The following is a 115,343-nucleotide window of genomic DNA, read 5'->3' as shown; positions in this document are numbered from 1 at the left end:
CGGAGTCCGCCGCCGACACCGAGCTGGCCTTTCCCGTGACGCAGACCTGCGCCGTCGGCGAGACGGCCTGGACGCAGGTCGCCGACGACGACCAGGACCCGGAGGAGCTCGACAACCCCGCGCCCGTCGTCACGGTGGGCGCGGCGGTCGACGCCGCAGCGAGCGGAGACCATCACGGCGGTGCCGCGGACGCCTCAGCCGACGACGCCGACCACGACGATGCGGTGGCGGCATCCACAGGCAGCGCCGATCCGGTCGCGCGCTGGCTCGCCGCGGGAGGCCTGGTCGCGGGCGTGGCCGCACTGATCGTCGCGCTGGTGCGGGGCCGCCGCCGCGCCTGATCCTCCGACGCATGGCGCCCGCCCGCGCAAGGGCGGGCGCCATGCGAAGATGGATGCGCCATGCCGACCGACGCGCCCTCGAACCTGCCCCCGGTACTCCGCCCCGACGCGCCGCCGACCCACTCCGTCGCCGACCTCGCGGCCCGATTCGCCTCGGATGTCCGCGGTGACGTCGAGGGGGCGACGCTCACCGGTCTCACCCTTGCGACCGCCGACCTGCGGCCCGGCGACGTGTTCGTCGCTGTGCAGGGAGTCAACCGCCACGGCGCGGAGTTCGCCCAGGCCGCCGCCGACAAGGGCGCCGTCGCCGTCGTGACCGACGCCGCCGGCGCCGACGTCGCCGCGGCGAGCGGACTGCCCGTCCTCCTCGTCGAGGACCCGCGCGCCCTCCTCGGCGACCTGTCGGCGTGGGTGTACAGCACCGGCCGGGACGACGACCTGCCGACGCTGTTCGGCACGACGGGCACCAACGGCAAGACGAGCGTGTCGCACCTGCTGGAGGGCATCCTCGGCCAGCTCGGCGTGACCACGGGTCTGTCGTCGACCGCGGAGCGTCACATCGCCGGCCAGGTCGTCGTGTCGCGCCTGACGACGCCCGAGGCGTACGAGATGCACGCCCTCCTCGCCCTCATGCGGGAGCGCGGCGTCGAGGCCGTGGCGGTCGAGGTCAGCGCGCAGGCGCTCAGCCGCCGTCGCGTCGACGGCATCGTGTTCGACGTCGCCGGTTTCACCAACCTCACCCACGACCACCTCGACGACTACGCCGACATGCGCGAGTACTTCGAGGCGAAGCTGCCGCTGTTCCGCGCCGACCGCTCGCGTCGTGCCGTGGTGTGCGTCGACTCGGCCGCCGGCGCAGAGGTCGTCGCCCGCAGCGAGGTGCCGACGATCACCGTCAGCACGCCTGCGCTGGCGTCGGATCAGGATGCCGCAGCCGCCGCCGACTGGGTCGTCGAGATCCTCGACGAGCGGCAGGTGGGCACCGAGTTCCGCCTGACCGCCCGCGACGGGCGGACGCTCACCACCCTCGTCCCCGTGATCGGCCGGCACATGGCCGCCAACGCCGGCCTCGCCATCGTCATGATCCTCGAGGGCGGCTACGCGTGGGAACGCCTCGTCGACGCCCTCGACGGCGGGCGCATCGACGCCTACCTGCCCGGGCGCACCGAGCTCGTGTCAGGTGAGACCGGCCCCGCGGTCTACGTCGACTTCGGCCACTCCCCCGACGCGTTCGAGAAGACGCTGGCCGCGGTGCGGCGGGTCACCCCCGGCAAGGTCGTCATGCTGTTCGGCGCCGACGGCGACCGCGACGCCACCAAGCGCCACGACATGGGCCGCACCGGCGTCGAGGGCAGCGACATCCTGGTCATCACCGACCACCATCCCCGTCACGAGGACCCGGACTCGATCCGCGCGACCCTCGTCGAAGGCGCACGGCGTGCTCGCCCGGACGCCGAGATCCACGAGTACTCGCCGCCCGAGCGCGCGATCATCGAGGCGGTGGCGCTCGTCGGCGACGGCGACGCGATCCTGTGGGCCGGCCCCGGCCACCAGGACTATCGCGACATCCGCGGCGTCCGCACCCCGTATTCCGCCCGCGAGCTCGCCCGCCGGGCGCTGCGCGAGGCCGGCTGGCCCGTCCCCGAGCCGCACTGGCCGGTGCCGTACCCCGACGACGAGACGCCGGCATCCGACCCTCTCCGTCCGGTCTACCCCGGAGCCTGAGGCGGAACGCGCCCCGGGTTCCCCCGCGTAACCCGAGGATTCGCGAGAGGATATGATTCCGCGGCGCGAACGTATCCTTTCGCGGGTCCGGGGGTCAGGATGCCGCGGCGATGGCCTTGTCGGCGGTCCGGCGTGCCCACGCCTCGGCCTCTGCGAGCGCCTCGCGGGTGAGGGCGTCCGGCGCTTCATGCGCGTCGACCACACGCGCGACCGTGTCGACGATCCCGAGGAAGCTCAGCCGCCCCTCGTGGAACGCGTCGACGGCCTGTTCGTTGGCCGCGTTGAAGACGGCGGGGTACGTACCGCCGGCGCGACCGACGTGCTTCGCCAGACGCACGGAGGGGAACGCGGCGTCGTCCAGCGGCTCGAAGGTCCACGAGGTCGCCTTCGTCCAGTCCAGCGGCGCGCCGACGCCGGCGACGCGATTCGGCCAGTCCAGTCCGAGCGAGATCGGAAGCCGCATGTCGGGCGGCGACGCCTGGGCGATGGTGGACCCGTCGACGAACTCCACCATCGAGTGCACGATCGACTGGGGATGCACCACCACATCGATCTCGGCGTACGGCACGCCGAACAGCAGATGCGCCTCGATCACCTCGAGGCCCTTGTTGACGAGCGTCGCCGAGTTCGTCGTGACGACGCGGCCCATGTCCCACGTGGGGTGCGCGAGGGCCTCGGCGGGCGTGACGTCCTCGAGGGACGCCCTGCTGCGACCACGGAACGGACCTCCGGATGCCGTCAGCACCAGCCGCCGGACCTCGTGGCGCTCCCCCGAGCGCAGGGCTTGCGCGATCGCCGAGTGCTCGGAGTCCACCGGCACGATCTGACCGGGCTGGGCGAGGGCGGTGACCAGGTCGCCGCCGACGATCAGGGACTCCTTGTTGGCCAGCGCCAGCGTGCGCCCCGTCTCGAGCGCGGCGAGCGTCGGGCCGAGCCCCACCGAGCCGGTGATGCCGTTGAGCACGACGTCAGCGTCGACGTCCCGCACGAGCTGCTCGGCCTCCACGGCGCCGAGGGCGGTGCTCTCGACACCGAACTCGGCGGCCTGCGCCTCCAGTCCGGCGCGGTCGGACCCGGCAGCCAGACCGACGACCTCGAAGCGTCGGGGATTGGCTCGAACGACGTCGAGCGCCTGCGTTCCGATGGATCCGGTCGAACCGAGGATGAGGACGCGCCGCATCCGGCCAGCCTAGCGGCGTGGCCGGATGCGACCGTCGACTACTGCTGGGGCGTGTGCTGGACGCCCAGGATGTCGATCACGAAGACGAGCGTCTCGCCCTTGAGGTCGGAGTCGTTGATCTCGCCCTCGCCGTAGCCGGCTGCCGGGGGGATCACGACGAGAACCTGCGAACCGACGTTCTGGCCCTCGAGCGCCTGCTGGAAGCCCTGGACCACGCCCGTCGTCTGGAACGACGCGGGAACGCCCTTGCTCCAGCTCGAGTCGAACTCGGAGCCGTCCGACCACTTGATGCCCATGTACTGCACGAAGACCTGGTCGCCCGACTGCACCGTGGGCCCGTCACCGAGCTTCAGATCGGCCAGCTGGACCTCGGTCGGCGGGTCGGCGTCGGGAATCGTGACCGACGGCTTGCCGTCGCTGTCGAGCTCGACCTCCGGCATACCGGCGACCGGGTCCTGGTCGGCGCCCGTCGCGGTCGTCGGCAGCTGGTCGACCGACTGCATCACGACGACGACGTTCGAGGCGCCCTGGCTGAGCATGGAACCCGGGATCGTGAGCGAGGTGCTCGATCCGAGCGGCGTGCAGAGGACGCCGGTGCCGAAGATGCTGCTGGGGTCGACGATGATCGGGACGAGACCCGAGTCGTCAGGAGACGTCGTCGCCGAGTCCATCGCGACCTCGCCCGTGGTCGGGTCGAGCACGAGGTACTGGCCGGACACGAGCTGACCGGTCGCGAGATCGTCGCCGTCGCCCTTGGATGCCGTCGTGCGCTGCAGCTCCGTGAACGCGAGGTCGGTCGGGGCCGTCGCCGTCAGCGACGGGGCGCTGCCCGAGACGGTGATGGCGTCGGAGTCCGCGCCCGACTTCGGGTCGAGACCGCAGTCCGATGACGACGCGGTCGGCGTGGGCGTCGAGTCTGCGTCCGGCGTGTTCGACGACGCACAGCCGGCGAGCAGGACGGCCGACAGCGCGGCGACGGAAAGAGCGGCGAGCGGTCGAATGCGCACGGAGAAACCTCTAGTCGGTGAAAGGGGACCCTCCATCCTTTCGCATCTTTGCTCCACTCGTGCTGAATGTTCCCTATGTCAGGCGCGACGGCGCCATGCCGTTACCGGAATGCAATCCGGAGTACCCTCTACGGGTGACTTCCGACCTCGTTCCCGGCGCCGACCACACCGCTGACGAAGTCACCGCCGACCAGGAGGCGGCGCAGGACCACGAAGCTCCCGCGCGCCGGATGGGCCTCACCTACGCGTTCGGCCGCATGATCCTCGCACCCCTCGCGCGCGTCGTCTACCGCCCGCACATCGAGGGCAAGGCGAACGTCCCGAAGTCGGGACCGGTCATCTTCGCGAGCAACCACCTGTCGTTCATCGACTCGATCGCGATCCCGGTGGCAGCCCCTCGTCCCGTCCACTTCCTCGCGAAGGCCAGCTACTTCGAGAAGCCGGCGTCGCGATGGTTCTTCACCGCGATCGGTGCCATCCCCGTGCAGCGCGGGGCCGGCCAGGCGGCGCTGGACGCCCTGGACCAGCAGCGGGAGCTGCTCGACGAGGGAAGCGCCGTCGCCCTCTACCCCGAGGGCACGCGCTCGCTCGACGGCCGCCTGTACAAGGGCCGCACCGGCGTGGCATTCCTCGCTCTGCAGACCGGGGCCCCGGTCGTGCCGGTGGGACTCATCGGCACCGACAAGGCCATGCCCGTCGGGGCGAAGATGCCCTCGCGCACGCACCGCGTGACCGTCAGGTTCGGCGCGCCGATCGACCTCTCGCACCACGGTCCCGCGTCATCGGGCAAGGCACGACGGCTCGCGACGGACGAGATCATGACGGCGATCCACGCCCTCTCGGGTCAAGAGCTCGCGAACGCCTACAACGAGGTGCCCGCGCAGAACCCGATCGACCGCATCAAACAGGTCCTCCCCCACGAGCGCCGTTGACCCTTCGACGGGCTCAGCGACCGGCAGCCGGTTCAGGCGCCGGTGGCGGGCTCCGCGACGAGGATCGTCGCCTCGTGCCAGACCGGGAAGTTCACCGAGTTCGCGATGAAGCACCACTCGTTGGCCTGCCGGTGCGCGGCGTGCGCGGCATCCACCATCGCGGCATCGGCGACGGTCACGCGCGGCCGCAGCACGACCTCGCGGAAGGCGCCGCCGCCGCGCCCGTCCTCGACCATCAGGCCGGTCGCGTCGTCTTCGTAACCGACCACGACGACGCCCGCCTGCACGCACGCGTGCAGGTACGACAGCAGGTGGCACTCGCTCAGCGCCGCCAGCAGGAGGTCTTCGGGATTCCAGCGGGACGGATCGCCGCGGAACGGCTTGTCAGATGAGGCGAGCAGCGCCGGCTTGCCCTCGATCTCGAGCGTCACCGCCCGGTCGTAGTCGCGGTAGCCGGACGTGCCGGTGCCTCGGTCGCCGGTCCACGTGGTCCGGACGGTGTATCGGTGCTCACCCAGCATGCGGACAGTCTGGCATGACGGCGGCGGCCCACGTCGGCGGTAGGCTTGCGGGGTGCCGCAGACCTTCGCCGCAGCCGACGCCGCGGAACTCGCCGTCGTCGAACGCAGTGGTTTCATCGAGTCGCGGCACTCCGGGATCGCGATCGTCCTGGGCGCCGACGGCACCGTCAGCGAGAAGCTCGGCGACCCGACGGCGCTGATCCTTCCCCGCTCCAGCCTCAAGCCGCTCCAGGCGCTCGCCTGTCTGTCGGCCGGCGCACCCCTGGAGGGCGAGCGCCTCGGCCTGTCGACGGCGAGCCACTCCGGCACCGACCGGCACGTCGCGGTCGTGCGCGAGATCCTCGGTCAGGCGCAGCTCGGAGAAGAGGCGCTCGGCTGCCCCGCGGACTGGCCCGGCGACACCGCCACACGCGACGAGCTCGTGCGCGAGCTCGGCCAGCCGCAGCGCATCCGCATGAACTGCTCGGGCAAGCACGCCACGATGCTGCTCACCAGCGTCGTCAACGGGTGGGATACCGAGGGCTACCTCGCCCCCGAGCACCCGGTGCAGCTGCTCATCCGGGAGACGATCGAGCGGCTCATCGGCGAGAAGGTCTCGGCGACCGCCGTCGACGGCTGCGGCGCGCCGGTGTACGCGATAACGCTGTTCGGGCTCGCACGCGCCATCCACCGCATCGGCAACTCCTCTACCACCTCGCCGTTCGCGCTGCACCGGAGCGCCGGTGCGCTCGTCGAAGCGGTGCGCGCGAACCCGTGGACGATCGCCGGCCCCGGCCGCCCCGACACCATCGCGATCGAGCGCCTCGGCGTCTTCGCCAAGGGCGGCGCCGAGGGCGTCATGGTGATGGTCGCCCCCGACGGCACCACGGTCGCGCTGAAGATGCTGGACGGCAGCGGTCGTGCCGCCACCGCCGTCGCACTGCGCCTGCTGGAACGCCACGGCGCACTCGATTCCTCCGCCGTCGCCGAGGCGATGGCGAGACTTCCGCTGGCCGTGACCGGTGGCGGACAGGATGTCGGGGCCATCCGCCCCGCCTTCTAGAGGCGCTCCCACGAGGAGCCCGAGCGCTCCAAAGGCGGAGCGGAAAGGATCGCGCGATGAGGATCAGTGTCCCCACCGAGGTCAAGAACAACGAGTACCGGGTCGCCCTCACCCCCGCGGGCGTGCATGATCTGGTGGCCTCCGGCCATGAGGTGTTCGTGCAGCGGGGCGCCGGCGAGGGTTCGTCCATGCCGGACGCCGAGTACGAGGCCGCCGGTGCCGTGCTGCTCGACGACGCGGCCGACGTGTGGGCGCGCGCCGAGCTGCTGCTGAAGGTCAAGGAGCCGATCGCGTCGGAGTACGGCTACTTCCGCGACGACCTGGTGCTCTTCACGTACCTGCATCTCGCGGCGGACCGGCCGCTCACCGACCGTCTGGTCTCGGACGGGGTCACGGCGATCGCGTACGAGACGGTGCAGCTCCCCGGCGGCGGGCTGCCGCTGCTCGCCCCGATGAGCGAGGTCGCCGGACGCCTCGCGCCGATGGTGGGCGCGTCGACGCTGATGCGCTCGGCAGGTGGGCTGGGCCTGCTGATGTCGGGTGTGCCCGGCACCCGCCCGGCGACCGTGACGGTCATCGGCGGTGGCGTGGCCGGAGCCAACTCGGCCTACATCTCGGCCGGCATGGGCGCGGACGTGACGATCTTCGACACCAACATCCAGCGCCTGCGGTTCCTCGACGACCACTTCCAGGGACGCGTCAAGACGGCGGCATCCAACCCGCTCGATCTCGACCGGGCGGTCGTGGGCTCGGACCTCGTGATCGGCTCGGTGCTGATCCCCGGCGCCAAGGCTCCCAAGCTCGTCACGAACGACATGGTGTCGCGCATGCGGCCGGGCTCGGTGCTCGTCGACATCGCCGTCGACCAGGGCGGCTGCTTCGAGGACACGCACCCCACCACCCACGACGACCCGACGTTCCGCGTGCACGACACGGTGTTCTACTGCGTCGCGAACATGCCCGGCGCCGTGCCCAATACGTCGACGTCCGCGCTCACCAACGCGACGATGCCCTACATCCGCCAGATCGCGGGCCGCGGCTGGCGCGAAGCGCTGCGCGCGGACGCCGCGCTGGCCGCCGGCCTCAACACGCAGGGCGGGCGCGTCGTGAACCCGGGTGTCGCCACCGCGCACGGGCTGGACCTCGCGCCGCTGGAGTCCGCGCTGGCCTGATCCGAAGAGCGGATGCCGCCGTCCCGGGCTCCGCGCGAGCCCGGGATGGGGGCATCCGTCGTTCAGATCGAGATGTCAGACCAGCCCGCCGTCGATGGACCGCGTGAACTCGGCGGGATCCTCGGGCACGAGCACGGGGGTCTCGCGGTTGAGGCTCTCGCCGCGGAAGAACGGCTTGGCCCCCGGGAACATCCACCACACGAACATCAGCACGACGCCGAGCAGGAGCGAGCCGATGCCCAGGACGAACGTGCCGCCGATGCCGAACAGCACCGTGTAGCCGTAGTCGACGTCCCACATGTCGATCGCAGACTGGACGAACGCGTACGTCAGCATGAGCGCGCCCAGCAGCGGGAAGATGCCCTTGAACCAGAGGTTGCGGGCCGATGCGAACAGCTCCCTGCGGAAGTACCAGACACTCGCGTAGCCGGTGATGCCGTAATAGAACGCGATCGCGAGGCCGAGCGAGAGGATCGAGTCCTGCAGGATGTTGTCGCTGATGAGCGTCATGCCGATGTAGTAGACGCTCGCGACGATGCCCATGACGATCGTCGAGAACGACGGCGTCTTGTACTGCGGGTGCACGTTCATGAACCTGCGCGGCAGGGCGCGGTACGCGGCCATCGCGAGCGTGCCGCGCGCGGTCGGAAGGATCGTCGTCTGCGTGGACGAGACCGCCGAGATCAGGACGGCGACGACGAGCACCCAGCCGAACGGCCCGAGCAGTCCGTCCTTGATGGAGAGGAAGAAGTCGTCGGCGTTCGCCTCGTTGCCGAGCCCTGTTCCGGTGTCGCCGAGCCCCGCGTACATCATGGCCGCGACCGTCACCCCCACATAGGTGACGAGCAGGATGACGCATGTGAGGAGCGCCGCGCGCCCGGGGATGCGCTTGGGGTCCTTGGTCTCTTCGTTCAGGGCGAGGCACGTGTCCCAGCCCCAGTAGATGAAGAGCGCCAGCAGAACGGCCTCGGTGAAGCCGTGCCAGTCGGTGAACGCCGCCGGGTTGAACCACGACCAGTCCACGGGGGTCGGGTTCGGCGCCGTGCCGGTGAAGAACTGCCAGACCGCGGCGATCACAAAGATCGCGAGCGCGAGGTACTGGATGCCGAGCAGCACGTTCTGGATGCGCTCCCCGATCTCGACGCCGCGCCAGCTGATCCAGGTCATCGCGAGGATGAACACGACGCCCGTCGCGGTCACGAGCGGGACGTTGTCGGACAGCAGCGCGTCGTCCGGACTGCCGATGATCCCGTCGACGAGCGCCCAGAAATAGATGCCGCCGATCTGGGCGAGGTTGGCCAGCACGACCATTCCCGCGACCGCGACGCCCCAGCCGCCCAGCCAGCCCGTCACCGGGCCGAACGCCTTCGTGCCCCACGTGAACGTGGTCCCGCAGTCGGGGACGGCGTTGTTCAGCTCGCGGTAGGCGAAGGCGATGAACAGCATCGGGATGAACGCGACGATGAACGCGATGGGCGCCTGGGCGCCCACGGCGAGCACCACCCAGCCGAGCGTTGCGACGAGGGAGTAGACGGGAGCGGTGGAGGCGAGGCCGATGACGGTGGAACCCCATAGTCCCAGCGTGCCGGCCGCGAGCCCCTTGCCGTCCGGTCGATCGAGATCGATGGGGGAAGTAGCCACAGAGCGACGTTAGGTGCACGACGTCAGCCCGGTCAACGCGAGGCCCCGACGGTTCGGCCGGAATCGGGGGCAGGCAGGACGATGCGGACGGGATCGGCTCCGGCCGACATCAGCCACGCCCGGCCGCGCCCGGGCTCGCAGTACGGCGGCACGCCGCGGAACCCCACGAGGACGCGCAGCTCGGGCGCGCACGACGTGTCGACGACGAGGTCGTGGTCGCCGCGCACATCCGCGAGCACGCGCCAGTGGCGCTGCCAGTCCTCCGGCTCCCCCGTCAGCACGACCCGGCCGTCTGCCGTCGCCGAGGGATCGGCCGCGTACTCGTCCAGCCCGCACACCCGCGCACCCGAGGCCTGCCACACCGCGAGCGCGTGACGGCTCGACGGCGACCGCCGTGCGACGACGCCGGTGAGGCGTGCCGAGGGCTCCCATGGCTCCGCGGCGGCGTGGGTCTCGCGTGGCTGCGCGGGAGAGAGGGCCACCTGGATCGTCCGGCCGTCCAGACGGCCGCGTCCCGCCGGGGCGGCGGGGTCGAACGACGACGGGTCGCCACCGGCCGCGGCGTGGTCCATGCGCGTCGGATAGGGCAGCAGCAGGCGCCGGGGGAACAGCTCGGCGAGTCTCGCGACCTGGCCCGGCACCCGGTGCGCACCCGCGAGGACGAGTGCACCGGCCTCCCCCGCGCGCCTCACGACGGTGTCGAGGCGTTCCCACAGCGCGTGCCCGTACTCGGCCGGGAACCGTGTCGCCAGCGCATCGAGGTCATCGAGGACGAGCAGTGTGCCGGCGGCCGGCGGCTGCTCGGCCAGGGCGGTCACGGCATCCCACACCCGCTCGCCGTCCGCAGGCATCCTGATGGACCGCGGCGCCTGGGCGCTGACGAGGTCGAGCACGTTCGACACGCCGGAGCCGGGACCACCCAGCACCAGGAGCGCCCGGTCGGCCGGCGACAGGACGACGACCGGCTGACGCTGCCGCTCAGGCTCGTCGGCGATCCCCAGCAGCAGGCTGCGCAGAGGGACGGGGCCACGGGCGGCCAGCTCGGACAGCAGGACCTGACGCGGAAGCTCCGGCAGCCACGGCTTCAGAGACGTGCCCTCGCCACCGCGCAGGGCCGCGGCCGCGACGTCGTCGGGACCCGACAACGCGATGCGCACCGGCACCGGCTGCGCATCGGCGGCGCGACGGACCAGAGCACTGCCGCGCCCCGCAACACCGCCCGGAAGCAGTGCCGCGTCGTCCACGCCGAGCAGCGCACGGCTGTCGGTCGGATCGGTCACCCGCAGGCTCAGGCGCAGCGGGCAGTTCGCGAGCAGGTTGTCGCGGATCACGCCGGCTGCCCGCTGCGTGCCCAGCACGAGGTGGATCCCGAGGGCGCGTCCGCGAGCCGCCAGGTCGGCGAACACCCCGTGGAGCTCGGGATGATCGGCGAGCAGCGCGGCGAACTCGTCGACCACCACGACCAGCCTCGGCAGGCGCACGCGGGGATCGAGGATGTCGCGGGCGCCGGCCGCGGCGATCGTCGACTCGCGCCGACGGAGCTCCGCCCGCAGGCTCTCGATCGCGCGGCGCGCCCCCGACCCGTCGAGGTCCGTGATGACGCCGACGACGTGAGGCACGCCGGCGAGCGCGTCGAACGCCGTGCCTCCCTTGAAGTCGGCGAGCAGAAACGTCACCTCGTCGGCCGAGCGCGTGGCGCACAACGACAGGATCCACGTGATGAGCAGTTCGCTCTTGCCGGATCCCGTGACTCCCGCCACGACGGCATGCGGTCCGTCCTGCACGAGATCGACGATGAAGGGGGCCGTGCCCGCGCGGCCGATGACGGCCGGAAGGCCGCCGTCGGGCTGAGACCCCGCCGCACCCTCGGCCCGGAGCTCGGCAAGCGTGATCGGCGCCGACGCGTCTCGGGCGATGCCGAGGCTGTGTTCGGCACGCGCCGCCAGCCGGACGGCGACAGCGCGCGCCTGTGCGAGAGACACCGCCTCGACCTCGACGTCGACGCTCTCGCCGGCGTGCTCGACCCGGGCCGCGCCGGGCGACGTGACGGTCACGACGGCGGCGCAGCGCGGCGGGAGCGGATCGCCCGGCCGGCAGCGCGCGATCGCGATGTCGGCGTCGGCGGGCACACGGCAGCCGGGGCCCACGATCGCCAGCCGCGCGCCCGTCCCGGCAGCGCGGTGCGGTAGGTCCTGCGCCCATGCCGACTCCCCCTCGCACGGTCCGACGACGCACACGTCACCGGGCGCGTGCGCGAGGCACAACTGCAGCACGAGCGCGCGTTGCACGGCCGCGGCGAGGATGTCGGCCCCCACCACGACGACACCGCCTTCTGCGGGGACCGCCACCGGCGCCCCGTTCAGCCGCGCCGCGCTGCGGCGCACCGCGGCGGACTGGGGGTCCCCGTCGCCCCCGGTGATGCGCACCGTGCTGCTGCGCTCTCCCGCGCCGACCACGATCGGGCCGACAGGTCCGCCCCGCCAGACGTCGTCCTCGCGCGCATCGAAGTGAGCGATGTCCGGATGGCGCAGCCACAGCTGCGCCCGCTCGGCGTCGTGGCGCTCGACCACCGCAGCCGCGACCCGATCGCGCGCGCGGGCGGCCTCGACGGACGCGCGGCGGCCGTCGCGGCGGCTCGCACGGCGCGCGTCCAGCAGCGTCGCCGCGGCGATGAGGGGTCCGAGCAGCGCGAACCAGAGCGTGAAGACCGAGCCCGTCACCAGCCACAGCGCGACGGCGCCGACGACAGGCACGATCGCCGCGACCACCGGCAGCGGCGGACGCGCGGGCGCGGTCCACGCGGGCGGGAGAGTCAGCGGGTCGTCGTCGAGAGTCGTCGCACCCACATCGTCCACGGCGGACGCTGGGCGGGTCGGGGCGGTGAGGAGTGTCGGTCGCACCCCTGCAGTCCACTCCGGTATCCGCGCCGCTGTGTGCCGCGCGAACCGGACTGGGGAGAACCGGCGTCAGTCGGCGGCTGTGGAGGAGCCGGTGCCGTCGGCATCGGCAGGGGTCGCGGCATCCTCCTCGGCGACGTCGCCGTCATCGGTGCCGGCCTCGTCCGCTTCTTCCGCCTCGTCCTCGTCGCGGGCCGCAGCGGGGTCGGTGACATCGAGCACGACGATCGTGATGTTGTCGCGGCCGCCGTTCTCGAGCGCGGCCTCCATCATCGCCGTCACGGCGGCCGCGGGGTCGGCGTTCTCGTCGAGGAAATGGCGGATGCCGTAGTCGGTCAGCTCTTTCGTCAGACCGTCCGAGCAGATCACGAAGCGGTCGCCGTCGGCGACGTCCAGCCGGACATAGTCGGGCTTCACGCCGTCGCTCGGCCCGACGGCCCGGGTGATGACGTTGCCGTACGGGTGGTTCTCGGCCTCTTCCGGGCTCAGCCGGCCGGCGGCGACGAGCTCCTGCACGACGGAGTGGTCCGTCGTGATCTGCACGATCGCGCCGTCACGCACGAGGTACACGCGCGAGTCGCCGATGTTGAGCGTCACCCAGTGCGCCGCCTCGCCGCTCGTGTCGAGGAAGACGCCGGTGACCGTCGTACCGGTGCCGTCGTCGGTCGCGTCGGGGTGCGAGGCGATGTCCTTCACCGCGCGGGCGAGCGCCTTCTCGATCGTCTTGGGGGTCACGTGGCCGGCATCGGCGACCGCCGTCAGGCGATCGATCGTGCTCGCGCTCGCGATCTCTCCCCCGACGTGTCCACCCATGCCGTCGGCGACGACGAACAGCGGATAGTCCGCGAAGAACGCGTCCTGGTTCACCTCGCGACGGCGTCCGGTGTCGGTGACACCGGCCCACGAGAGCTCGAGCACGCCACCGGGAACCGGGACGGTGCGCGATTGGGTGGATACCTCGGGCACGCCCTGTCCTCCCGATCGACGGCGTCGAGACCGGGCGGCCCCGCGTCTTCACATACTAGTGGGTCACTCCACCGCGTCCTCGGACTCCGCGAGTGCGTCGACCACGATCTGCGCCGTCGTCGGCGGCGGCCCGAGCGGCACCGCGGGGACCGCGACCGGCTCGTCCTCGTCGATCGCGCCCTCGAACTGCGCGTTGTACAGGCGCCAGTACGCGCCCTTCTCCGCGAGGAGCTCGTCGTGCGAGCCCTGCTCGACGATCGACCCGTCCTCCATCACCAGGATGAGATCGGCGTCGCGGATGGTGGACAGCCGGTGGGCGATGACGAACGCCGTCCGATCCTCGCGCAGCCGCGACATCGCACGCTGGATGAGCAGCTCGGTCCGGGTGTCGACCGACGACGTGGCCTCGTCGAGGATCAGGATGCGGGGATCGGCGAGGAACGCGCGCGCGATCGTGACGAGCTGCCGCTCGCCGACGCTGAGGTTCGTGGCCTCGTCGTCGAGCATCGTGTCGTAGCCGTCCGGCAGTGCGTGCACGAACCGGTCGACGTAGGCCGCCGTCGCCGCCGCGACGAGCTCCTCGTCGGAGGCGTCGGGGCGGCCGTACAGGATGTTCTCGCGGATCGTGCCGGCGAACAGCCACGTGTCCTGCAGCACCATGCCCGTGCGCCGGCGCAGATCGTCGCGCGTCATGTGCAGGGTGTCGACGCCGTCCAGCGTGATGCGCCCGGAGTCCGCGTCGTAGAACCGCATGATGAGGTTGACGAGAGTCGTCTTCCCCGCGCCCGTCGGGCCCACGATCGCGACCGTGCTGCCCGGTCTCGCCGCGAGCGTCAGTCCCTCGATGAGCGGCTTGTCCTCGACATAGCGGAACGACACGTCGTCGAACTCGAGGCGGCTGGCGTTGTCGGCGACGGTGTGCGCATCCTCGTCGTCGGGCGTCTGCTCTTCCTCGTCCAGCAGCTCGAACACGCGCTCGGCACTGGCCACCCCGGACTGCAGCAGGTTCGCCATCGACCCGAGCTGGCTGAGCGGCTGCGTGAACTGGCGCGAGTACTGGATGAACGCCTGCACATCGCCGATCGTCATGAGACCCGCGGCGACCTGCAGACCGCCGACGACGGCGATCGCGACGTAGACGAGATTGCCGATGAACATCATGGCGGGCATGATCACGCCCGACAGGAACTGCGCGCCGAAGCTCGCGCGGTACAGCTGCTCGTTCTCGCGGAGGAAGTCGGCCTCGACCTCCTGCTGGTGGCCGAAGACCTTCACGATCGAGTGTCCTGAGAACGTCTCTTCGACGCGGGCGTTGAGCACGCCCGTGTGCGCCCACTGCTGCACGAACAGCTTCTGCGACCGTCGTGCCACCAGCACCGTGATGACCAGGGTCAACGGGATCGTCACGAGCGCGATCACCGCCAGCAGCGGCGAGATGAGGAACATCATGACGAGCACGCCGATGACGGTGAGCAGCGAGATGACCAGCTGTGACAGCGTCTGCTGCATCGTCTGGCCGATGTTGTCGACGTCGTTCGTGACGCGGCTCAGCAGCTCGCCGCGCTGCACGCGGTCGAAGTACGACAGCGGCAGTCGGTGGATCTTGTCTTCGACCTGCAGGCGCAGCCGGTGCATGGCGCGCTGCACGATGCCGTTGAGGATGCGGGCCTGCAGCCAACCGAACACGCTCGAGAACAGGTACACCGCGAGCACGGCAGAGAGGATCCACGCGAGCTGGTCGAAGTCGATGCCCGCCCCGGGCACGAAGTCCATCGCCGAGATCATGTTCGCCTGGTCCTGGTTGCCCGAGGCGACGAGCTGATCGATGACCTGCTGCTTCGTGGCGCCGGCGGGCATCTGCAGCGAGAGGAATCCCGCGAACACCACGTTGGTGCCCTCGCCGAGGAGCTTGGGCCCGATCACCGACAGCGTGACCGACAGGATGCCGAGCACGAGCACGCCGATGAGCCTGGGCATGTCCGAACGGAGGGTGCCCAGCAGGCGCTTCGCGCTCGGTCCGAAGTTCTGGGCCTTCGCGGCCGGCGCTCCTGCGCCGCCGCCGAAGGGGCCACGGCCCCCGCCGGGACCGGCCGGACGCGCGGGCGCCGAGCCCTGCTGCTGCCCGCTCATGCCGCCGCCTCCGCTGCCAGCTGGGACTCGACGATCTCGCGGTACGTCTCACAGGTCTCGACGAGGTCGTCGTGCACGCCGATCCCGACGATCCTCCCGTGATCGAGCACGACGATCTGGTCGGCGTGCTGAATGGTCGACACGCGCTGCGCGACCACGAGCCGTGTCGCATCCGGCAGGTGCGTGTCCAGGGCGCGCCGGAGGGCGGCATCCGTCCGCAGATCCAATGCCGAGAACGAGTCGTCGAAGATGTAGACCTCCGGCCGTTTGACGAGGGCCCGCGCGATCGCGAGGCGCTGCCGCTGACCACCCGACACGTTCGTGCCGCCCTGTGCGATCTGCGATTCGAGCCCGTCGGGCATCGCCCGCACGAAGTCGGCGCCCTGCGCGAGCTCGAGGGCCTCCCAGAGCTGCTCGTCGGTCGCATCGTGGTCGCCGTACCGCAGGTTCGAGGCCACCGTCCCCGAGAAGAGGAACGCCCGCTGCGGCACCAGGCCGACCCGCGTCCACAGCTCGTCCGGGTCGTAGTCGCGCACGTCGACGCCGTCGACCCGCACCACGCCGGCGGTCACGTCGAACAGCCGGGGAACGAGGCTCACCAGCGTCGTCTTGCCCGAACCCGTCGAGCCGATGACCGCCGTCGTCGTGCCGGGCTCGATCGTGAACGTGAGGTCGTGCAGCACGGCGTCCTCGGCGCCCGGATACGCGAAGTCGACGTGGTCGAACTCGACCCGGCCTGCGGGGGCGGGTGCGGATGCCGCCACCGCCGGTGCCGACACCGAGGGCGCCGTCTCGAGCACCTCGCCGATGCGGTTGGCGCACACCGCTGCGCGCGGGATCATCACGAACATGAAGGTCGCCATCATGACGCCCATGAGGATCTGCATGAGGTAGTTCAGGAACGCGAAGAGCGTGCCGATCTGCACGCCGTTGTCCTGCACCTGGAACGCCCCGAACCAGATCACCGCCACGCTCGACAGGTTCATCACGAGCATCACGGCGGGGAACATCAGCGCCATCAGGTTTCCCGCGCGCAGCGCGGTGTCCTTCACGTCGTCGCTCGCCTTCGCGAACCGCGCACGCTCCTCGCGCTCGCGCACGAACGCGCGCACGACGCGGATGCCCGACAGCTGCTCGCGCATAATCTGGTTGACGCGGTCGATCCGCTTCTGCATCTGCGTGAACGCGGGCACCATGCGCACGACGATGAGCCCGACGATGATCAGCAGCACCGGGATCGAGACGGCCATGAGCCACGACAGCCCGGCGTCCTGACGGATCGCCATGATGACGCCGCCGATCGCGAGGATCGGTGCGGAGACCATGAGCGTCGCCGACACCTGCACGAGCATCTGCACCTGCTGCACGTCGTTGGTGTTGCGCGTGATGAGCGAGGGTGCGCCGAACTGCCCGACCTCGCGCTGCGAGAACGCGACGACGCGGTGGAAGAGGTCGCCGCGCAGATCGCGGCCCATCCCCATCGCCAGGCGCGATCCGAAGTACACCGCGATGATCGAGCAGATGACCTGCGCGAGGCTCACCAGCAGCATCACGCCGCCGGTCTGCCAGATGTACGGGATGTCCCCCTTGACGACCCCCTCGTCGATGATGGCGGCGTTCAGCGTGGGCAGCCACAGCGAGGCGATCGACTGGGCCAGCTGGAACACCACCACGGCCACGATGAGCGGCCAGGCGGGGCGGAGATATCTCCCCAGGAGCTTCCCGAGCACGGCGGTCCTTTCCGGCGCGCGACGTCGCCCGCTCCGCGGACCGCGCACGAGAAGTGACGCTACGCCTGCGCGCGCGTCGCCGACAACCCGGGGCGTACGCCGTCGGCGAACTCGGGTCGCGGGGCCGCGAGGACGTTCCCGGCGGCCGCGACGCGGCCGCCGGGAACGCGGGTCAGGCGGCTGCTTCGGGCGGCGGGAAGAGCCCGTCGAGCAGCTGCAGCTCGGCCTCTGTCGGCGTCCACGCGGTGGCCGCGTCGGCGTTGGCGCGCACCTGCTCCGGGGTCGTCGCCCCGGCGATCACGCTCGACAGCGCGGGGTGCGACAGCAGCCAGCCGAACGTGGCCTGGAGCATCGTGATGCCGCGCTCGTCGCAGAACGTCTGGTACTGCTCGAGCGCGTCCCACGGCGCCTCGTAGTAGAGGTTCTGGCGCTGGCGCATGATCCGCGAGTCGGCGGGCGCGTCGTCGCGCGTGAACTTGCCGGTCAGCAGGCCGTTGTGCAGCGGGAAGTACGGGAAGAAGCCGAGGCCGTACCGTTCGACGGCGCGCAGCACGTTCCGCTCGGACCCGCGAGAGAGCAGGCTGTACTGGTTCTGGGCCGAGATGTACGGCACGCCGCGACGCATCAGCGCCGTGAAGTGCGCCTCGGCGATCTGCCAGCCCGAGAAGTTCGAGTGGCCGATGTAGCGCACCTTGCCCTCGCGCACGAGGTCGCCGAGCGCGTCGAGCGTCTCTTCCATCGGTGTGTCGTTGTCGGGCACGTGGAGCTGGTACAGATCGATCCAGTCCGTCCGCAGGCGGGTGAGGGATGCCTCGACCGCACGCCGGATGTACGACCGGGAGCCCTTCGCCCCCAACGGCGGGTACCCCATGTCGCGGCCGGGGTGCCCGAACTTCGTCGCGAGGATCACCTGATCGCGGCGGCCCTCCAGCGCCTCGCCCATGAGGGTCTCGGACAGCCCCGGCTGACCGCCGTACATGTCCGCGGTGTCGAGGAACGTGACGCCCGCGTCGATCGCGGCGTCGAGCACGGCACGCGTGCCTTCGAGGGTCTCGGTGCGGGTGCCCTCGCGGCCGAAGTTGTTGCAGCCGAGGCCGACGGCGGACACGAGCAGGCCGGACGCGCCGACACGGCGCAGCGGAACAGTGGAGGTCATGCCTCCACGTTATCCCCGCTAACGCACCGGCCCTGCCGCGGGCGGCCGGCGGGTCCCGCGCAACGGAACAGCCCCCCGCCCGGAGGCGAGGGGCTGCCGGTCACGTCACTGCTTGGGCGTCTCGGGGGCGTCCGGGGCTGCGGGCGGCTCGGTCGTCGGCGGCTCAGGCGCCGAGGGCGGCGTCTGCGGCGCGGCCGGCGGCGTCTGCGGTTCCGTCGGCGGGGTCACCGGAGGCTGAGCGGCCGCGGGCGGCGGGGTCGTCGGCGCTGCGGGCGGAGCAGGCGGCGGGGTGTATCCCGCCGGCGGAGCGGGCGGCGCGGTGTAGCCGGCCGGCGGAGCGGGCGGAGCCGCGTACCCCGCGGGGGGCTGGTAGCCGCCGGCGCCCGGTGCGGTGGCGGGGTTTGCCGGGTAGCCGCCGGAGGGCACCTGGCTGGGGACTCCTGCCCAGACCGTCTTGTCGGCGAGGAAGTTCCCGGCCCACGGAGCCGCGGGGATCGCGGTGTTCCACCGCGATCGATCGAACGCGTTGATGCCGAGCCACACGATGGCGAGGAAGAAGTACAGGATGAGCCACACGGCTTCCTTCTGCAGCTTCAGCCCGATGCGCCACGCCGCCGCGAGCGAGTACAGGAAGGCCGCGAGCCCGATGAGCCAGCCGAGGACGGGGACCCAGCCGAGGACGACGGTGCCGCCCCAGAGGATCAGCAGCCACCACGGGTTGAGGTCTCCGAGCTTGACGAAGATCAGGGTGTTGTAGAACGGCACCCACGCGCGCCACTTGCCCTGCACGCCGGCCTTCTCGAAGATCTTCATGAGGAACCAGGAGCCGATGATGTAGGCGGCTACCGCGAACAGGAAGAAAAGCGGGGCGAGGATCAGGAACGCCCAGACGCTCCCGTACCCGCTGTCGTCGTACGAATCCATGGTGCGACCTCCGGAGAGACGGATGGCGTGTGGGGCACGCCGCGGAGCCGCTGCTCCGCTCGACACATGCTAGCGACGCTCCCAGCTGCCTGTCAGCATTCGTGACGCAATGGGGGGATAGCCCCTCCGCGCCCCGGTGGATAGCCTGAGCACAATTCTCCGACCGAAGGGCCACCATGACCGACCCGACCCCGTCCGCCGCCACTCCCCCGCCGCTGCCCGAGCAGTCCGCTGCTGCCGCCGCCGCAGGCGCACCGGCTGCTGCGCCGGCTGCCGCACGCGCTTCCGCACCCGTCGATCCGGACGACACCGGCGTCCCTCCGGTCCGCGGCGAGGCCGCCGACGTCGGCAGGGGATTCTTCTCCGCGCTGTTCGACCTGTCGTTCCGCACGTTCATCACGCGTCGGCTGGCGAGCGTGTTCTACCTCGTCGGCCTGATCGCGATCGGCATCGGGTTCGTGGTGTACCTCGTGGGCGGCATCCTGAGCGGCATCTCGATGCTGTGGTTCAACCCGGGAGCCGGCATCAGCGCCCTCATCGCGACCGTGATCGTCGTGCCGGTGCTGACCTTCCTCGCGGTCATCCTGCTGAGGTTCGTCATCGAGGCCGTCGTCGCGCTCATCGCCATCGCCGAGAACACCGAGCGCACGGCCCAGCACACCAAGCGCTGACACCCGTCAGGCGTGCAGCTCCAGCTCTCCGGCACCGGACTCGCGCACGCGCAGGCCGGCGGCATCCGCCCAGCGCACGAGTCCCGCGGCGGACGAGATCCGCGGCCGCTCCTGAGCGAGCAGGCGCACGAGCGCGCCCTTGGCGTGCTTGTTGAAGTGATTGAGGGCGCGCACCGCCCCGTCCGGCCCCTCGCTCACGACGCGGACGTAGCGCGCCGGGATGCCGTCGGGGAGAGGCCCGAGGGCGACGTACGCCTCGGAGCGCAGGTCCAGCACGAACCGCGGCCGGTGCTCCGCGAGCGCCGATGAGACGGCGTCGGCCCACAGCCGTCGCAGCGCCGGCACGCCCGGCAGCGACGTGCCCGCGCCCAGGCGGTAGGCGGGGATGCCGTCGAGCGCGCCGACGGGCCCGAACGGTGCCGAGTGGATGAGGACATGGCCGCCGAGCCATCGTCGCGATGCGGACGAGAGGGATGCCGCACCCAGCGCGTCATAGAGCACGCCGGTGTAGCGGTCCACCGCCGGCATGGTCGGCGCGGCCCGCAGCGCGGCGTTCACCGCGACCTCGCCCCACTGCTTCGGACCGAGCTTGAGGACGCGCGCGGCCGCATCCTCGTCGGTCGACAGCGCGATCAACGCGTCCATGACGGCCGCGCGCTGCGGTGCGAGCACCGGCAGCGCGATGCCCGCGGCGTCGAATGCACGCCCCGTCCCACCCGGTCGTTTCGTCTCCGACGGCGGCAGCAGGATCAGCATGACAGGCCTTCCAGATCTTGAGCGAGCGGGGAGTGCGATCATCGGGCGCGGCGCGGAGCGCGCCGACCAGGACGAGACGCAGAGACGAGACGCCCCGAGCCGACGAACGGCTCGGGGCGTCTCAGCGACGTACGGGTGTCAGGAGATCAGTGCGGCGTTGCCGGCCACGATGGTGAGCACGTCGCCCTCCATCGAGAGGAAGCCGTCCTGCGCGTTCGCGACGATCTTGGTTCCCGAGGTCTCGGTGATGCGCACCTGACCCTCGGCGAGGATCGCGAGCACCGGCTCGTGACCGCTCATGAAGCCGATCTCGCCCTCGACGGTCTTGGCGACCACGAGCGAGGCCTCACCCGACCAGACCTCCGCGTCCGCGGAGACGAGGCTGACGTTGAGCGGCATGTCAGCCGTTCTCCTTCTGGATGCGCGCCCATGCCTCTTCGACGTCCGAGATGCCGCCGACGTTGAAGAACGCCTGCTCGGCGACGTGGTCGAACTCGCCCTTGACGATCGCGTCGAACGACTCGATGGTCTCCTTGATCGGAACCGTCGAACCCTCGACACCCGTGAACTTCTTCGCCATGTAGGTGTTCTGCGAGAGGAACTGCTGGATGCGGCGCGCGCGGGCGACGACGATCTTGTCCTCTTCCGAGAGCTCGTCGACACCGAGGATGGCGATGATCTCCTGCAGTTCCTTGTTCTTCTGGAGGATCTGCTTCACGGCGGTGGCCACGCGGTAGTGGTCCTCACCGATGTAGCGCGGGTCCAGGATGCGGCTGGTCGAGGTCAGCGGGTCGATGGCCGGGTACAGACCCTTCGACGCGATCTCGCGCGAGAGCTCCGTGGTGGCGTCCAGGTGCGCGAACGTGGTCGCCGGCGCCGGGTCGGTGTAGTCGTCGGCGGGGACATAGATCGCCTGCAGCGAGGTGATCGAGTGACCGCGCGTCGAGGTGATGCGCTCCTGGAGCACACCCATCTCGTCGGCGAGGTTCGGCTGGTAGCCCACGGCCGAGGGCATGCGGCCCAGCAGCGTCGAGACCTCGGAACCGGCCTGCGTGAAGCGGAAGATGTTGTCGATGAACAGCAGCACGTCCTGCTTCTGCACGTCGCGGAAGTACTCCGCCATCGTCAGCGCCGACAGGGCGACGCGCAGACGCGTCCCCGGCGGCTCGTCCATCTGGCCGAAGACGAGGGCGGTCTTGTCGAAGACGCCCGCCTCCTCCATCTCGCCGATGAGGTCGTTGCCCTCACGGGTGCGCTCGCCGACGCCGGCGAACACCGAGACACCACCGTGGTCCTGCGCCACGCGCTGGATCATCTCCTGGATGAGGACGGTCTTGCCGACGCCCGCGCCGCCGAAGAGGCCGATCTTGCCACCCTGCACGTAGGGGGTGAGCAGGTCGATCGACTTGATGCCCGTCTCGAACATCTCGGTCTTGGACTCGAGCTGGTCGAACGAGGGCGCCTGGCGGTGGATGCCCCACCGCTCGGTGATCTCGATGGTCTCGCCCGGCTCGGCGTTCAGCACGTCGCCCGTGACGTTGAAGACCTTGCCCTTGGTGACGTCGCCGACGGGCACCGTGATGGGGCCGCCGGTGTCGCGCACCTCCTGGCCGCGGACCATGCCGTCGGTGGGCTTCAGCGAGATGGCGCGCACGAGGTCGTCGCCGAGGTGCTGTGCGACCTCGAGCGTGATCTCGGTCGACTCGCCCTCGATCGTGATCGTCGTCTTGAGCGCGTTGTAGATGTCGGGGATCGAGTCGTGCGGGAACTCGATGTCGACGACGGGGCCGGTGACGCGGGCGACGCGGCCAACAACCGTCGACTCGGTCTTGGCGCCTGTCTCTTCAGCGGTGAGGCTCATGGCTTCTTCTCTTTCGTGTGGTCTTGAATCACTTGCTCGACGCCAGGGCGTCGGCGCCACCGACGATCTCGGCGATCTGCTGCGTGATCTCGGCCTGGCGCGCGTTGTTGCGCAGGCGCGTGTAGTCGGTGATGAGCTTGTCGGCGTTGTCGCTGGCGGACTTCATCGCCTTCTGCGTCGCGGCGTGCTTCGCAGCAGACGACTGCAGGAGCGCGTTGAAGACGCGGCTCTGGATGTACACCGGCAGCAGTGCGTCCAGCACCGTCGCGGCGTCCGGCTCGAACTCGTAAAGCGGGTACACCTGCGCGGATGCGGACTCTTCGGCCTCGACCACCTCGAGCGGGAGCATGCGCACCGTCTCGGGCGTCTGCGTCATCATGCTGACGAAGCGGTTGTAGACGAGGTGGATCTCGTCCACGCCACCGCTGTCGCCGCCGCGGTCGTAGGCGTCCAGGAGCGCCGCCGCGATCTCTTCCGCGGTGGAGAAGTGCGGCGTGTCGGTGTCGCCCGTCCACTCCCCCGCGCTGTCCATGCGACGGAACTGGAAGTACCCGACGGCCTTGCGGCCGATGAGGTAGAACACCGGCTCCTTGCCCTGCTCGCGCAGCAGCTGCGCGAGCTCGAGCCCCTCACGGAGGACCTGCGAGTTGAACGCGCCCGCGAGTCCGCGGTCGGAGGAGAAGATCACGACGGCGGAGCGGCGGATCGTCTCGCGTTCGACGGTCAGCGGGTGGTCGACGTTGGAGTGCGTCGCCACGGCGGAGACGGCACGCGTCACGGCACGCGCGAAGGGCGAGGACGCGCGCACACGCGCCATCGCCTTCTGGATGCGCGAAGCCGCGATGAGTTCCATCGCCTTCGTGATCTTCTTGGTCGTCTGAGCAGTGCTGATCTTCTGCTTGTAGACCCGGAGTTGTGCGCCCATTGTCCTAGTCCAGGCCCGCCCTAGCGGCGGCCCTTGACGATCTTCTCCTGGTTCACGTCTTCAGCCTCGGCCGCCGCGACCTCTTCGTGTCCCGGCTTGCCGATGGCCTGGCCCTTTCCGGCCTGGAACTCGAGGATGAACTCGTCGGTCTTCTTGCTGAGCTCGGCCACGGTGTCGTCGTCGAGGACGTTCGTGTCGCGCAGCGTGTCGAGGATCGTCGTGTTGCGTCGCAGGTAGTCCAGCAGCTCGCGCTCGAACGACAGCACGTCCTCGACCTCGATAGAGTCCAGCTTGCCGTTCGTGCCGGCCCAGATCGAGACGACCTGCTCCTCGACGGGGTACGGCGAGTACTGCGGCTGCTTGAGCAGCTCCGTCAGACGCGCACCGCGGGCGAGCTGACGACGCGAGGCCGCGTCGAGGTCCGACGCGAACATCGCGAAGGCCTCGAGCGAACGGTACTGGGCGAGCTCGAGCTTGAGCGTTCCCGAGACCTTCTTGATCGACTTGACCTGTGCGTCGCCGCCGACTCGCGAGACCGAGATGCCCACGTCGACCGCGGGGCGCTGGTTGGCGTTGAACAGGTCGGACTGCAGGAAGATCTGGCCGTCGGTGATCGAGATCACGTTGGTCGGGATGTACGCCGAGACGTCGTTGGCCTTGGTCTCGATGATCGGCAGACCCGTCATCGAACCGGCGCCCAGCTCGTCCGACAGCTTCGCGCAGCGCTCGAGCAGACGCGAGTGCAGGTAGAAGACGTCGCCGGGGTACGCCTCGCGGCCCGGCGGGCGGCGCAGCAGCAGCGACACGGCGCGGTACGCCTCGGCCTGCTTGGTCAGGTCGTCGAAGATCACCAGGACGTGCTTGCCCTCATACATCCAGTGCTGGCCGATGGCCGAGCCGGTGTAGGGCGCGAGGTACTTGAAGCCGGCCGGGTCGGAGGCCGGGGCCGCGACGATGGTGGTGTACTCCAGCGCGCCGGCGTCCTCGAGGGCGCCCTTCACGGCTGCGATCGTCGAGCCCTTCTGGCCGATCGCGACGTAGATGCAGCGGACCTGCTTGTTGACGTCGCCCGACTCCCAGTTGGCCTTCTGGTTGATGATCGTGTCGATCGCGATGGCCGTCTTGCCGGTCTGGCGGTCGCCGATGATCAGCTGACGCTGGCCGCGGCCGACCGGGATCATCGCGTCGATGGCCTTGATGCCGGTCTGCAGCGGCTCGTGCACCGACTTGCGCTGCATGACGCCGGGCGCCTGCAGCTCGAGGGCCCGGCGGCCGACGGTGGCGATCTCGCCGAGGCCGTCGATCGGGTTGCCCAGCGGGTCGACGACGCGGCCGAGGTAGCCGTCGCCGACGGCGACCGAGAGCACCTCGCCGGTGCGGGTGACGGTCTGACCCGCCTCGATGCCGGCGAAGTCGCCGAGGACGACCACACCGATCTCGTGCTCGTCGAGGTTCAGCGCGAGCCCGCTCGTGCCGTCCTCGAACGTCACGAGCTCGTTCGCCATGACACCCGGCAGGCCCTCGACGTGCGCGATGCCGTCCGCGGCGTCGATGACGGTGCCGACCTCGGTGGCCGCAGCCCCCGTGGGCTCGTAGGCGGCGACGAAGTCCTTCAGCGCGTCACGGATGACGTCGGGGCTGATAGAGAGATCTGCCATTGTTTTCCTTCGTTCATGGGGCCTCGGCCCCGAAATCTCCGCGCGTGGCGGGAAGTCTGTGTCAGCCGGCGAGCCGCTGACGGAGGTCTGCCAGGCGCGACGAGACGCTCGCGTCGATCACGTCGTCGGCGATCTGGACGCGAAGGCCCCCCACGACGGTCGGGTCGACGATGGTGTTGAGCGAGACCCGCGTGCCGTATCGCTTGGTGAGCGCAGCGGTGAGCCGGTCGCGCTGCGCGTCGCTCAGCGGTGCCGCGGCCACGACGGTCGCCACGGCGCGGCCGCGCTGGTCCGAGACCAGCCTGGTCGCGCGCGACAGCAGCTGCCGAACCCGGCGCTCGCGGGGCTGGCGGATGAGGGACGCCGCGATCAGCGTCGTCCCCTCGCTCGCGCGGCCCTTCAGCAGCGACTCGACGAGCGTGCCCTTCGCGGCGGAGTCGCCCAGACGGCTCCCCAGCGCGAGCTCGAGCTCGGGGTTGTCTGCGACGGTCCGCGAGAAGGCGAAGAGCTCGGCCTCGACGTCGGAGCCCGCGTCGGCCACGGCCGCCGCGCGCACCGCCAGCTCTTCGATGGCGTCGACCAGGTCGTCGGGCGTCGACCAGCGCTGCGCGACGGCGGTCGTCAGCAGCGACGCCGTCGTGGGCTTCACAGCAGCGCCGAAGACGGCGGCGACGACCTGCCGGCGAGCCTCCGCCGGCGCGGCGGAGTCGGCCAGCGCGCCGCTCAGCTGCGACGAGTCGCCCACGGCGCGTGCCGCGGCGAAGAGCTCGCGGGCGACGTCGAGGTCGACGCCGGTCGCGGCGCCGAGCGCCGCGGTCGTCGCCGCGAGGGCCTGAGTGGTCGCGCTGCCCATTACGCCTTGGCCCCTTCGGACTCTTCGAGCTCGGCGAGGAAGCGGTCGACGACGGCCTGCGCCTTCGCGTCGTCCGAGAGGGTCTCGCCGATGACGCCGCCCGCGAGGTCGAGGGCGAGCGTGCCCACCTCGCTGCGCAGCGACACGAGCGCGGTCTGGCGCTCGGCCTCGATCTGGGCGTGCGCGGTGGCGGTCAGGCGTGCGGCCTCCGCCGAAGCGGTGTCCTTCGCCTCGGCGACGATCTTCTTGCCGTCCTCACGGGCGGCATCGCGGATCTCACCGGCCTCCTTGCGGGCCTCGGCGAGCTGCGAGGTGTACTCCTCGAGCGCGGCCTCGGCCTTGCGCTGGGCCTCGTCGGCCTTGGCGATGTTGCCCTCGATCGCCGCGGAGCGCTCGTCGAGCATCTTCTTCATGCGGGGAAGGGCGACCTTCCAGAACACGAAGAGGATGATGACGAAGCACACCGCCGACCAGATGATGTCGTACCACGCGGGGATCAGAGGGTTGTGAGCCTCTGCCTCCTCGGCGGCGTACGTGACAAGAGCGTTCAGCATCCTGTCTCCTTATGACTGGTTGGGCGGATCAGTAGCCGAAGATGAAGGCGGTCGCGATGCCGATGAAGGCGAGCGCCTCGGTGAAGGCGATACCGATCCACATGAGGACCTGCAGGCGACCGGCCAGCTCGGGCTGACGGGCGACGCCCTCGATCGTCTTGCCCACGACGATGCCGACGCCGATGGCGGGGCCGATGGCAGCGAGGCCGTAGCCGACCGTCGCGATCGAACCCTGAACTTCAGCGAGAACCGTAGTTGCGTCCACGGGGTGTTTCCTTTCGGTTGGGTGGGAGGGCGAGAGCCCGCCCGCTCAGTGCTCTTCTGCCACCGCGAGCTGGATGTAGACCGCGGTGAGGATGGTGAAGACGTAGGCCTGGAGGACGGCCACCAGGATCTCGAACACGGTGAAGGCGAGGCCGAAGGCCAGGCTGCCGGCGGCCAGCGCCGACCACCAGCCGCCCATCGTGAAGAGGAAGAACTGCGTCGCCGAGAAGAAGAGGACGAGCATCAGGTGCCCGACCATCATGTTCATCAGGAGTCGCAGGGTCAGCGTGATCGGCCGGATGATGAACGTCGAGATGAACTCGAGCGGCGTCACGATGATGTAGAGGAACGGCGGGACCCCCGAGGGGAACAGCGAGTTCTTGAAGAAGTTCTTGGGGCTCTTCTTGACGCCCGCGTAGATGAACGTCACGTAGCTGACGACGGCCAGCAGCAGCGGCACGGCGATGATGGCGGTGCCCGCGAGGTTCAGGAACGGGATGATGCCCGTCAGATTCATGAACAGGATCATGAAGAACATCGTGGTGAGGATCGGCAGGAACCGCGCGCCGTCCTTCTTGCCGAGCAGGTCCTCGGCGATGTTGACCCGGACGAAGTCCAGCCCCATCTCGGTGAGGCTCTGGAAACGCCCCGGGACGACCCGCATGCGTCGCGTTCCGAGCCAGAACACCAGGACGACCGCGAGGGTCGCGATGAACTGGATCAGATGGATCCGCGTGATCGGGATCGGACCGAGGCTGAACAGCACCTCGGGGAAGAACTCGTCGATCGACGGACCGTGGAACACGGGCGGTTCATCCGTGGCAAAGGGGGCGATCAGGGTCGCAGCATGAATAGACAGCGCTGGCTCCAGCTTCGGGGCACCGGTAAGAACCGTTGCGACGATGGTCGGTGAGCGTCACTCCGCCGCCACAACTCTTCATCCATTCCCAGGACGTGAGCGGCACGCGGGCGGGCGCGAGTTCAGCCTATCAAACTTGAGAGCCTGCTGAATCCGTTCGGCCCCTTTTACGCCTGCATCCGCCTGACGTCAAGAAGCCGCGCCCGAATCGTCCGTCCGGTCCCCCGCATCCGGGTCGCTCGGGAGCTCCACGTCGACGACCGGCACCCGCATGCGCAGCAGCACGATGACGTCGATCGCGAGCGACGCCAGCACGCTGACGACGAGTGCCACGAAGAACACGGACGTCTCGATCCACGGCTGGTCGCGCAGCACGAACAGCGCGACGAGGAACACCACGAACTTGAGGAGCCATCCGCCGAGCACGATCCCGAAGAAGATCGGCACGTACAGCGCGTCGCCGAACCACCGGTTGGCGATGAGGATGCTGGCGGCCGTGATCCCGAGGAACAGGGCAGCGATCACCACGCCGGCCAGGGCGCTCCACAGACCGTCGGTCCCGGCGACGAGGTATCCGACGACGGCGCCGACGACGGCGAGCGCCGCCGTGACGGAGCCCGACCACACCAGGACGGTGCGCAGGATCGGAGTGCTGGAAACAGGGCTGGCGCTCATCGGGCGGCCTCCTCGGTCGCGGGAACGGGCGTGGTCGGGTGGTCGGGGGCCGCAGCCGCAGGGCGCCGTCGCGAGGGCGTGAAGGTCACGGCGAGGCAGGCGGCGATGCCCACCACTCCGTAGACGACGCCGAACAGGTAGTCGCCGGGCCACTCCAGCGTCGTGCCGATGTACATCAGCAGCACCGACAGGCTCACGAGCGCCGTCCACGCGTAGAAGATCAGCACGGCGTCGCGGTCGGAGTGCCCCATGTCGAGCATGCGGTGGTGCAGGTGCTTGCGGTCCGGCGAGAAGGGCGACTTGCCCCGGCTCATGCGGCGCACGACCGCGAGGCCGAAGTCCAGCAGCGGCAGCAGCACGACGACCACCGGCAGCAGGATGGGGATGAACGCGCCGAGGAGCTGCGAGCGCCCGAACTCGTCGTTGTCGCCCACCATGGCGGGCGTGAAGTTGCCCGTCAGCGCGATGGCGGAGCAGGCCATGAGCAGCCCCAGCATGAGGGCTCCGGCATCCCCCATGAACAGCTTCGCGGGGCTCCAGTTCAGCGGCAGGAAGCCGATGCACGCGCCGATGAGGACGGCGGCGATGAACGATGCGAGGTTGAAGAACGTGCTGGCTCCGGTGTCGCGCACCACCATGTACGAGTACGCGAAGAACACGCCGTTGGCGATGAGGCAGACACCCGCCACCAGCCCGTCGAGACCGTCGATGAAGTTGACGGCGTTCATGACCACGACGATCGAGAACACCGTCAGCGTGAAGCTGACCCAGCTCGACCCGATCGCGAGCCCGCCGATCGGGAGCGAATAGATCTGCAGCTGGCCGAACCACGCGATGACGCCGGCGGCCAGGAACTGCGCGCCGAGCTTGATCATCCAGTCGAGGTCCCACAGGTCGTCGGCGACGCCGATCACGACGATCAGCGCCGTGGCGCCCAGCAGCGCGTAGATCTGCTGCGGCTGGGCCCACACGATCGCGAAGAAGGGATGCTGCGACGACATCGCGAAGGCGGCCACCACTCCCAGGAACATCGCGATGCCGCCGAGGCGCGGCGTCGGCGTCTTGTGGACGTCCCGCTCGCGGATGCCGGGGTACAGCTTGTACTTGAGGCTGAGCCGCCACACCGCCCACGACAGGATGAACGTGACCGCGGCGGTCAGGATGATCGTGAAGACGTATTGCTTCACGAGCCGTCAGGCTCCGGCTGCGCGACCGGGTCGGGCTCGAGCAGATCGCCGAGCACGCCGCGCAGCTGGGAGCGGCTGACCGCGCCCTCGCGCAGCACGGTGACGCGCGGCCCGGCATCCTCATCGGTGTCGTCTGCCGCCGAGGCAGCGCCGATCAGCCGGGTCGCGTCGATGATCGTCGAGGGGATGCCGTCCTTCGACGGCCCGTCGCTCAGGTAGACGGCGACGGAGTCCTTGAGCATGTCGCGGGAGTCCTCGGCGGTGATGCCGGCGGGCATCCCGGTGAGGTTCGCGCTGGACACCGCGAGCGGACCCGTCTCTTCGAGCAGCTCCAGGGCGATGCGGTGCGCCGGCATGCGCACGGCGACGGTGCCGCGGGTCTCGCCGAGATCCCACGACAGCGACGGCTGCGCGGGGAGGACGATCGTGAGCCCGCCGGGCCAGAACTCCTCGACGAGCCGCTCGATGGGCTCGGGCACGTCGGCCACGAGCGCACGCAGGGTCGCGACGCCGGCGACCAGGACGGGCGGCGGCGACTGGCGTCCGCGCCCCTTGGCGGCGAGGAGGCGCGCGACCGCCTGGTGGTCGAAGGCGTCGGCGGCGACGCCGTACACCGTGTCGGTGGGGATGACGACGAGCTCGCCGCGGCCGATGGCCTGACGCGCCTGACGCATGCCGCTCAGCAGCTGCGCCTCATCACGGCAGTCGAAGATGGGGGACATATCGCCGGATAGTTTAGCCGCGCCCGCTCCGAGAACCCGGCGCGTTCCCGGGGCCGGTCATGGGCGCAGCGCCGTCGTGGCCCGGTCGCGCATCGTGAGGTCGGGGTGGGTCGCCGCGGCGCGCCATCCGTCGGCTTCGAGGATGCCCCGGATGGCCTCGCCCTGCCACTCGCCGTGCTCGAGCACGATCATGCCGCCGGGGTGCGCCAGGCGCAGCCCAACGCCGCTGAGGATCCGCACCACGTCCAGTCCGTCCTCGCCGCCGTACAGCGCCGCCGGCGGGTCGAAGAACCGCACCTCCGGGTCGCGCGGGATCGCGGCATCCGGGACGTACGGCGGATTCGAGGCCACCACCGAGACGGTGCCGTCGAGCTCCGGGAACGCGTGCGCCAGGTCGATGAAGGCCAGGTGCGCGTTGCCGGCTGCGACGTGCGCGAAGTTCTCCTTCGTCCACACGAAGGCCTCGACCGAGTTCTCGGCGGCGTACACCTCGGCGTGCGGCACCTCGGTGGCCATCGCGAGGGCGATCGCGCCGGAGCCGGTGCCGAGGTCCACCGCGATCGGAGAGGGGGATGCCGCCGCCCGCAGTGCGTCGATCGCCAGCTGCGCGACGACCTCCGTCTCGGGCCGGGGCACGAACACGCCGGGACCGACCCGCAGCTCCAGGTGCCGGAACGGCGCCGTGCCCGTGAGGTGCTGGAGGGGTTCGCGCGTCGCGCGACGGGCGACGAGCCCGTCGAGGCGTTCCGCGTCGTCGGGCGACAGCGCATCGCCGCGGATCGCGGCCGCCTGCACTCCGCCGCGTCCGGTGCCGAGGACGAAGGCGACGAGCAGCTCGGCGTCGACGGACGGATCGGGCACCCCCGCGGCGGCGAGACGGTCGACGGCGAGGCGGAGCGCCTCGGCGAGAGGCATGGCGGGGCTGGCGGAAGTCATGACCGACCCACTCTATTTCGCGCACCCGTCATAGAAGGACTCACATCCGACCCCTGGTCCTAGGCTGGGTCCGATCTGCCGTGAACCCTGCGAAAGGCCCGACATGCCCGGCATCCACTCCGATATCACCGCTGCTTTCGGCAACACCCCGCTCGTCCGCCTCAACCGCGTGACGGACGGCGCCGGCGCCGAGGTCTACGCCAAGCTCGAGTACTACAACCCGGGTTCGAGCGTGAAGGACCGCCTGGGCATCGCGATCGTCGACGCCGCCGAGGCGTCGGGCGCCCTGCAGCCCGGCGGCACCATCGTCGAGGGCACCAGCGGCAACACCGGCATCGCGCTCGCCCTGGTGGGCGCCGCCCGCGGCTACAAGGTCATCCTGACGATGCCGTCCTCGATGTCGATCGAGCGTCGCCAGCTGCTCAAGCGGTTCGGCGCCGAGCTCGTGCTCACCGACCCGGCCGGCGGCATGAAGCTCGCCGTCGCCGAGGCCGAGCGCATCGCCGCCGAGACGCCGGGCGCGATCCTCGCCAAGCAGTTCGAGAACCAGGCGAACCGCGAGATCCACCGCAAGACCACCGCCGAGGAGATCTGGCGCGACACCGACGGCGAGGTCGACATCTTCGTCGCCGGCGTCGGCACGGGCGGCACTATCACCGGTGTCGGACAGGTGCTCAAGGAGCGCAAGCCCGAGGTCACGGTCATCGCCGTCGAGCCCACGGCCTCTCCGCTGCTGTCGACCGGCACGCCCGGCCCCGCCAAGATCCAGGGCATCGGCCCGAACTTCGTGCCGCCGATCCTCGACACCGAGGTGTTCGACGAGGTCGTCACGGTCGAGTTCGACGACGCCATCTCGACGTCCCGCGACCTCGCCGCGAAGGAGGGCATCCTCGCCGGGATCTCCAGCGGCGCCGCGGTGTGGGCGGCGATCCAGGTCGCCCAGCGCCCCGAGAACGCCGGCAAGAAGATCGTCGTGGTCACCCCCGACACCGGCGAGCGCTACCTGTCGACCGCGCTCTTCGAGGATCTGCGCGAAGATTGACCCGCACGACGACGGCGCGACCGTGATCCGACTCGTTCGGACGCCGTCGCGCCGTCGTCGTCTTGTCCGCCGCACCTCGACACACCTGGAGCACCCGTGCCCGGCATCCATCCCGACATCACCACCGCGTTCGGCGAGACGCCGCTGGTACGGCTCAACGCACTCACCGAGGGTCTCGACGCCGAGGTCCTCGTCAAGCTGGAGTTCTACAACCCCGGCTCCTCCGTCAAGGACCGCCTCGGCTACGCGCTGATCGAGGCGGCCGAGCAGTCCGGCGAGCTGCAGCCCGGCGGCACGATCGTCGAGTCCACGAGCGGCAACACCGGCATCGCGCTGGCCCTCATCGGCGCCGCGCGCGGTTACAAGGTCGTCCTCACGATGCCGGCCTCGATGTCGAAAGAGCGTCGCACCCTGCTGAAGGCGTACGGCGCCGAGCTGGTGCTCACCGATCCGTACAAGGGCATGACCGAGGCCGTCGAGACCGCGCAGCGCATCGCCGCCGAGCGTCCGGGTGCCGTGCTCGCCCGTCAGTTCGAGCACGAGGCCAACGCCGCCATCCACCGCCGCACCACCGCAGAGGAGATCTGGCGCGACACCGACGGACACCTGGACGTGTTCGTCGCGGGATCGGGCACCGGCGGCACGATCACGGGCGTCGGCCAGGTGCTCAAGCAGCGCAACCCCGACGTGAAGATCGTGCTCGTCGAGCCGAAGGACTCCCCCGTGCTCACGGAGGGGCACGCGGGCGGCCACCGCATCCAGGGCATCGGCCCGAACTTCGTGCCCGACGTGCTCGACCGCTCGGTGGTGGACGAGGTCTTCGACGCCGAGTTCGACGACGCGATCCGCGTCGCACGCGAGCTGGCCACCCGCGAGGGCATCCTCGCCGGCATGTCGGCGGGCGCCGCGGTGTCGGCCGCGCTGGAGATCGCCGCGAGGCCGGAATCGGCGGGCAAGCGCATCGTCGTCATCGTGCCCGACTCGGGCGAGCGGTACCTGTCCACGGCGCTGTACGCCCACCTGCGCGAGGCCGAAGAGGGTGCGAAGTGACCGACGAGCGCATCGGGTTCTTCGCCCGCGTCCGCGAAGACGTCGCCGCGGCCAAGCTGCGCGACCCGGCAGCGCGCTCGGGCATCGAGATCGCCGTGCTGTACCCCGGCCTTCACGCCATCTGGGCGCACCGCGTGTGGCACGCGCTGTGGGTGCGCGACCTCCGTTTCGTCGCCCGCGCCGGATCGCAGATCACGCGCTGGCTCACGGGCATCGAGATCCACCCCGGCGCCACGATCGGCCGCCGCTTCTTCATCGACCACGGCATGGGCGTCGTGATCGGCGAGACCGCCGAGGTCGGCGACGACGTCATGCTCTACCACGGCGTCACCCTCGGCGGTCGTCAGCGCGAGGGCGGCAAGCGCCACCCCACGATCGAGGACGGCGTGGCCATCGGCGCCGGCGCGAAGGTGCTCGGCCCGATCACCGTCGGCGAGGGGTCCGTCATCGGCGCGAACGCGGTCGTCACGAAGGATGCTCCCCCCGACAGCGTGCTGGTCGGCGTCCCCGCCAAGCCGCGCGCCCGCCGCGTCGGCGAAGACACCCGCGCTCTGCTGACGACGCCCGAGTACTTCATCTGATCCTCGCCCGCCTCGTCGGAGCGGAACCGCGTCAGGCGGCGCTGCGACGGTGGATGGCCGCGGCGGCCGCGCGGGACGGCGCGTCCAGCTTGCGCAGGATCGCCGAGACGTGCACCGACACGGTCTTGGCGCTGATGTAGAGGCGCTCCGCGATCTGCGCGTTGCTCAGTCCCTCGGACACGAGCTCCAGCACCTGCTCCTCGCGGGCGGTGAGCGTCGAGCGTGGCGTCGACTCCGCCAGACCGGCATCCGTCAGCACCTCGCGGGCACGCCGCACGAGTCCCTCGGCGCCGATCTGCGTGGCGTAGGCGATCGCCGACGTCAAGGCGTCGCGCGCGGCTGCGCGATCGCCCGCCCCGAGCAGCTCCTCGCCGTGCCGCACGCGCGCATAGGCGCGGGCGTACGCCGGACCGACGGCGTCGACGGCGGGCTGCCACGAGCCCTCCCCCAGCTCCGCGGCGAACACGGTCGCCCACAGCGGCGTCACCGGCCAGCCGGCCCACGTCTGGACCACGGCACGGTAAGGCTCGATGTCGGCGTCCTCACCCTGTTCCCGCAGCATCGCGGTAGCCCGTGCAGCCACCGACGTCAGCGGCAGGGCCAGCGCGGCCGACCCCTGGGATCGCAGCGCCGCCTCGGCGTGGCCGAGCGCCGCGCGCGCGTCGCCACGCTCCAGCGCCAGCAGGCCGAGGTCGTACGCCATCCCCAGGCGCGTCTGGAACTCGTACGCGCCGAACGCGTCCAGCTCCTCGCGGGCGGCGGTGAGGGCGCCCTCCGCCTCGTCGACGCGACCGCGCCACAGTGCGAGGCACACCTGCCGCTCGCGGAGGAAGGCGGAGTACAGGCTCGCCTCGATCAGCGGCAGCAGTCCCGCGCCCAGCTCGGCGGCCGCGGGCAGGTCGCCGGCGTACATGAGCGCCTCGATCGTGTTCGCCTCGACCATCGCCAGCACGCCGCGATCCGCGCGGTGCTCACGGGCGTAGGTCATGCCCTCCCGCGCGACGGCGACGGCCTCGTCGTACCGCCCCACCAGCATGAGCGAGTTGGAGTAGTTGATGAAGTAGCGCATCATCGCGCGGACGAATCCGACGGCGAACGGCCTTGCGGTCTCGAAATCCGCCACGGCGCGGGCGTCCCCGCCGCTCGTGCCGCAGGTCGCGGCGATGAGCATCGCGTGGGCGACGAGCTCCCGCGCCTCGGGGTCGCCCGCCTCGGCCGCCGGCTCGGCGGTCGCCTGCGCGACCAGGGCGATGCTGCGCCCGAGCCGCTGGTCGCCGCTCATCATCTGCACCCGCGCCGACGTGACGAGCAGTCCCGCCCGCCGCACGTCGTGGCGTGGATCTTCGCCCAGCAGCGCCAGCGCGCGCTCGATGCTGTCGCTGCCGTCCGACACGCCAGACTGGAATTCCGTGGTCGCCAGCTCGCCGAGCATCTCCGCCTGCCCGACAGGATCGTCGGCGGGCCAGGTGTCCACCGCCTCGCGTGCGAACTCCGCGGCGCGCTCGAGGCGATTGGCCGACACGAGCGCGGCGGCGGTGCGCCGGAGCACCTCGGCCCGCGGCATCCCGCTCACCCCTTCGGGATCGGGCACGGCATCCCACAGCTCCAGTGCGCGTTCCCCCGCCTCGGCGGCGGTCGTCCACGCCGACGCGCCGTGCGCGGCGCGCTGCGCGACGACGGCGGCGGCCAGCGCACGATCGGGCACGTGTGCGGCGCGCCAGTGGTGCGCGATGTCGGCCAGCACACGCGGGGTCGCCGGCGCCGATTCGAGCGCCACGGCATAGGCCGTGTGGAGGCGCGTGCGCTCCGTGGGCAGCAGCTCGTCGTACACCGCCTCTTGCATGAGGGCGTGCCGGAACGCGTACGCGTCCTCACGGATGACGATGATCTGCGCGTCCACGGCGGTGCGCACCGCCGTCTCGAGGGCGATCTCGTCGCCGCCGAACACGGTGCTCACCACACGGTGCCCGACCTCGACCCCGCCGGTGGCCAGCACCCGCGCGAAACGGCGGGCGTCGGCATCCAGTCGTTCGTAGCGCAGCAGCAGCACGTCGCGCAGCGACGTCGGCAGCCGCTCGTCCGAGAAGCTCGCGAGCTCTTCGACGTAGAACGGGATGCCCTCGCTGCGCGCGGCGATGTCGTGCAGCACGCCGGCCGAGAGCGTCTGTCCCGACACGGCGTTCGCGAGAGCGCCCACCTCGACCGGACTGAGGCGCACGAGGGGCCGGTGCACGAACAGCCGCGCCCGGTCGAGTTCGGCGAGGATGGGGCGAAGCGGATGCCGCCGCCCGACGTCGTCGGTGCGGTACGTGAGCAGCACGAACAGCGGGAGCGCGGCGGTGCGGCGCACCAGTCGCGACACGATCCCGCACGTGGTGCCGTCGGCCCAATGCAGATCTTCGACGATGACGACCAGGCGGTGCGAACGCGCGAGCTCCGACACCAGCTCGACCACGACATCGGCTAGGCGCTCAGCGTCGCCGGGGGCGTCGGCGAGCGAGGGCACGAGCACGCCGAGCGCATCGGCGCCGGGTCCCGCGGCCGCGCGCACCGCGTCGGGGCCGAGGACGTCCACGAGGCCCCGTACCAGGTCGGTGATCGCCGTCAGCGGAGCAGGACCCGAGCCGGAGTCCACGCAGGCGCCGTGGAGCACGATCCAGCCGTCGAGCCCGTCCGAGAAGTCGCGCAGCAGGCGCGTCTTGCCCATGCCGGCGTCGCCCGACACCACTACCGTGCGACCGATTTCGCCGACGGCGGCGAGCTCGTCGCGCAGCGCGTCGAGGTCCGCCTGACGCCCGACCAGCGGAACCCTGCCGACCTGCATACCGTCCATCATTCCACCCAGCCTCGCGGCTGAGGCGCCCCGTCCGGATCGGGAGAAATCCCTATCTCCGGCTCAGTTCCTCCGCTGCTGCGCCTGGTTCTTGATGAACAGCGGCGGCAGCAGCCAGGTGGCGAGGGCCGTGACGAGCCACACGATGAGCGTGCCGATGATCCACGCGACCGGGCCGTCGATGCCGATGCCCGCGGCCGGGATCAGCACCGCGATGAGCAGCGCCACGAATGTCGAGAGCAGTCCGATGCCGCCGATGAGCGCGTTCGCGTGCCGGCGGGTGATCTTCAGCAGCCAGGGCGCGAGGATGCTCTGCAGCACGGCGAAGATCACGACCGCCAGCACGATCCCCCACCAGTCGTTCCAGTGCAGGGAGAACCCCGGCAGGAGCAGATCGGCCGCGATGAGCCCGAGCGCCGCCGACACGAGGAAGATCAGGGCACGGATGAGGAACGTGAGCACGGTCGAAGCCTAGTGCCGCGGCATCCTCTCCCCCGGGGTTGACTTGGCGTATATGCACGCGACACGCCTGGCGTGTCGTACATATACGCCAAGTCACGGGGGAACGCAGGTTGCCGCCGACGGCGTGCACGGGTGGATCAAGCTCGCTCGCGGAGCGCTTGGCGTGCCAGGCCGATGAGGATGTGAGGCTCGACGAAGACCATCCGTGCCGTGACCCTGACCACTCTCCAGCCCGAGCGGGCCAGCGCCTCGTGCTTCGAGAGGTCGCGGTACCACTGATCCTTCTCGGTGCGGTGGTGGTCGCCCTCGTACTCGAAGGCGATCTTCAGCCGGCGGTAGGCGAGGTCGACGCAGCCGATGAATTCGCCCGAGTCGTCGTAGACGTCGACGTCGGTCTCGGGCTCTGGCAAGCCGGCATCCACGATCGTCAAGCGCGTCCACGTCTCGGGTCGTGAAGCCGCGCCGGCTCGGGTGCGGGTCAAGGCCACCCGTTGAGCGACGACGCCACGCCGCTTCGGCAGGAGTGCCGAAGCCATCTCGGCCACCGTCCCGAGCGCCGGCGCGATGACCCGGCCCTTGGGCCCGGGCACGCGGTCGACGCGGATGACCGAATCCGCCGCAGCGACGAGATCGTAGGGATGCCGCAGCACGGCCCCGAGCAGGGCCCACGTCACCGCGGCCGATGTCATGCGGAGATCCTGCTCGTCGCGGGTCGTGATCGTCACACCTCGCGTCGCCAGCTGATGCCCGTGCACGCCCGCGCCGCGAGGTGCCCGATGGGGCGGGCACACCGACACGTGGATCGCCTCGTCGTGAAGCAGGGGCAGCGAGATCCCCCACAGCACCGCGGCCGTGGTGTGCGAGAAGAACTCGTGAGACGCCATGTAGGCGTGGAACTGCAGCGCCTTGCGGCTGATCGCCGAGAGCTGCTGCTCGCCGCGGGCGACGTCGTCAGCGGGAACGCCCGCATCAGCGGACCGCAGGCCGTGGAAGGGCCGGTCCAGGAAGTCGGCATCGATGTCGCGGCGCGTGAAACCCGCCCGCCGTGCACCGCCGGTGGTGAAGGCGGGCTCAGGATCGAAGTAGTCGCCCATGCACCCGAGGTTCGCACAACCACGGAGGGCGCCCGCCGTTCCCTCCACAGCCCCGACGGTGACTTGGCGTATATGTACGCGACACGCTGGCGTGTCGCGTACATATACGCCAAGTCACGAGGTGGGGAGGGCGACGGCAGCGGCCGGGGCTGGAGTCAGGCTTCGGAGCCGAGGGCGGCCAGGCGCGCCTCTTCATCGGCCTGGATGGCCGACTCGATGATCGGCTCCAGGGCGCCGTCCATCACCTGATCGAGGTTGTACGCCTTGTAGCCGGTGCGGTGATCCGCGATGCGGTTCTCCGGGAAGTTGTACGTGCGGATGCGCTCGGAGCGGTCCATGCCGCGGATCTGCGACCGCCGGGCATCGGAGGCCGCGGCATCCAGCTCCTCCTGCTGCTTGGCGAGCAGGCGGGCGCGCAGCACCCGCATGCCGGCCTCGCGGTTCTGCAGCTGCGACTTCTCGTTCTGCATCGACACCACGATCCCGGTCGGCACGTGCGTGATGCGCACTGCCGAGTCCGTCGTGTTGACGGACTGCCCTCCCGGACCGGAGGACCGGAAGACGTCGATCTTGAGGTCGTTCGGATCGATGTGGATCTCTTCGGGCTCGTCGACCTCGGGGAACACCAGCACACCGGTCGTCGACGTGTGGATGCGCCCCTGCGACTCGGTCGCCGGCACGCGCTGCACGCGGTGGACGCCGCCCTCGTACTTCAGATGCGCCCACACGCCCTGCGCCGGATCCGACGACGAGCCCTTGATCGCGACCTGGACGTCCTTATAGCCGCCCAGGTCGGACTCGTTGCGCTCGAGCAGCTCGGTCTTCCAGCCCTTCGACGCCGCGTACTGCAGGTACATGCGCAGCAGGTCGGCGGCGAACAGCGCCGACTCGGCGCCGCCCTCGCCCTGCTTGATCTCCATGATCACGTCGCGCGCGTCGTCCGGATCGCGCGGGATCAAGAGGCGCCGCAACTTCTCCTGCGCCTCGGCGAGCCCGGCCTCGAGGGCCGGGATCTCGTCGGCGAAGGCGTCGTCCTCGCGGGCGAGTTCGCGGGCGGCATCCAGATCGTCGGATGCCGCCACCCAGTCCTCATGGGCCTTCACGATGCGCGACAGCTCGGCGTACCGCCGGTTGACGCGCTTCGCGCGCGCCGCGTCGGCGTGCACCGCGGGGTCCGAGAGCTCCTCCTGGACCGCGCGGTGCTCGTCGATCAGGCCGCGTACGGACTCGAACACGGATCAGCGGATGCTGTTGTCGTGCGCGTGGCTGTGGCCACCGCCGTGACCGTTGCCGGCCCCCGGGATCGACTTCATCTGCACGGCCTGCATCTGCACCAGGAACTCGACGTTCGACTGGGTCTCCTTGAGCTTGCCGAGCACGACCTCGAGGGCCTGCTGCGGGTCGAGACCCGCCAGCGCGCGCCGGAGCTTCCAGGTGATCTTGACCTCGTCGGGCGACAGCAGCATCTCTTCGCGACGCGTGCTCGACGCGTTGACGTCGACCGCCGGGAAGATGCGCTTGTCGGCGAGCTGGCGGTTCAGGCGCAGCTCGCTGTTGCCGGTGCCCTTGAACTCCTCGAAGATCACGTCGTCCATCTTGGAGCCGGTCTCGACGAGCGCGGTGGCCAGGATCGTGAGCGATCCGCCGTTCTCGATGTTGCGCGCGGCGCCGAAGAAGCGCTTGGGCGGGTACAGCGCGGACGCGTCGACGCCACCGGTGAGCACGCGGCCCGAGGTCGGCGCCGAGATGTTGTACGCACGGCCGAGGCGCGTGATCGAGTCCAGCAGCACGACGACGTCGCGACCCAGCTCGACGAGGCGCTTGGCACGCTCGATCGCGAGCTCGGCGACCGTGGTGTGGTCCTCGGCGGGACGGTCGAAGGTCGAGGCGATGACCTCGCCCTTCACCGTGCGCTGCATGTCGGTGACCTCTTCGGGGCGCTCGTCGACGAGCACGACCATGAGGTGCACCTCGGGGTTGTTGATCGCGATGGCGTTCGCGATCTGCTGCAGCACGATGGTCTTGCCGGCCTTGGGGGGCGCGACGATGAGGCCGCGCTGGCCCTTGCCGATGGGCGCGACGAGGTCGATGATGCGCTGCGTCAGCTTCTCGGGCGCCGTCTCGAGGCGCAGGCGCTCCTGCGGGTAGAGGGGCGTGAGCTTGCCGAACTCGACCCGGGTCGCCGCGTCGTCGACCGACAGGCCGTTGACGGCGTCGACCTTGACCAGCGCGTTGTACTTCTGGCGGCTGGACTGCTCGCCCTCGCGCGGCTGCTTGATCGCGCCGACGACGGCGTCGCCCTTGCGCAGGTTGTACTTCTTGACCTGACCCAGCGACACGTAGACGTCGCTCGGGCCGGGCAGGTAGCCGGACGTGCGGACGAACGCGTAGTTGTCGAGCACGTCGAGGATGCCGGCGATCGGGATGAGGACGTCGTCCTCGCCGATCTCGGTCTCGAACTCGTCGCCGACCGCCTGCGTGCCACGGCGCTTGTTGCGCTGGCGACCACGGCCGTTGCCCTGGCCCTGCTGCTCGTCTGCGGCATCGGCCTTGGCCGGCTCGGCAGGAGCCGCGGGCGCCTCGGCCGGCGCATTCTGGGCCTGGCCGTTCTGCGCCTGACCGTTCTGCGCGTTCTGGTTGCGGTTGCGGCTGCGGCTGCGGCTGCGGCTGCGGCTGCGCGAGGGGGTCTCGCCCTCGCCCTCGGCGGCGGGCGCCTCAGGGGTCTCGCCCTCGGCCGGGGCGTCGCCCTCGGCCGGTGCGTCGGCGGGGGTCTCGGCCTCGGCGGGCGTCTCGGACTCGGCAGGCGTCTCGGCCTCGGCGCGCGTCTCAGCCTCGGCCGGCGCAGCCTCCGCGGCGGGCGCAGCTTCCGCGGCGGGTGCCTCCTCGGCCGGCGCGGCCTCGGCCGGCGCGGCCTCGGCCGCGGTGCTCTTCGCGCGACGCGGCGCACGCTTGCGCGGCGCCTTGACCGGCGGCGCTGCCTCGACCGGAGGCTCGACGACCTCGGCAGCCCCTGCGGCGACCTCGGCCTCGACGGCCTCGACGACGGCTTCTTCGGCCACGGCCTCGGCGACGACCGCCTCGGCCACCGCTTCGTCAGCGGCCGCCTCGGCCTCGGGCGACGGCTCGGCGACGGCTTCGGCCACCGCCTCTTCGGCGACGACCTCAGCGACCTCGGCCTCGACGACGGCCGCCTCGGCGACGACGTCTGCGGCTTCGGCCTGGGTGACCAGGTCGCCCGCGGTGTCGACGCTCTCGGCGCCCTCGGGCGCCTCGGCGCGCTCGTCGGCCGAAGCGTCGGTGTGGATCTCGGAGATGGACTCCACGAGTTCTCCCTTGTGATTACGAACGGTTGTGCACGATCACACGGCGCTGCAGATGCAGCTGTCCGGCCATTCGGCAGGACTCAGTCCCGGCCGACGGGTGAGGAACCGCGAGGGGTCTCAGCGGACGTCGGCAGGTCAGAATGCCGTGCGGTGGTTTCGCAGAATTGCGACGGAGGCCAGATTCACGGGTTTACGTGGAACCCTCCGCGTACTCCCTCACTGTACCACCCTTGAAGTCGACGGCGAGCATGAGCGCCTCCCACGGGGTGTCGCCCTCCCCCGTCGTCGCCGAGGCCGCAAGCGCGGCAGCCTCCACGCGACGCCCCGGCCCGTCGGCGAGCACCAGCACGCTCGGACCGGCGCCCGACACCACCGCGGCGAAGCCCGCGGCACGCAGCGCCCGCACCAGCTTGTCGGTCTCGGGCATGGCGCTCGCCCGGTAGTTCTGGTGCAGCTTGTCCTCGGTCGCGGCCTGCAGCAGCTCGGGGCTCTGGGTGAGCGCCGCGATCAGCAGCGCCGACCGCGACACGTTGAACACGGCGTCCTCGCGCGGCACCTGCGTGGGCTGCAGGCTGCGCGCCAGCGCGGTGGACATCGTGAACTCGGGCACGAAGACGAGCGGCGAGACACCGCGGTGCACGAGCAGCTTCTTGTGCTGCGGGCCGCCCTCGTCGACCCACGCAATCGTGAGTCCGCCGAACAGCGCAGGCGCCACGTTGTCGGGGTGACCCTCGAGCTCGGTCGCGAGCCGCAGCAGCGCATCGGGGCCGAACTCCACGTCGCCCTCGAGCAGTCCCTTCGCGGCCAGCAGTCCCGAGACCACGGCCGCGCCCGACGACCCGAGGCCGCGCCCGTGCGGGATCACGTTGCGCGCGATCAGGCGGAGGCCTGGCATCCGTCGTCCCACGGATTCGTACGCGTACGCGATCGAGCGCACCACGAGGTGCGAGGCGTCGCGCGGGACGTCCGCCGCGCCGGCGCCCTCGACCTCGATCTCGAGCTCTCCCTCGGGCAGTGCCGTCACATCGAGCTCGTCGTACACGCTCAGCGCGAGACCGAGGGTGTCGAAGCCCGGGCCGAGGTTCGCGCTCGTCGCGGGAACCCGCACCAGGACGCGGCGTCCTGGTGCGGGGACGACGGCTGCGTTCACGCCGAGGCCGCCGCGGGGGCGAGTTCGAGGACGGATGCCACCTCGGACGTGGTCGCGTCCACGACCGTCGGCTCGACCTGCGAGCCGTCGGCGTTGCGCAGCGCCCAGTGCGGGTCCTTGAGGCCGTGTCCGGTGACCGTGAGCACGACGCGCGAACCCTGCGGGACGATGCCGGCCTCGACGCGGTCGAGCAGGCCGGCGACGCTGATCGCGGATGCCGGCTCGACGAAGATGCCCACCTCGCTGGAGAGCAGCTTCTGGGCCGCGAGGATGCGGTCGTCGTCGATGGCGCCGAAGTAGCCGTCCGTCGCCGCCCGGGCGTCGATCGCGAGGTCCCACGAGGCCGGGTTGCCGATGCGGATGGCGCTCGCGACGGTGTCGGGGTCCTTCACGACCTCGCCGCGCACGAGCGGCGCCGAGCCCGCCGCCTGGAAGCCGAACATGCGGGGAACACGGGTCGAGACACCGGCCTGCGCCTCTTCGGTGTAGCCGCGCGTGTACGCGGTGTAGTTGCCCGCGTTGCCGACCGGGATGAAGTGGAAGTCCGGGGCGTCGCCCAGCTGCTCGACGATCTCGTAGGCCGCCGTCTTCTGGCCGTCGATGCGGTCGGGGTTGACGGAGTTGACCAGGTGCACCGGGTAGTTGTCGGCGAGCTCGCGCGCGATCTCGAGGCAGTCGTCGAAGTTTCCGCGGATCTGGATGAGCCGGCCGTTGTGGGCGACCGCCTGGCTGAGCTTGCCCATCGCGATCTTGCCCTCGGGGACGAGCACCGCGGCGGTGATGCCGGCGTGCGCCGCGTAGGCGGCCGCCGATGCCGACGTGTTGCCGGTGGACGCGCAGATGACGGCCTTGGCGCCGTGGTCGATCGCGCGCGACACCGCGACGGTCATGCCGCGGTCCTTGAACGAGCCGGTCGGGTTCATGCCCTCGAACTTCACCCACACGTCCGTGCCGGTGCGGCGCGACAGCGCGGGCGCGGGCAGCAGCGGTGTGCCGCCTTCGCCCAGCGTGACCACCGTCGAGGCGTCCGTCACGCCCAGTCGATCTGCGTACTCGCGGAGGACTCCGCGCCAAACATGAGCCATTTCGGTCTCCTTCACACCCTCACTGACAAGTTCAATCGCCTTCGACCCGGAGCACGGAGACGACGCGTTCGACGACTCCGCTGGCGGCCAGCCGCTCGACGGTGTCGCTGAGATCCTGTTCGACCGCCTTGTGCGTGCCGATGACGAGGCGCGCCACACCGGGCTCGCCGTTGCCCGCCGTGATGACGGTCTGCTCCACGGTCGCGATCGACACGCGCCCCTCGCTCAGGGTGCTCGCCACCGTCGCGAGCACGCCCGGCCGGTCGTCGACCTCGAGCGTGATCTGGTACCGCGTCGTGACGCGGCCGATCGGCACGATGGGCAGGTTCGCGAGCGTCGACTCGCCGACCCCCACGCCGCCCGCGATGTGGCGGCGAGCGGCCGACACCACATCGCCGAGGACGGCGGACGCGGTCTGCACGCCGCCGGCGCCGGCGCCGTAGAACATCAGGTTGCCGGCGGCCTCCGCCTGGACGAACACGGCGTTGTTGGCGCCGTGGACGCTCGCCAACGGGTGCTTGCGGTCCACGAGGGCCGGATAGACGCGCACCGAGATGGACTCGCCGGATGCCTCGACCAGGCGCTCGCACACCGCCAGCAGCTTGATGACGTAGCCGGCGTGGCGTGCGGCATCCATCATCGACCTGTCGATCGACGTGATGCCCTCGCGGTGGACGGCGTCCAGCGGCACCGTGGTGTGGAACGCGAGGCTCGCGAGGATCGCGGCTTTCTGCGCGGCGTCGTAGCCTTCGACGTCGGCCGTCGGGTCGGCTTCGGCGTAGCCCAGGCGCTGTGCGTTGGCGAGCACGTCGGCGAACTCGGCGCCCTCGGTGTCCATGCGGTCGAGGATGTAGTTCGTCGTGCCGTTGACGATTCCCATGATGCGCTGCACCCGGTCGCCGGCGAGCGAGTCGCGCAGCGGGCGGATGATCGGGATCGCACCGGCGGCTGCCGCCTCGTAGTAGACCTCGGCGCCCACCTGGTCGGCCGCATCGAAGATCTCGGGGCCGTGCGTCGCGAGCAGCGCCTTGTTGGCGGTCACGATGTCGGCGCCGGAGTTGATCGCGTGCAGCAGGTAGGCGCGTGCCGGCTCGATGCCGCCCATCAGCTCGATCACGATGTCGGAGCCCACGATGAGCGACTCGGCGTCGGTGGTGAACAGCTCGCGCGGCAGGTCGACGTCGCGCTTGGCGTCGATGTCGCGCACCGCGATGCCGGCGAGCTCCAGCCGTGCGCCCGCACGGTCGGCGAGCTCGTCGGCGTGCTGGCGCAGCAGGGCTGCGACCTGCGAGCCGACGGCTCCGGCTCCCAGCAGCGCGACACGGAGGCGGCGGTAGTCGGTCACTTCGTCTCGCTTCGCTCGCTCAGTACAGGCATGCGTGGTTTCCCTTCCGTCGGTGAATCGCCGGATGCGCCCGCAAGGACGCCTCCTGCGGTGAGGCCGGCATCACGGGCGAGCAGATCGTCGATCGTCTCGCCGCGCACGATGACGCGCGCCTCTCCCCCGCGCAGCGCCACGACGGGCGGACGCGGGACGTAGTTGTAGTTGCTCGACAGCGAGAAGCAGTACGCCCCCGTCGCCGGCACCGCGAGGAGGTCGCCCGGGGCGACATCGCCCGGCAGGTACTCGGCATCCACCACGATGTCGCCGGACTCGCAGTGCTTGCCCACCACGCGCGCGAGCGCCGGTGCGGCATCGCTCGTGCGGGAGGCGATGCGCGCCGAGAACTCCGCGCCGTACAGCGCGGGGCGCGCGTTGTCGCTCATGCCGCCGTCGACGCTCACGTACAGGCGCGTGTCGCCGCTGTCGAGCGCGACCGGCTTGATCGTGCCGACCTCGTACAGCGTGACTCCCCCGCGACCCACGATCGCGCGTCCGGGTTCGAACGCCAGGTTCGGCATCGGGATGCCGCGCACCTCGCACTGCCGTGCCACGGCCTCGGCGATGCCGACCGCGAGCGCCTCGATCGGCGTCGGGTCGTCGACGGAGGTGTAGGCGATGCCGAAGCCGCCGCCGAGGTTGAGGACGGGCAGCTCGCCGCCCTCACGCAGTTCGGCGTGCAGCTCGACGAGCCGGGACGCGGACTCCTCGAACCCGGCCGTGCCGAAGATCTGCGAGCCGATGTGGCAGTGCAGCCCGATGAACTCGAGCCCCGCCAGCTCGCGGATGCGGGCGACGGCGGCGGGGGCATCCTGCAGCGTGAAGCCGAACTTCTGATCCTCGTGGGCCGTCGCGAGGAAGTCGTGGGTCTCGGCGTGAACGCCGCTGTTGACGCGCAGCAGCACGGCCTGGGTCACACCGCGGCGCGCCACGATGGCCGCGAGCCGCTCGATCTCGATGAGACTGTCGATGACGATCGAACCGATGCCGACCTCGACGGCGCGCTCGAGCTCGGCGACGGACTTGTTGTTGCCGTGGAAACCCAGGCGCGACGGGTCCGCGCCGGCCGCGAGGGCGACAGCCAGCTCTCCCCCGCTGCAGACGTCGACGGCGAGTCCCTCTTCGGTGACCCAGCGCACGACCTCGGTGGTGAGGAACGCCTTGCCGGCGTAGTAGACGCGCGCCTGCGCACCGTGCAGCGCCGCTGCGGCGCGGAACGCCTCGAGGGTGCGGCGGGCGGTGCGACGCACCTCGTCCTCGTCGACCACGTACAGCGGGGTCCCGAAGCGCTCGCGCAGCGTCGTCGCCCGGATGCCGCCCAGTTCGAGCACGCCGTCGGCACCGCGTTCAGCGGTCTCGGGCCACACGGCCGGGGCGAGCCCGTTCGCCTGGGCGGGGCGCTGCAGCCATGCGGGAGCGACGGAGCGGGTATGCGGGTCGGCGGACACTGTGGACCAATCGGTGGGAGCTTCGACGCTTGCAGGTCCGACGCTTTCGGTCGGGCGAGACAGAACCTGCGGATGCCGCGGCCCGGGTGTCACGAGTGTGCAGTGAGACCGGCGCCAGGCAGTGCTAGAAGTCTAGGGCACACGGCTCGCCGGCCCCGCGCCGTATGACGCCCGGCGGCGGGCGCTCACGCGCACGTGCCGTCCTGCTGCAGCGCGGGGTCGGTGGCGATGCGGCCGTCGACGTCGAAGTCCGCCACGAGGCTGCTGCCGTCGACCTCGACTCCGGTGAGCGTCGCGCCGGCGGGCAGCCGGTCCGCGATGCACACGTTCCAGTCCCGCAGCACGGTGTCTGCAAGGTCGCCGAACTGCGCACGCAGCGCGTCGGCGCCCACCTCGGACTGGCCGAGCTGGAACGATGCCGGCGTCAGCACGATGTCGCCGTCTGCCGCCGAGGGCGTCAGCGCCACCCCGATCGGGATCTGCACGCCGAACAGCGACAGGTCGAGGGTCATCGTGACGTTCGGGGCCGCGAGGCCCACCGTGTCGGCGGGGAAGCCGTCGATCGACGCCAGGAGCGTCTGCAGCTGCTGCTCGTCGAGCGCGACCTCCGCGGTGGCACCGCTCAGAGTGGGCTCGCCGCGGACCGGGATGCCGCGCGCGTTCACGGTGACGTCGCCGGTGACCCCCGTGTCGCCCAGCGGAACGTCGTCGGACGAGACGGTGAGGTCGTCGAGGGTGCCGCCGATGAGCTGCGGCAGCACGGCGCCGGCGATCTCGACGTCGATCTGCTGGTCCGCCGGCAGCGACAGCTGCGTGCGCACCTGATCCTGCACGACGCCCGTCACGATCTGCCGGGCGATGGCCTCCGCTGCGAACCACGCCCCGACCGCCAGCACCGCCACGATGGCGAAGCCCACGATCCACGGCCAGACCCGGTGACGGCGCGGCTCGCCCGGGCCGTCGGCGGGAACCATGCCGTCGGGCAGGGGCAGGGTCGGCTGCGAGTCGGCCGTGCTCATGCGCTACATCCGTTCCGGCGCCGCGACGCCCAGCAGGTCGAGCCCGTTGCGCAGCACCTGGCCGGTGGCGTCGTTGAGCCACAGACGCGTGCGGTGCACCGCCTCGATGGGCTCGTCACCGAGCGGGATCACCCGGCAGTTGTCGTACCAGCGGTGGTAGAGGCCCGCGAGCTCCTCGAGGTACCGCGCGACACGGTGCGGTTCGCGCACCTCGGCGGCGAAGGCCACGATGCGGGGGAACTCCTGCAGCGCCCCCAGCAGCGCCGACTCGGTCTCGTGCGTGAGCAGCTCGGGCGCGAACTCGGAACGGTCCACGCCGGAGGCGGCGGCGTTGCGGCCGACGTTGTGGGTGCGCGCGTGCGCGTACTGCACGTAGAACACCGGGTTGTCGTTGGTGCGCTTACGCAGGATCTCGGGGTCGAGCGTCAGCGGCGAGTCGGCGGGGTACCGCGCGAGCGAGTACCGCAGCGCGTCCGTGCCGAGCCACTCGCGCAGGTCGTCGAGCTCGATGATGTTGCCGGCGCGCTTGGACAGGCGTGCGCCGTTGACCGACACGAGCTGCCCGATGAGCACCTCGATGTCCTTCTCGGGGTCGTCGCCCGCAGCGCCCGCGAGCGCCTTCAGGCGGTGCACGTAGCCGTGGTGATCGGCGCCGAGCAGGTAGATCTTGTGCGCGAAGCCGCGGTCGCCCTTGTTGAGGTAGTACGCGGCATCCGCGGCGAAGTAGGTGTACTCGCCGTTGGAGCGACGGATCACGCGGTCCTTGTCGTCACCGAAGTCGGTGGTGCGCACCCACACCGCACCCTCGTCGTCGAACACGTGACCCTGCTCGCGCAGGCGGTCGACGGCTTCGTCGACGAGGCTCGGCTCGCCGTTCGCGCCCTCGGCGTGCAGCGTCCGCTCGCTGAAGAACACGTCGAAGTGAACGTTGAACTTCTCCAGCGACGCCTGCAGGTCGCCGAGCTGCAGCTCATAGGCGCGGTCGCGCGCGACGAGGAGCTGCTCGTCCGCCGGCAGCGACAGCAGATCGGGCTGCGCGGCGAGCACGCGCCGGGCGAGGACGTCGATGTACGACCCCGGATACCCGTCCTCCGGCGTCGGCTCGCCCTTGGCTGCGGCCAGCACGGAACGGCCGAAGCGCTCCATCTGCGCGCCGGCGTCGTTGACGTAGAACTCGCGCACCAGCGTCGCACCACTGGCGAGCAGCAGGCGCGCCATCGAGTCACCGAGCGCCGCCCACCGGGTGTGGCCGATGTGCATCGGACCCGTCGGATTCGCACTCACGAATTCGAGGTTGATGGTGTTGCCGCGCTGCGAGTCGTTCGTGCCGAACGCCGCACCGGCGTCGACGATGGTCTTGGCCAGTGCGCCGGCGGCTGCGGCATCCAGCCGGATGTTGATGAAGCCCGGCCCCGCGACCTCGACGCCCGCGACGCCCTCGACCTGCGCGAGGCCTTCGGCGATCTCGGCGGCGAACTCGCGCGGATTCGCGCCGACCGCCTTGGCCAGCTTGAGCGCGGCGTTCGAGGCCCAGTCGCCGTGATCCCGGTTCTTCGGCCGCTCGAGCACCAGGTCGGCGGCGGTCAGTCCGTCGGCCGCACCAGGTCGTCGCGCCTCGGCGAGCGGGGCGACGACGGCGAGCAGGGCGGCGGAGAGGGCTTCAGGATTCATAGACCGACAAGTCTAGTTGGCCCGCTTCGCAAGCCCGATCAGGCTATCTGGACCAGAGCGCCGAAGTCGTCGAGTGAGGGATCGGATGCCGGCGGCAGGGCCTCGCCCGTCATCCCCGGCAGCGTCTCCAGGCCGTCGAGCGTGACGGCGTCGGGCACGACCCACGCGTCCACGTGCAGGCGCTTGAGGCCGACGTAGCCGCCGTAGTAGCTGAGGAACGCGCAGTCGGCGGCATCCCGTCCCGTCGCGATGCGCACGAGCCCGCTGCGATTCGCAAGCCGGGTCGCGTCGATGACGTACCAGGCCCCGTCGAGGTACGCCTCGGCCACCGCGTGGAAGTCCATCGGGCGCAGGCCCGGCGCATAGCAGGCGGCGTACCGGGCGGGCATGTCCATCGCGCGCAGCAGCGCGATGACCACGTGCGCGTAGTCGCGACACACGCCCTGACCGGTCATGAGGGTCGTGACGGCGCTGTCGGTGCCGTGGCTGAGACCCGGGGTGTAGGTGGTGCTCGTCGAGACGAACTCCGACACCGCGGCGATGAGATCGTGGCCCGAGAGCCCCCTGAACTGCCGGCGCGCCTGCTGGAACACCTCGTCGGACTGCGCGTAGCGGCTCGGCCGCAGGTAGGTGATGGCCTCGAGGTCACTGGTCCGGCCTGCCGCGGCCTGCCCGTCGACCGTCGCCTCGTAGCGGACTTCTAGGCGTCCGGGCTCGCCCGTGAGGCGGTGCAGCCGGCTCCCCTGCTGGTCGACGATCTCGGTCGGCGTGTACACGCGATCGCCCTGCGTGAAGGTCAGCGACTCGTTCGACACCGGCACGCCCTGGGCCGTCGCCAGCTGCAGGATGAGGTCGACGGAGGCCCCCAGTTCGAGGTCCATCTGAGCGGTCACGACGCGTTGCACCGAAGTATCCTCGCATGCCGCGATGGCGGGTTCGGACGGGGTTGACAAGGGGCCGCCGAGTCCGCGCAGACGCCGGCGTCGACCGCGGCTGCCGGCTGGGCGTTTTCTCCCGGTCACGACCCGATGCGAAGGTTCGCGCCATCGTGACGTACCCTCTGTGCATGCACGCACCCGGTCGCTTCCGCGGACGGCGGTTGTGGCTCCCGCTGGCGGGTGCCGCGCTGGCCGTCGCCGCGGTGTGCGCGGTGGCCGTCGTACGCCCGTGGGGCACCGCCGAACCGGCGGTTCCGGCGACTGCGGCCGACGACGGTGCAGGGGTCGTGGCATCCGCCCCTCTCGCTCCCCTGGTGATCGATGACGATGCGCGTGTGCTCGTGTTCGGCGACTCGTGGGTGTACGGGTCGGCGGCGACCGTGCCGACCGAGGGCTTCGCATACCGGCTCGCCGACGAACTGGGCGTGGAGACGATCGTCGACGGCGTGCGCGGCAGCGGCTACCTCAAGCCCGGCATCGACGGTCCGGCGTACGGCGAGCGCATCGCCGCCCTGGACCCCGAGCTCGACCCCGACGTCGTGATCGTCGAGGGGTCGATCAACGACCGTCGCGCGTACCCGGCCGGTTATCGGGATGCCGTCACGTCGGCGTGGGACGCCCTGCACGCCCTCTACCCCGAGGCCGAGATCGTGATCCTCGGGCCGGCGCCGCAGGTGCTCCCGGTCGAGAAGGCGACCCGCGCGATCGACGCCGATCTGGCACAGCTCGCCGCGGCGCGCGGCTGGTGGTACATCTCGCCGATCGCCGAGGACTGGATCGCCGAGGCCAACTACCTCGACGTGATCGACACCGGGCCCATCGGACGCAACCACCCCACGACGTCAGGCCACGCCTATCTCGCGCAGCGCCTCGCCGACGACCTCGAACGCCTCGAGCAGCAGCCCGCCGTCGCCGCCGACGCCCCCTGACCTGGCGGGGACCCGCGCCGCGGGATGGTAATCTCGATCGGCACGCCTCCGTAGCTCAGGGGATAGAGCGTTGGTTTCCGGTACCAAAGGTCGCAGGTTCGATTCCTGTCGGGGGCACAGACGCGAGAAGGCCGGTCCGCAAGGACCGGCCTTCTCGCATGCATGGGCGTCGAGCGCCATGTCAAGCCGATTCCCTTGCGCGCATGCGCCGCGCACGATGGCGTGTGTCGGCAACGCAGGAAGGGGACGTCATGGACGACGACGACGTCACACGGGACCAGGCGGTCGTGTTCTGGTCGTGGATCGGGGTGCTCGCCGTCGGCCTGGCCTACATGATCGCGATCCCGCTGATGGGGAGGTGAGCCATGCGCACCATCCGTGACAACGGGCTGAGCATCGCGTTCGGCATCCTCTTCGTCCTCGCCCTCGCCGGGCAGTCGGTCGCCGGATACCTCGAGAACAACGAGCAGCTGCAGCAGCACGGCCAGCCCGTCATCGCGTTCGGCGCGTTCGTGACGTCGTCCGAGTTCGTCGTCGACGTCGCCGAGAACTGGCAGTCCGAGTTCCTGCAGTTCTTCCTGTTCATCGCCGCGACGATCTGGTTCATCCAGCGCGGCTCTCCCGAGTCCAAGAAGCCGGGCGACGAGGGCATCGGCACCGACCAGGAACAGCTCGTCGGCGAGCACGCGCGCCCCGATTCGCCGGAGTGGGCGCGGGCGCGCGGCATCCGTCGCACACTCTTCTCCAACTCGCTGCTGATCGTGATGGGAACGGTGTTCGTGCTGTCGTGGCTGGCGCAGTCGCTGGCAGGCACGGTCGTGGCGAACTCCGAGAACGCCGAGCACGGGATGCCGCCGATGTCGTGGGTCGAGTACCTCGGCACACCGGACTTCTGGAACCGGACGCTGCAGAACTGGCAGTCCGAGTTCCTCGCCGTCGGCTGCATGATCGCGCTGTCGATCTTCCTGCGGCAACGGGGGTCCAGCGAGTCCAAGCCGGTGGGTGCGCCGCACGAGGAGTCGGCGGTGGCGAGCGAGTGAGCGGATGCCGCGCGCACCACATCCGGGTCCACTAGTCAACAGGGTGACAGCGGTTTGCTCGGGGAGGACCATGGCTGCAGAGGCGATCGGCGATCTTCTCCTGGCGGCCCCCACCGCTCGTTCGCCGGAGCCTCTGGGCGGAGGAACCACATGGGCAAACTGATCTACGAAGGGACGATAAAAGTCGACTTCGACGACCGGACACTTGCGCATCTGCAGCTCGTGATCGGCAACAAGCTCCGGCGAGGCGAGCCCTTCCACTTCACGTGGCGCGACGACGCCAGCATCGGCGACGGGCGGACGACGGTCTGGCTCCACCCCGGCTGCGCGCTTGTGTACAAGTTCTACGGGAGCCGCAAGCCGCAGCTCAATCCGGCGTGGATCGACGCGCTGGCCTACACTGCCAACTCGCAGTCCGGGCTGTACCTCGTGCCGGAGCCGGCCCAGGCGACGGAAGAGCTCGTGGCCGACCACGAGCTCCCATAGGCAGCACCGTCCGCCTTTGTCAAGGAGCTTCGCCACGCGCCCGCGGCGGAGTGCAATGGCCCGCGACAGCGACGGGAGCCGGAATGAAGCGAATCGACATCTACTACGGCGGGGAGCACTACAGCGTGGGCGGGCGCCGTCTCGAGGACCTCCGGCAGGAGGTGGAGGTCGGACTCATGGGCGGTACGCACTGGCTGGAGGTCAACGACGGCGAAGGCATGATGCGCACCGCGTACCTGATGATCACTCCGGGCGTGCCGCTGGCGATCGTGCCCATCCCCGAGACGCCCGAAGAGATCGGAGATCCGAGTGCCGACGGGGTGTGGTCGAACGGCGGACCGCCGGTGCTGGGATGACGGCGGGCCTCCTCAGCCGTCGCCCTTTGCAAGAGCTTGGGTGAGGGCCGTCACGGCGGCGCGGTTGGTGGCGTAGAAGGTCTGGTCCGACAGGAGACCGAGCTCCTTGAGGCGAGCCGTGGTGCGTGGACGTGCCCGGCTGAATGCCAGCGACACCCCCTGCGATGTCAGCCACTCCTCCAACGCGGCGAACGCCTCGGCGCCGGTGACGTCGATGTCGCTGACCGCCTCGAGGTCGATGACGACATGGTGGACCGGATCGGACGCCTCGGTCACCGCCTTCTTGACGGCCGAGGTGAACACGGCGCCGTTCGCGAAGAAGAGCGGGGCCGCGAGACGGACCACGACGACACCCGGTGCGGTGCTCTCGCCGGTCGTGGCCTCGTCCAGAAGGGACTCCTTGGGGTCGCCGTCCGACTCGAGCACGTCGATCGCGGGGTTCGCGGCCCGCTTGGCCAGGTTGATGAGGGCGAGCACGAATGCCACGACGATGCCCGGGATCGCCCCCACGAAGAGCGTCACGACGAAGCACACGGCGCCGACCGCGAACTCGAAGCGGTCCTGCTTCCACAGCTGACGGAACTCCTTGATGCCCAGCAGCGGCAGGACGGCCACCCCCACGACGGCCCCGATGGCGGGCGAGGGGATGTCGGCGAGGAGCGCGGTGCCGAACAGCAGGAGCAGCAGCGTGCCGACGGCGAGCACGATCGACGGCAGCTGCGTGCGGGAGCCGGCGGAATCCATCGCGGCCGTGCGCGACGTGGACGAGCCCATCGCGAAGCTGGCCTGCGTCCCCGCCACGATGTTGCCCAGGCCGAACGCGAACAGGTCGCGGTTGGCGTGGAACGGATACCCGTGCTTCTCGCCGTACGACCGCGAGACCAGCAGCCCCTCGGCGGTGGTCACGAGCGTGAGCGCGATCGCCGAAGGGATGAGCGCGAGCCACATCGTCCAGTCGATGATCGGCCACGTGAGCGTCGGCGGTCCTGCCGGCACATCGCCGAGGACGTCGACGCCCTGCTTGTCGAGCTCGGCCACCACGACGGCGACCGTCGAGATGACGAGGACGACCAGCGCCCACGGCACCGCCTTGAGGAAGCGTGCTCCGATCATCAGCACCGCGACCGACGCGGCCGAGATCACCAGAGACCAGAGGTTGACGGTGCCGAGTCCCGCGACCAGGCCGCCGACCTTGTCGACGAACTCGCCCCCCGAGTCGATCTTGACGCCGAGCATCTTCGCGATCTGGCTGACCAGGATGTCGAGGGCCAGTCCCCCGACGAATCCGACGAGGATCGGCTTGGAGAGGAAGTTCGCGAGAAACCCGAGCTTGAAGACCGACATCAGCAGGAACATGACGCCGCAGATGATCGCCTGCGCGAGGGCGAGCGTCGAGTAGTCCGCGCTCCCCGCCGTGGCCAGTCCGCCCAGTGATGAGGCGACGAGCGCCGCCGCCGCGGCGTCCGGCGAGAGCACCAGCTGGCGCGACGACACCACCAGCGCGTAGACGAGCGTGGGGACGATCAGTGCGTAGAGCCCCGCCGTCGGCGGGAGGCCGGCGATCTGCGCGTAGCCGATGTTGAGGGGAATGGCGATCGCGACCAATGTCACGCCTGCGAGCAGCTCACGGCCGATGTTGTGTCGGCTGAGCCCGGCCAGTGGTCGTTGCACGGCCCCCTCCTTCGTCTCCGGGCCCTTCGTCCGGGTCCTCCAGGTCTGCGACGAACCTATCGGTGGCGCCGCCTCATCGCCCTTCTTTCGTGCGCAGTGTCCGCGCCCGGGCCGAGGTTCGCGCACATCACGTCGCGGGCGTCGCAACCGCTCTCTTCGTGACGATCAGCTCGGGCGCCTTCATGACGACGAGCCAGATGGGCAGCACGATGAGGCACAGCATCGGCAGCACGATCGGGTCGCTCACCAGCGCCGCGCCGACGAAGATCGCGATCCAGCCGTCGCGCGTCGCGACCAGCACGATGCCGAGTGTCCCGCACGCGACCGCGAGCGAGATCGGGATGCCGGGCAGCAGCGCGTGCGCGAGCAGACCGAGAGCCACCCCCACGAAGACGGCGGGGAAGATCCGGCCGCCGCGGAAGCCGGCGGCCGCCGCGACGACGAGGGCGACGACCTTCACGCCGGCGAACAGCGCGAGCTGCCCCGCGGTGTAGTCGCCGGGGTCCGTGATCAGCATCGCCGTCTGGTCGAGCCCCTTGAACAGCGTCATCGGACCGCCGACGATGCCCAGCACGCCGAGCACGACGCCACCGGCGAAGCTGATCAGCACGGGATGGCGCAACGCATGGAACAGCCGGTGCGCGAGAGGCAGCGCCCAGGCCGCGGCGATGCCGACGGCCGCCGACACGGCCGCCACGAGCACGCCCTCGAGCAGCATGAGGCCGTCTGCCTGCCCGATCGGCGTCATCTGGAACGAGATCGAGCTGCCACCCAGCAGGTGCATCGTGACGGCTCCCGCGCCGGCGGCGGCCACCGGGAGGAACAGCTTGTCCCAGAGCTCACCGCCGCCCTTGGCGGCGGCGACCGCGCCGGTGAACACGAGCGCCGCGGCCACCGGGGTGCCGAACAGCGCACCGATCGTCGCCGACGACGCCAGCATCACCACGAGCGTCGGCGGCACCGCCGTCGAGAACCGCGCCATCGCTGCGACCGCGATCCCGGCGTTGACCGCGATGATCGGGTTCTCGGGTCCGAGGCTGACGCCGCCCGCCAGGCCGATCACCACGGCGAGCAGGATGCTCGGCAGTGTGGTGAGCGGTGGTGGGGCATCCACCAGGCTCGTCGTCGCCGAATCGGGGCCGGCGTGGCCGGGCACCAGCCACACCACCACACCGACGAGCAGGCCGGTGAGCGTCAGCACGGTGAAGATCCACCACGGCGTCGCCTCGGTCGCCCCGAACCACGCGGGCATGGTCGTCCACAGCACGTCCTGCAGCCACCCCGACACGGTGTCGAGCAGCCACAGCATCACGGCCGACGCGACGCCGATGAGCACCGCGGGGACCGACATGATGAGAAGACTCTTCACACTGGGTGACGCGGCGGCGCTGGTGGAGGGCATCCCGGATCCTCTCGACGACGCCCCCATCATGGCGCACCGCCGCGACGGCCTGCGCGCACGGCGCGCAGGCGTCGCGTCGAGCCCAGGATGCCGTGAACCGGCCCCGCCCGGGACCCTTACTCGTGACCGACGAGCTTGAGGCCCGCGACGCAGCCGACCAGCCCCAGGATGAGCAGCAGCTTGACGATCGAGAACGGCTCGGCGCCGGTGATCATGGCGTACGCCACGGTGAGCGAGGCGCCGATGCCGACCCACACCGCATAGGCGGTGCCGGTGGAGATGTCGCGCATGGCCCACGCAAGACCGCCCATGCTGGCGACGAGCGCGACGCCGAAGACGACGCTCGGCCAGAGCTTCGTGAAGCCCTCGGACTTGCCGAGCGCGGTGGCCCACACGGCCTCGAGCACGCCCGAGAGGATGAGGATGACCCACGACATGACTGTGCCTCCTGGCCAGTCTTGTCGCTCACCGGGTACTGATCCCTCGTCCGGAGACCCTGTCGGGGTCTGCGCCCCACCCTACCCGAGGGCCCTGGGCACCGCCTGGGCAGCCGGGTCAGACGAGGAAGAGGCCGTCGAGCAGGCCTGGGTTGTGGGCGTGCACGAGCACGAGGAACACCACGGCGTCGAACAGCAGGTGCACCGTCACGACGTAGGTCAGCGAGCGCGTCTTCATGAAGATGAAGCCCTGCAGCAGGGCGAAGGGGATCGTGAGCAACGGCCCCCACGCCTGGTAGCCGAGCTCCCACAGGAAAGAGACGAACACGACCGCCTGCAGGACGTTCGCCTGCCAGAACGGGAAGTGCCGACGCAGCAGCGCGAAGCACGTGCAGATGAAGAACAGCTCGTCCCAGATGCCGACGGCGCCCACGCCGACGAACAGGCGGGCGATGAGCTCGGGGGTGTCGACCACCGGCCAGTTGAGGTAGACGCCCGAGGTGATGAAGTAGAAGGGCAGGATCAGCCAGCCGAGCAGCAGCACCGCCGCCAGCCACACCCACTGGAACGTCGTCCATCGTCCGCCGCCCCGCCACGGGAACCGGATGGCACGATCGCGGTAGACCCAGCGCGACAGCACGTACGGCACCGCGACCGCTCCCCCGAGCGCCAGGGCGAACCGCAGCATCGCGAGGTCGTCGAGCTCGGCCTTCAGCGAGATCGCACTCACCACCAGCAGCCCCGCCGCGATGAGCGACAAGTCGCGCGTGAGCGAGGGCGGCCGGATGCCGGCGGCCGCACCCGCCCCGGCACCCGGGGCGACGGGGGCCGGCCGGGCGGCGGCATCCTTCCGCCCCAGCACGAACGCGAACGCCAGGCCGACCGCCAGCAGCACCCAGCCGAGCCACGGGATCCGCAGCACGAAGAACGCGGGGGCGGCCAGGCAGACCACGAGCGCCGGGGCGAGCCGCCACGACCACGCGGTCGGGACGACGACCGGTGCGGCGTCGGGATGTGCGGGCATGCGCGGGCTCCTGCGGGCGTCTCAGTGGTCGAGCGGGTGGGCGAGCTCGTCCCTGTGCATGCGCGCGACGACGTAGGCGATCGCGCCGAGGATCAGCGGGATCACGCCCGCGGCGATGAAGATCGCCTCGATCGGCACGACCGCCGCGAGGGGTCCTGCCAGCGCCATCGACAGCGGCATGAGGGCGAGCGACACGAAGAAGTCCAGACTCGAGATGCGCCCCAGCATGTGCCGCGGCACGCGCCGCTGCAGGAGCGTGCCCCAGATCACGTTGCCGTAGCTGAAGCCGAAGCCGACGAGGAACAGGCACACGGCCATCAGCCAGTACTCGTGCGTGATGCCCACGACGGCGAACGGCAGCGTGCTGACGCCCCACACGCCCATCATCACGGTGAGGTACCGCCGCGGCAGCCGGCGAGACGACACCACGATGGAGCCCAGCACGCCGCCGATGCCGTAGATCGCGAGGAGGAAGCCGAACAGCCGCGGGTCCTCGCCGACGCGGTCGCGCGTCACGAAGGGCAGGAGCACCTCCTCGGGGCCGAGGAACACCAGCACCCACCCCGTCGCGAACAGCAGCGTCCACAGCAGCCACGGCGTGCGGACCGTGAAGCCGACCGCCTCGCGCAGGTCGTGCAGCACGCCGCGGACCCCCTCGGGCGCCTCGCGGGACGCATCCGTGTCGGCAGCCGGCTCGGGACGCACGAACAGCAGCAGCACGAGGGCGAGCGCGTGCGCCGCGACGACGCCCCACGCCGCGTGCGCGGGCGCCAGAACGGCCGCGACGATGACGCCGGCGGCGGCCGGCCCGGCGGCCTGCTGCAGTGCGGGGCGGATCGCCCCCTCCAGGCCGTTGGCGGCCAGCAGCTGCGCCGGCGGCAGGATGCGCGGCAGGATCGCGCTGTACGCGGGGAAGAAGAACCCCGCTCCGGCGCCGAGCACGAACGCGACGATCGTCAGATGCGGGATCGTCACGACCCCGAACGCGCCGGCGACGGCGACCGAGGTGATCGCGACGAGGTTGAGCAGCTCCACGACCCGCAGGATGAGGCGACGCGGGATGCGGTCGGCGGCGATGCCGCCCGGGATCGCGCAGGCGAGCAGCCCGACGGCGTTGGCGGCCGCGACGATCGACAGCTCGACGGGGCCGCCGCCCGCGCCGATCACGGTGTAGACCATGACCACCGCCCACATGCCCGCGCCGAAGATCGACAGCACGACGGCGCCGAACAGCATGCGGAAGTCGCGGTGCGACAGCGGCCTCACGAAGCGCCACGGGTCGCGGCGCGTCGTACCGGGCTCGGCCTCCGGGACCGGCCCCGTCACCGGTCCGGGCGTGCCGCTCATGTCCTCGGGGCGCGGCGGTACGAGAGGTCGCGGATGTCCCGGCCCTTTGCGGCGCCCTTGCGCTCGAACGCGGTCAGCACGCGGCCGTCGAAACGAGGCGCCCACTCCCCCTCGAACGTCGCGGAGAAGTCGGGTGCGACCGACATGACCTCGCGCATCTGCAGCGCGTAGTCCTCCCAGTCGGTCGCCAGCCGCAGCACGCCGTCGTCCTTGAGTGCGACGGCCGCGAGAGCCGCGAACTCGGGCGTCACCAGTCGGCGCTTGTTGTGCTTGGTCTTGTGCCACGGGTCGGGGAAGAAGACCCACAGCTCGTCGACGGATGCCGCCGGCAGCAGGTGCTGCAGCACCTCGGGCGCGTTCGCCTCGACCAGCCGCAGGTTGCGCGCGCCGGCACGGTCGGCGTCGAGCATGGTGCGCGCAAGCCCGGCGCGGAACACCTCGATGGCCAGGAAGTCGGTGTCGGGCCGCGACGTCGCGGCATGCACGATCGCATGCCCCTGCCCCGAGCCGATCTCGACGACGAGCGGCGCGGCGCGCCCCCACACCGCGGCGGGGTCGATCGCCGATCCGGGACGGATGCTGGTCGACGCGAGGTCGCGGGGCGATTCGAGCACGTACTGCGGCGCGAGCTCGGTCCAGGCGCGCTCCTGCGCCTCGGACATGCGGCCGCTGCGGCGCACGAACGACACCGGCCTGTCGCGGTAGGTGCGGGGTTCGGGGGACGGCGTGGCGGCTTCGGTCACCCCTCCAGGCTACCGAGGACGTCCGACGCCGGTTGCGGCATCCACGATCCTCAGGCCGGCGACGTGACGAAGTCGATGAGCTGCTCGACGCGGCCGAGGAACGCGGGCTCGAGGTCGCGATAGCTCTTCACGCTGGCGAGGATGCGCTGCCAGGCGCGTGCGAGGTCGGCCTGGTCGCGCGCGGGCCAGCCGAGCGCGCGGCACACGCCGACCTTGAACTCGATGCCGCGCGGCACTTCGGGCCACCGTTCGATGCCCATCGCGCGCGGTGTGACGCACTGCCACACGTCGATCCACGGATGCCCGACGATCAGCACGTGTGCGCCGTGGCGGCCGCGGCCGATCGCGTCGGCGATGCGGGACTCCTTCGACCCGGGCACGAGGTGGTCGACCAGCACGCCGTAGCGGCGGGCGGCCGACGGCGGCTCCTCGTTCAGCGCGGCGTCGAGCAGGTCAATGCCCTGCAGGTACTCGACGACGACGCCTTCGGCGCGCAGATCGTCGCCCCACACCTTCTCGACGAGCTCGGCGTCGTGGCGGCCCTCGACGAGGATGCGGCTCGCCCGCGCCGTCCGCGCGCGGGCGTCGGGGGCGGCGAAGGACCCGGACGCGGTGCGCTGCGGCGCCTTCGCGACCGGTGCGGCCGCTGGCGGCCCCAGCACGACGTCGCGGCCGTCGATGAGAAAGCCGGCGCCCAGGGGGAACAGCCGCCGCCGGCCGCGGCGGTCCTCCAGCTCGACCATGCCTCCCGCGACGTGCACCACCGCTCCGCAGAAGCCGTCGTCGGCGACCTCCACCACGAGATCGCGGGATGCCGCCACCCGGGGCAGCTCGCGCACCCCGTGGCCCTTCCACCCCGTGGCCAGCACGTCGGCGCCGTAGCGATCGTCCATCGTCTCCTCCGAAGGCGAAAGGCTACCCGGTCGCGCGGCCTCGGCCGGCGAGCGACCCGGCCGGACGTACGTTCTCGGCGAACACACACCTGGGAGCGGCCCCTCCGCTACCGCCTCGTCCGGGCGGCTGAATAGACTCGCCCAAAGGGGACCCGGTCCCGAAGGGGGTTTCGATGCGTCTGCGATGGGCTGCAGCGCTCGTGTCTGCTGCGGTTGTCGCGGTCACGGCGGTCGGCGGAGCGGCGGCGGCCACGGCCCCCGTCACCCTGGGCACCGGCTACGTGCTCGACGACGCCGGCGTGCTGTCGTCGAGCGAAGAGGCCTCGGCTCAGGCCCGCCTCGAGCAGCTGAAGAGCGAGACCGGGCTCGACCTGTGGGTCGTCTACGTCGACGAGTTCACCGATCCGTCGAACTCCGCGGACTGGGCGAACCAGACCGCCGAAGACAACGGCCTGGGCACGACGCAGTACCTCCTCGCGGTCGCCACCGAGGGCCGCCAGTACTACCTCTCCGGCGATTCCTCGGGGCCCGTCACGGGCGAGCAGCTCGACGCGATCGAGCAGACCCGCATCCAGCCGGCGCTGAGCCAGGACGACTGGCTGGGCGCCGTCGACGCGGCAGCCGACGGCCTCACCGACGCCCAGGGCGGCGGCTCCGGCGCCGCGGGCTCCGACGCCTCCGGCGGCGGCTCGTCGTGGCTCACGTGGCTGCTGGTGATCGTCGTCGTCGGAGTCGCGATCGTCCTGCTGGTGATGTTCCTGCGCCGCCGCAGGAAGGGCGCGGTCACGGCCGGCCCCGCCGGCGCCCCGCCGGTGAGCATCGAAGAGCTGCAGCGGCGCGCCTCGTCGCTGCTCGTCGAGACCGACGACGCCCTGAAGACCAGCGCGCAGGAGCTCGGCTTCGCCAAGGCGCAGTTCGGCGATGCCGCCACCACCGAGTTCGAGGCGGCCATGGCGACCGCCCAGAAGGGGCTCGACGAGGCGTTCGGCCTCAAGCAGAAGCTCGACGACGAGGTGCCCGACTCGCCCGAAGACACCCGCGCCTGGAATGAGCGGATCATCGCGCTGTGCGAGGCCGCCAACGCCCTGCTCGATGAGAAGGCGGCCGCGTTCGACGAGCTGCGCAAGCTGGAGCAGAACGCCCCCGAGGCGCTGCGACGCGTGCAGGACGAACGGACCAAGGCGGCGGCATCCCTCGATCAGGCCACCACGCGTCTGCGCGAGCTGCAGGGGTCGTACGCCCCCGAGGCGCTGGCGACGGTCGCCGACAACCCCGCCCAGGCGCAGCAGCGGCTGACGTTCGCCGACCAGCAGCTGACGGCCGCACAGGCCGCGATCGGCGCCGGTGATGGCGGCGAGGCCGCCGTCGGCATCCGTGCCGCCGAAGAGGCCGTCGGCCAGGCGACGCTGCTCGAGAACGCGATCGACAAGCTCGCCGACGACCTCGCCGCCGGCGAGCGCAACGCCGCAGCCCTCGTGACGGAGCTCGAGGCCGACATCGCCGCGGCGTCCGCACTTCCCGACGCCGACGGGCGCGTGGCGAGCGTCGTCGCCGCCACGAAGCAGCAGCTCGAGACCGCGCGCGCCCAGCTCGTCGGCGGCGCCAAACGGCCCCTGGTCGCCCTCCAGACGCTCGAGGCGGCGAACGAGCAGATCGACGCGCTGATGAAGGGCATCCGCGATGCCGCCGTCCAGGCCGACCGCGCGCGTCAGATGGTCGGGCAGGTCATGATGCAGGCGCAGGCGCAGGTGTCCGCCGCCGAGGACTACATCACCGCCCGTCGCGGAGCCGTCGGCGCCGACGCGCGCACGCGGCTCGCCGAGGCCGGTGCCTCGCTCGCCCGCGCCCAGGCCCTGCAGTCCTCGGATCCGCAGCAGGCGATGCAGCAGGCGCAGCGCGCCGACCAGCTCGCGGCGCAGGCGATTCAGCTCGCCCAGAACGACGTCGGCTCCTTCGGCGGCGACGGCGGCATGTTCGGCGGCGGAGGCGGCGGAGGCGGCAACAACGGCATGCTCGGCGCCGTCCTCGGCGGCATCGTCATCAACTCGCTGCTGAGCGGAGGCGGCGGTGGCCGCGGGCGCTCATCCGGCGGCCTCGGCGGGATGTTCGGCGGCGGAGGCGGCGGCGGCATGCGCCCCGGCAGCTTCGGCGGCGGGGGCACCCGAGCACGCCGAGGAGGTGGCCGCTTCTGAACCGGCATCCGTCCACGACTCCCGACCACACTGACCTGACCTGAAGTCCGATGAAAGGAAAACCGATGGCGAAGCAGTCCATCTTCGGTCGCATCTCGACCCTCATGAAGGCGAACATCAATGCGCTCCTCGACTCCGCCGAGGACCCGCAGAAGATGCTCGACCAGCTGGTGCGCGATTTCACCAACTCCATCGCCGACGCCGAGTCGGCGGTGGCCGAGACGATCGGCAACCTGCGCCTGCTCGAGCGCGATCACCAGGAGGACGTCCAGGCGGCCGCCGAGTGGGGCAACAAGGCGCTCGCAGCCAGCCGCAAGGCCGACGAGCTGCGCGCGGCCGGCAACACCGCCGACGCCGACAAGTTCGACAACCTCGCGAAGATCGCGCTGCAGCGCCAGATCTCGGAAGAGAACGAGGCGAAGGCGATCGCGCCGACGATCGCGACCCAGAACGAGGTCGTCGACAAGCTCAAAGAGGGCCTGAACGGCATGAAGCAGAAGCTGGAGCAGCTGAAGTCCAAGCGCTCCGAGCTGCTCGCCCGCGCCAAGACCGCCGAGGCCCAGAACAAGGTGCACGACGCCGTCAAGTCGATCGACGTGCTCGACCCGACGAGCGAGCTCGGCCGGTTCGAAGACAAGGTGCGTCGCCAGGAGGCTCTCGCCGCCGGAAAGCAGGAGCTGGCGGCATCCACTCTCGACGCGCAGTTCAACGCGCTCGAAGACGTGGGCGAGCTCACCGAGGTCGAGGCTCGCCTGGCCGCGCTGAAGACCGGCGGCTCGCCGTCGCAGGCCGCGATCGGGCAGTAACCGTTCCACGCCGAGGGGCGCCGGGTCCGCAGGGGCCCGGCGCCTCTCGCATGCCCGGCGCCGTTCGCCGTGGGCGTGCTCCGATCGGATGCCGGCGGCCGGACGGTGCGCGAAGATGAGGGGATGACGCGATACCTCGTGGTCCCGCAGTGGCAGGGAAGCCCTTCGTCACGCGCGATGCAGCTCATCGACGGCGCGCAGGCGATCGCGGGAGATCTGCCGCGGTCCGCCACCACGGTGCTGGAGGTGCCGATGGAGGCCGGGGAGTCGCTGGGCAGCGGCATCCATCGCCTCTCAGCCCTGCAGCGCGTGCACGGGCTCGTCGCCGACGCCCTCGAGGCGCACCACGCCGCCGCCCCCGACGAGGCCGTGCTGACGATCGGGGGCGACTGCGGCATCGCCCTCGCCCCCATCGCGCACGCGGCGCAGCGCGCACCGGGACTCGCGGTGGTGTGGATCGACGCTCACCCCGACCTCAACTCGCCCGCGTCGTCGCCGTCGGGCGCGTTCGCCGGCATGGTGCTGCGCGCCGTCATCGGCGACGGCGACCCCGGTCTGTCGCTGCCCGCGGGCACGATCGCCGCAGACCGGGTCGTCGTGGGCGGGGCCCGGTCGTTCGACGACCCCGAGCTCGACGTCGTCGCCGAACGCGGCATCTCGGCCCTCACGGTCGAGGCGCTGCGCGACACCGAGGCCCTCGCCGACGCCGTGCTCGCCACCGGCGCCGAGGCGGTGTACGTCCACGTCGACATCGACGCGCTCGATCCGGCCGAGATCGCCGGCAACGCGCACCCCGAGCCGTTCGGCGTGACGGTGGCCGAGCTCACGGCGGCCGTCTCGGCGCTGCGCGCGCGGGTGCCGCTGGTGGGAGCATCCCTCGCCGGCTACTCCCCCGCGTCGCTCGACGCTGCGACCGACGACCTCGGCGCGATCCTGCGCGTGATCGGCGCACTCGCGTGAGCCCGATCCCGACGCCGCCCGCCGGCTGGCGCGCCGCCGCCGAGCGCGCCGTCATCCGCGGCCGCCGCATCGACCGGCTGATCCCGCCGTTCCTGCTCGACTCGCCGATCAGCCGGGTCGGGTACTGGTACGGCTGCACCGTCGGCTGGGTGTGGGGCTCGCTGTGGAGCGTCGGCCGCGTCGAGCAGCGCGAAGGACTGTGGGTGTTCCGCGGCATGCCGCGGTGGACGTTCCCGCGCGGCGGGTCGTGCGTGGGCGCGTGCTTCCTCACCGGCGACGGCCCGCTCACCTCGGCGCTGCTGCGCCACGAGGCCGTGCACAAGCGGCAGTGGCAGCGCTACGGCTTCCTGATGCCGGTGCTGTACCTGTTCGCCGGGCGCGACCCGCTGCGCAACAGGTTCGAGATCGAGGCCGGGCTCGCAGACGGCAACTACGTGCCGCGCGGCGCGGCCTGAGTCAGACCGCCTCCGCCGCCGGCACCACGACCGACGCGGCGGCCGCACGCCCCACGCGGTGCACCTGGCGCCCGAGGGCGATGACGACGGCGAGCGGGAAGACGATCCAGAACAAGTTCGGCAGGACGGCGACCATCAGGAAGCCGACGAGATCGCCGCGCTCGAGCGACTGCCGCGTCATCTCCAGCCCGCTGGAGGCCTCGACGAGGAAGTAGATGACGGTCTTCCAGAACGTCGCCACCGTCACGATGAGGCCGATGACGACGCCGGACCACTTCTTCGCACGCAGCAGCGCCCACACGATGAAGACGACCTCGATGAGGTTCGCCCAGCTCTGCGCGCTGCCGAAGGCGTCGAACTGGCCGTACCGGTGGTCGAACGTGCCGTAGAACACGTGTCCTGGCCAGAACCCGGCGAGCGGGCCGCCGGCGTGCGACAGCGGCCCGAGCAGCACGTAGCAGGCGTCGTACGTCTGGATCACCGCCGAGATCGTCAGCCACACGACCACCCACACCGGCATGCGCAGGTCGCGCGGATCGACGGCGGGAGGAGCGGCGGGCACGGCGGCGGTCTGCGTCATGCGCATGACTGTACCGAGGCGCGCCGACCCGGCGCGAGCGCGGGGCGCCGAGACTTCAGCGCGCGGTCGTCAGGCCGTACTGCTCCGGAGCGTGGATCGATTCGGTGCGGATGCCCATCCCCACCAGGTGGTCGACGATGTCGGCCGTCCCGAGGTAGCCGCCCAGCAGGTGGATGCGCGTCTGGTCGTCCTCCGCGCACAGCATCTCGTCGGCCCACGCGGTCACGGCGCGCGTGAGCGCCTCGCCGGATGCGCAGCCGCGTCCCGTGCCCGGGGCGCCCGAGCGCTGCGAGCGGTCGAGCCACGTCACGACCATGCGGCTCGGCGCGACGATCTCGGCCTGCCACGAGGCATCCGGGATCTCGACGAAGACGCGGCCCGTCGAGCAGATGGGCAGGGTCGCCAGCACCGCCTCGAGCTCGGCCAGCGACGACTCGTCGGCCGTGATCAGGTGCTGCACGCGCGAGTGGCGCGACGAACGGCACGCGGAGGCGTTGTGCACGGCAGGCTGCGGCGAGGTGGTGTGGGGCATGGCTCCTTCAGAATACCCCATACGAAGGGTTGCCTTACCTCACCGCGTCATGAAAGGACGCCGGGCCTCACAGCTCTCGCAGCAGCACGCGGCGCAGCTCGGCCACCTCGTCGTCCGCCAGGCCGTGCGCACGAAGATAGTCGGCGGCCGACCCGTACCGGCCGGTCACGTCGTCCAGCAGCGCCCGCATCACCGGCGCCGGCGACCGCGTCGCGAGATCCTCGAGGTGCACGGCCTCGGGATGCAGCGCGCGCAGCATCTCGACGACGCGCCGGTTGCGGTACTCGGGCAGCAGCCCCTCGGTGCGCGCGTAGTCGGCCACCACCGCCTCGGCGTCCACGCCGGCCGCGGCGAGGGTCAGCGCGACGGTGACGCCGGTGCGGTCCTTGCCGACCGTGCAGTGCACGAGCACGGGCTGATCGGCGAGGATGCCGCGCACGACGTCGACCACTCCCCCGGACGAGTCGTCGACCAGCCCGCGGTACATGTCGTCGAGGCTGAGGTCGTCGCGGAAGAACGACTCCACCGACCCGAGGAACAGCGGCACCCGCTGCGTCACCGCGTCGACGCCGTCCAGGCGACTGGGTTCGCGCACCACCTCGTCGTCGGCGCGCAGGTCGATGATGCGGCGCAGGTGCAGGTCGGCCAGCGCGCGCATCCCGGAAGGATCCAGCCGAGACAGGTTGCCCGAGCGGAACAGCACGCCGTGGCGCGTGACGGCTGCGCCGGCGCGCAGTCCGCCGATGTCGCGCAGGTTCACCGCGCCTGCGACGACCGGATCCGGCACGGCCTCACCCGCGTCGGACGGAGATGGCGTCACCAGGCCTTGCCCCGCGCGGCGTCCTTGTCTTCGCCGGCGAGGTCGTCGCGCGGCGGGACGCCGTAGCGGCCCGCGATCGCGATGCGGTTGAACGCGTTGATCGACACGAGGATCCAGCTGAGCGCGACGTACTCCTTCTCGCTGAGCACGCTGCCGACACGGTCGTACACGTCGTCGGGCACACCCTCGTCGTGGATGAAGACGTACGCCTCGGCCAGCTCCAGCCCGGCACGCTCGCGGTCGGTGAACACCCCGGAGTCGCGCCACACGGCGAGCTGGGCGATCTCGTCCGCGGTGATGCCTGCGGCGACCGCGCGCTCGACGTGCACGCGCACGCAGTAGGCGCAGCCGTTGAGCTGCGACGCATGGATCTGCACGAGCTCTTTGAGACGGTCGTCGATGCCGTTCTCGACGGCGATGTCGCCGACGGTCTTCGAGAAGGCGGACAGGGCCTGGTAAGCGGGTCGCGCCGCCCGCGAGAGGTGCACGCGGTGTTCTGCCGTCATGACGCCAGACTACCCACGGGTGCCGCCGCCGAGACCGGGGTCATCCGTCGTGGGGCACAATGAGCGGGTGAGCGACCCCATCGACGAGTTCTCGTTTCTTCCGGAGCAGGCCGAGGAGGCCGGGCTGGGCGTCGCGGTGCCCCGCGGCGAGCGGCTGTCGCTGGCCCTCGGCGACGGGCGCACGCTGAGCGCGCTGCGCTACACACCCGCCGACGCCGCGGAGGCTCCGCCCGTCGTCACGTTCCTTCACGGCGCGGGGCTGAACGCCCACACGTGGGACACCACGATCCTGGCCCTCGGACTGCCGGCGCTGGCGATCGATCTGCCCGGTCACGGCGACTCGTCGTGGCGGGAGGACTTCGCGTACGTGGCACGCGTGCTCGCTCCCGATGTCGCGGCCGGGATGGACGCGTGGACCGAAGCCCCGCAGGTGCTTGTCGGGCAGTCGCTCGGCGGCCTCACCGCGGCGGCGGTGGCGGCATCCCGTCCCGATCTCGTCCGCGCGCTCGTCGTCGTCGACATCACGCCGGGGCTCGACCCCGACGGCGGGGCGAGCCAGATCCGGGAGTTCTTCGCGGGGCCGGTCGACTGGGCGTCGCGCGACGAGCTCGTCGACCGCGCGCTGTCGTTCGGCATGGGCGGCGGCACGCGGCGCAAGGCCGCGCGGGGCGTGTACTTCAACTCGCGCGTGCGACCGGACGGCCGCGTCGAGTGGAAGCACCACTTCGCCCACCTCGCGAACGCCATGTCCGCCGACCCGGTGGCGGCCGCCGCGGCCCAGCGGCAGCAGGACGCCGTGTCGGCCGTGCTGGGCGAGTCGGGGTGGCAGGACCTGGCGAGCGTCGCCGCCCCGACGACGCTCGTGCGCGGGTCGCGCGGATACCTCACGGATGCGGATGCCGCGGAGTTCGCGCGGCGCGTGCCGGCGGCATCCCTCATCGAGGTCGAATCGGGCCACAACGTCCAGGAGGACGTGCCGATCGAACTCGGAACCCGCCTGCGCGCCCTCGCCGACGCGGAATGAGGCGCCGAGGGAAGCCTTAACGCTTCTGTTGCGTTCGGAGTAGCGGGTTATCGCGAGCCCCTGCGATATCCCTAGGCTGTTACCCGCGTCGGCCGAGGCCCCCTGATATGGCCGACGCCCCCGCACCGCACAGGATCGTCACAGCCTGGGGACCCCGCCCCGAAAGGACCTTCATGCTCCGCCGTACCGCACTCGCCGCCGCAGCCCTGCTCGCTGCCGGCGCGCTCGCCCTCACCGCCTGCACCTCGGGCGGAGGCGACGCGACCCCCACATCTCCGGGCAAGCCCGACCCCGACGCGTCCGTGGCGATCCGCCTGGTGCTGGAGCCCGGCAACCTCGACATCCGGCAGACGGCGGGTTCGGCGCTCGACCAGATCCTGGTCGACAACATCTACCAGGGCCTGGTCTCGCGCACGCCGGAGCAGGACATCGTCGCGTCGCTCGCGAGCGACTGGACCGTGTCGCCCGACGGCCTGACCTACACGTTCACGCTGCGCGAGGGCGTCACCTTCCACGACGGCCAGCCCCTCACGCCCCAGGACGTGGTGTGGTCGCTGACCACGCGCCGCGACACGCCGGAGTGGCGCGACTCGGCCCGCCTCGCGAACGTCACGTCGATCACCGCCGATGGCCAGGACATCACGCTCACGCTCTCGCAGCCCGACTCGAGCCTGCTCTGGAACCTCACCGGCCGCGCCGGCATCATCCTCAAAGAGGGCGACACCGTCGACTACAAGACGAAAGAGAACGGGACGGGCCCGTTCGTCCTGAAGAACTGGACGCAGGGCGACAGCATCACCTTCGCGCGCAACGACGCGTACTGGGGCGACACGGCCGGCGTGGCCGAGGTCGTGTTCGACTACATCCCCGACAACCAGGCGGCTCTCAACGCGGCACTGGCGAACGAGGTGGACGTCCTGACCGGGTTCGACGCGAACCTCAAGGACCAGGTCGAGAAGAGCGGCGACTTCGCGCTCGTGCTCGGCGCGTCCACCGACAAGGGCGTCCTCGCGTTCAACCAGACCTCCGGCCCGCTCGCCGACAAGCGCGTGCGCCAGGCGATCCGGCAGGCGATCGACCACGACGCGTTCGTCGACGCGCTGGCGTCGGGCCAGACGCTCTACGGCCCCATCCCCGAGCTCGACCCGGGCTACCGCGATCTGTCGGAGGTCGCCCCGTACGATCCCGACGCGGCCAAGAAGCTCCTCAAGGAGGCGGGCGCCGAGGACCTGGAGCTCACCCTCACGATCCCGAACTTCTACTCGACGACGATCCCGCAGATCCTCGTGTCAGACCTCAACGAAGTGGGCATCACGCTCGAGGTGAACTCCGTCGACTTCTCGACGTGGCTCACCGACGTGTACACGAACCACGACTACGAGCTCAGCTTCGTGCTCCACACCGAGGCACGCGACTTCGAGAACTGGGCGAACCCGGACTACTACTTCACCTACGACAACCCCGAGGTGCAGTCGCTGTACGCGCAGTCGCTCGCCGCGACCGACGAGGCCGAGGCCGCGGATCTGCTGTCGCAGGCCGCGCGCATCGTCTCGGAGGACGCCGGTGCGGACTGGCTGTACAACGGCGCCTCGGTCGTCGCGGTCGGCACTAACATCACCGGTATGCCCTCGATCAACGTGAACGAGCGCCTGAACCTCGCCGAGATCGCCAAGAGCAACGGGTGATCCGCTACACGCTGACCCGGTTCGCCCTGCTCCTGCTCGGGCTGCTGGTGGCCAGCGTGCTCATCTTCTTCACCCTGCGCGTGCTGCCCGGTGACATCGCGCAGCTGATCGGCGGCGTCAACAGCAGTCCCGAGCAGATCGCGGCCATCCGGTCACAGCTGGGCCTCGACCGGCCGCTGGCGGTGCAGTACCTCGAGTGGATCGGCGGCGTGCTGCGCGGCGATCTGGGGACGTCGCTGCTCACCGGCACGCCGGTCGTCGACGAGCTGGTGCAGAAGGCGCAGGTGACGGTGCCGCTCGGCATCCTGTCGCTCCTCGTCGCGGTCGTCATCAGCGTGCCCCTCGGGGTGGTGTCGGCGATGCGCCGCGGCCACGCCGACGGCACGGCGCTGAGCGTCGGCTCGCAGACGCTCGCCGCGGTCCCCGTGGTGTGGGCGGGCATGATGCTGGTCGTGGTGTTCGCGGTGTGGCTCGGGTGGCTGCCGGCGCAGGGGTTCCCTCGCGCCGGCTGGAACGACCCCGCCGCGGCGTTCCAGGCGCTGATCCTCCCCGCCCTCACGATCGGCATCGTCGAGGGCGCGATGCTGCTGCGCTTCGTGCGCAGCGCGACGCTCCAGGCGGTCGGCCAGGACTTCGTCCGCACTGCGGCCGCGAAGGGCCTCACGCGCGACGCCGCGCTCATCCGCCACGGCCTCCCGGTCGTGGGCCTGTCGGTGATCACCGTGCTCGGCCTGCAGGTGGCCGGCATCATCGTGGGCGCCGTCGTCATCGAGCAGCTCTTCTCCCTCCCCGGCATCGGGCGGATGCTCGTCGCCGACGTCGCCGCACGCGATCTGCCGAAGGTGCAGGGCGAGCTGCTCGCGCTCACCGGGTTCGTCCTCATCGTGGGGTTCGTGGTCGACCTGGTGCACCGCGTCATCGACCCCCGTCAGCGGGAGGCCGCATGAGCCCTTCGACCAGCTCAGGGACCGGTGCGGCCTCAGGGACCGGTGGAGCGGTGGATGCCGGGGGCCCGGCATCCACGGATCCCCCTCGCCGCTCACGCTGGGCCTGGCTGGCACGGCTGTGGGCGCTGTCGACGGGGCGGTTCGGACTCATCGTGGTGGCCGTGGTGGTGCTGACGGCGATCGTCGCGCGGTTCTGGACGCCGTTCGACCCGCAGCAGGTCGACATCGCGAACCGCTGGGCGCCTCCGAGCTGGCCGCACCTGCTGGGCACCGATGCGACCGGACGCGACATCCTGTCGCTGCTCATGGCGGGTGCGCGCACGACGGTGTTCGTCGCCGTCGGTGCGGGGATCGTCGCGACCGTCATCGGCGTCGCCCTGGCGGCACTCGGCGCACTCACGGTGCGGTGGGTGCGCGAGTCGGTCGCCGTGTTCGTCGACATCCTCATCGCGTTCCCGGTGCTGCTCATCGCGATGATGATCTCTGCGGTGTGGGGCGGGTCGCTGTGGGTCGTCATCTGGGCCGTCGGCATCGGGTTCGGCGTCAACATCGCGCGTGTGACGCGACCGGAGCTGCGCCGCGTGCTGCAGAGCGACTTCGTGCTGGCCGGGCGCGCGTCGGGACTCACTCCCTCGCAGAACCTGTGGCGTCACCTGATGCCCAACGTCGCGCCCGTGTTCATCGTCCAGCTGTCGTGGGGCATGGCCGTCGCCGTGCTGGCCGAGGCGGGTCTGTCGTACCTCGGGTTCGGCGCGCCGGTGACCGAGCCGTCGTGGGGCCTGCTGCTGGCGCAGCTGCAGCAGTACATCCAGGTCCACCCGCTGTCGGTGGTGTGGCCGGGCCTTGCCATCACGTTCACCGTGCTCGGGCTCAACCTCCTGGGCGACGCGCTGCGCGAGTCCACCGACCCGACCCTGTCGCGCAGCCCGTTCGCCACGCGCCGCGCGCGTCTTCACGTGCCGGAGGTGGTCTCATGAGCCTCGAGGTGCACGACCTCACGATCGACGTCGGGGGCCGCCGCGTCGTCGACGGCGTGTCGTTCGCCGTGCCGGACGGCGCGCGCGTGGGCCTCATCGGCGAGTCGGGCTCCGGCAAGTCCCTCACCGCGCTCGCGATCCTCGGGCTGCTCCCCGACGGCGCCGAGGCCGACGGCAGCGTGCGCTGGAACGGGCGCGAGATCCTCGGCCTTGCCGACCGCGAACTCGCGCAGCTGCGCGGCGACGAGATCGGCATCGTCTTCCAGGAGCCGCGCACCGCCCTCAACCCCATCCGCACCGTCGGCCGCCAGATCGCCGAGTCCGTGCGCATCCACGAAGGGCTGTCGAGACGGGATGCCGCCGCCCGGGCGATCGCCGAGGCGCGACGCGTCGCCCTTCCCGATCCCGATCGCATCGTCGGCCGCTATCCGCATCAGCTGTCCGGCGGCCAGCGTCAGCGCGTGGCGATCGCGATGGCACTCGCGTGCCGTCCGCGCCTGCTCATCGCCGACGAGCCCACGACGGCCCTCGACGTGACGATCCAGGCCGAGATCCTCGAGCTCCTGCGCGCGCTCGTGCGCGACGACGGCATGTCGCTCGTGTTCATCACGCACGATCTCGCGGTGCTGTCGCAGATCGCCACGCACGGCGTCGTGCTCGAAGACGGCCGCGTGGTCGAGCAGGCGCCCGTCTCGCAGCTGCTCACGGCCCCGGCATCCACCGTCACCCAGGGCCTCCTGCGCGACGCGACCGCGACACTGTGGCGACCCGGAGGTGACGCGGCATGAGCGGACCTCTCATCCGCGCGCGCGGGCTGACGCGCCGGTACCCGGCACCCAAGACCCGGCTGTTCGAGCGCCAGAGCTTCACGACCGGGCTCGAGGACGCCGACATCGACGTCCGCGAGGGGTCCGCGGTCGGCCTCATCGGCGAGTCGGGCTCGGGCAAGTCCACGCTCGTGCGCCTGCTGCTGGGGCTCGACGCCGCGTCGTCGGGCACCGTGGAGTTCGACGGCCGCCGCGTGGACGCGACCGCCCCGGCCCGGTCGCTGCACTGGCTGCGGCGGCAGACCGGCATCGTCTTCCAGGACCCGTACGCGTCACTGGATCCGCGCATGAGCGTGGGACGGATCGTCGGCGAGCCCCTGTGGGCGCTCGGCATCGACGGCGACCGGCGAGCCCGGGTGCGCGACGTGCTCGTCGACGTCGGGCTCGACGCCGGCATGGCCGACCGCTACCCCCACGAGTTCTCGGGCGGGCAGCGCCAGCGCATCGCCCTGGCGCGCGCGATCGTGCATCGGCCGCGCGTCCTCGTGGGCGACGAGCCGCTGTCGGCCCTCGACGTGACCGTGCGCGCGCAGATCCTCGAACTGCTCGGCGAACTGCGCGTCCGCGACGGTCTCACGCTCGTCATGGTCTCGCACGACATCGGCGTCGTCCAGAACCTCTGCGACGAGGTGGTGGTCATGAAGGACGGCCGCGTGGTCGAAGAGGGCCCGACCGAGAAGGTGCTGCTGCAGCCCCAGGTGTCGTACACGCGACGGCTGCTGGCATCCATTCCCGTCATCGACGCGAACTGATCCTCACCGCGTCGCAGCCTCGTGCCGGGCCGTCGGCGGGGCGGACGCCGACGTCGGGAGCCGGCACTAGGTTCGGAGCATGATGAGCCCCGGAATCGTGCCGCCGTACCTGCTCGCCCGGATCGCCGCGGTGCAGGAGGGCACGTGGGCGCGCGCAGCCGACGCCGCACAGCGGACGCTCACGACGCCGCGGGACTACACGCCGGGACGGCGCACGCGGCTGCGGCTCTCGATCGAAGAGCCCGGGGTCCTCACCGCCGAGACGACGCCCGCACCCGACCGCGAGATCTCGGACGCCCAGCACCGCGAGGTGCTGCCCGGGGTGCGGGTGCGCGGCGAGGACGACCCGGCGACGCGCGACACCGCCGTCGACGAGGCCTTCGACGGGCTCGGAGCGACCTTCGACTTCTGGTGGGACGCCTTCGCGCGCGACAGCATCGACGGCAAGGGCAGTTCGCTGCTGGCCACGGTGCACTACGGCCGCGACTACGACAACGCCTTCTGGAACGGCGAGCGCATGGTGTTCGGCGACGGCGACGACGACGTGTTCTCGGGATTCACCGGCTCGCTGAGCGTCATCGCCCACGAGCTCGCCCATGGCGTCGTCGAGGATTCCGGCGGGCTGCTGTACCGCGACCAGTCCGGCGCCCTCAACGAGTCCATCGCCGACGTGTTCGGCGCCCTGGCCGAGCAGCACTCCGCGGGGCACACCGCCGACGAGGCCACGTGGCTCATCGGCGAGGGGATCTTCACGGATGCCGTCCAGGGCAAGGCCCTGCGCTCCCTGGCGGCTCCGGGCACGGCGTACGACGACGACGTCCTCGGCAAAGACCCGCAGCCTGCGCACATGAGCGGCTACGTGCAGACGCGCGACGACAACGGCGGCGTGCACATCAACTCCGGCATCCCGAACCACGCCTTCTACCTCGTCGCGACCGCTCTGGGCGGGCACGCGTGGGAGCGTGCCGGGCTCATCTGGTACCGGGCGCTGACCTCGGGCACCCTCCCGCAGACCGCGGACTTCGCCACGTTCGCCTGTGCCACCCTGGCTGCGGCGGCCGCGGAGTACGGTGAGAACTCGGAGGAGGTCGACGCCGTCCGCGCCGGGTGGGCGGGCGTCGGCGTGATCCCGGATGACGCACAGCCCGAACCCTGAGCCCTCGCCGCCTGCCGCTCCGCCGCCGGCGGTCGAGGTCGACGTCGCGCGATCAGGAGGCATCGCCGGCATCACCCGGCGCTGGTCGGCGCAGCCCGTCGGCGACGAGGCATCGGAGTGGATCTCGCTCATCGACCGCTGTCCGTGGGACGACGCGGCCGCGCCCGGGCCGGCGCCTAGGTCCGACGCCGCGCCGACGACCGAGGATGACCGCACCCGATCCCACCGCGACCGGCGGCCGCAGGTGCCTGACGGCTTCACGTGGTGGATCCGCGCGACCTGGACCGACTCCGACCCCCGCGAGGCCGAGCTCGTCGATGACGAGGTGGTCGGGGCGTGGCGCGACCTCGTCGACGCGGTGCGCGACTGGAGTCGCCGCAGCGGCGACGGCCGCTAGCGCTCAGCGGCCGAAGAGCCCCTTCCTGGCTCCCTGCTTCTTGGCGGGCTTGAGCTCCTTCTGCAGGTAGATCACGCCGAGCCACCGGCCGAACTTGAACCCGACGCGTCCCATGCGGCCGACCTCGGCGAAGCCCAGCTTCTCGTGGAGGGCGACCGAGCCCTCGGCGCCCTTGTCGCTGATCACCGCGACCATCTGACGGATGCCGGCGGCCTCGCTCGCGGCGATGAGCGCCTCCAGGAGTGCACGGCCGAGCCCCTTTCCGGTCGCGGCGTGGCCGAGGTAGATGGAGTTCTCGACCGAGTACCGGTACGCCGACTTGCTCGACATCGGCTGCACGAGCGCGTACCCGAGCACCTGCCCGGTGGGCGACTCGGCGACGAGGAACGGAAGCCCCTGCTTGGCCAGCTGCTCACGCTTGGTGCGCCACCGCTTCAGCGACCACGTGTCCTCGTCGAAGGTGACGACGGAGTTCGTCACGTAGTGGTTGTAGATCTCGCGGACGTCGGGAAGATCTCGATCCTCGACGGGCCGGATCGCGAACGCGAACGGACGCTCGGGCTCCGGCTGCCGGCGCAGGTGCGCCGGCAGGACGCGCTTGTCCTTCTCGTATTCCTCTTCGAGCATGCGGTCCTCCGACCGGGTCAGGCGGGCAGCGCGGAGTCGGTCTGTGCCGGCAGCGCCCAGGCCACCGGGGCGGCGCCCTGCTGGGCGAGCAGTTCGTTGGCGCGCGAGAACGGCTTCGAGCCGAAGAAGCCGCGGCTGGCCGACAGGGGGGACGGATGCGGCGACTCGATGATCGGCGTCGACCCGAGCATCGAGCGCAGGTTCGCGGCATCCCTCCCCCACAGGATCGCGACGAGCGGGCGGTCGCGAGCGACGAGCGTGCGGATCGCGTGCTCGGTGACCTTCTCCCACCCCCAGCCGCGATGGGATGCCGGCGCCCCCGGCGCGACCGTCAGCACGCGGTTCAGCAGCATGACGCCCTGATCGCTCCACGCCGACAGGTCGCCGTGCGCCGCGCGCGGGATGCCGAGGTCGGACTCGAGCTCCTGGTAGATGTTGGCGAGGCTCCGCGGGAGCGGGCGGACGTGCGCGTCCACGGCGAAGGAGAGACCGATCGGGTGCCCCGGCGTGGGGTACGGGTCCTGGCCGACGATCAGCACCTTGACGTCCGCGAGCGGCCGCTGGAACGCGCGCAGCACCCGGTCCCCCGCCGGCAGATAGTGGCGCCCCGCGGCGACCTCGCCGCGCAGCCGTTCGCCGAGCGCCGCGATGTCGGGAGCGACGGGTTCCAGCGCGTCGGCCCAGCCCGGGTCCATGAGGCCCGCGTCGGCGAGCTCCGGCAGGGTCATCGCCATGCGCGGGGCCGTTCAGAGGAGGGGCAGGGGGTCGTCATCCACACGCCCTCCAGACTAGGACGCGCGCTGTTATATCCTCACCGTCGTGTCTCGCGCCTCCTCCGCCGCCGATCGCCTGCGCGGCTCCGCCCTCGGCATCACCGCCGGTCTCATCGGGTGGTTCGTCCTCGTCGAACTGACGAGCGGCATCCTGCAGGGCTTCTACGTGCCACTGTTCAGCGACATCGTGACCTCGCTCGGCATCCACGATTCGGACGTCAACTGGTTCGAGGCGGCGCAGCTGCTGCTGTCGGCCCTCGTGGTGCCCGTGATGGCGAAGCTCGGCGACATGTACGGCCACAAGAAGATCCTGCTCGTCGCGGCGATCCTCACCGCGGCGGCGAGCTGGTGGCTGGCGTTCGCCGGCGACTTCTGGAGCTTCCTGGTGGCGTGGGCCCTGCAGGGCTTCTACGTCGTGTGGCTGCCACTGGAGATCGCGCTCATCTTCGAGCGCGGACGCCGGCAGAACCGCGGCACCTCGCTCACGCGCCGCGCGGCCGGCCTGCTGGTCGTCGGTCTGGAGGCGGGCGCCATCATCGGCGCCCTCGCCGCGGGCCGCATCTTCGCGGCGACCGGCGGCGACCTGCGGATCACCCTTCTCGTGCCGGCGATCGCGGTGACGCTCATCGCACTCGTGATCTGGCTGGGCGTCCCCGAGTCCGAGCCGCTTCCCGGACGGCGCCTGGACACGTGGGGCTTCGTGATCCTCGCGTGGGGTCTCCTGCTCGTCACCGGTGCGCTCGTCTACATGCGGATGATCGGCGAGCTCGGTCTCGGTCCCGGCGGCTGGGCGTGGGTCGCCGCGCTGCTGGCCGGAGGCGTCGCGGTCTTCGTCTGGTTCGTGCGATACGAGCTGCGCCAACCCGATCCTGCGATCGACATCCGCGTGCTCCGGCGCCCCGAGATGTGGCCCGTGCAGGCAACCGCGTTCCTCGTCGGCATCAGCCTCCTGGGCGCCCAGGGTCCGCTGTCCACCTATGCCGGCACGGACTCGTCGCTCGGCTACGGCCTGGGCCTCGACGCGACTGCCCGCTCCAACGTCATCGGCGTGTACCTCGTGTCGCTGATCGTCGGAGCCGTGCTGTTCGCGGTGACCTCGCGCCGCGCGAACCCGCGCCTGATCCTCATCGTCGCCTCGGCCCTCGTGGGCATCGGCTACACGCTGTTCCTGCCGTTCCACACCGAGCTCTGGCAGGTGCTGCTCAACCTCTCGATCGCCGGCGTCGGCTCGGGCGCCCTCGTCGGCGCCCTCCCGGCGGCCGCCGCCGCGGCCGCTCCGCACGGGCAGACCGGCATCGCGTCCGCGCTCACGAACACCACCAAGACGATCGGCGGCACCTTCGCGTCGGCGGTGTTCGGTGTCGTGCTGGCGGCCGGTGCGGGCGCTGTCGCGAGCCAGACCGCCGCATCGCTCGGCGGCTACATGACGGTGTGGGCGATCTGCGCCGCCGGCGGGTTCGTCGCCGCGGTGCTGCTCTTCTTCGTGCCGAAGGTCGCGTTCGGCGACCCCGAGGCGTCGGCCGACGCGGTCGCCGCCGAGGATGACGTGGCGGCGACGGGCGAGTCCCGGATCATCTGACGCGGACGAGACAGACCGGCGGACGGGGATGCCGGACGGCATCCACGTCCCTCCGTCGATGTCGGACGATCAGGGGCTGTCGACCCCGCGCGGGCGCAGCGCCCCGCGCGCCAGCAGGAACTGCGCGGACTGCGCGACCGGGCGCATCGTGATCAGGTCGAGGTTGACGTGCCCCGGCGCATTCACGGCGTACGCGATGACATCGGCGACGTCCTCGGCGGTGAGAGGGTTCTCCACACCCTCGTACACGCGCTCGGCCGCCACGCTGTCGCCGCCCAGGCGGTTGAGCGCGAACTCCGGCGTGTAGACCATTCCGGGCGCCACCTCGATCACGCGGATCGGCTCGCCGTTGAGCTCCAGGCGCAGCGCATGCGCGAGCATCGACTCCCCCGCCTTGGCCGCGTTGTATCCCGCGCCGCCCGCGTACGCGGTCTGCGCGGCCGTCGAGGTCACGAAGAGCGTGTCGGCGTGCCCGTCGGCGGCCGCCGCGCGCCGCAGCAGCGGCAGGAGCGCCGCGACGAGGCGCTGCGCCGACAGCACGTTGGCCTCGAACATCCAGCGCCAGTCCTCGACGCGGCCGTCCTCGACCCGATCGGTGCCGCGCGCACCGCCGGCCACGTGCACGAGCGCGTGCACCGGGCCGGAATCCGCGAGGAACCCGGCGAGCGCTTCGACGTCGGCATCCGTCGTCAGATCCGCGGCGAAGGCGACCGCCCCCGTCTCGGACTCCAGCGCCGCCAGCCTGTCCGCGCGCCGCGCGACCGCCACCACGTCCCAGCCGCTCGCACGCAACGCGCGCGCCGCCGCCTCGCCGATCCCCGAGCTCGCCCCGGTCACCACTGCACGTCTGGTCGTCATGCCCTCCACGCTACCCACCCCCAGCCCCCTCGTTGACTTGGCGTATATGTACGCGACACGCCCGGCGAGTCGTACATATACGCCAAGTCACCGAGAAAAGAAGGGGGCATCGCGAGAGAGGGGGCGCCGCGAGTGTGACGTCACATTTCCCCCGCGTTGTTGACAAGCGGGCGGGATCCGTACTCTCGAACGCATCGGGGGCGAGGGCTCCCGGCATCCGTCACCCGGGATCCGACCCGGCACCCGACCCGCAGGAGACAGCCATGGCCGCTTCCGAGAACTGGCGTTTCGAGACCAAGCAGATCCACTCGGGCGCCCAGCCCGACCCGGTCACGAAGGCTCGCGCCACGCCGATCTACCAGACCACGTCGTACGTGTTCGACAACACCGACCACGCCGCGAACCTGTTCGCGCTGGCCGAGTTCGGCAACATCTACACGCGCATCCAGAACCCGACCCAGGCGGTCGTCGAGGAGCGCGTCGCCGCGCTCGAGGGCGGCACCGGTGCCCTCCTGCTCGCCAGCGGCCAGGCGGCGTCGACCTTCGCGATCCTGAACATCGCCGAGGCGGGCGACCACTTCGTGGCGTCGAGCTCCATCTACGGCGGCACGTACAACCTCTTCAAGTACACGCTCGCCAAGCTCGGCATCGAGGTCACGTTCGTCGAGAACCAGGACGACGCCGAGGAGTGGCGCCGTGCGGTGCGCCCGAACACGAAGCTGTTCTTCGCCGAGACGATCGGCAACCCGAAGATCAACGTGCTCGACATCCGCACGGTCGCCGACATCGCCCACGAGAGCGGGGTGCCGCTCATCGTCGACAACACGATCGCGACGCCGTACCTCATCCGCCCGTTCGAGCACGGCGCCGACATCGTCATCCACTCGGCCACGAAGTTCCTCGGCGGCCACGGCACGACCATCGGCGGCGTCATCGTCGACGGCGGCACGTTCGAGTGGTCGAAGAACGTCGACAAGTTCCCGGGGCTGACCGTTCCGGACCCCTCGTACCACGGTGCGTCCTACACGGCCGCGGTCGGCGACGGCCTGGCCTACATCATCAAGGCCCGCGTGCAGCTGCTGCGCGACCTCGGCGCCGCGATCGCCCCGAACAGCGCGTGGCTGCTCATCCAGGGCATCGAGACCCTGTCGCTGCGCGTCGAGCGTCACGTGCAGAACGCGCAGGAGATCGCGGAGTGGCTCGAGAACCACGCCGACGTCGCGTCGGTGAACTACTCGGGCCTGCCCACGTCGCCCTGGTACGCGGCTGCGAACCAGTACGCCCCCAAGGGCGTCGGGGCGGTGCTGTCGTTCGAGCTCAAGGGCGGGGTCGAGGCGGGCCGCGAGTTCGTCAACTCGCTGTCGCTGTTCAGCCACCTCGCCAACATCGGCGACGTGCGCTCGCTCGTCATCCACCCGGCCTCGACGACCCACTCGCAGCTCACGCCCGAGCAGCAGCTCACGACCGGTGTGACCCCGGGCCTCGTGCGGCTGTCGGTCGGTCTCGAGAACATCGACGACCTCAAGGCCGACCTCGAGCAGGCTCTGGCCGCTGCGCGCCGCGTGTCGGAGGCCGCTCGCGCCTAAGACCCCTCCTCAGGGACCGGATGCCTCGGCCCGACGTTCTGCGTCGGGCCGAGGCATCCGTCATCTCCTGCTGAGCCCCCGCCCACGTTCCTGCCGACTCGCCGGATTCGGCCGGCCGGAGCCCACGGTCCCGGCGACTCGCCGGAACCGCAGGCTGCGTAATGCGCGGGGGAACCCCGGCGGTTCACGAGAGAATGGGCGAATGGACTGGCAGACCTCCGAAGACACGGTGCCGAGCGCACCGGTGACGGAGGCCGACGCCCGGCAGCTGCTGGGGCGCCCGCCGGCCACCGGCGCGTGGCGCGACGGAGACCCGCTCGGCGATCGCCGGTTCGCCGCATTCGGCGCGTTCCGCACCGAGCAGGGGCGCGAGCTGCCCGCCTACCGGCTCGCCTACGAGTCGTGGGGAGAGCTCAACGCCGCGCGCGACAACGCCGTCCTCGTGCTGCACGCCCTGACCGGTGACAGCCACGTGCGCGGCGCCGCCGGCCCCGGTCACCCCACCAGCGGCTGGTGGGACGACATCGTCGGTCCCGGGGCGCCGATCGACACCGACCGGTGGTTCGTCATCGCCCCGAACATGCTGGGCGGATGCCAAGGGTCCACGGGTCCCGCCTCCATCGGTCCCGACGGCTACGAGTGGGCCTCACGCTTCCCGTACCTGACGATCCGCGACCAGGTCGCCGCCCAGGTGCGCCTGGCCGACGCGCTCGGCATCGATGCATGGGCCGCCGTCATCGGTGGCTCGATGGGCGGCATGCACGCGCTGGAGTGGGCGGTGGGTCTCCCCGACCGCGTGCACCGCGTCGGCATCCTGTCGTCGCCCCCGGTCAACACGGCCGATCAGATCGCCCTCAACTCGGTGCAGATCGAGGCGATCCAGATCGATCCCCGCTTCCAGGGCGGCGAGTACTACGACGCGGGCGACGGCGACGGACCCACGCGGGGGCTCGCGCTGGCACGGCGCATGGCGCTCCTGAACTACCGCTCCCCCACCGAGCTCAACCAGCGGTTCCAGCGGTCGTGGCAGTCCGGCGTCAGCCCGCTCGGCCACGGCGGGCGTTTCGCGGTCGAGTCGTACCTCGACTTCCACGGCAACAAGTTCACGCGGCGCTTCGATGCGAACTCGTACATCACGCTCGTCGAGGCGATGAACTCCCACGACGTCGGCCGTGATCGCGGCGGCATCGAGGACGCCCTCGCGCAGGTCACGGCGACGGCGCTCGTGCTGGGCATCGACAGCGACCGCCTGTTCCCCATCGACGGGCAGCACCGCATCGCGCGCGGCATCCCGAACACCCTCGACGGCGATCGCGCCGTCGTGCTGGCGAGCGACTTCGGCCACGACGGGTTCCTGATCGAGACGGCCGCCGTCGGAGCGCACCTGCGCCGCCTGCTCGACGCCTGACGGTATCAGCCGATCGGCTGCGCCCCTCCCTACCGGCAACCGACCGGAAGGGGTCAGCCATGACTACAGAAGACACGACGGGCGCCGAAGCGGCCGCCGACGCCTTCCGCGCGCAGCCGTTCCTGCGTGCCCAGCTCCACCTCGACGGCGACGGCGCCGACGCGCCGCCCGCCGGCGGCGACCGCCACAGGCCGGGCCTGCACGGCGGCGCCGACGAGCTCCAGAGGCCGAAGGGCAGGAGCGCGCACAGCACGAAGGCGATGCGCAAAGACGCCGAGGCCCTGCCTCCGGCGCAGCGTTTCGGCGTGGACGCCGTCCTCGAATCGATCGCCGCCGTGCGTCCCCGGGTGGATGAGGATGAACTGCCCGCGGACGTGCGCGACTCGCTCGTGCACCTGCGCGGACCGGTCGCACGATTCCACGGTGCCAAGTTCTCACTCGGGTACTTCCCGTTCCCGTCCTTCGCGTCGGACTGCGCCGACAAGTTCGGCTATCTGACGAAGGCGGCGACGCGCACCGCGAGCCGCCTGCCGGTGAACGCCGCCACCCGGGCGCTCCTGGAGGAGCTCGGCCGCGCCATGGGCGACACCGGCGCGCCGGCGGACGATTCGGTCACGCCGTCGGGCTACACGTACGTCGGCCAGTTCGTCGACCACGACATCACGCTCGACGTGTCATCGGCCATCGACTCGCCCACCATCGTCGACGCCACGACCATCAACAACATGCGGTCGCCGGTGCTCGACCTCGACAGCGTGTACGGCAAGGGCCCCGCCCTCGACGCGTTCCTGTATGCGCCGCCGGGGCCTGGGGAGCCGGCATCCGCGTTCCGCCTGATGGTCGGCACGAATCTGCCGTTCGGTCCTGGGGGCGCCGGCGGTGCGGCGGGCGACGCCGGCATGCTGGAGCACACCGACTTCGACGTGCCGCGGACGGCGGCGAAGACGGCCATCATCGGCGACCCGCGCAACAACGAGAACCTGATCGTGTCGCAGCTGCACCACGCGATGCTGCGGTTCCACAACGCCGTCGTCGACCTGCTCGTGGCCGCCTCGTTCAGCGGTGACGTCTTCATCGAGGCGAAGCGGCTCGTGACGCTGCACTACCAGTGGGCCGTGCTGCACGACTTCCTCCCCCGCATCTGCGGGCAGGCGGCCGTGGACGACGCGGTCGCGACGGTGGCGCCCGGGAAGAGGTTCCGGATGCCGGTCGAGTTCTCGGTCGCCGCATACCGGTTCGGGCACAGCATGGTGCGCAACGACTACTGGCTCAACTTCGCGCTGCGCACCAAGCCGATGAGCGACGTCTTCTCGTTCATCTCGGTGGACCGCACCCCCGTGTTCTCCAACTGGGTCGTCGACTTCAACGCGTTCTTCGAGACCGGTATCCCGGTGCCGGTGTTCAACCGCGCACGCAAGATCGACAGCGCTCTCGCCCCCGCGCTGGAGGACCTCGACGGGAACGGCAGCACGGGCGAGCTGATGGGAGTGCTCGCGGCCCGCAACCTCGTGCGCGGCCTGGTGCTGGGTCTTCCCAGCGGGCAGGCGACGGCGGCCGAGCTGGGCGTCCCCGTGATGAGCTCCGCCGACCTGACCTCGGGACTCGGCGCGGCCGAGACGGCGGTGCTGAACAAGGACGGCGGCCTGCTGCTGGCCAAGACGCCGCTGTGGTATTACCTGCTGCGCGAGGCTGCGGTAAAGGCGGGAGGCGAGACGCTCGGGCCGCTCGGCGCGAAGATCGTGGCCGAGACGTTCGTGCGCATGCTGAAGCGCGATGTGCTGTCGATCCTCAATGTCTCGTTCGCGCCGAGCCTGCCGCGCAGCAACCCGGCGACCTTCACGTTCGCCGACCTCGTCGGCGTCGCGGGGGTCATCCAGCCGTGAGGCCGTCGCCCTGCGTACGCGAGTACCGCCACGGCAGGGCGCCGATCTCCAGTCGGTGACGGGATCCGGATGCCGCGGCATCCGGATCCCAGTCGTCGTCGCCGTGCCACACCAGCAGGGGTCCTTCGGCCCCGCGCCGCGCCACCGTCTCGAAGCGCTGCACGCCCGCCAGGCGCGCCGACCCGAGGACGGACGCGGCGTCGGCGTGCGCGGCGAGCCCGTGCAGAGTGACCCAGGTCGGCGGGTAGAGCGTCAGCTCGCCGCGGCCGTGGCGCTCGAGAAGCTCGGCGGGGCGCGCCCATTCCGCGGCGACGGCTTCGCCGGGCGACAGCGTGATCTCGCCCTCCGCCGCGGGCGCGACGAAGAACCATGTCCGGATGCGCAGCGCAAGTCCCGGCGGAGGATCCCACACCGACAGCGTCTCGAGCACGGCCGGATCGATGACGAGGCCTGTCTCTTCGTGCGTCTCGCGCACTCCCGCACGGCGCGCGACGTCGTCCTCGGCCTCGTCGGCGCCCGCGCGGTCGCCGTCCTCGAGCTTTCCGCCGGGGAACACCCACGCGCCGGCGAACGAGCCGCGGTCGGGCCGCTCGATCACCAGCACCTCGAGCCCGGCGTCCCCGTCGCGCAGCAGCACGACGGTGGCCGCGACCGGGATCGACGGGTCTGTGGCGTCCTCGGGCAGCCGCGCCCGGGAGTCCGTCACGGAGTCGGCCACGGCGCGCAGAGCGCGATCGGCGGGCGTCGGTTCCGGCATCCGCTCACTCTATCCGCGGCCGGGGAACCGATGCCGGCCGCTACACGCCGGCCGGCATCCTCCGCCGCTCTGTCACGAGGCTCGCGGCCGCGATCGCCAGCCCCGCCAGGGCGAGCACGACGCCGACCCAGGCCGGCGCCACGAAGCCCCAGCCGGCGGCGATGACGAGACCGCCGAGGAACGCGCCGAGGCTGTTGCCGATGTTGAGCGCGGAGTGGTTGAGCGCCGCGGCGATGGACTGGTTGTCCTGCGCGACGTCCATGAGGCGTGTCTGGATCGTCGGGCTCAGCACCGACGAGACGAAGCCGGTGGCGAACACGAAGAGGGCGAGCGCCCAGATCCACTGCGCCGTCGCGCCCACGAGGGCGAGCACGACGGCCAGTCCGATGAGCCCGCCGACGAGCGTGCGCCGGAGGTCCACGTCGGCGAGATGCCCGCCGACGAGGTTGCCGATCGTCATGCCGATCCCCATCAGCACCAGCACGATAGGAACGGCCCACTCGGGCGACCCCGCGACGTCGGTCACCATGGGCGCCACGTAGCTGTACACGGCGAAGAATCCGCCGAAGCCGATGGCGCCGACTGCGAGCGCGAGCCACACCTGCCCGATGCGGAACACCTTGAGCTCTGCCCGCATCGTGCGGCTGGGGTCGCCCTCGTCCTCGGGCACGAAGAGGGCGATGAGGACGGTCGCGGCGAGGAAGATCGCCGCCACGATCATGAACGCCGCGCGCCAGCCGACCTGCTGGCCGATGAACGTGCCCAGCGGCACGCCCACGACGTTCGCGACGGTGAGACCGGTGAGCACGAAGGCGACGCCCTTCGCACGCATGCCCGGGCCCAGCACCTCGGCCGCCACCAGGGCTCCGATGCCGAAGTAGGCGCCGTGGGGCAGCCCCGCCAGGAACCGGGATGCCGCCACCCACTCGAACGTCGGCGCCAGGAAGGTCAGCGCGTTGAAGACCGTGAGCGCGAGAGCGAGGCCGATCATGACCCGGCGGCGCGGGTACTTCGCCACCGCGCCGGCGATGGTGGGCGCGCCGATGACGACGCCCAGCGCGTACAGCGAGATGAGCCAGCCGGCCTGGGCGATCGCGTCCTCGGAGCGGAGCGCCCACAGCGACGGCAGCAGGTCCTGCCCGATGTCGGGGAGCAGGCCCATCACGACGAACTCGGTCATGCCGATGCCGAAGCTGCCGACGGCGAGGGAGAGGAGCGCCCACGTCGCCGCGCCCCTCGTCAGGTTCGAGGAGGTCACCGGGTCATGCTAGCCACGCCGCGACATGCTGTCGAATCGATTCGGACACATGTCGCGACACGCGGCCCGGCGGCTTCGTGGACGCCGGGCGCGATCCTCAAGAGGCGTCGTCCTGCCGGTCGATCGCGGCTTCCAGCCGCTCGATCTTGGCATCGAGCTCGCCCGTGTAGCCCGGGCGGATGTCGGCCTTCAGCACCAGCGACACCCGCGAGCCGTACGGCGCGACGGCGTCCGTCGCGCGCTTGACGACGTCGAAGACCTCGTCCCACTCCCCCTCGATCTCGGTGAACATCGAGGTCGTGCGATGCGGCAGCCCGCTGTCACGGACGACCTTCACGGCCGCGGCGACGGCGTCGTGCACCGAGCCGTCGGCACGACCCGTGCCGCTGGGAGCCACCGAGAAAGCGACGAGCATGACCAACCTCCGCAGATCAGGGACGACGGGATGCTTCGTCTCGTGCCTCGCTCAGCACGAGTGCCGCCACCACCCCCTACTCTGGCATGCCCCCGACGGCGGCCGAACCCGTCGGATCCGGCCGCACCGCGCTCCTGCGCCGGCGGACCGGCACCCGGACGAGCAGCACGAGGACCCACACGAACATCGCCACGAGCAGCGCGTTGCGCAGCACGAGAAGGCCCACCGCGGCGGGGACGAGCGCGAGGATCGCGTCGTAGCAGAACGGGAAGATGAGCTGCGTCAGGACGAGGATCACCAGGGCAAGCACCGCCGGGCGCCCCCACCTACGGCGGTCCAGCACGAGCGCCACGACAAGCGGCGCGATGAGCCACGTGAGGTACTGCGGAGAGGCCACCTTGTTCAGCACGATGAACCCGAGCACGAGCGCACCCGAGAGCGCCGGGAACAGCGCCGCGAACCCCGCGCCGCGCCACGCCTTCACGGCGCCGACGGCGGCGATCGCCAGCATCCCGACGATGAGCACCGGGGTCATCGCGGCGATCACGCCCTCGACGCCGGGTCCGACGACCTGGAACGTGATGATCTCTTCGTCGTAGCGGATGGCCGCCCCGGGCACGCCGCCCGCCGCCATGAGCAGGAAGGCGGTGCTGACCGGCGCCTCCAGCTGCAGGCCGCGCGAGGTCTGGTCGCCCACGAAGCCGAACAGGTGCGCGCCGCCGCCGAGCATCAGCACGACCACCACGGCGACCGCCGACACGACGGCTACGCCGCCCACGATCGCGGATCGCCGGCGCACCGCGATGACCGCCGCCGCCAGGAGGGCGGCCGGCCACACCTTGATCCACGTGGCGACGGCGAGCAGCACCGACGCGAGCCAGGGCCGGCCGACCAGCCACAGCGACCCGAGGATCGCGAGCGGAACGGTCACCCCGTCGAGCCGGAACATGCCGACGCCGCCGAGCGCGAGGATCGCGGCGAGCCAGAACCACGCCGCCGTCAGGCGTCCGCGCGAACGGCCGCGGCCGACGAGCACCGCGAAGGCCGCGGCATCCATCGCGGTCACGAGCAGTCCCCACGCGAGCGTGTAGTCGATGACGGGGCTCAGGGCGCCGACGAGCAGGATCGGCACGTGCGCGAGGATCGGGTACACCCAGCCCTCGGTGATGCCCGGGATCGCCTGTCCGGCGAGCGTGCGGCCCGCCCACCAGCGGTACAGCTGATCGACATCCCACGAGGCGGCGTGGTCCCCCGTGAAGCCGAGCCAGATCACGACCGCGTGGACGACGGCGAACGCGATCCACACCACCGCCCGCCGAGACACGTCACCATCCTAGGGAAGGCCGTCGTGCAGACCGCCGCCGACGCAACGCAGGAGGCTTCGGGCGACACGCCCGCGAAGGGATGCCGCCGCCCGTGTCGCGGAGGTGTCCTGCTCTGCGCACGCCGGGTCAGCCGGCGAGCACCTCCGCCACCGCCTGCGGCAGCGCGTCTGCCACGTCGAGCGCGGTGATCGGCCGGTCGCCGCCGGAGGCGATGGCCGACGCCCGACCGTGGAGCCACGCGGCCGAGGCTGCGAGTGCCGCAAGTGCCGCGCCGTCCGCGGCGGCGTCCGAGGCCGCCGCGCCGGCGACGAGCGCGCCGATGACGCCTGCCAGCACGTCGCCGGTGCCCGCCGTGGCGAGCCACGGCGTGCCCGCCTCGACGGTCGCCGCCCACCCGTCCGGTGCGACCACGACCGTCACCCCGCCCTTGAGCAGCACGACGGCGCCCGTCGCCTCGGCCGTCTCGCGTGCCGCCGCGACCCGGTCGGCGCCGGGGACGCCCAGTCCGAGCGCCGTGCGGAGTCGGGCGTGCTCGCGGTCGTGCGGCGTGAGGATGCGCGGCGCGGTGGCCTCGTCCTCGGTGGCGAGATCCAACGCGCCCGCGTCGGCCACGACGGGATCGGTGTCGCTCAGCACGGCCCGCAGCGCGGAGGTCTCGGCCGGGGTGCGGGTCGCAGCATCCGTCCCGGACCCGATGACCCAGGCCTGCACGCGCCCGTCGGCGGTCACCGTCTCGGGGCGCCGGGCCAGCACGAGGTCCGCCGCGCGCGCGGCGCCGAGATACCGCACCATCCCCAGCCCCGTGCGCCAGGCCGCCTCGACGCCCAGCACCGCGGCGCCGGGGTACGCCTCCGAGCCCGTCCGCATGCCCAGCACGCCTCGGGAATACTTGTCATCGGCGGCTGTGGGCCGTCGCAGGGCGTGTGCGGCATCCGTCCGCGTCCATTCCCGAACCATGCGGTCACAGTACCGCCGCCGATGCGAAGGACCCCCATGACCCGTCTGTTCACGCCGTTGACCCTGCGCGACGTGGAGGTGCGCAACCGGCTGTGGGTGTCGCCGATGTGCCAGTACAGCGCGGTCGACGGGGTCCCGCAGGAGTGGCATCACACCCATCTGGCGCAGTTCGCGTCGGGTGGTGCCGGCCTCATCATCGCGGAGGCGACGGCGGTCGTGCCCGAGGGGCGCATCTCGCCGCGGGACACGGGGCTGTGGACCGACGCCCAGCGGGACGCCTGGGCGCCCATCGTCGCGGCTGTCCGCAGCCGGGGCGCGGTGGCCGGCGTCCAGCTCGCCCACGCCGGCCGCAAGGCGTCGACCTGGTGGCCGTTCGCCGAGCACCGCGGCAGTGTGCCCGCGGACCAGGGCGGCTGGACCACCACCGCGCCGTCCGCGATCGCGTTCGAGGGCTTCGCCGAGCCCGTCGCGCTGGACCTCGCCGGCATCGACCGGGTCGTCGACGCCTTCGCCGCCGCGGCACGCCGTGCGGTCGAGGCCGGCTTCGAGGTGCTCGAGCTGCACGCCGCGCACGGGTACCTGCTGCACCAGTTCCTCTCGCCGCTGTCGAACCACCGCGACGACGCCTACGGCGGCTCGCTCGAGAACCGGGCACGCCTGCTGCTGCGCGTGCTGGACGCGGTGAGGGATGCCGCACCCGGCGTCCCCGTGATCGTGCGGTTCTCGGCCACCGACTGGGCCGACGGTGGCTGGGACGCCGACGAGACCGTGACCGTCGCCCGCTGGGCGGCCGACCGCGGTGCGGACTTCTTCGACATCTCCAGCGGTGGGCTCGTCGCCCACCAGCGGATCACGACCGGTCCGGGCTACCAGGTCCACCTCGCCGAGCGGGTGCGCCGAGAGGCCGGCGTGCCGGTGAACGCCGTCGGCATGATCGACGACGCCGCGCACGCCGAGCGTGTGCTCGCCGAAGGCTCGGCGGACGCCGTCATGGCCGGCCGGGAGTGGCTGCGCGATCCGCACTACGCGCTGCGCGCCTCTGTCGAGCTCGGCGCCGACATCGACTACTGGCCGGCACAGTACCTGCGGGCCCGGCCCCGCTGACGCCGCGCGGTCGTTGAGCGAGCGACGGCATCCACAGACTTCGCAGAATCGTGCCGATCTCGCAGGATCTCGCGAGAATCCTGCGAGATCGGCGTCGATCTGCGAAGTCTGGGAGCGTTCGGTCAGTAGCCGCGACGCCGCGTGGCGTCCTGCACCTCGCCGATCAGCTCCTCGATGATGTCTTCCAGGAACAGCACCGCCGTCGTGCGGCCGGCGTCGTCGCGCACCTGCGCGAGGTGGCGTCCGGCGCGGCGCATCACGGCGAGCGCATCCTCGAGATCGGTGGATTCGAGCACGGGCACCATGTGGTGGATGCGCTTGGTGGGGATGGGCCGCGCGACGTCCGTCGCGGCATCCGGCCCCTCGGCAGCGCGCAGGATGTCCTTCAGGTGCACGTAGCCGACCGGCTCGGCGGCCTCGTCGACGATCACGTAGCGCGAGAACCCGTGCTTCGACACGGCGCGCTCGATCTCGTCCGGCGTGACCGCCTCGGGAAGGGTCACGAGGTCCGACAGCGGCACCGCGATGTCGGCGGCCTTCTTGTCGGTGAACTCGACAGCCGCGGCGACCGTGCCCGCCGCGTCGTCGAGGACGCCCTCGATGCGCGACTGGTTGACGATCGTCGCCACCTCTTCGAGCGTGAAGGTCGAGGCCGCCTCGTCCTTCGGCTCGACGCGGAACAGACGCACGGTGTGGTTCGCGATCCAGTTGAGGGTCACGATCACCGGGTGGAAGACCTTCGAGACCCACACCAGGGGCGTCGCGAGCATCAGCACGGCGCGGTCGGGCACCGAGAACGCGAGGTTCTTCGGCACCATCTCGCCGAACACCACGTGCAGGTACGACACCAGCACGAGCGTCACGGCGAACGCGACGCCGTCGACGAGGGCCTCCGACCAGCCGGTCAAGCCCAGCGGGGCGGCGAGCAGATGGTGGATCGCCGGCTCCGACACGTTCAGGATCAGCAGCGAGCAGATCGTGATGCCGAGCTGGCTCGTCGCCAGCATGAGCGTCGCGTGCTCCATGGCGTACAGCGCGGTCTTGGCCGACCGCGAGCCCTTCTCGGCGAGGGGCTCGATCTGCGAGCGGCGTGCCGAGATGACGGCGAACTCCGCACCGACGAAGAAGGCGTTGGCGATCAGCAGGACGACCAGCCATACGATTCCGGCCCAGTCGCTCATCGACGCTCACCCCCTTCGGCGGCATCGACGTCGTGGGGCATCGGCCTCGGCGTGAAGCGCACACGGTCCACGCGACGCGCATCCATGCGCTGCACCTCGAGCGTGCCGTCCTCGATCTCGACGCTGTCGCCGACGGCGGGGATCCGCTCGAGCACGCTCATGATGTAGCCGCCGACGGTGTCGTACACATCACCCTCGGGGATCCGGATGCCGGCGCGGTCGCGGACCTCGTCGGGTCGCAGTTCGCCCGGGAACAGGACGGTGTCGTCGACTCGGACGATCCCCGCGCGCCGGCGGTCGTGCTCGTCGAGCACCTCGCCGACGATCTCTTCCACGAGGTCCTCGAGGGTCACGACGCCCGCGGTGCCGCCGTACTCGTCCACGACGATCGCCATCTGGTACCCGCGGGCGCGCAGCTCCGCGACCAGCACGTCGAGATGCACCGCCTCGGGGAAGCGCAGCGGCTCCGTGGCCAGGGCGGCCGCCGGCACGTCGGCGCGGCGCTCGCGCGGCACGCTCACGGCCGCCTTCAGGTGCACGATGCCGGTGATGTCGTCCATCGAGTCGTCGTAGACGGGGAACCGGCTGTGTCCGGTGCGGCGGGCGAGCTGGATGACGTCCTCGGCGGAGTCGTCCGCGGCGAGCGCATGGATGCTGGGCCGCGGCGTCATGACGTCGGCCGCGGTCAGGCGGGCGAAGGTGAGGCTGCGGTCCAGGAGCGACGCCGTGTCCTCTTCGAGCACGCCCGCGCTCGCGGAACGGCGGACGAGGCTCGACAGCTCCTCCGCGGTGCGCGCACCCGACAGCTCCTCCTTGGGCTCGACGCCCATCGCCCGCAGCACGCCGTTGGCGCTGCCGTTGAGCACGACGATCGCCGGACGGAACACCGTCGTGAACGCCACCTGGAACGGCATCACGAGCTTTGCGGTCTGCCGCGGCACCGCCAGTGCGAAGTTCTTCGGGACGAGCTCGCCGAGGATCATCGAGAACACGGTCGCGATCGCGACGCCGATGATGGCGGCCAGGGGGCGCGACACCGTCGCGGGGACCCCCCATGCGTCGAACACCGGCGCGAGCAGGTTCGAGATCGCCGGTTCCATCGTGTAACCGGTCAGCAGCGTCGTCAGCGTGATGCCGAGCTGCGCACTCGACAGGTGGGTCGACGTGATGCGCAGCGCGCTGATCGTCAGCGACAGCCGGGACTCGCCGGCGGCTTGACGGGCTTCGAGGTCGGCGCGGTCGAGGTTCACGAGCGCGAACTCGCTCGCGACGAACAGGCCGGTGCCGATGGTGAGCAGGAGCCCCACGCCCAGCATGACGTAGTCCATCACACATCACCCCCGTTCAGGCGGGAGTCGGGTCGGTGGGGCGAGGGTCTACAACTAGGGGGGTCGTCCATCGTGCCGAACAGTCTACGGCAGGTGCCGGCCCGCGGCCTGGACGGATCGGGATGCCGAGGCCCCGGCATCCACCCGCACCCGCGTCCGCGGTGACACGATGTCGGGATGACACTCGACAGGATCAGCGTCGTGATCCCCCCGGTCGGCCCGTGGCGCGCGCAGGAGCGCTGGTACCGCTGGGCCGACGACATCGGCTACGACGTGGCGTACACCTACGACCACCTCACCCACGCCACGGCGCCCGGGATGTGGCTGAGCGAGGCGTTCACGACGCTGACCGCGGCAGCCGGTGCCACCGAGCGCGTCCGACTCGGCACCCTCGTCGCCTCGGCGGTGTTCCGCACCCCGGTGACGCTCGCACGCGTCGCCATGACGGTGCAGGACATCGCCGGCGGCCGCCTCGTGCTCGGCCTCGGCGCGGGCGCGCCCACGTGCGCCCTCGCCGATCATGGTGTGCGCGACGAGCCCCGCGCCATGGCGGCACGGTTCGCCGACGTCGTGCGCGGCTACTCGGCGGTCCTGGACGGCGCGACGGACTGGGAGGGCTCGACGCTCTCGTTCCACGGCCTCGAGACGATCGCCGCCCCGTCGGGCACGCCTCGGCCGGAGCTGCTCCTGGCCGCCCACGGTCCACGCGCACTCGCGCTGGCGGCGACGCACGCCGACACCTGGAACACGTACGGCGGCCCGGGATCGACGGCGCTCGACGCCGACGAGTACTGGGACCTGCTGGGCCGTCAGGCCGACGGCTTCGTCCGCGCGTGCGCCGAAGCCGGCCGTGCCCCCACGAGTGTGCGCCGCTCGCTGCTGCTCGGGTTCGGCCGGGTGCGGCCGACGACGAGCGTCGGGGAGTACGTCGCAGCCGCCGAGCGCGCTGACGCGCTCGGGTTCGACGAGCTCGTCGTGTACGGCCCCGACTCCCCCGCCGGCATGGACTCCGACCCCGCAGTGCACGAGCGCGCGCTGTCGCGCCTGCGCTGACGCCGCGCGCGGACCGGAGGGGACCCCATCTCGGTTCGCGCTGTCGAAATCGGCGTCCGCGCCCGAAAAAAGCAGCAGCGCATGCCGATTTCGGCCGCGCGAAGGAAGGTGCTCGCGCCAGTTCGACAGCGCATGCCGATCTCGGCAGCGAAGGGATGCCGCACCTCCGGCGGGGGCGAACTCGCGGGCACCCGGGCAACGCGAGGCGCAGGGCGACGCGAGGCGCCAGGGCAGCGCAAGGCGCCAGGGCAGCGCGAGGCCCGACGCAGCGCGAGGAACCCCGGGGCAAGGCGAGGCACGCTGGCCGTTGCCCGGCACGGCGGTTCCTCCCCAGCGGCCACCTGGCGGGCGCTGCCCACAGATCGTGAGCGGACGTGCCGTGGCGGGCACGCGTCAGGGGATCGTGGAGCGATGTCGTCCACCACCGCACCGTCAGCGACCGAGCTCGTGGTCATGCGCCGTCGCGAACAGCTCGACGTCGTCGATGATCGGCGGCTGCGCCGGAATCTTGCGTCCGGCTCCTGGACGCGGATCACGGCCGGCTCGTACGTCGTGACCGCCGAGTGGCGCAGACTCCGCCCGATCCAGCGGCATCGGGTCCTGGTCGATGAGGTCGCGCGGCGGCTCGAGCCCGGCGCGGTCATCTCGCACTTCGCGGCGGCCGCCCAGCACGACATCGACATTTTGGGCGCGTGGCCCCGTCGCGTCGACGTGAGGATCGAGCGCGCGACGGGCGGACGTTCCGGTGGCGCGGTCAAGCGACGCGCCATCGGACTCGAGGGCGTGGAGCGAGAGCCCTTCGGCATGCACGAACTCACCACTCCGGCCCAGACCGCCCTCGACATCGCCCGAAGTGCACCGTTCCTGGTAGCCGCGAGCGCCGTCGACCAGGCGATCTGGAGGGATCGCGACGGCGGACCCCTGACGACTGTCGAAGAACTGACGTCGCTCCTCGATGCGGTACCCCGACAGCGCGGCGACGTGCGTGCCCGCCGCGTGCTGGATGTCGCCGATCCTGGCGCCGCGAACCCACGCGAGACGAAGGCCGCCCACGTGCTGCGCAGCCTCGGCTTCCCGCGGTCCCGGTCGCAGGAACGACGGATCCTCCGCAGCGGAAGACTGGTGTTCGGCGACCGCTACTTCCCCGAGCACGACCACTGGCTCGAAGTCGACGGGCGCGGCAAGTACCTCAGTCCGGACTTCGGCGACGACCGCGATCCGCACGAGATCGTCATCGACGAGAAGAACCGCGAGAACGAGATCCGCCGCGAAGTCCGCGGGTTCTCGCGGCTTGAGGCCACCGATTTCGACAACCCGCGGCTCGTGTACGACGTCCTCACTGCCGACGGGCTGCCCAGCACCAAGCCGCGGCCGTAGCGCGCTCCGCCGCAGCCACGGGCGACGTGCGCCGGACGCCCGATCGGCTCCGTCCCGCCCACGGCCGCGTCCGGCCGGCGGCCTCCGTGCCGACGTGCGAGGGCGCCGGGATCCCCTGGATCCACCAGTTCGCTGCGCCGCGGCGACAGCAGCAGCCACTCGGACTCGCCCCCCTGTTCGTCCGCGCTGTCGAAATCGGCATCCGCGCCCGTAACAAGCAGCAGCGCATGCCGATTTCGGCAGCGCGAAGGAAGGTAGTCGCGCCAGTCCGACAGCGCATGCCGGGTGCGACGACGCAGGATCCGCACCATCCCCGGACGCAGGCCGGCGGAGGGCCTCCGAAGGGTGCAGGGTCGGAGGACTGGATGCGAGGACAGGATGCCGGGCGCCCGGCATCCACTCCTCACCAGCTGACGGGCAGCGCCTTGCCCTCTTCGTAGCCCGCGGCGGACTGCAGGCCCACGCGCGCGCGGTCGTGGAACTCGGCGACCGTCGAGGCGCCCGCGTACGTGAACGACGAGCGCACGCCCGACGTGATCATGTCGAGCAGGTCCTCCAGACCGGGACGCAGCGGATCGAGGTAGATCCTCGACGACGAGATGCCCTCGGCGAACAGTTCCTTGCGGGCGAGCTCGTACGGGTCGAGGCGGCCGAAGCGCTCGTGCACGGCCTTCGTCGAGGCCATGCCCCACGACTCCTTGTAGGCGCGGCCCGCGTCATCCAGCTGCAGCTCGCCGGGCGCCTCGATGGTGCCGGCGAACCACGAGCCGATCATGACCGACGCGGCGCCGGCGGCGAGCGCGAGGGCGACGTCGCGCGGGTAGCGCACACCGCCGTCGGCCCACACGTGCGCGCCCATGACGCGGGCCGCCTCGGCGGTCTCGAGCACCGCCGAGAACTGCGGACGCCCGACGGCGGTCATCATGCGGGTCGTGCACATCGCGCCCGGTCCGACACCCACCTTGAGGATCGTGGCGCCCGCGGTCACGAGGTCGTGCACGCCTTCGGCGCTGACGATGTTGCCGGCAGCGATCGGGATGCCGAGATCGAGGTCCGCGACGGCGCGCAGGGCACGCAGCATCCCCTCCTGGTGACCGTGCGCGGTGTCGACGACGAGGACGTCGACACCCGCGGCCGCGAGAGCCTTCGCCTTGGCGGCGACGTCGCCGTTGATGCCGACGGCGGCTGCCACGATGAGGCGTCCGGATGCGTCGACCGCGGGCCGGTACAGCGTCGAGCGCAGCGCACTGCGGCGCGACAGGGTGCCGACCAGGTGCCCGTGCTGCAGGACGCATACCGTCTCGGCGTCGGCGGCGACGATCACGTCGAACGCGTGTCGCGCGCTGTCGATGTCTTCCGCGTCGACGGATGCCGCCCGCCCGCGCGCCAGGTCGCCCAGGCGGGCATCGGGCAGCGCCGTGCCCAGGCGCGTGGCCGGCACGATGCCCAGGATGTCGTCGGCGTCGACGTGGCCGGTGGACGCGTCCGCGACCACGATGCCGTGTCCCTCGGTCGGAGGCAGCAGCCGCGCCGCGTCGGCGACCGTCGCGTCGGGCGGGAGCACGAGCGGCGTGTCCCACTGCACCGGCTGCGCCTTGACCCACCGGATCGCGGCGTCGAGCTCCTGCAGCGGCATGTCCTGCGGCAGCACGCCGAGGCCGCCGCGGCGCGCGAGCGTCGCCGCCAGACGGGCGCCGGTGACGGAGTTCATGTTGGCCGACACGAGCGGCAGGGTCGCGGTCGTGCCGTCGCCCGGCGCGAGGTCCACGTCGAGGCGGCTCGTGATCGCCGAGCGGCGCGGCACGAGGAAGACGTCCGAGTACGTCAGGTCGACATCGGGGGTTTCGCCGTAGAACTCCATGACTGCCAAGGGTAGTGACAGTTGCTGTGCGGCGAATCATGCGGGTTCTTTCAGGTTCTCGCCACGGTGGGGCCGGGACCGGGCCCGCGGACTGGGCTAGGCTTAACCGATGCGTGTCCAGGTGTCAGCACCCTGCGCACGACCCACAACTTCAGCGATGAAAGCAGGCGATTCAGCGTGTCGAGCCAGGTGACGGGCGTCGGGGTTTCGAACGAAGGTGAGTTCGGAGCCAACGAGTGGCTCGTCGAGGAGCTGTACGAGCAGTTCAAGATCGACAAGAACTCCGTCGACAAGGCGTGGTGGCCCGTCCTCGAGGCCTACCACCCCGCCGACGGAACGGCGGCAGCGGCTCCCGCTGCGGCGGCGGCACCGGCCGCCGCACCGGCCTCGGAGGCGACGCCCCCGGCCACGACGCAGCCCGCGTCCGCCGAGCCGCGACCGGTGACCGCCCCGATCCCCGTGATCGGCGCACAGCCCGTGGCCCGCACCACCGCCCGCCCGGCGGCGCCGCAGCCGATCCCGGCGCAGGCGCCCAAGGCGCAGCCGTCCTCGGCTGACGCCCCCGCCCCGGAGGCCGACGTCGTCACGCCGCTGCGCGGCATGCCCAAGACGCTCGCCGCCAACATGGACGAGTCGCTCACGGTCCCCACCGCGACGAGCGTGCGCACGGTGCCGGCGAAGCTGATGATCGACAACCGCATCGTCATCAACAACCACATGGCCCGCAGCCGCGGCGGCAAGGTCAGCTTCACGCACCTGATCGGCTGGGCGCTCATCCAGGCGCTCAAGGAGTTCCCGAGCCAGAACGTGTTCTACGCCGAGATCGACGGCAAGCCGTCGGTGGTGGCGCCCGCGCACGTCAACCTGGGCATCGCGATCGACCTGCCCAAGCCCGACGGCACCCGCGCACTGCTCGTGCCGAGCATCAAGCGCGCCGAGCAGCTGACGTTCAACGAGTACCTCACCACGTACGAGGACCTCGTCACGCGCGCCCGCAACAACAAGCTGACCGCGGCGGACTTCCAGGGAACGACGCTGTCGCTCACCAACCCCGGCGGCATCGGCACCGTGCACTCGGTGCCGCGCCTGATGAAGGGCCAGGGCTGCATCGTCGGCGCCGGCGCCCTCGAATACCCCGCCGAGTTCCAGGGCGCGAGCGACAAGACGCTCAACGAGCTGGCGATCGGCAAGACCATCACCCTGACGAGCACCTACGACCACCGCGTCATCCAGGGCGCCGGCTCGGGCGAGTTCCTCAAGAAGGTGCACGAGCTGCTCATCGGGCAGCGCGGATTCTACGAAGACATCTTCGCCGCGCTGCGCATCCCGTACGCGCCGATCCACTGGGCGGCCGACATCAACGTCGACCTCGCGGAGCGCGTCGACAAGCAGGCCCGCGTGCAGGAGCTCATCAACTCGTTCCGGGTGCGCGGCCACCTGATGGCCGACATCGACCCGCTCGAGTACGTGCAGCGCACGCACCCCGACCTCGAGATCGAGAGCCACGGCCTCACGTTCTGGGACCTCGACCGCGAGTTCGTCACCGGCGGGTTCGGGGGCAAGCGCCAGATGAAGCTGCGCGACATCCTCGGCGTGCTGCGCGACTCGTACTGCCGCACCATCGGCATCGAGTACATGCACATCCAGGATCCGGGCCAGCGCGCCTGGTTCCAGGAGAACGTCGAGGTCAAGTACCAGAAGCCGGGCCACGACGAGCAGCTGCGCATCCTCGACAAGCTGAACCAGGCCGAGGCGTTCGAGACGTTCCTGCAGACGAAGTACGTCGGCCAGAAGCGCTTCAGCCTCGAGGGCGGCGAGTCGCTGATCCCGCTCCTCGACGAGATCCTGCAGGGCGCCGCAGAGGCGGGCCTCGACGGCGCCGCGATCGGCATGGCCCACCGCGGCCGCCTGAACGTGCTCACCAACATCGCCGGCAAGACCTACAGCCAGATCTTCCGCGAGTTCGAGGGGTCGGTCGCTATCGGCTCGAAGAGCGGGTCGGGCGACGTGAAGTACCACCTCGGCACCGAGGGCACCTTCGTCGCCGACAACCAGTCCGAGCTGCCGGTCTACCTCGCCGCCAACCCGTCGCACCTCGAGACGGTCGACGGCGTGCTGGAGGGCATCGTCCGCGCGAAGCAGGACCGCAAGCCGATCGGCACGTTCACCTGGCTGCCGATCCTCGTCCACGGCGACGCGGCCTTCGCGGGCCAGGGCGTCGTGTTCGAGACGCTGCAGATGTCGCAGCTGCGCGGCTACCGCACCGGCGGCACCGTCCACGTTGTGGTCAACAACCAGGTGGGCTTCACCACGACGCCCACCGACGCGCGCACCTCCGTGTACGCGACCGATGTCGCCAAGACGATCCAGGCGCCGATCTTCCACGTGAACGGCGACGACCCCGAGGCCGTCACCCGGGTGGCGCAGCTGGCGTTCGCGTACCGCGAGCGGTTCCACCGCGACGTCGTGGTCGACCTCGTCTGCTACCGCCGCCGCGGCCACAACGAAGGCGACGACCCGTCGATGACGCAGCCGCTGATGACCAACCTCATCGAGGCCAAGCGCTCGGTGCGCCGCCTGTACACGGAGGCGCTGGTCGGTCGCGGTGACATCACCGAGGAGGAGTACGAGAAGGCCAAGCAGGACTTCCAGAACCGCCTCGAGATCGCGTTCGCCGAGACCCACGCGGCCGAGACCGGCTCGTCGCCCGTCGTCGTCCCGGATGCCGCTGCCACCGAGCCCGCCACCGGCGAGCCCGAGACCACCGGCGTCTCGCGTGAGGCGATCAACCTCATCGGCGACACGTTCGTGAACAAGCCCGAGGGCTTCACGGTCCATACGAAGCTGCAGCAGCTGCTCGACAAGCGTCTCGACATGAGCCGCAACGGCTCCATTGACTGGGGCTTCGGCGAGCTGCTCGCGTTCGGCTCGCTCCTGCTGGAGAAGACCAACGTCCGCCTGGCCGGCCAGGACTCGCGTCGCGGCACGTTCGTGCAGCGCCACGCCGTGCTGCACGACCGTGCGAACGGCCAGGAGTGGATCCCGCTCACGAACCTCAGCGAGGACCAGGGCCGCTTCTACGTCTACGACTCGCTGCTGAGCGAGTACGCCGCGATGGCGTTCGAATACGGCTACTCCGTCGAGCGCGCCGACTCGCTCGTGCTGTGGGAGGCCCAGTTCGGCGACTTCGCCAACGGCGCCCAGTCGGTGATCGACGAGTTCATCTCGTCGGCCGATCAGAAGTGGGGCCAGCAGTCGAGCGTCGTCCTGCTGCTCCCCCACGGCTACGAGGGTCAGGGACCGGACCACTCGTCGGCCCGCATCGAGCGCTACCTGCAGCTGTGCGCGCAGGAGAACATGACCGTCGCGCGGCCGTCGACGCCTGCATCGTACTTCCACCTGCTGCGTCGTCAGGCGTACGCCCGCCCGCGCCGGCCGCTGGTCGTCTTCACGCCGAAGGCGATGCTGCGCCTGCGCGGCGCGACCAGCCCGGTCGAGGACTTCCTCACCGGCCGGTTCGAGCCGGTGCTGGACGACAACCGCGGCGTCGACAAGTCGGCCGTCAAGCGCGTGCTGCTGCACGCCGGCAAGATCCACTGGGATCTGCGCGCCGAGCTCGACAAGAACTCCAACCCGGCGGTCGCCCTGGTGCGCCTGGAGCAGTACTACCCCGCGCCGATCGAGGAGCTCAACGCCGTCATCGACTCGTACCCGAACGCCGAGCTGGTGTGGGTGCAGGACGAGCCCGAGAACCAGGGGGCGTGGCCCTTCATCGCACTCGAGGTCGTGAAGCACCTGAACGGCCGCACGATCAGCCGCATCTCGCGCGCCTCCGCGGCGTCCACCGCGACCGGTTCGCCGAAGGTGCACGCGGCCGAGCAGGCGGCGATCCTGCAGGAGGCGCTGACGGTCTCCTGACCCGACGACGTCGATCCGGCCCCGGCCGCCCAGCTCCGCTGAGGCGTCCGGGGCCGGATCGCGTCAGGCCCGAGTCGTCGCCGTCTTCACCTCGGCGGCGGCTTGGGGATCGGCTCCCGTCTCGGGAGCGTTCGCGTCCGGCCGGCGGCCTCGACGCCACCGCCGCCACACCGTGACCGCGATCGCGACGAGCGCGAGCGCCGCGGCGGGCAGCAGGTTGGCCCCGGCGAGGAGCATGAGCCCCACCGACAGGACGGCAGCCACCACGGCCATGACCCAGCCGACCGTGAAGCGCGGCAGGATCAGCGTCGCGGCGATCATGCCGACGGCGTAGATCGAGACCATGTTGCTGGTGTGGATGAGGATGAACGTCTGCACCTGGCCGCCCGTGGCCAGCGCGATCCCCAGGTACGTCATGGCGACCATGAAGAACAGCAGCAGGGCGCGCCGTGGGATGCCGCCGGCCTGCGCGCCGGGCGCGAGGAACCGGGGCAGGTCGCCGTTGGCGGCGAGCGAGGCGCCGAGCTTGCCGAAGGCCGCGAGGTACGAGTTCAGCACGCCGAGGACGACGATGGCGGCCACGACGCCGACGGCGGTACGCCCGACGCCGGGGGCGACCGCGTCCGCGAGCGCCAGCAGCGGCACGGCTCCGTCGCCCGCGGACTCGCCGAGCACCCCCACCGTCACGATCTGAAGGAGCAGGTAGGCCATCCCGGTGACGACCAGGGCGATCGCGGTGGCACGCGGGATGATGCGCCGGGGATCGCGGAACTCCCCCGAGATGTGGGTGCCGACCTCCCAGCCGGCGAACGCCCAGACGAACAGGCTGATGGCCGTGCCGACGCCCGCCCACCCGTGTGGGAGGAACGGCTCGAACCGCGACGCCTCGGTCGCCGGAAAGGCGGCGCTCACGAGCAGCACGACGATGGCGACCAGGAGCCCGGTGAGCACGAACTGCACCCATCCCGCGACGCGGACGCCGAGCAGGTTGATCGCGAACGGCGGGAGCACGATCACGATCGCGAGCAGCGCGACCGCCGACCGGTCGAGGTGGAGGATCGCGGTCAGGTACTCGCCGCCGAGGATCGCCAGGACAGGGAATCCCGCGCCGACGCCGAAGAAGAACCAGTAGCCGGTCGCCCGCGCCGCGGTCGGGCCCAGCGCGCGTCGCACATAGCTGGCGACCCCGCCGGGATCCGGGTAGCGGGCGGCGAGCGCCGCGAACGTGCCGGCCAACGGCACCGACAGCACGATCACCGCGATCACGGCGACGACGGATGCCGGTCCCGCGACGTCTGCGGCCAGCCCCGGCAGGACGAGCAGCCCGGTGCCGAGCACCGATGCGATGTACAGGGCGGTGCCCTGCACGATGCCGAGGCTGCCGTGCGGATGCGTCGAGGTCACCGCTCAAGTGTGGCCGCGGCATCCGACCTCCGCGTCACGCGCCCCGGCCGTTCCCGCGCGCTTTCCTGCCAAACGCTGATCCTCGATTGCGGATCAGCGCCGGATCGCGGAGAAGACCGGAGGGCGCGCCGGTCGGCACACCCGCCCTGGTCCTGACTCCTGGACGCCGCTCACGCCTCGAGCGGGTCGACCCCGGCGCGGGCGAACGCGGCGGCGGCGGCATCCATCGACGCCTCGCGATCGGCGGGCACGAGACCGAGCCGGGTGCGGCGGTCGACCAGGTCGTCGACGCTCAGCGCACCCTCGACCCGGACGCCCCATTCCAGCTCCTGGGCTGTCACCCCGAGGGCGGCCCACGGCCCGTCCGCGAGCGCCGCGACGTACGGCGCCTCGGCGCCGTACCGGCGCACCAGTCGAGGCGCCGCGTCGATCTCGCCCAGTCGGGGCCTGGGCCACGCGCCGACCAGCGGGAGCGCGCGCGTCGGAGACGGATGTGACGGGAAGGCCGGGTCGCGGCGGATCACGGCGTCCACCGCGTCCTCGGCCATGCGGCGGTAGGTGGTGAGCTTGCCACCGACCACGCTCAGCACGCCCGAGGCCGACTCCAGGATCTCGTGGCGACGCGAGAGGTCGCTGGTCTCGTCGTCATCGTGGGCGGCCGCCAGCAGGGGCCGCATCCCCGCGTAGGTCGCGAGCACGTCCTCGCGCGTGAGCGGAGAGGCCAGCACGGTGTTGACGACCCCCAGCAGATAGTCGATCTCGTCGGCGCTCGCGTGGGCGACGTCAGGCATCGGCCCGTCGACGGGGACGTCGGTCAGGCCGATGTAGGTGCGGCCGTGGACCGCGGGGAGCGTGAACACGAACCTGCTCGACGATCCCGGAATCGGCACCGTGAGCGACACATCCGAGCCGCCCAGGCGCTCGGTCGACACGATCAGGTGCGTGCCGCGGCTGGGCCGCAGCCGCACGTCCGGGTCGAGCTCACCGGCCCACACGCCGGTCGCGTTGACGACGGCGCGCGCCTGGACGCCGAGGGTCTGACCGGTGACGAGGTCGTGCAGCCGGGCGCCGTGCCCGTCCACCGAGACCGCTTCGACCCGCGTGATGATGGATGCCCCGTGCCCCGCCGCGGTGCGGGCCACCGCCACGACCAGCCGCGCGTCGTCGACCAGCTGCCCGTCCCAGCCGCGCACGGCGCCGCGCAGGCTCTCGCCGCGCAGCGCGGGTGCGAGCCTGCGGGCGGTCTCGGGGCTGATGACGCCCGGGGCGTGCAGGACCGAGCCGGGCGTGCGGACCGCGCGGCGCAGGCCGTCGCCGAGCTCGTAGCCGAACCCGATGTAGGCGCCCTTCGTGAGGGCTCCCGGGTCGTACAGCGGCACCACCTGCGCCAGTGCGCGGGTGAGGTGTGGCGCGGTGCGGGTCAGCAGGATGTGGCGCTCGACGGCGCTCTCGCGCGCGATGCCGATCTGCCGCGAGGCCAGGTAGCGCAGCCCGCCGTGCACGAGCTTCGAGCTGAAGCGGCTCGTGCCGTGCGCGAGATCGTGGCGTTCGACCAGCACCGTCCGCAGGCCGCGGGCCGCGGCATCCAGCGCGATCCCGGTCCCGGTGACCCCGCCGCCGATGACGAGGACGTCGACCTCGCCGGCCGCCGCCAGCGCGTCGAGCTCGCGCGCGCGGCGCGCAGCCGAGAGCGCCGAGGTCTGCGGCGTCCGTCCGAGGATGCGGGTCACGTCTTCATGATGCCCCACGCCGTGCACCCGCGCCTCGCGGCGCGCACCCCGGCCGGTGCGATACTGGCCGGATGCCGACGACGTCCGCCCCTGAGCCGCTGCCTGCGACGCCCGCGCCCCGCGAGCGGGGACCCTGGGACGCGTGGGATCCGGATCCCGCCCGGCTGCCGGCAGCGGCCCGTGCGATCGTCGGCGCCGTGGTGCCGGGCAAGGCGCACCCGGTGCCGCGCCGCGAGCGCCCGGCGCTCACCCCGTCGCTCCTCCGGGACGACGACCTCGACGCGCTCGCCCGCATCGTGGGTGCCGGCAACGCCACGCGCGACGACGACGTGCGCGCGCTGCACCTCGGCGGCAAGAGCACGCCCGATCTGCTGCGACGGCGCCTCGACGACCCGCAGACGGCGCCGGACGCGGTCGTGTCGCCCGCCGATCACGCGGAGGTCGCCGCCGTGCTGCGCGCGTGCGACGAGCGCCGCATCGCCGTCGTGCCGTTCGGCGGAGGAACCTCGGTCGTCGGCGGCGTCGATCCGGTGCGCGGCGCACAGCACGCGGTGATCGCGCTCGACCTGGCCCGGACGGCGTCGCTGCGCGCCCTCGACGAGGTGTCGCTGCTGGCGACCTTCGGCGCCGGCACGACGGGCCCGCAGGCCGAGGAGCTGCTCGGCGCCCGCGGCTACACGCTCGGCCACTTCCCGCAGAGCTTCGTGTACGCCTCGCTCGGCGGCTTCGCCGCGACCCGGTCCAGCGGACAGGCCTCCCGCGGGTACGGACGCTTCGACGACCTCGTCCATGCGCTTCGGGTCGCGACGCCGCGGGGCGACCTGGACCTCGGGCGCGCCCCGGCGAGCGCCGCGGGTCCTGACCTGCGCGAGCTGTTCCTCGGCTCCGAGGGGGCGTTCGGCGTGCTCACCGAGGTCACCGTCCGCATCAGGCCCGTGCCGGCGGTGACGGAGTACCGTGCCTGGACGTTCCCCGACTTCGCGTCGGGGGCCGCGGCGTTCCGCGAGGCGACGCAGCGCGGCATCCGCCCCACCGTGCTGAGGCTGAGCGACGAGACCGAGACGCGCGTGAACGCGACGCTGGGCGGCCATCTGACGCGTCTGCGCGGCTGCCTGGCGGTCGCGACCTTCGAGGGTGCGACGGCCGCCGAGGCCGAGGCGACCCGCGACGCGCTCGACGCCGTGTTCGCCGGGCACGGCGCGAAGTCCCGCGGCGACGAGCCGGCCCGCTCGTGGGAGCGCGGCCGCTTCGCCTCGCCGGGCCTGCGCGACACCCTCATGGACATCGGGGTCCTCGCCGAGACGCTCGAGACGGCGACGACATGGGCGCGGCTGCCGGCACTCAGGCAGGACGTGACCGACGCGTTGACCGCGAGCCTCACCGCCGTCGGCACGAAGCCGATCGTGATGTGCCACATCTCGCACGTCTACCCCGCCGGAGCCTCCCTCTACTTCACCGTGGTCGCCGCGTTGACCGACGATCCGCAGGGGCAGTGGGCGGAAGCGAAGGATGCCGCGTCCCGGGCGATCGGCGCAGCCCACGGCACCATCACGCACCACCACGCGGTCGGGCGCGATCATCGCGCCTACCTGCAGTCCGAGATCGGTCCGCTCGGCGTCGAGGTGCTGCGAGCCGTCAAAGCGACGCTGGACCCCCACGGGATCATGAACCCTGGCGCGCTGGTCGCAGCCGACCGCATGACGGATGCCGGAGCCGGAGCTCCCGCGTGAGGGTCGCGCTGCTGGTCAACCCGGCGGCCCGCGCGGGCGCGCACACCGGTGCCGCGACGAACGCTGCGGAGCGCCTGCGCGCGCACGGCTTGCAGACGTCGATCCTGAGCGGCGGCAGCGCGGCCGAGTCGTCCGAGCTGCTGCGCGCGGCGATCGAGGCCGGCGTGGACGCGGTGGCCGTGGCCGGCGGCGACGGCACCGTCAACCTCGCGCTTCAGGAGCTCGCCGGGACCGGCATCCCGCTCGGCATCGTCCCGGCGGGCACCGGCAACGACTTCGCCGCCACGCTGGGGCTCCGCGAGCTCGACGTGGCGGCCGCCGCCGACGCGATCGCCGGAGGGGTCACGCGGAGCATCGACCTCGCCCGGGTCACGCGCGACGACGGCTCGACCCGGTTCTTCGGCTCGGTGCTCGCCAGCGGCTTCGACTCCAAGGTCAACGACCGCGCCAACGCCATGCGCTGGCCGCGCGGAGGGTCGCGCTACAACATCGCGATCCTCGTCGAGTTCCTGACGCTGGCCGGCATCCCGTACGACATCGCGTACGAAGGCGCCGACGGTACGCGGGGCGAGGTGCACGGCGACCTCGTGATGGCGACCGTGGGCAACGGGCGGACCTACGGGGGCGGCATCCCGATCGCGCCCGACGCGGACCCCTCCGACGGTCTGCTCGACCTCGTGCTCGTGCGTCCCGCGGGGCGGCTGCGTCTGCTCCGGCTGCTGCCGAAGGTGTACCGCGGCACGCATGCGATCGTCCCCGAGGTCTCGATCACGCGCGTGCGATCGGTGCGGCTCGCCTCTCCCGGCGTCACCGCGTACGCGGACGGCGACCCGATCGGCGCGCTGCCGCTGACGATCGACATGGTGCCCGGGGCGCTCACGATCTTCACGCCCTAGGTGCCGGCGGTCCGTCCGCCGCGGAACATGGGGAGCTCCTCCCGATGTGACGCGCGCTCCCGGTCCCGACGATGGAGTCATCCCGGACAGCCCGGGTGCCTCACAGATCGGAAGACCATGAACACCTTCATCATCGAACGCAACGTCCCCGGCGCCTCGCAGCTCAGCCACGACGACCTCGTCGAGATCGCCCGGACCTCCAACCGTGCCGTCGAGTCGCTCGGCGTCTCGTACGAGTGGGTCACGACCTACGTCGCCGGCGACAAGCTCTACTGCATCCACCGCACCGACGAGCCCGAGACGGTCCGCGAGCACGCGCGCCGCGGCGGGTTCCCCGCCGACGTGGTGTCGGAGGTGGTCGCCGAGTTCGGCCCGCAGACCGCCGACGACGGGATGCCCTCCGCCGAGGTGGCGGCATGACCGCGGTCTACGTCACGCCGGCCGCGATGGCCGAGCAGGGCGCCGCGCTGCGCGCCCTGGCGGCCGGCGTGCGACGCGGGATGCTGCGGCTCGTCGCGGCGGCGCGCGCCGGCGCGACGGCATCCCGCCGTCGCTCCGCCGTCGACCACGCCGAGATGACCCGGCGGCGCACGGTCGCCTACGCCTTGGAGGCCATGCGTGCGGGTGCCTACGCCGACGTCGCACTCGGCGGACCCGTCCCCCGCTGACCCGCCGCGGCGGGACGCGCGGCGGCTCGGACAGCCCCCTGGCACCTCGGCCGGTGACCGCCCGCGCGGCGGCGCCGAAGCCTACGATGGCGCCATGGGGCTGTTCGAGCGCGCGCCGCAGCTGGACGCGCTGGCCGACGCGATCGCGCGGGGCACGGTGGCCGACGGAGCGGCGTCGGGGTCCGTCGTGACCGTGGCCGGCGATGCGGGTGCGGGCAAGACGAGCCTCGTGACCGCGGCGCTCGCGGGCGTGCCCGAGGACGTGCGCGTGCTGCGCGCCGCGTGCGACCCGCTGTCGACGCCCCGCCCCCTGGGGCCTGTGCGCGACGTGCAGGCCGCGCTCGGCGATCCCGTCGAGGCGGACTCGCTGCTGGGAGCGGAGGCGCGCTTCGCGGCGCTGGTGTCGGCGGCACCCACCGTGCTCGTGATCGACGACGCGCAATGGATCGACGCCGCTTCGGTCGAGGTGCTGCGGTTCCTGATGCGCCGGATCGAGGCGCTGCCGGTCGTCCTGGTGATCGCGCACCGCGACGTTCCTCTCGGTCACACGCTGCTGGCGCTGCTCGGCGACATCGCGCGCATGGACACCGCCACACGCGTGGCCGCTCCCCCGCTCTCGGTCGACGCGGTGCGCGAGCTCCTCGGCGACGGCGGCCCCGACGCCGCCCACGTGCGCGCCCTCACCGGCGGCAATCCGTTCTTCGTGGCCGAGATCGCCCGCAGCCCCGGCGACGAACTGCCGCCGACGGTGCGCGACGCGGTGATCGCGAGCACCACCGGCCTCAGCGGTGCGGAGCTCGAGGCGCTGCAGCTCATCGCGACCGCGCCCGACGCGTTCGACGATCGCCTGCTGGCGTGGGTCGGGCCCGGCGGCGCGGGGCCCGACGGCGGCGGCATCGACGTCCCGACGCTCCGCCGCCTCGAGGGCACCGGACTGCTGGTGCGCACGCCCCACGGGATCGGCTTCCGGCATGAGCTCGCCCGCCTCGCCCTCGTCGCGAGCACCGAGCCGGGCGTCGAGGCGCTCCTGCACCGTCGCGTGCTCGACGCGTGGGAACACGTGGGCGGCGCCGACGACGCCGTGCTCACCCACCATGCGGCGGCCGCCGGCGACCGCGAGCGCACCCTGACGTACGCGGTCCGCGCCGCCGACGACGCGACGCGCACGGGCTCCCACACCGAGGCGGTCGCCTTCCTGACGCTCGCGTTGGAGCACCTCGACGACGAGCCCGCCGAGCGCGCGCGGCTGCTCGAGCTGCTGAGCACCGAGCAGTACATGGTGAGCCGGCTGCCGGCATCCCTGTCGTCCATCGATGCGGCGCTGCGCATCCGCGAGCGGCTCGGCGACCACGACGGCATCAGCACCGCGCACGACCGACGCGCCGTCGTGGAGTACTACTCCGCGCGCCGGCGCGAGGCCGAGCGTCACGCCGATGCCGCCGCCGACGTGCAGGCGGGCGCGGCGGCGTTCGCCTCGGCGCAGGCGACGCGCGCCTATCTCGCGTATCGACGCCACGACCTCGCCTCCGCGCGCCGGATCGTCGCTGCGCAGCGCGATTCCTCCCCCGTGGATGCCGTCGCCCTGCGCCTGTCGATCACGGAGGCCGCAGCATCCCTCGTCGACGGCGACACGGGGGCACGCACCGTCCTGCGACTGCACGCGTGGGAGGCCCTGGAACGATCGCTGGACGAGATCGGCACGACCGCGTACTCGAACCTCTCGGCTCTCGACATCGAGCACCGCCGGCTGGGCGAGGCCGAGGCGGTGCTGGCGGAGTCCATCCCGCTCACGGTCGACCGCGACATCCCGGTGTGCCATCAGTGGCAGACGGGGATGCGGTCACGCCTGCACCTGCTCCGCGGCCGCTGGGCCGCGTCCGCCGAGGACGCGGCGTCGGTTCTCGACAGCGGCTGGGCGCCGCTGGCAGCCGTCTGGCCGCACATCGTGTCGGCGCTGCTGGAACTCCGCCGGGGCGAGGACGCGGCCGCCGCCGACGGCCACCTGGAGGCGGCGGCGGAGCTGGCGGCGCGGCTGGACGAATCGCTGGTGACGCTGGCTGTGCTGAGCGTCCACGCCGAACGCGCCTGGCTGACCGGCGACGCCGATCCCGCGCTGGAGGCCGCTCCCGCCGCGCTCGCGGCCGCAGCGGTGCTTCCCGGCACGCAGTGGGCCATCGGCGACCTGCGGGTGTGGCTCGCGAGGCTCGGCCGTCCCACCGCGGAGGCGAGCGATGCCCTCCCCGAGCCCTACCGGCTCGAGCTCTCGGGATCCCATGCCGAGGCCGCACAGTCGTGGCGCGACCTCGGTGCCCCGTTCGATGCCGCGATCGCCGCGGTTCACGCGACGGATGCCGCCACCGCGGCGGCGGGCATCGCGAGCCTGGACGCGCTCGATGTGCCGGCCACGGCGGCACGGGCACGCCGCATGCTCACCGAGCGAGGCATCCGCTCGCTCCCCGCCCGGCCCCGCAGCGCGACGCTCGCCAATCCGTCGGGCCTGACCAACCGCCAGCTCGACGTGGCCCGGCTGGTCGCGCGGGGCCTCACGAACGCCGAGCTTGCGCAGCAGCTCTACATCTCGCCCAAGACGGCGGATCACCACGTGTCCGCGGTGCTCAGCAAGCTGGGTCTCGCGAGCCGGCGCGACATCGTGCGCGCCGCCGCCGCGCTCGGCCTCGAGTGAGGCCGCGCGTCAGCTCTGGACGGTCTGCGCCTCGCGCAGCTTCGCGAGCACCTGGTCGCGCAGCTCTTCGGGCGCGCTCTCCTTGCAGGCCCGGGCGAGCACTTCGGTCAGCGTACGGGCGACGAGCGCCTCGTCCTGGCAGCCCTCGCAGTGCTCCAGGTGCTCGGCGATGTCGGTCTGCGAGGTCTTGCAGACCTCGTGGCGCAGGTACTCCTCCAGGTCGCGCCGCGCCTTCTCACAGCCGCAGTCGGTCATTTCGTGCTCCTCGTGGCGGCAGTCGTCTGAATGCCGCGCTCCTTTGCGTAATCGGCCAGCAGTTCACGGAGCATTCGCCTGCCACGGTGCAGGCGGCTCATGACCGTGCCGATGGGGGTCTTCATGATGTCGGCGATCTCTTGGTACGCGAAGCCCTCGACGTCGGCGAGGTAGACCGCGAGCCGGAAATCCTCCGGAATGGACTGCAGCGCATCCTTCACGACCGACGCGGGCATGTGGTCGATCGCCTCGGCCTCGGCCGAGCGCGTGCTCGTCGCAGTGGTCGACTCCGCGCCGCCCAGCTGCCAGTCCTCGAGCTCGTCGATCGTGCCCTGATACGGCTCACGCTGCTTCTTGCGGTACGTGTTGATGTACGTGTTCGTGAGGATCCGGTACAGCCACGCCTTGAGGTTCGTGCCCTGCGTGAACGTCTTCCACGAGGCGAACGCCTTGACGAACGTCTCTTGCACGAGGTCGGCCGCGTCCGCGGGGTTGCGGGTCATCCGCATGGCCGCGGCGTACAGCTGGTCCATGAAGGGCAGCGCCTGCTCCTCGAACTGGGCGCGCGGGTCGTCCGCCGCCTCGGCGCCGGAGACCTGGTCGATCGATTCGCTCATCACGCGCCAGTCTACGGCGGCCGCCTCCAGCCCCGCGGGGGCAGGATGCCGCGACCCGAGGCTCAGCGAGGGCGCATCGGTCTCGACGCGATCAAGTGTGGCGAACATCCGGCTCCGCTCGTGGGTGTCTCCCGGGCCTGTCGCACCGGTTCAGTAGGGTAGAACCCGATGACAGCCGACGGGTATTCCCCCACTTCCGCGCCGATTGCGCACGGCCACTGGCACGCGCCCGTCGCGGAGGGCGCTCTGCGCGCCACCGTGACGGTGCCGGGCTCCAAATCGCTGACGAACCGCGAGCTCATCCTCGCCGCACTCGCAGACGGCCCGAGCCGGCTGATCGCCCCGCTGCACTCCGACGATTCCGCGCGCATGATCGACGCGCTGCGGGCACTGGGCGTGGGCATCGAGCTCGTGCCGGGCGCGGGCGTGTACGGCGACGACGTCGAGGTCACCCCCGTGTGGCCGCTCGGCGGCGACAGCGTCCTCGACTGCGGCCAGGCGGGCACCGTGATGCGCTTCGTGGCCGCCCTCGGCGGCTTCGCGCACGGCGACGTCACCCTCACGGCGCACGAGAGCGCGCTGCACCGCCCGATGGGTGCCATGATCACGGCGCTGCGCGACGTCGGGGTCGACATCGACGACGGTGCGCGGTGGGCGCTTCCCTTCATCGTGCGCGGTCACGGCCATGTCCGTGGCGGCGAGGTCACCATCGACGCGAGCGCCTCGAGCCAGTTCGTCTCTGGCCTGCTGCTCGCGGCGCCGCGCTTCGATGTCGGTCTGCACCTCGTGCACTCCGGTGAGCGGTTGCCCAGCATCCCCCACATCGACATGACCGTGGAATCGCTCGCGCACCGCGGGGTGCACGTCGAGCGCCCTGCCGTGGGCGAGTGGATCGTGCCGGCGAGCGCCATCCGCGGCAAGGACGTCGCCATCGAGCCCGACCTGTCCAACGCCGCGCCGTTCCTGGCCGCGGCGATGGTCGCGGGCGGCTCCGTGTCGGTCACCGGCTGGCCCGCGCACTCCACGCAGCCCGGCGCCATGCTCACCGACATCCTGTCGCTCATGGGCGCCCGCGTCGTGCGTCGCGGCGGAGCGCTCACGGTCACCGCCGGCGCCGGCATCCAGGGCGTCGATCTGGATCTGTCGGCGGCCGGCGAGCTCACCCCCACGATCTTCGCGCTGGCCGCGTTCGCCGACTCCCCGTCGACGCTCCACGGCATCGGCCACATCCGCGGTCACGAGACCGACCGGATCGCGGCGCTGGTCGCCGAGCTGCGCGGACTCGGCGGCGAGGCGCACGAGCTGCCGGACGGCATCCGCATCGTCCCCCAGCCGCTCCGCGGCGGCGTGTGGCACGCCTACCACGACCACCGGATGGCGACCACGGGTGCGCTGATCGGGCTGGCCGTGCCGGGCGTCGAGGTCGACGACATCGGCACGACCGCCAAGACCATGCCAGAGTTCCCGCAGATCTGGCAGCGCATGCTCGACGGCGATGACGATCACGCCGACGGCGGTCTTCCCGACGAGGCGATGCGCGTCTCGTGACGCGGCATCCGAGAGCATCGTGACGCGATCCGGGACGACCCAGTGAGCGAGACGGCGCCATGAGCTGGTTGGACGATCTCGGCGACGACGACGAGCCCGAGTTCGACGAGGCCGACGTCCGCGTGCGGCCCAACCCGAAGGCCAATCGCCCCCGCACCAAGCGGCGTCCCGCCCACAGCGACGCCGAGATCGCCCGCGTCCTGGGCGTCGACCGCGGCCGCTACACCGTGCTCGTCGACGAGGACCTCCCGAACGAGCACACGGTGCTCGCCACCCGCGCCCGGGAGCTGCGCAAGATGCCCATCGTGACCGGCGATCGCGCCCGCGTCGTGGGCGACACGTCGGGCGACGAAGGCACGCTCGCACGCATCGTCGGCATCGAGGAGCGCACCTCGCTGCTGCGCCGCAGCGCCGACGACACCGACCAGGTCGAGCGGGTCATCGTGGCCAATGCGGATCAGATGCTCGTCGTCGTGGCCGCCGCCGATCCCGAGCCGCGGCCCCGGCTCGTCGACCGCTACCTGGTGGCGGCCCTGGACGCCGGCATCCGTCCCCTCCTCGTCGTGACGAAGACCGACCTCGCCGACCCGGCCGAGTTCCTCGCGCACTTCGACGGCCTCGACCTCGAGGTGTTCACGAGCGGGCGCGAAGAGATGCCGCTGCAGCGCATCGGCGCGGCCCTCGTCGGGCACTCCACCGTGTTCGTCGGGCATTCGGGCGTCGGCAAGTCGACTCTCGTGAACGCGCTCGTCCCTGACGCGCGGCGCGCGACCGGGCACGTCAACGAGGTCACCGGCCGCGGCCGCCACACGTCGAGCTCGACGGTGTCGCTGCGCTACCGGGGTGAGGGCGGCAACGGCTGGGTGATCGACACACCGGGCGTCCGCTCCTTCGGGCTGGGCCACGTCGACCCGGCCAACATCCTGCGCGCCTTCACCGATCTCGCCGAGATCGCCGAGGAGTGCCCGCGCGGGTGCACGCACCTGCCCGACGCACCGGACTGCGCGATCGTCGAGGCCGTCGCCGAGGGACGCCTGGGTCCCGGCGGCGCCGCCCGGCTGGACTCGCTGCAGCGACTGCTCGAGACCTTCGCGAAGAAGGCGCAGGAGCCGGGAGCCTAAGCCGCAGGCGCCGGGTCCTGGCGGGCGCGGAGCCCGTCGAGCATCGCGACGACCTCGGACAGCACCGCCTTTCTCGCTCGCTCGGAGTCGGCAGCTGCGGCCACGACGATCGCGGCCTCGCAGAGTGCCCCCAGGAGCAGCCGGGATCGTACGGCACTGTCTCCTCGGCGCAGCTGACCCGCTTCCTGCAGCCGGCTCAGCGCACCTGTGAGGAGGGCCCCCACATATCCGTCCTCGACCGTCCTGGCCTCATCGCGGCCGAGGACGGCGGGGCCGTCGATCACGATGATCCGGCCGATCGACGGGCGCTCGCATTCCCGGATGAAGGCGTCGACGCCCGCGACGAATCCGTCCCAGCCGCCGCCGGCATCTGCAGCTGCCGCCGTCAGCGTGGACACCAGTTCCTGCTGCAGCTGGACGAAGACCGCTCGGAAGAGTGCCGACTTGTCGGCGAAGTGGTGATACAGCGCTCCCTTGGTCAGGCCGGCACGCGCAGCGATGTCGTCCGTGGACACCGCTGTATAGCCTTCGTCGCCGAACAGTTGCGCCGCCACAGCAACCAGCCGGGCGGCGGTGGTCTCGGAGCGCTCTCTCTGGCGGCGCGGCGTTCCCATGGCGACCTCCTTGACGGGGACGGACTGCGTCAGTAGCTTACGTACTCCAAGTACGTACTCCGAGTATGTAACGAAGGGATGACTCATGACCGACTTTGTCGACCGGTGGGCGGCGTTCTGGGCGGCCCCCGACCCTGATCTCGTGGGGAGCATCGCAGACGAGGACATCGTGCTGCGCTACCCGGGAGTCCAGGAACCGATGACCGGTGTCGACGCGTGGAAGGAGCGCGTCGCATCCATCGTCCAACGGTTCCCCGATGTGCGCCTCGAGGTGACCCACCACGCCACCGTCGGCGACCTCTGCTTCATCAGCTGGAAGGCCTCGGCCACGAGCCAGGGCAGGCCGATCTCGTGGGAAGGGACGGATCGGATGCTGCTGAAGGATGGCCGCGTGATCGACTCGATGGTGGCGTTCGACACCTCGGGCCTGCGTCAGGCCGCCTGAGCCGCCGTCGCGGCGCCCGCGCAGCGCGGGCGCCGCGGCCGCCGGTGACTCGGCGGGTGCGAACCGTCGGCCTAGGCTGGAACGGTGACCACGCAGCGCCTCGAACCCGGCTCCCTCGCCCCCGTCTTCACGCTCCCCGATCAGGACGAGCGCCCGGTGTCGCTGAAGGACCTGCGCGGGGGCCCGGTCATCCTGTTCTTCTACCCCGCGGCGATGACCCCCGGATGCACCAAGGAGGCGTGCGACTTCCGCGACAGCCTCGCGCCGCTGCAGGCGGCGGGCTACACGGTGCTCGGGATCTCGCCCGACGAGCCCGAGAAGCTCCGCCGCTTCCGCGAGCGCGACGGTCTCACGTACGACCTGCTGAGCGACCCCGATCACGAGGTGCTCGAGAAGTACGCCGCGTGGGGCGAGAAGATGAACTACGGCAAGACGTTCCTGGGCGTCATCCGCTCCACCATCGTGGTCGACGCCGAAGGCCGCGTGACGCACGCGCTGTACAACGTGCGCGCGACCGGCCACGTCGCGCGGGTGCGCTCACTGCTCGGGGTCTGACCGCGCCGGACAGGATGCCGGCGGCGTGTGCTCGCCGGCGGAGTCGGCTGCCCGCGTCGGCGTCAGCGGGCGCTGCCGCTGCCGTCCTGACGCGCCGCGCGTCCGGCGTCGCGCACCGCGAGGATCAGCAGCACGAAGGTCACGATGGCAGGTGCGGCGAGCGCGAGCGCGATGCCGGGCGCGGCGAATGCCCCCGTCACGGCGCCCAGCGCCACGGCGAGGATCAGCAGCTGCGTGACGATGCCACCCGAGCGACCCCACGACTGGCCGCGCCAGACGGCGACGGCGAAGGCGATGACCGCGGCGGCGCCCACGAGGCTCAGCACGATGAGCGCGATGGCGCTCGCCAGGGAGTCGGTGTCACCTCGCAGGATCTCCACGATCTGCCAGACCACCAGTGCGGCGATGCCCACTCCTTCGAGGCCGACCAGCACCGCGGCGACCCTTCCGGACACGTTTGTCCGCATTCTCCGTCGACTCCCTCTTCGCTTGGCGACTGTTTGTACGAACCCTCCACACGGGT

Annotated in this window: 105 protein-coding genes, 1 tRNA gene and 1 riboswitch (1 of these 107 running past the window's edge); of the genes, 43 read left to right on the top strand and 63 right to left on the bottom strand. The window is 71.4% G+C overall.

What is annotated here, in order from left to right; all coding sequences use genetic code 11:
- Both FB391_RS04780 and FB391_RS04775 read left to right on the top strand, forming a co-directional pair.
- Positions 1-341, top strand: the 3' portion of a protein-coding gene (locus FB391_RS04780) for a YcnI family protein (protein ID WP_141893110.1). The gene continues 379 nt to the left of window position 1, outside the view; only the last 341 of its 720 coding nucleotides appear in the window; its start codon lies beyond the left edge, outside the window; its stop codon occupies positions 339-341.
- Between the two features lie 60 nt (positions 342-401).
- Positions 402-2,066 (top strand): Mur ligase family protein, encoded by a 1,665-nt coding sequence (locus FB391_RS04775; protein ID WP_141893108.1) that lies wholly within the window; start codon positions 402-404, stop codon positions 2,064-2,066.
- Positions 2,067-2,160: 94 nt separating this feature from the next.
- On the opposite strand, the gene dxr is transcribed toward FB391_RS04775, so the two are convergent.
- Both dxr and FB391_RS04765 read right to left on the bottom strand, forming a co-directional pair.
- A complete protein-coding gene (gene dxr / locus FB391_RS04770; protein ID WP_141893106.1) occupies positions 2,161-3,246 on the bottom strand; it encodes a 1-deoxy-D-xylulose-5-phosphate reductoisomerase in 1,086 nt (361 codons plus the stop codon).
- A 38-nt stretch (positions 3,247-3,284) separates the two neighbouring features.
- Entirely contained in the window at positions 3,285-4,253 is a 969-nt protein-coding gene (locus tag FB391_RS04765) for an FKBP-type peptidyl-prolyl cis-trans isomerase (RefSeq protein WP_141893105.1), read from the bottom strand.
- Between the two features lie 230 nt (positions 4,254-4,483).
- On the opposite strand from FB391_RS04765, the gene FB391_RS04760 reads away from it, so the two are divergent.
- A complete protein-coding gene (locus FB391_RS04760) occupies positions 4,484-5,185 on the top strand; it encodes a lysophospholipid acyltransferase family protein (protein ID WP_185842984.1) in 702 nt (233 codons plus the stop codon).
- A 32-nt stretch (positions 5,186-5,217) separates the two neighbouring features.
- On the opposite strand, the gene FB391_RS04755 is transcribed toward FB391_RS04760, so the two are convergent.
- Positions 5,218-5,706 (bottom strand): OsmC family protein, encoded by a 489-nt coding sequence (locus FB391_RS04755; RefSeq protein ID WP_141893103.1) that lies wholly within the window; start codon positions 5,704-5,706, stop codon positions 5,218-5,220.
- Positions 5,707-5,758: 52 nt separating this feature from the next.
- Between FB391_RS04755 and FB391_RS04750 the strand changes: the two genes are divergently transcribed.
- On the top strand, positions 5,759-6,748 hold the full coding sequence (locus FB391_RS04750; protein WP_141893102.1) for an asparaginase: 990 nt from the start codon (positions 5,759-5,761) through the stop codon (positions 6,746-6,748).
- A 56-nt stretch (positions 6,749-6,804) separates the two neighbouring features.
- Positions 6,805-7,920, top strand: a complete 1,116-nt coding sequence (gene ald, locus FB391_RS04745) for an alanine dehydrogenase (RefSeq protein WP_141893101.1) — start codon at positions 6,805-6,807, stop codon at positions 7,918-7,920.
- Positions 7,921-7,995: 75 nt separating this feature from the next.
- Here the strand turns inward: ald and FB391_RS04740 are convergent, their stop codons facing one another.
- The 7 genes from FB391_RS04740 to FB391_RS19615 all read right to left on the bottom strand — a co-directional run bounded on the left by FB391_RS04740 (position 7,996) and on the right by FB391_RS19615 (position 19,364).
- Positions 7,996-9,561 carry an APC family permease gene (locus FB391_RS04740; RefSeq protein ID WP_141893100.1) on the bottom strand — a complete coding sequence of 522 codons (1,566 nt, stop codon included), beginning with the start codon at positions 9,559-9,561 and terminating at the stop codon, positions 7,996-7,998.
- Positions 9,562-9,593: 32 nt separating this feature from the next.
- Positions 9,594-12,461: an FtsK/SpoIIIE domain-containing protein gene (locus FB391_RS04735; RefSeq protein ID WP_141893099.1), complete on the bottom strand. Its 2,868-nt coding sequence runs from the start codon at positions 12,459-12,461 to the stop codon at positions 9,594-9,596.
- 66 nt (positions 12,462-12,527) lie between these two features.
- A complete protein-coding gene (locus tag FB391_RS04730; RefSeq protein WP_141893098.1) occupies positions 12,528-13,424 on the bottom strand; it encodes a PP2C family protein-serine/threonine phosphatase in 897 nt (298 codons plus the stop codon).
- 63 nt (positions 13,425-13,487) lie between these two features.
- Entirely contained in the window at positions 13,488-15,554 is a 2,067-nt protein-coding gene (locus FB391_RS04725; RefSeq protein WP_141893097.1) for an ABC transporter ATP-binding protein, read from the bottom strand.
- Positions 15,551-17,284 carry an ABC transporter ATP-binding protein gene (locus FB391_RS04720; RefSeq protein WP_141893096.1) on the bottom strand — a complete coding sequence of 578 codons (1,734 nt, stop codon included), beginning with the start codon at positions 17,282-17,284 and terminating at the stop codon, positions 15,551-15,553. Before FB391_RS04720 ends, FB391_RS04725 begins: the two co-directional genes overlap by 4 nt.
- Before the next feature lie 172 nt (positions 17,285-17,456).
- Positions 17,457-18,440 (bottom strand): aldo/keto reductase, encoded by a 984-nt coding sequence (locus FB391_RS04715; RefSeq protein ID WP_141893095.1) that lies wholly within the window; start codon positions 18,438-18,440, stop codon positions 17,457-17,459.
- A 105-nt stretch (positions 18,441-18,545) separates the two neighbouring features.
- Positions 18,546-19,364, bottom strand: a complete 819-nt coding sequence (locus FB391_RS19615; protein ID WP_185842941.1) for a DUF5684 domain-containing protein — start codon at positions 19,362-19,364, stop codon at positions 18,546-18,548.
- Positions 19,365-19,540: 176 nt separating this feature from the next.
- Between FB391_RS19615 and FB391_RS04710 the strand changes: the two genes are divergently transcribed.
- Positions 19,541-20,035: a DUF4282 domain-containing protein gene (locus FB391_RS04710; protein WP_141893094.1), complete on the top strand. Its 495-nt coding sequence runs from the start codon at positions 19,541-19,543 to the stop codon at positions 20,033-20,035.
- Positions 20,036-20,041: 6 nt separating this feature from the next.
- Here the strand turns inward: FB391_RS04710 and FB391_RS04705 are convergent, their stop codons facing one another.
- The 13 genes from FB391_RS04705 to prmC form a co-directional block, all read right to left on the bottom strand.
- Entirely contained in the window at positions 20,042-20,791 is a 750-nt protein-coding gene (locus FB391_RS04705) for a YaaA family protein (protein ID WP_141893093.1), read from the bottom strand.
- 138 nt (positions 20,792-20,929) lie between these two features.
- Positions 20,930-21,190: a F0F1 ATP synthase subunit epsilon gene (locus tag FB391_RS04700; protein WP_141893092.1), complete on the bottom strand. Its 261-nt coding sequence runs from the start codon at positions 21,188-21,190 to the stop codon at positions 20,930-20,932.
- A gap of 1 nt (position 21,191) precedes the next feature.
- Positions 21,192-22,652, bottom strand: a complete 1,461-nt coding sequence (atpD, locus tag FB391_RS04695; RefSeq protein ID WP_141893091.1) for a F0F1 ATP synthase subunit beta — start codon at positions 22,650-22,652, stop codon at positions 21,192-21,194.
- A 28-nt stretch (positions 22,653-22,680) separates the two neighbouring features.
- On the bottom strand, positions 22,681-23,577 hold the full coding sequence (locus FB391_RS04690; protein ID WP_141893090.1) for a F0F1 ATP synthase subunit gamma: 897 nt from the start codon (positions 23,575-23,577) through the stop codon (positions 22,681-22,683).
- A gap of 20 nt (positions 23,578-23,597) precedes the next feature.
- Positions 23,598-25,235 (bottom strand): F0F1 ATP synthase subunit alpha, encoded by a 1,638-nt coding sequence (gene atpA / locus FB391_RS04685; protein WP_141893089.1) that lies wholly within the window; start codon positions 25,233-25,235, stop codon positions 23,598-23,600.
- Between the two features lie 61 nt (positions 25,236-25,296).
- Positions 25,297-26,088 (bottom strand): F0F1 ATP synthase subunit delta, encoded by a 792-nt coding sequence (locus tag FB391_RS04680; RefSeq protein ID WP_141893088.1) that lies wholly within the window; start codon positions 26,086-26,088, stop codon positions 25,297-25,299.
- Positions 26,088-26,642 (bottom strand): F0F1 ATP synthase subunit B, encoded by a 555-nt coding sequence (locus FB391_RS04675; protein WP_141893087.1) that lies wholly within the window; start codon positions 26,640-26,642, stop codon positions 26,088-26,090. Before FB391_RS04675 ends, FB391_RS04680 begins: the two co-directional genes overlap by 1 nt.
- 28 nt (positions 26,643-26,670) lie before the next feature.
- Positions 26,671-26,907 (bottom strand): ATP synthase F0 subunit C, encoded by a 237-nt coding sequence (gene atpE, locus FB391_RS04670; protein WP_141893086.1) that lies wholly within the window; start codon positions 26,905-26,907, stop codon positions 26,671-26,673.
- A 45-nt stretch (positions 26,908-26,952) separates the two neighbouring features.
- Entirely contained in the window at positions 26,953-27,765 is an 813-nt protein-coding gene (atpB, locus tag FB391_RS04665; protein WP_484210337.1) for a F0F1 ATP synthase subunit A, read from the bottom strand.
- Between the two features lie 189 nt (positions 27,766-27,954).
- Positions 27,955-28,440, bottom strand: coding sequence for a Cg1360 family ATP-synthase-associated protein (locus FB391_RS04660; protein ID WP_141893084.1), 486 nt, complete (start codon positions 28,438-28,440; stop codon positions 27,955-27,957).
- Complete coding sequence (locus FB391_RS04655; protein WP_141893083.1) at positions 28,437-29,627, bottom strand: MraY family glycosyltransferase; 1,191 nt, start codon at positions 29,625-29,627, stop codon at positions 28,437-28,439. Before FB391_RS04655 ends, FB391_RS04660 begins: the two co-directional genes overlap by 4 nt.
- Entirely contained in the window at positions 29,624-30,349 is a 726-nt protein-coding gene (locus tag FB391_RS04650; protein ID WP_141893082.1) for an L-threonylcarbamoyladenylate synthase, read from the bottom strand. Before FB391_RS04650 ends, FB391_RS04655 begins: the two co-directional genes overlap by 4 nt.
- Positions 30,350-30,406: 57 nt before the next feature.
- The gene (prmC, locus tag FB391_RS04645) at positions 30,407-31,285 is read right to left on the bottom strand and encodes a peptide chain release factor N(5)-glutamine methyltransferase (RefSeq protein WP_141893081.1); all 879 of its coding nucleotides are present in this window, start codon (positions 31,283-31,285) and stop codon (positions 30,407-30,409) included.
- Between the two features lie 103 nt (positions 31,286-31,388).
- Here prmC and cysK (FB391_RS04640) point away from each other — a divergent pair, with 103 nt between their 5' ends.
- The 3 genes from cysK (FB391_RS04640) to epsC all read left to right on the top strand — a co-directional run bounded on the left by cysK (FB391_RS04640) (position 31,389) and on the right by epsC (position 33,958).
- Complete coding sequence (cysK, locus tag FB391_RS04640) at positions 31,389-32,327, top strand: cysteine synthase A (RefSeq protein WP_141893080.1); 939 nt, start codon at positions 31,389-31,391, stop codon at positions 32,325-32,327.
- Positions 32,328-32,423: 96 nt separating this feature from the next.
- Positions 32,424-33,377, top strand: a complete 954-nt coding sequence (cysK, locus tag FB391_RS04635; protein WP_141893079.1) for a cysteine synthase A — start codon at positions 32,424-32,426, stop codon at positions 33,375-33,377.
- Between the two features lie 11 nt (positions 33,378-33,388).
- On the top strand, positions 33,389-33,958 hold the full coding sequence (gene epsC / locus FB391_RS04630; RefSeq protein ID WP_185842982.1) for a serine O-acetyltransferase EpsC: 570 nt from the start codon (positions 33,389-33,391) through the stop codon (positions 33,956-33,958).
- Positions 33,959-33,989: 31 nt separating this feature from the next.
- Here the strand turns inward: epsC and FB391_RS04625 are convergent, their stop codons facing one another.
- The 12 genes from FB391_RS04625 to FB391_RS04570 all read right to left on the bottom strand — a co-directional run bounded on the left by FB391_RS04625 (position 33,990) and on the right by FB391_RS04570 (position 50,329).
- Positions 33,990-36,794 (bottom strand): ATP-binding protein, encoded by a 2,805-nt coding sequence (locus FB391_RS04625; RefSeq protein WP_141893077.1) that lies wholly within the window; start codon positions 36,792-36,794, stop codon positions 33,990-33,992.
- A gap of 60 nt (positions 36,795-36,854) precedes the next feature.
- Positions 36,855-37,253: a phage holin family protein gene (locus FB391_RS04620; protein ID WP_141893076.1), complete on the bottom strand. Its 399-nt coding sequence runs from the start codon at positions 37,251-37,253 to the stop codon at positions 36,855-36,857.
- Positions 37,254-37,390: 137 nt separating this feature from the next.
- A complete protein-coding gene (locus FB391_RS04615) occupies positions 37,391-38,347 on the bottom strand; it encodes a hypothetical protein (protein WP_141893075.1) in 957 nt (318 codons plus the stop codon).
- Between the two features lie 155 nt (positions 38,348-38,502).
- Positions 38,503-39,582, bottom strand: a complete 1,080-nt coding sequence (gene prfA / locus FB391_RS04610) for a peptide chain release factor 1 (protein WP_141893074.1) — start codon at positions 39,580-39,582, stop codon at positions 38,503-38,505.
- A 3-nt stretch (positions 39,583-39,585) separates the two neighbouring features.
- Positions 39,586-41,670 (bottom strand): transcription termination factor Rho, encoded by a 2,085-nt coding sequence (rho, locus tag FB391_RS04605; RefSeq protein ID WP_185842940.1) that lies wholly within the window; start codon positions 41,668-41,670, stop codon positions 39,586-39,588.
- 190 nt (positions 41,671-41,860) lie between these two features.
- Positions 41,861-42,820, bottom strand: a complete 960-nt coding sequence (gene thrB, locus FB391_RS04600; protein WP_141893073.1) for a homoserine kinase — start codon at positions 42,818-42,820, stop codon at positions 41,861-41,863.
- Positions 42,817-43,905: a threonine synthase gene (thrC, locus tag FB391_RS04595; protein WP_141893072.1), complete on the bottom strand. Its 1,089-nt coding sequence runs from the start codon at positions 43,903-43,905 to the stop codon at positions 42,817-42,819. The genes thrB and thrC overlap by 4 nt, the downstream gene beginning before the upstream one ends.
- 31 nt (positions 43,906-43,936) lie before the next feature.
- Positions 43,937-45,250, bottom strand: coding sequence for a homoserine dehydrogenase (locus FB391_RS04590; protein WP_141893071.1), 1,314 nt, complete (start codon positions 45,248-45,250; stop codon positions 43,937-43,939).
- Entirely contained in the window at positions 45,247-46,734 is a 1,488-nt protein-coding gene (gene lysA / locus FB391_RS04585; RefSeq protein ID WP_141893070.1) for a diaminopimelate decarboxylase, read from the bottom strand. The genes FB391_RS04590 and lysA overlap by 4 nt, the downstream gene beginning before the upstream one ends.
- A 185-nt stretch (positions 46,735-46,919) precedes the next feature.
- Complete coding sequence (locus tag FB391_RS04580; RefSeq protein WP_141893069.1) at positions 46,920-47,753, bottom strand: LmeA family phospholipid-binding protein; 834 nt, start codon at positions 47,751-47,753, stop codon at positions 46,920-46,922.
- 3 nt (positions 47,754-47,756) lie between these two features.
- Positions 47,757-49,424: an arginine--tRNA ligase gene (locus FB391_RS04575; RefSeq protein WP_141893068.1), complete on the bottom strand. Its 1,668-nt coding sequence runs from the start codon at positions 49,422-49,424 to the stop codon at positions 47,757-47,759.
- Between the two features lie 38 nt (positions 49,425-49,462).
- On the bottom strand, positions 49,463-50,329 hold the full coding sequence (locus tag FB391_RS04570) for a transglutaminase-like domain-containing protein (protein ID WP_141893067.1): 867 nt from the start codon (positions 50,327-50,329) through the stop codon (positions 49,463-49,465).
- Between the two features lie 161 nt (positions 50,330-50,490).
- Between FB391_RS04570 and FB391_RS04565 the strand changes: the two genes are divergently transcribed.
- The 5 genes from FB391_RS04565 to FB391_RS04545 all read left to right on the top strand — a co-directional run bounded on the left by FB391_RS04565 (position 50,491) and on the right by FB391_RS04545 (position 53,173).
- Positions 50,491-51,291 carry an SGNH/GDSL hydrolase family protein gene (locus tag FB391_RS04565; RefSeq protein ID WP_246093353.1) on the top strand — a complete coding sequence of 267 codons (801 nt, stop codon included), beginning with the start codon at positions 50,491-50,493 and terminating at the stop codon, positions 51,289-51,291.
- A gap of 44 nt (positions 51,292-51,335) precedes the next feature.
- Positions 51,336-51,408, top strand: a tRNA-Arg gene (locus FB391_RS04560).
- A gap of 248 nt (positions 51,409-51,656) precedes the next feature.
- Entirely contained in the window at positions 51,657-52,331 is a 675-nt protein-coding gene (locus tag FB391_RS04555; RefSeq protein ID WP_141893065.1) for a DUF6766 family protein, read from the top strand.
- 150 nt (positions 52,332-52,481) lie between these two features.
- Entirely contained in the window at positions 52,482-52,817 is a 336-nt protein-coding gene (locus tag FB391_RS04550) for a DUF7882 family protein (RefSeq protein WP_141893064.1), read from the top strand.
- 83 nt (positions 52,818-52,900) lie between these two features.
- Entirely contained in the window at positions 52,901-53,173 is a 273-nt protein-coding gene (locus FB391_RS04545; protein WP_141893063.1) for a hypothetical protein, read from the top strand.
- A gap of 12 nt (positions 53,174-53,185) precedes the next feature.
- On the opposite strand, the gene FB391_RS04540 is transcribed toward FB391_RS04545, so the two are convergent.
- From FB391_RS04540 to FB391_RS04510, 7 genes are all read right to left on the bottom strand, one after another.
- Positions 53,186-54,844 (bottom strand): SulP family inorganic anion transporter, encoded by a 1,659-nt coding sequence (locus tag FB391_RS04540; protein ID WP_141893062.1) that lies wholly within the window; start codon positions 54,842-54,844, stop codon positions 53,186-53,188.
- Between the two features lie 127 nt (positions 54,845-54,971).
- The gene (locus tag FB391_RS04535; protein WP_141893061.1) at positions 54,972-56,246 is read right to left on the bottom strand and encodes an ion channel protein; all 1,275 of its coding nucleotides are present in this window, start codon (positions 56,244-56,246) and stop codon (positions 54,972-54,974) included.
- A 116-nt stretch (positions 56,247-56,362) separates the two neighbouring features.
- Entirely contained in the window at positions 56,363-56,683 is a 321-nt protein-coding gene (locus tag FB391_RS04530) for a DMT family transporter (protein WP_141893060.1), read from the bottom strand.
- 10 nt (positions 56,684-56,693) lie between these two features.
- A riboswitch (guanidine-III (ykkC-III) riboswitch) is annotated at positions 56,694-56,758 on the bottom strand.
- Positions 56,759-56,801: 43 nt separating this feature from the next.
- The gene (locus tag FB391_RS04525; protein ID WP_141893059.1) at positions 56,802-57,707 is read right to left on the bottom strand and encodes a CPBP family intramembrane glutamic endopeptidase; all 906 of its coding nucleotides are present in this window, start codon (positions 57,705-57,707) and stop codon (positions 56,802-56,804) included.
- Between the two features lie 21 nt (positions 57,708-57,728).
- Positions 57,729-58,943, bottom strand: a complete 1,215-nt coding sequence (locus FB391_RS04520; RefSeq protein ID WP_246093385.1) for an MFS transporter — start codon at positions 58,941-58,943, stop codon at positions 57,729-57,731.
- A gap of 107 nt (positions 58,944-59,050) precedes the next feature.
- Positions 59,051-59,716, bottom strand: coding sequence for a tRNA (guanosine(46)-N7)-methyltransferase TrmB (gene trmB, locus FB391_RS04515; RefSeq protein WP_246093384.1), 666 nt, complete (start codon positions 59,714-59,716; stop codon positions 59,051-59,053).
- Positions 59,717-59,847: 131 nt separating this feature from the next.
- A complete protein-coding gene (locus FB391_RS04510; RefSeq protein WP_141893057.1) occupies positions 59,848-60,690 on the bottom strand; it encodes a DUF3097 family protein in 843 nt (280 codons plus the stop codon).
- A 173-nt stretch (positions 60,691-60,863) separates the two neighbouring features.
- On the opposite strand from FB391_RS04510, the gene FB391_RS04505 reads away from it, so the two are divergent.
- From FB391_RS04505 to FB391_RS04490, 4 genes are all read left to right on the top strand, one after another.
- Positions 60,864-62,882, top strand: a complete 2,019-nt coding sequence (locus FB391_RS04505; RefSeq protein ID WP_141893056.1) for a TPM domain-containing protein — start codon at positions 60,864-60,866, stop codon at positions 62,880-62,882.
- A 65-nt stretch (positions 62,883-62,947) separates the two neighbouring features.
- On the top strand, positions 62,948-63,688 hold the full coding sequence (locus tag FB391_RS04500) for a PspA/IM30 family protein (RefSeq protein ID WP_141893055.1): 741 nt from the start codon (positions 62,948-62,950) through the stop codon (positions 63,686-63,688).
- A 123-nt stretch (positions 63,689-63,811) separates the two neighbouring features.
- Positions 63,812-64,648, top strand: a complete 837-nt coding sequence (locus FB391_RS04495; protein WP_141893054.1) for an arginase family protein — start codon at positions 63,812-63,814, stop codon at positions 64,646-64,648.
- The gene (locus FB391_RS04490; protein ID WP_185842939.1) at positions 64,645-65,103 is read left to right on the top strand and encodes a Fe-S oxidoreductase; all 459 of its coding nucleotides are present in this window, start codon (positions 64,645-64,647) and stop codon (positions 65,101-65,103) included. The genes FB391_RS04495 and FB391_RS04490 overlap by 4 nt, the downstream gene beginning before the upstream one ends.
- A gap of 1 nt (position 65,104) precedes the next feature.
- Here the strand turns inward: FB391_RS04490 and FB391_RS04485 are convergent, their stop codons facing one another.
- The 4 genes from FB391_RS04485 to FB391_RS04470 all read right to left on the bottom strand — a co-directional run bounded on the left by FB391_RS04485 (position 65,105) and on the right by FB391_RS04470 (position 67,541).
- Positions 65,105-65,683, bottom strand: a complete 579-nt coding sequence (locus FB391_RS04485) for a hypothetical protein (protein WP_141893053.1) — start codon at positions 65,681-65,683, stop codon at positions 65,105-65,107.
- Positions 65,684-65,738: 55 nt separating this feature from the next.
- The gene (locus FB391_RS04480) at positions 65,739-66,215 is read right to left on the bottom strand and encodes an SIP domain-containing protein (protein ID WP_141893052.1); all 477 of its coding nucleotides are present in this window, start codon (positions 66,213-66,215) and stop codon (positions 65,739-65,741) included.
- Between the two features lie 67 nt (positions 66,216-66,282).
- A complete protein-coding gene (locus FB391_RS04475; RefSeq protein ID WP_246093352.1) occupies positions 66,283-67,035 on the bottom strand; it encodes a tyrosine-protein phosphatase in 753 nt (250 codons plus the stop codon).
- Positions 67,032-67,541 (bottom strand): carboxymuconolactone decarboxylase family protein, encoded by a 510-nt coding sequence (locus tag FB391_RS04470; RefSeq protein ID WP_141893051.1) that lies wholly within the window; start codon positions 67,539-67,541, stop codon positions 67,032-67,034. Before FB391_RS04470 ends, FB391_RS04475 begins: the two co-directional genes overlap by 4 nt.
- Before the next feature lie 67 nt (positions 67,542-67,608).
- On the opposite strand from FB391_RS04470, the gene FB391_RS04465 reads away from it, so the two are divergent.
- From FB391_RS04465 to FB391_RS04430, 8 genes are all read left to right on the top strand, one after another.
- Complete coding sequence (locus tag FB391_RS04465; protein WP_185842938.1) at positions 67,609-68,565, top strand: alpha/beta fold hydrolase; 957 nt, start codon at positions 67,609-67,611, stop codon at positions 68,563-68,565.
- A 173-nt stretch (positions 68,566-68,738) separates the two neighbouring features.
- The gene (locus FB391_RS04460) at positions 68,739-70,250 is read left to right on the top strand and encodes an ABC transporter substrate-binding protein (RefSeq protein ID WP_141893050.1); all 1,512 of its coding nucleotides are present in this window, start codon (positions 68,739-68,741) and stop codon (positions 70,248-70,250) included.
- Positions 70,247-71,197 carry an ABC transporter permease gene (locus FB391_RS04455; RefSeq protein WP_141893049.1) on the top strand — a complete coding sequence of 317 codons (951 nt, stop codon included), beginning with the start codon at positions 70,247-70,249 and terminating at the stop codon, positions 71,195-71,197. The genes FB391_RS04460 and FB391_RS04455 overlap by 4 nt, the downstream gene beginning before the upstream one ends.
- On the top strand, positions 71,194-72,174 hold the full coding sequence (locus tag FB391_RS04450; protein ID WP_246093351.1) for an ABC transporter permease: 981 nt from the start codon (positions 71,194-71,196) through the stop codon (positions 72,172-72,174). Before FB391_RS04455 ends, FB391_RS04450 begins: the two co-directional genes overlap by 4 nt.
- Positions 72,171-72,962 (top strand): ATP-binding cassette domain-containing protein, encoded by a 792-nt coding sequence (locus FB391_RS04445; protein ID WP_141893048.1) that lies wholly within the window; start codon positions 72,171-72,173, stop codon positions 72,960-72,962. The genes FB391_RS04450 and FB391_RS04445 overlap by 4 nt, the downstream gene beginning before the upstream one ends.
- On the top strand, positions 72,959-73,753 hold the full coding sequence (locus FB391_RS04440) for an ABC transporter ATP-binding protein (RefSeq protein ID WP_141893047.1): 795 nt from the start codon (positions 72,959-72,961) through the stop codon (positions 73,751-73,753). The genes FB391_RS04445 and FB391_RS04440 overlap by 4 nt, the downstream gene beginning before the upstream one ends.
- Before the next feature lie 82 nt (positions 73,754-73,835).
- Complete coding sequence (locus FB391_RS04435; RefSeq protein WP_185842981.1) at positions 73,836-74,909, top strand: M4 family metallopeptidase; 1,074 nt, start codon at positions 73,836-73,838, stop codon at positions 74,907-74,909.
- Positions 74,887-75,306: a hypothetical protein gene (locus FB391_RS04430; protein ID WP_185842937.1), complete on the top strand. Its 420-nt coding sequence runs from the start codon at positions 74,887-74,889 to the stop codon at positions 75,304-75,306. The genes FB391_RS04435 and FB391_RS04430 overlap by 23 nt, the downstream gene beginning before the upstream one ends.
- A gap of 3 nt (positions 75,307-75,309) precedes the next feature.
- Here the strand turns inward: FB391_RS04430 and FB391_RS04425 are convergent, their stop codons facing one another.
- Together FB391_RS04425 and FB391_RS04420 are read right to left on the bottom strand one after the other, a co-directional pair.
- Complete coding sequence (locus FB391_RS04425) at positions 75,310-75,933, bottom strand: GNAT family N-acetyltransferase (RefSeq protein ID WP_141893045.1); 624 nt, start codon at positions 75,931-75,933, stop codon at positions 75,310-75,312.
- Between the two features lie 17 nt (positions 75,934-75,950).
- Positions 75,951-76,667 carry a uracil-DNA glycosylase gene (locus tag FB391_RS04420; protein ID WP_141893044.1) on the bottom strand — a complete coding sequence of 239 codons (717 nt, stop codon included), beginning with the start codon at positions 76,665-76,667 and terminating at the stop codon, positions 75,951-75,953.
- A gap of 85 nt (positions 76,668-76,752) precedes the next feature.
- Between FB391_RS04420 and FB391_RS04415 the strand changes: the two genes are divergently transcribed.
- Entirely contained in the window at positions 76,753-78,285 is a 1,533-nt protein-coding gene (locus FB391_RS04415; protein ID WP_246093350.1) for an MFS transporter, read from the top strand.
- A gap of 69 nt (positions 78,286-78,354) precedes the next feature.
- Here FB391_RS04415 and FB391_RS04410 read toward each other — a convergent pair whose 3' ends face one another.
- Positions 78,355-79,143, bottom strand: coding sequence for an SDR family oxidoreductase (locus FB391_RS04410; protein WP_185842936.1), 789 nt, complete (start codon positions 79,141-79,143; stop codon positions 78,355-78,357).
- Between the two features lie 263 nt (positions 79,144-79,406).
- On the opposite strand from FB391_RS04410, the gene FB391_RS04405 reads away from it, so the two are divergent.
- The 3 genes from FB391_RS04405 to FB391_RS04395 all read left to right on the top strand — a co-directional run bounded on the left by FB391_RS04405 (position 79,407) and on the right by FB391_RS04395 (position 84,020).
- Entirely contained in the window at positions 79,407-80,729 is a 1,323-nt protein-coding gene (locus FB391_RS04405; RefSeq protein WP_141893043.1) for a bifunctional o-acetylhomoserine/o-acetylserine sulfhydrylase, read from the top strand.
- 202 nt (positions 80,730-80,931) lie between these two features.
- Positions 80,932-82,137 (top strand): homoserine O-acetyltransferase MetX, encoded by a 1,206-nt coding sequence (metX, locus tag FB391_RS04400; protein ID WP_141893042.1) that lies wholly within the window; start codon positions 80,932-80,934, stop codon positions 82,135-82,137.
- Positions 82,138-82,196: 59 nt separating this feature from the next.
- Complete coding sequence (locus tag FB391_RS04395; RefSeq protein ID WP_141893041.1) at positions 82,197-84,020, top strand: peroxidase family protein; 1,824 nt, start codon at positions 82,197-82,199, stop codon at positions 84,018-84,020.
- On the opposite strand, the gene FB391_RS04390 is transcribed toward FB391_RS04395, so the two are convergent.
- The 5 genes from FB391_RS04390 to FB391_RS04370 form a co-directional block, all read right to left on the bottom strand.
- On the bottom strand, positions 84,007-84,777 hold the full coding sequence (locus tag FB391_RS04390; protein WP_141893040.1) for an NUDIX hydrolase: 771 nt from the start codon (positions 84,775-84,777) through the stop codon (positions 84,007-84,009). The genes FB391_RS04395 and FB391_RS04390 overlap by 14 nt on opposite strands.
- A 40-nt stretch (positions 84,778-84,817) precedes the next feature.
- A complete protein-coding gene (locus tag FB391_RS04385) occupies positions 84,818-86,035 on the bottom strand; it encodes an MFS transporter (protein ID WP_281286405.1) in 1,218 nt (405 codons plus the stop codon).
- 97 nt (positions 86,036-86,132) lie between these two features.
- A complete protein-coding gene (locus FB391_RS04380) occupies positions 86,133-86,450 on the bottom strand; it encodes a thiamine-binding protein (RefSeq protein WP_141893039.1) in 318 nt (105 codons plus the stop codon).
- Positions 86,451-86,526: 76 nt separating this feature from the next.
- On the bottom strand, positions 86,527-87,774 hold the full coding sequence (locus FB391_RS04375; RefSeq protein ID WP_141893038.1) for a glycosyltransferase 87 family protein: 1,248 nt from the start codon (positions 87,772-87,774) through the stop codon (positions 86,527-86,529).
- A 127-nt stretch (positions 87,775-87,901) separates the two neighbouring features.
- The gene (locus FB391_RS04370; RefSeq protein WP_141893037.1) at positions 87,902-88,732 is read right to left on the bottom strand and encodes an ADP-dependent NAD(P)H-hydrate dehydratase; all 831 of its coding nucleotides are present in this window, start codon (positions 88,730-88,732) and stop codon (positions 87,902-87,904) included.
- Positions 88,733-88,768: 36 nt separating this feature from the next.
- Between FB391_RS04370 and FB391_RS04365 the strand changes: the two genes are divergently transcribed.
- Positions 88,769-89,836 (top strand): NADH:flavin oxidoreductase/NADH oxidase, encoded by a 1,068-nt coding sequence (locus FB391_RS04365; protein WP_141893036.1) that lies wholly within the window; start codon positions 88,769-88,771, stop codon positions 89,834-89,836.
- A 122-nt stretch (positions 89,837-89,958) separates the two neighbouring features.
- Here the strand turns inward: FB391_RS04365 and FB391_RS04360 are convergent, their stop codons facing one another.
- Complete coding sequence (locus FB391_RS04360) at positions 89,959-91,017, bottom strand: hemolysin family protein (protein ID WP_141893035.1); 1,059 nt, start codon at positions 91,015-91,017, stop codon at positions 89,959-89,961.
- Positions 91,014-92,345, bottom strand: a complete 1,332-nt coding sequence (locus tag FB391_RS04355) for a hemolysin family protein (protein WP_141893034.1) — start codon at positions 92,343-92,345, stop codon at positions 91,014-91,016. The genes FB391_RS04360 and FB391_RS04355 overlap by 4 nt, the downstream gene beginning before the upstream one ends.
- A 177-nt stretch (positions 92,346-92,522) precedes the next feature.
- Here FB391_RS04355 and FB391_RS04350 point away from each other — a divergent pair, with 177 nt between their 5' ends.
- Complete coding sequence (locus tag FB391_RS04350) at positions 92,523-93,398, top strand: LLM class flavin-dependent oxidoreductase (protein ID WP_141893033.1); 876 nt, start codon at positions 92,523-92,525, stop codon at positions 93,396-93,398.
- A gap of 411 nt (positions 93,399-93,809) precedes the next feature.
- Entirely contained in the window at positions 93,810-94,775 is a 966-nt protein-coding gene (locus FB391_RS19875) for a hypothetical protein (RefSeq protein ID WP_246093349.1), read from the top strand.
- 403 nt (positions 94,776-95,178) lie between these two features.
- Here the strand turns inward: FB391_RS19875 and guaB1 are convergent, their stop codons facing one another.
- On the bottom strand, positions 95,179-96,636 hold the full coding sequence (guaB1, locus tag FB391_RS04340; protein ID WP_141893032.1) for a GMP reductase: 1,458 nt from the start codon (positions 96,634-96,636) through the stop codon (positions 95,179-95,181).
- A 177-nt stretch (positions 96,637-96,813) separates the two neighbouring features.
- Between guaB1 and FB391_RS04335 the strand changes: the two genes are divergently transcribed.
- Entirely contained in the window at positions 96,814-100,554 is a 3,741-nt protein-coding gene (locus FB391_RS04335; protein WP_141893031.1) for a multifunctional oxoglutarate decarboxylase/oxoglutarate dehydrogenase thiamine pyrophosphate-binding subunit/dihydrolipoyllysine-residue succinyltransferase subunit, read from the top strand.
- 63 nt (positions 100,555-100,617) lie between these two features.
- Here the strand turns inward: FB391_RS04335 and FB391_RS04330 are convergent, their stop codons facing one another.
- Both FB391_RS04330 and FB391_RS04325 read right to left on the bottom strand, forming a co-directional pair.
- Positions 100,618-101,958 carry an APC family permease gene (locus tag FB391_RS04330; RefSeq protein ID WP_141893030.1) on the bottom strand — a complete coding sequence of 447 codons (1,341 nt, stop codon included), beginning with the start codon at positions 101,956-101,958 and terminating at the stop codon, positions 100,618-100,620.
- Positions 101,959-102,128: 170 nt separating this feature from the next.
- Complete coding sequence (locus FB391_RS04325; protein WP_141893029.1) at positions 102,129-103,688, bottom strand: glycerol-3-phosphate dehydrogenase/oxidase; 1,560 nt, start codon at positions 103,686-103,688, stop codon at positions 102,129-102,131.
- A 71-nt stretch (positions 103,689-103,759) separates the two neighbouring features.
- On the opposite strand from FB391_RS04325, the gene FB391_RS04320 reads away from it, so the two are divergent.
- The 5 genes from FB391_RS04320 (at position 103,760) to FB391_RS04300 (ending at position 109,665) form a co-directional block, all read left to right on the top strand.
- Complete coding sequence (locus tag FB391_RS04320) at positions 103,760-105,418, top strand: FAD-binding oxidoreductase (protein WP_141893028.1); 1,659 nt, start codon at positions 103,760-103,762, stop codon at positions 105,416-105,418.
- A complete protein-coding gene (locus FB391_RS04315; protein WP_141893027.1) occupies positions 105,415-106,314 on the top strand; it encodes a diacylglycerol kinase in 900 nt (299 codons plus the stop codon). The genes FB391_RS04320 and FB391_RS04315 overlap by 4 nt, the downstream gene beginning before the upstream one ends.
- Before the next feature lie 117 nt (positions 106,315-106,431).
- Positions 106,432-106,734, top strand: coding sequence for a DUF4242 domain-containing protein (locus tag FB391_RS04310; protein WP_141893026.1), 303 nt, complete (start codon positions 106,432-106,434; stop codon positions 106,732-106,734).
- Complete coding sequence (locus FB391_RS04305; protein ID WP_141893025.1) at positions 106,731-106,982, top strand: hypothetical protein; 252 nt, start codon at positions 106,731-106,733, stop codon at positions 106,980-106,982. Before FB391_RS04310 ends, FB391_RS04305 begins: the two co-directional genes overlap by 4 nt.
- Positions 106,983-107,076: 94 nt before the next feature.
- Entirely contained in the window at positions 107,077-109,665 is a 2,589-nt protein-coding gene (locus tag FB391_RS04300; RefSeq protein WP_141893024.1) for an ATP-binding protein, read from the top strand.
- A gap of 9 nt (positions 109,666-109,674) precedes the next feature.
- Here FB391_RS04300 and FB391_RS04295 read toward each other — a convergent pair whose 3' ends face one another.
- Entirely contained in the window at positions 109,675-109,920 is a 246-nt protein-coding gene (locus FB391_RS04295; protein WP_141893023.1) for an alpha-ketoglutarate decarboxylase, read from the bottom strand.
- Positions 109,917-110,645 carry a sigma-70 family RNA polymerase sigma factor gene (locus FB391_RS04290; protein ID WP_185842935.1) on the bottom strand — a complete coding sequence of 243 codons (729 nt, stop codon included), beginning with the start codon at positions 110,643-110,645 and terminating at the stop codon, positions 109,917-109,919. Before FB391_RS04290 ends, FB391_RS04295 begins: the two co-directional genes overlap by 4 nt.
- Before the next feature lie 60 nt (positions 110,646-110,705).
- Between FB391_RS04290 and aroA the strand changes: the two genes are divergently transcribed.
- Together aroA and rsgA are read left to right on the top strand one after the other, a co-directional pair.
- Positions 110,706-112,085 (top strand): 3-phosphoshikimate 1-carboxyvinyltransferase, encoded by a 1,380-nt coding sequence (gene aroA / locus FB391_RS04285; RefSeq protein ID WP_141893022.1) that lies wholly within the window; start codon positions 110,706-110,708, stop codon positions 112,083-112,085.
- Between the two features lie 59 nt (positions 112,086-112,144).
- Positions 112,145-113,206, top strand: a complete 1,062-nt coding sequence (rsgA, locus tag FB391_RS04280) for a ribosome small subunit-dependent GTPase A (protein WP_141893021.1) — start codon at positions 112,145-112,147, stop codon at positions 113,204-113,206.
- Here the strand turns inward: rsgA and FB391_RS04275 are convergent.
- Entirely contained in the window at positions 113,203-113,820 is a 618-nt protein-coding gene (locus tag FB391_RS04275) for a TetR/AcrR family transcriptional regulator (RefSeq protein ID WP_185842934.1), read from the bottom strand. The genes rsgA and FB391_RS04275 overlap by 4 nt on opposite strands.
- An 85-nt stretch (positions 113,821-113,905) precedes the next feature.
- Between FB391_RS04275 and FB391_RS04270 the strand changes: the two genes are divergently transcribed.
- Positions 113,906-114,265: a nuclear transport factor 2 family protein gene (locus FB391_RS04270; RefSeq protein ID WP_141893019.1), complete on the top strand. Its 360-nt coding sequence runs from the start codon at positions 113,906-113,908 to the stop codon at positions 114,263-114,265.
- An 84-nt stretch (positions 114,266-114,349) separates the two neighbouring features.
- Entirely contained in the window at positions 114,350-114,820 is a 471-nt protein-coding gene (gene bcp / locus FB391_RS04265) for a thioredoxin-dependent thiol peroxidase (protein WP_141893018.1), read from the top strand.
- 62 nt (positions 114,821-114,882) lie between these two features.
- Here the strand turns inward: bcp and FB391_RS04260 are convergent, their stop codons facing one another.
- Positions 114,883-115,275, bottom strand: coding sequence for a histidine kinase (locus tag FB391_RS04260; protein ID WP_246093348.1), 393 nt, complete (start codon positions 115,273-115,275; stop codon positions 114,883-114,885).
- Positions 115,276-115,343 lie beyond the last annotated feature (68 nt).

It is taken from the genome of Microbacterium kyungheense (genome assembly GCF_006783905.1).
Classification (GTDB): Bacteria; Actinomycetota; Actinomycetes; order Actinomycetales; family Microbacteriaceae; genus Microbacterium; species Microbacterium kyungheense.
This window is presented reverse-complemented; position numbering and strand designations above follow the sequence as displayed.

Coding starts and splice junctions, on each gene's coding strand:
- FB391_RS04715 (WP_141893095.1), bottom strand. CDS start 18,440: ATGACCTCCACTGTTCCGCTGCGCCGTGTCGGCGCGTCCGGCCTGCTC.
- FB391_RS04300 (WP_141893024.1), top strand. CDS start 107,077: ATGGGGCTGTTCGAGCGCGCGCCGCAGCTGGACGCGCTGGCCGACGCG.
- FB391_RS04405 (WP_141893043.1), top strand. CDS start 79,407: ATGGCCGCTTCCGAGAACTGGCGTTTCGAGACCAAGCAGATCCACTCG.
- FB391_RS04710 (WP_141893094.1), top strand. CDS start 19,541: ATGACCGACCCGACCCCGTCCGCCGCCACTCCCCCGCCGCTGCCCGAG.
- FB391_RS04305 (WP_141893025.1), top strand. CDS start 106,731: ATGACCGCGGTCTACGTCACGCCGGCCGCGATGGCCGAGCAGGGCGCC.
- FB391_RS04530 (WP_141893060.1), bottom strand. CDS start 56,683: ATGTCGTGGGTCATCCTCATCCTCTCGGGCGTGCTCGAGGCCGTGTGG.
- FB391_RS04725 (WP_141893097.1), bottom strand. CDS start 15,554: ATGAGCGGGCAGCAGCAGGGCTCGGCGCCCGCGCGTCCGGCCGGTCCC.
- FB391_RS04445 (WP_141893048.1), top strand. CDS start 72,171: ATGAGCCTCGAGGTGCACGACCTCACGATCGACGTCGGGGGCCGCCGC.
- FB391_RS04495 (WP_141893054.1), top strand. CDS start 63,812: ATGACGCGATACCTCGTGGTCCCGCAGTGGCAGGGAAGCCCTTCGTCA.
- FB391_RS04440 (WP_141893047.1), top strand. CDS start 72,959: ATGAGCGGACCTCTCATCCGCGCGCGCGGGCTGACGCGCCGGTACCCG.
- FB391_RS04410 (WP_185842936.1), bottom strand. CDS start 79,143: ATGACGACCAGACGTGCAGTGGTGACCGGGGCGAGCTCGGGGATCGGC.
- rsgA (WP_141893021.1), top strand. CDS start 112,145: ATGAGCTGGTTGGACGATCTCGGCGACGACGACGAGCCCGAGTTCGAC.
- cysK (WP_141893080.1), top strand. CDS start 31,389: ATGCCCGGCATCCACTCCGATATCACCGCTGCTTTCGGCAACACCCCG.
- metX (WP_141893042.1), top strand. CDS start 80,932: ATGGACTGGCAGACCTCCGAAGACACGGTGCCGAGCGCACCGGTGACG.
- trmB (WP_246093384.1), bottom strand. CDS start 59,716: ATGTCCGAGGCGCAGGAGCGCGCCTGGACCGAGCTCGCGCCGCAGTAC.
- FB391_RS04700 (WP_141893092.1), bottom strand. CDS start 21,190: ATGCCGCTCAACGTCAGCCTCGTCTCCGCGGACGCGGAGGTCTGGTCG.
- FB391_RS04480 (WP_141893052.1), bottom strand. CDS start 66,215: ATGCCCCACACCACCTCGCCGCAGCCTGCCGTGCACAACGCCTCCGCG.
- FB391_RS04625 (WP_141893077.1), bottom strand. CDS start 36,794: ATGATGGACGGTATGCAGGTCGGCAGGGTTCCGCTGGTCGGGCGTCAG.
- dxr (WP_141893106.1), bottom strand. CDS start 3,246: ATGCGGCGCGTCCTCATCCTCGGTTCGACCGGATCCATCGGAACGCAG.
- atpA (WP_141893089.1), bottom strand. CDS start 25,235: ATGGCAGATCTCTCTATCAGCCCCGACGTCATCCGTGACGCGCTGAAG.
- FB391_RS04500 (WP_141893055.1), top strand. CDS start 62,948: ATGGCGAAGCAGTCCATCTTCGGTCGCATCTCGACCCTCATGAAGGCG.
- FB391_RS04565 (WP_246093353.1), top strand. CDS start 50,491: ATGCACGCACCCGGTCGCTTCCGCGGACGGCGGTTGTGGCTCCCGCTG.
- FB391_RS04275 (WP_185842934.1), bottom strand. CDS start 113,820: ATGGGAACGCCGCGCCGCCAGAGAGAGCGCTCCGAGACCACCGCCGCC.
- FB391_RS04510 (WP_141893057.1), bottom strand. CDS start 60,690: ATGGACGATCGCTACGGCGCCGACGTGCTGGCCACGGGGTGGAAGGGC.
- FB391_RS04575 (WP_141893068.1), bottom strand. CDS start 49,424: ATGAATCCTGAAGCCCTCTCCGCCGCCCTGCTCGCCGTCGTCGCCCCG.
- FB391_RS04505 (WP_141893056.1), top strand. CDS start 60,864: ATGCGTCTGCGATGGGCTGCAGCGCTCGTGTCTGCTGCGGTTGTCGCG.
- FB391_RS04650 (WP_141893082.1), bottom strand. CDS start 30,349: ATGTCCCCCATCTTCGACTGCCGTGATGAGGCGCAGCTGCTGAGCGGC.
- FB391_RS04520 (WP_246093385.1), bottom strand. CDS start 58,943: ATGCTGTTCGGCGCCGTCGTGCTGTCGATCTTCGGCGCGGGCATGTGG.
- FB391_RS04420 (WP_141893044.1), bottom strand. CDS start 76,667: ATGGCGATGACCCTGCCGGAGCTCGCCGACGCGGGCCTCATGGACCCG.
- FB391_RS04705 (WP_141893093.1), bottom strand. CDS start 20,791: ATGCTGATCCTGCTGCCGCCGTCGGAGACGAAACGACCGGGTGGGACG.
- FB391_RS04380 (WP_141893039.1), bottom strand. CDS start 86,450: ATGCTCGTCGCTTTCTCGGTGGCTCCCAGCGGCACGGGTCGTGCCGAC.
- FB391_RS04675 (WP_141893087.1), bottom strand. CDS start 26,642: ATGCTGAACGCTCTTGTCACGTACGCCGCCGAGGAGGCAGAGGCTCAC.
- guaB1 (WP_141893032.1), bottom strand. CDS start 96,636: ATGGAGTTCTACGGCGAAACCCCCGATGTCGACCTGACGTACTCGGAC.
- FB391_RS04450 (WP_246093351.1), top strand. CDS start 71,194: ATGAGCCCTTCGACCAGCTCAGGGACCGGTGCGGCCTCAGGGACCGGT.
- FB391_RS04485 (WP_141893053.1), bottom strand. CDS start 65,683: ATGACGCAGACCGCCGCCGTGCCCGCCGCTCCTCCCGCCGTCGATCCG.
- FB391_RS04580 (WP_141893069.1), bottom strand. CDS start 47,753: ATGAGCACGGCCGACTCGCAGCCGACCCTGCCCCTGCCCGACGGCATG.
- FB391_RS04430 (WP_185842937.1), top strand. CDS start 74,887: ATGACGCACAGCCCGAACCCTGAGCCCTCGCCGCCTGCCGCTCCGCCG.
- FB391_RS04550 (WP_141893064.1), top strand. CDS start 52,482: ATGGGCAAACTGATCTACGAAGGGACGATAAAAGTCGACTTCGACGAC.
- FB391_RS04535 (WP_141893061.1), bottom strand. CDS start 56,246: ATGCCCTCCACCAGCGCCGCCGCGTCACCCAGTGTGAAGAGTCTTCTC.
- FB391_RS04395 (WP_141893041.1), top strand. CDS start 82,197: ATGACTACAGAAGACACGACGGGCGCCGAAGCGGCCGCCGACGCCTTC.
- ald (WP_141893101.1), top strand. CDS start 6,805: ATGAGGATCAGTGTCCCCACCGAGGTCAAGAACAACGAGTACCGGGTC.
- FB391_RS19875 (WP_246093349.1), top strand. CDS start 93,810: ATGTCGTCCACCACCGCACCGTCAGCGACCGAGCTCGTGGTCATGCGC.
- FB391_RS04295 (WP_141893023.1), bottom strand. CDS start 109,920: ATGACCGACTGCGGCTGTGAGAAGGCGCGGCGCGACCTGGAGGAGTAC.
- FB391_RS04615 (WP_141893075.1), bottom strand. CDS start 38,347: ATGGGCGACTACTTCGATCCTGAGCCCGCCTTCACCACCGGCGGTGCA.
- FB391_RS04320 (WP_141893028.1), top strand. CDS start 103,760: ATGCCGACGACGTCCGCCCCTGAGCCGCTGCCTGCGACGCCCGCGCCC.
- FB391_RS04680 (WP_141893088.1), bottom strand. CDS start 26,088: ATGGGCAGCGCGACCACTCAGGCCCTCGCGGCGACGACCGCGGCGCTC.
- prmC (WP_141893081.1), bottom strand. CDS start 31,285: ATGACTTCCGCCAGCCCCGCCATGCCTCTCGCCGAGGCGCTCCGCCTC.
- FB391_RS04270 (WP_141893019.1), top strand. CDS start 113,906: ATGACCGACTTTGTCGACCGGTGGGCGGCGTTCTGGGCGGCCCCCGAC.
- FB391_RS04360 (WP_141893035.1), bottom strand. CDS start 91,017: ATGAGCGACTGGGCCGGAATCGTATGGCTGGTCGTCCTGCTGATCGCC.
- FB391_RS04365 (WP_141893036.1), top strand. CDS start 88,769: ATGACCCGTCTGTTCACGCCGTTGACCCTGCGCGACGTGGAGGTGCGC.
- FB391_RS04760 (WP_185842984.1), top strand. CDS start 4,484: ATGGGCCTCACCTACGCGTTCGGCCGCATGATCCTCGCACCCCTCGCG.
- FB391_RS04390 (WP_141893040.1), bottom strand. CDS start 84,777: ATGCCGGAACCGACGCCCGCCGATCGCGCTCTGCGCGCCGTGGCCGAC.
- FB391_RS04350 (WP_141893033.1), top strand. CDS start 92,523: ATGACACTCGACAGGATCAGCGTCGTGATCCCCCCGGTCGGCCCGTGG.
- FB391_RS04310 (WP_141893026.1), top strand. CDS start 106,432: ATGAACACCTTCATCATCGAACGCAACGTCCCCGGCGCCTCGCAGCTC.
- FB391_RS04525 (WP_141893059.1), bottom strand. CDS start 57,707: ATGCCCGCACATCCCGACGCCGCACCGGTCGTCGTCCCGACCGCGTGG.
- thrC (WP_141893072.1), bottom strand. CDS start 43,905: ATGGCTCATGTTTGGCGCGGAGTCCTCCGCGAGTACGCAGATCGACTG.
- FB391_RS04460 (WP_141893050.1), top strand. CDS start 68,739: ATGCTCCGCCGTACCGCACTCGCCGCCGCAGCCCTGCTCGCTGCCGGC.
- FB391_RS04425 (WP_141893045.1), bottom strand. CDS start 75,933: ATGCTCGAAGAGGAATACGAGAAGGACAAGCGCGTCCTGCCGGCGCAC.
- atpD (WP_141893091.1), bottom strand. CDS start 22,652: ATGAGCCTCACCGCTGAAGAGACAGGCGCCAAGACCGAGTCGACGGTT.
- FB391_RS04290 (WP_185842935.1), bottom strand. CDS start 110,645: ATGTTCGCCACACTTGATCGCGTCGAGACCGATGCGCCCTCGCTGAGC.
- FB391_RS04775 (WP_141893108.1), top strand. CDS start 402: ATGCCGACCGACGCGCCCTCGAACCTGCCCCCGGTACTCCGCCCCGAC.
- FB391_RS04470 (WP_141893051.1), bottom strand. CDS start 67,541: ATGACGGCAGAACACCGCGTGCACCTCTCGCGGGCGGCGCGACCCGCT.
- FB391_RS04545 (WP_141893063.1), top strand. CDS start 52,901: ATGAAGCGAATCGACATCTACTACGGCGGGGAGCACTACAGCGTGGGC.
- FB391_RS04555 (WP_141893065.1), top strand. CDS start 51,657: ATGCGCACCATCCGTGACAACGGGCTGAGCATCGCGTTCGGCATCCTC.
- FB391_RS19615 (WP_185842941.1), bottom strand. CDS start 19,364: ATGGATTCGTACGACGACAGCGGGTACGGGAGCGTCTGGGCGTTCCTG.
- FB391_RS04435 (WP_185842981.1), top strand. CDS start 73,836: ATGAGCCCCGGAATCGTGCCGCCGTACCTGCTCGCCCGGATCGCCGCG.
- FB391_RS04690 (WP_141893090.1), bottom strand. CDS start 23,577: ATGGGCGCACAACTCCGGGTCTACAAGCAGAAGATCAGCACTGCTCAG.
- FB391_RS04755 (WP_141893103.1), bottom strand. CDS start 5,706: ATGCTGGGTGAGCACCGATACACCGTCCGGACCACGTGGACCGGCGAC.
- aroA (WP_141893022.1), top strand. CDS start 110,706: ATGACAGCCGACGGGTATTCCCCCACTTCCGCGCCGATTGCGCACGGC.
- FB391_RS04355 (WP_141893034.1), bottom strand. CDS start 92,345: ATGGACTACGTCATGCTGGGCGTGGGGCTCCTGCTCACCATCGGCACC.
- FB391_RS04370 (WP_141893037.1), bottom strand. CDS start 88,732: ATGGTTCGGGAATGGACGCGGACGGATGCCGCACACGCCCTGCGACGG.
- FB391_RS04660 (WP_141893084.1), bottom strand. CDS start 28,440: ATGAGCGCCAGCCCTGTTTCCAGCACTCCGATCCTGCGCACCGTCCTG.